General features: G+C 60.4%; 110 protein-coding genes and 1 tRNA gene (1 of these 111 running past the window's edge). 75 read left to right on the top strand and 36 right to left on the bottom strand.

What is annotated here, in order from left to right; all coding sequences use genetic code 11:
* From ychF to ACW4DH_RS15445, 8 genes are all read right to left on the bottom strand, one after another.
* Positions 1–434, bottom strand: the 5' end (the start) of a protein-coding gene (ychF, locus tag ACW4DH_RS15480) for a redox-regulated ATPase YchF (RefSeq protein ID WP_459637302.1). Its footprint begins 658 nt before the window's first position; 434 of the gene's 1,092 nt are visible here — the first part of the coding sequence; the start codon lies at positions 432–434; its stop codon lies off the left edge, out of view.
* 264 nt (positions 435–698) lie between these two features.
* Positions 699–1,283 (bottom strand): aminoacyl-tRNA hydrolase, encoded by a 585-nt coding sequence (gene pth, locus ACW4DH_RS15475; protein WP_459637301.1) that lies wholly within the window; start codon positions 1,281–1,283, stop codon positions 699–701.
* A gap of 31 nt (positions 1,284–1,314) precedes the next feature.
* Positions 1,315–1,953, bottom strand: a complete 639-nt coding sequence (locus ACW4DH_RS15470; protein ID WP_459637300.1) for a 50S ribosomal protein L25/general stress protein Ctc — start codon at positions 1,951–1,953, stop codon at positions 1,315–1,317.
* A gap of 104 nt (positions 1,954–2,057) precedes the next feature.
* A complete protein-coding gene (locus ACW4DH_RS15465) occupies positions 2,058–2,999 on the bottom strand; it encodes a ribose-phosphate pyrophosphokinase (protein ID WP_459637299.1) in 942 nt (313 codons plus the stop codon).
* Between the two features lie 71 nt (positions 3,000–3,070).
* Positions 3,071–3,145, bottom strand: a tRNA-Gln gene (locus ACW4DH_RS15460).
* A gap of 89 nt (positions 3,146–3,234) precedes the next feature.
* Positions 3,235–4,092 carry a 4-(cytidine 5'-diphospho)-2-C-methyl-D-erythritol kinase gene (ispE, locus tag ACW4DH_RS15455; RefSeq protein WP_459637298.1) on the bottom strand — a complete coding sequence of 286 codons (858 nt, stop codon included), beginning with the start codon at positions 4,090–4,092 and terminating at the stop codon, positions 3,235–3,237.
* Positions 4,089–4,706 (bottom strand): lipoprotein insertase outer membrane protein LolB, encoded by a 618-nt coding sequence (lolB, locus tag ACW4DH_RS15450; RefSeq protein WP_459637297.1) that lies wholly within the window; start codon positions 4,704–4,706, stop codon positions 4,089–4,091. Before lolB ends, ispE begins: the two co-directional genes overlap by 4 nt.
* Positions 4,706–6,385 carry a tetratricopeptide repeat protein gene (locus tag ACW4DH_RS15445; RefSeq protein ID WP_459637296.1) on the bottom strand — a complete coding sequence of 560 codons (1,680 nt, stop codon included), beginning with the start codon at positions 6,383–6,385 and terminating at the stop codon, positions 4,706–4,708. Before ACW4DH_RS15445 ends, lolB begins: the two co-directional genes overlap by 1 nt.
* A 317-nt stretch (positions 6,386–6,702) precedes the next feature.
* Between ACW4DH_RS15445 and hemA the strand changes: the two genes are divergently transcribed.
* From hemA to ACW4DH_RS15405, 8 genes are all read left to right on the top strand, one after another.
* Positions 6,703–7,977, top strand: coding sequence for a glutamyl-tRNA reductase (gene hemA / locus ACW4DH_RS15440; protein ID WP_459637295.1), 1,275 nt, complete (start codon positions 6,703–6,705; stop codon positions 7,975–7,977).
* Positions 7,974–9,059: a peptide chain release factor 1 gene (gene prfA / locus ACW4DH_RS15435; protein ID WP_459637294.1), complete on the top strand. Its 1,086-nt coding sequence runs from the start codon at positions 7,974–7,976 to the stop codon at positions 9,057–9,059. Before hemA ends, prfA begins: the two co-directional genes overlap by 4 nt.
* Positions 9,059–9,916 carry a peptide chain release factor N(5)-glutamine methyltransferase gene (gene prmC / locus ACW4DH_RS15430; RefSeq protein WP_459637293.1) on the top strand — a complete coding sequence of 286 codons (858 nt, stop codon included), beginning with the start codon at positions 9,059–9,061 and terminating at the stop codon, positions 9,914–9,916. Before prfA ends, prmC begins: the two co-directional genes overlap by 1 nt.
* Positions 9,917–10,118: 202 nt before the next feature.
* The gene (locus ACW4DH_RS15425) at positions 10,119–10,619 is read left to right on the top strand and encodes an Lrp/AsnC ligand binding domain-containing protein (RefSeq protein WP_459637292.1); all 501 of its coding nucleotides are present in this window, start codon (positions 10,119–10,121) and stop codon (positions 10,617–10,619) included.
* 35 nt (positions 10,620–10,654) lie between these two features.
* Positions 10,655–11,401 (top strand): HesA/MoeB/ThiF family protein, encoded by a 747-nt coding sequence (locus ACW4DH_RS15420; protein ID WP_459637347.1) that lies wholly within the window; start codon positions 10,655–10,657, stop codon positions 11,399–11,401.
* Between the two features lie 299 nt (positions 11,402–11,700).
* Positions 11,701–12,993: an NAD(P)/FAD-dependent oxidoreductase gene (locus ACW4DH_RS15415; protein ID WP_459637291.1), complete on the top strand. Its 1,293-nt coding sequence runs from the start codon at positions 11,701–11,703 to the stop codon at positions 12,991–12,993.
* Positions 12,994–13,148: 155 nt separating this feature from the next.
* Positions 13,149–14,513, top strand: coding sequence for a glutamine synthetase family protein (locus tag ACW4DH_RS15410; RefSeq protein ID WP_459637290.1), 1,365 nt, complete (start codon positions 13,149–13,151; stop codon positions 14,511–14,513).
* A gap of 45 nt (positions 14,514–14,558) precedes the next feature.
* On the top strand, positions 14,559–15,875 hold the full coding sequence (locus tag ACW4DH_RS15405) for an NAD(P)/FAD-dependent oxidoreductase (protein ID WP_459637289.1): 1,317 nt from the start codon (positions 14,559–14,561) through the stop codon (positions 15,873–15,875).
* A gap of 109 nt (positions 15,876–15,984) precedes the next feature.
* Here the strand turns inward: ACW4DH_RS15405 and ACW4DH_RS15400 are convergent, their stop codons facing one another.
* The 8 genes from ACW4DH_RS15400 to ACW4DH_RS15365 all read right to left on the bottom strand — a co-directional run bounded on the left by ACW4DH_RS15400 (position 15,985) and on the right by ACW4DH_RS15365 (position 21,393).
* Positions 15,985–16,797, bottom strand: a complete 813-nt coding sequence (locus ACW4DH_RS15400) for a maleate cis-trans isomerase family protein (protein WP_459637288.1) — start codon at positions 16,795–16,797, stop codon at positions 15,985–15,987.
* Entirely contained in the window at positions 16,794–17,276 is a 483-nt protein-coding gene (locus tag ACW4DH_RS15395) for a nucleoside deaminase (RefSeq protein WP_459637287.1), read from the bottom strand. The genes ACW4DH_RS15400 and ACW4DH_RS15395 overlap by 4 nt, the downstream gene beginning before the upstream one ends.
* A gap of 77 nt (positions 17,277–17,353) precedes the next feature.
* Positions 17,354–17,746 (bottom strand): DMT family transporter, encoded by a 393-nt coding sequence (locus ACW4DH_RS15390; RefSeq protein WP_459637286.1) that lies wholly within the window; start codon positions 17,744–17,746, stop codon positions 17,354–17,356.
* Positions 17,747–17,813: 67 nt separating this feature from the next.
* Positions 17,814–18,137, bottom strand: coding sequence for a DMT family transporter (locus ACW4DH_RS15385; protein ID WP_459637285.1), 324 nt, complete (start codon positions 18,135–18,137; stop codon positions 17,814–17,816).
* A 47-nt stretch (positions 18,138–18,184) separates the two neighbouring features.
* On the bottom strand, positions 18,185–18,832 hold the full coding sequence (locus tag ACW4DH_RS15380; RefSeq protein WP_459637284.1) for a DsbA family oxidoreductase: 648 nt from the start codon (positions 18,830–18,832) through the stop codon (positions 18,185–18,187).
* Positions 18,833–18,961: 129 nt separating this feature from the next.
* The gene (locus ACW4DH_RS15375) at positions 18,962–19,753 is read right to left on the bottom strand and encodes an aspartate racemase/maleate isomerase family protein (RefSeq protein ID WP_459637283.1); all 792 of its coding nucleotides are present in this window, start codon (positions 19,751–19,753) and stop codon (positions 18,962–18,964) included.
* Positions 19,746–21,128, bottom strand: coding sequence for an MFS transporter (locus tag ACW4DH_RS15370; RefSeq protein ID WP_459637282.1), 1,383 nt, complete (start codon positions 21,126–21,128; stop codon positions 19,746–19,748). Before ACW4DH_RS15370 ends, ACW4DH_RS15375 begins: the two co-directional genes overlap by 8 nt.
* Positions 21,106–21,393 (bottom strand): AMP-binding protein, encoded by a 288-nt coding sequence (locus ACW4DH_RS15365; RefSeq protein WP_459637281.1) that lies wholly within the window; start codon positions 21,391–21,393, stop codon positions 21,106–21,108. The genes ACW4DH_RS15370 and ACW4DH_RS15365 overlap by 23 nt, the downstream gene beginning before the upstream one ends.
* Positions 21,394–21,852: 459 nt before the next feature.
* On the opposite strand from ACW4DH_RS15365, the gene ACW4DH_RS15360 reads away from it, so the two are divergent.
* Positions 21,853–22,299 carry a MarR family winged helix-turn-helix transcriptional regulator gene (locus ACW4DH_RS15360; RefSeq protein WP_459637280.1) on the top strand — a complete coding sequence of 149 codons (447 nt, stop codon included), beginning with the start codon at positions 21,853–21,855 and terminating at the stop codon, positions 22,297–22,299.
* Between the two features lie 142 nt (positions 22,300–22,441).
* Here ACW4DH_RS15360 and ACW4DH_RS15355 read toward each other — a convergent pair whose 3' ends face one another.
* The gene (locus ACW4DH_RS15355; protein WP_459637279.1) at positions 22,442–23,821 is read right to left on the bottom strand and encodes a glutamine synthetase family protein; all 1,380 of its coding nucleotides are present in this window, start codon (positions 23,819–23,821) and stop codon (positions 22,442–22,444) included.
* Positions 23,822–24,081: 260 nt separating this feature from the next.
* Here ACW4DH_RS15355 and ACW4DH_RS15350 point away from each other — a divergent pair, with 260 nt between their 5' ends.
* Positions 24,082–25,578 (top strand): aldehyde dehydrogenase, encoded by a 1,497-nt coding sequence (locus tag ACW4DH_RS15350; RefSeq protein WP_459637346.1) that lies wholly within the window; start codon positions 24,082–24,084, stop codon positions 25,576–25,578.
* Positions 25,579–25,657: 79 nt separating this feature from the next.
* Here the strand turns inward: ACW4DH_RS15350 and ACW4DH_RS15345 are convergent, their stop codons facing one another.
* Positions 25,658–26,923, bottom strand: coding sequence for a 6-phosphofructokinase (locus ACW4DH_RS15345; protein WP_459637278.1), 1,266 nt, complete (start codon positions 26,921–26,923; stop codon positions 25,658–25,660).
* A 163-nt stretch (positions 26,924–27,086) separates the two neighbouring features.
* Here ACW4DH_RS15345 and mpl point away from each other — a divergent pair, with 163 nt between their 5' ends.
* The 3 genes from mpl (at position 27,087) to ACW4DH_RS15330 (ending at position 29,798) form a co-directional block, all read left to right on the top strand.
* The gene (gene mpl / locus ACW4DH_RS15340) at positions 27,087–28,454 is read left to right on the top strand and encodes a UDP-N-acetylmuramate:L-alanyl-gamma-D-glutamyl-meso-diaminopimelate ligase (protein ID WP_459637277.1); all 1,368 of its coding nucleotides are present in this window, start codon (positions 27,087–27,089) and stop codon (positions 28,452–28,454) included.
* Complete coding sequence (locus ACW4DH_RS15335) at positions 28,447–29,088, top strand: flavin prenyltransferase UbiX (protein WP_459637276.1); 642 nt, start codon at positions 28,447–28,449, stop codon at positions 29,086–29,088. The genes mpl and ACW4DH_RS15335 overlap by 8 nt, the downstream gene beginning before the upstream one ends.
* Before the next feature lie 86 nt (positions 29,089–29,174).
* The gene (locus tag ACW4DH_RS15330) at positions 29,175–29,798 is read left to right on the top strand and encodes a LysE family translocator (protein WP_459637275.1); all 624 of its coding nucleotides are present in this window, start codon (positions 29,175–29,177) and stop codon (positions 29,796–29,798) included.
* Between the two features lie 27 nt (positions 29,799–29,825).
* On the opposite strand, the gene ACW4DH_RS15325 is transcribed toward ACW4DH_RS15330, so the two are convergent.
* The 3 genes from ACW4DH_RS15325 to ACW4DH_RS15315 are packed head-to-tail and all read right to left on the bottom strand — an operon-like array spanning position 29,826 to position 33,033.
* Positions 29,826–31,232, bottom strand: a complete 1,407-nt coding sequence (locus ACW4DH_RS15325) for a VTT domain-containing protein (RefSeq protein WP_459637274.1) — start codon at positions 31,230–31,232, stop codon at positions 29,826–29,828.
* Entirely contained in the window at positions 31,229–32,170 is a 942-nt protein-coding gene (locus ACW4DH_RS15320) for a GGDEF domain-containing protein (protein ID WP_459637273.1), read from the bottom strand. The genes ACW4DH_RS15325 and ACW4DH_RS15320 overlap by 4 nt, the downstream gene beginning before the upstream one ends.
* Entirely contained in the window at positions 32,167–33,033 is an 867-nt protein-coding gene (locus ACW4DH_RS15315; RefSeq protein ID WP_459637272.1) for a hypothetical protein, read from the bottom strand. The genes ACW4DH_RS15320 and ACW4DH_RS15315 overlap by 4 nt, the downstream gene beginning before the upstream one ends.
* A gap of 98 nt (positions 33,034–33,131) precedes the next feature.
* Between ACW4DH_RS15315 and ACW4DH_RS15310 the strand changes: the two genes are divergently transcribed.
* The 11 genes from ACW4DH_RS15310 to lipB all read left to right on the top strand — a co-directional run bounded on the left by ACW4DH_RS15310 (position 33,132) and on the right by lipB (position 43,348).
* Complete coding sequence (locus tag ACW4DH_RS15310) at positions 33,132–34,415, top strand: glutamate-5-semialdehyde dehydrogenase (RefSeq protein WP_459637271.1); 1,284 nt, start codon at positions 33,132–33,134, stop codon at positions 34,413–34,415.
* Positions 34,402–35,061 carry a nicotinate-nucleotide adenylyltransferase gene (gene nadD, locus ACW4DH_RS15305; RefSeq protein ID WP_459637270.1) on the top strand — a complete coding sequence of 220 codons (660 nt, stop codon included), beginning with the start codon at positions 34,402–34,404 and terminating at the stop codon, positions 35,059–35,061. The genes ACW4DH_RS15310 and nadD overlap by 14 nt, the downstream gene beginning before the upstream one ends.
* Before the next feature lie 84 nt (positions 35,062–35,145).
* Positions 35,146–35,523 (top strand): ribosome silencing factor, encoded by a 378-nt coding sequence (gene rsfS, locus ACW4DH_RS15300; protein WP_459637269.1) that lies wholly within the window; start codon positions 35,146–35,148, stop codon positions 35,521–35,523.
* The gene (rlmH, locus tag ACW4DH_RS15295) at positions 35,520–35,987 is read left to right on the top strand and encodes a 23S rRNA (pseudouridine(1915)-N(3))-methyltransferase RlmH (protein WP_459637268.1); all 468 of its coding nucleotides are present in this window, start codon (positions 35,520–35,522) and stop codon (positions 35,985–35,987) included. The genes rsfS and rlmH overlap by 4 nt, the downstream gene beginning before the upstream one ends.
* A gap of 66 nt (positions 35,988–36,053) precedes the next feature.
* Complete coding sequence (gene mrdA / locus ACW4DH_RS15290) at positions 36,054–37,958, top strand: penicillin-binding protein 2 (RefSeq protein WP_459637267.1); 1,905 nt, start codon at positions 36,054–36,056, stop codon at positions 37,956–37,958.
* Complete coding sequence (gene rodA / locus ACW4DH_RS15285) at positions 37,945–39,090, top strand: rod shape-determining protein RodA (protein ID WP_459637266.1); 1,146 nt, start codon at positions 37,945–37,947, stop codon at positions 39,088–39,090. The genes mrdA and rodA overlap by 14 nt, the downstream gene beginning before the upstream one ends.
* Before the next feature lie 35 nt (positions 39,091–39,125).
* The gene (mltB, locus tag ACW4DH_RS15280) at positions 39,126–40,154 is read left to right on the top strand and encodes a lytic murein transglycosylase B (protein WP_459637265.1); all 1,029 of its coding nucleotides are present in this window, start codon (positions 39,126–39,128) and stop codon (positions 40,152–40,154) included.
* Positions 40,154–41,059 (top strand): septal ring lytic transglycosylase RlpA family protein, encoded by a 906-nt coding sequence (locus tag ACW4DH_RS15275; RefSeq protein ID WP_459637264.1) that lies wholly within the window; start codon positions 40,154–40,156, stop codon positions 41,057–41,059. Before mltB ends, ACW4DH_RS15275 begins: the two co-directional genes overlap by 1 nt.
* A 25-nt stretch (positions 41,060–41,084) precedes the next feature.
* A complete protein-coding gene (locus tag ACW4DH_RS15270) occupies positions 41,085–42,260 on the top strand; it encodes a D-alanyl-D-alanine carboxypeptidase family protein (protein WP_459637263.1) in 1,176 nt (391 codons plus the stop codon).
* Positions 42,261–42,371: 111 nt separating this feature from the next.
* Complete coding sequence (locus ACW4DH_RS15265; protein ID WP_459637262.1) at positions 42,372–42,683, top strand: HP0495 family protein; 312 nt, start codon at positions 42,372–42,374, stop codon at positions 42,681–42,683.
* Positions 42,683–43,348 (top strand): lipoyl(octanoyl) transferase LipB, encoded by a 666-nt coding sequence (gene lipB / locus ACW4DH_RS15260; protein ID WP_459637261.1) that lies wholly within the window; start codon positions 42,683–42,685, stop codon positions 43,346–43,348. The genes ACW4DH_RS15265 and lipB overlap by 1 nt, the downstream gene beginning before the upstream one ends.
* 118 nt (positions 43,349–43,466) lie before the next feature.
* Here the strand turns inward: lipB and lipA are convergent, their stop codons facing one another.
* The 3 genes from lipA to ACW4DH_RS15245 form a co-directional block, all read right to left on the bottom strand.
* Entirely contained in the window at positions 43,467–44,519 is a 1,053-nt protein-coding gene (gene lipA, locus ACW4DH_RS15255) for a lipoyl synthase (RefSeq protein WP_459637260.1), read from the bottom strand.
* Between the two features lie 200 nt (positions 44,520–44,719).
* Complete coding sequence (locus ACW4DH_RS15250) at positions 44,720–45,736, bottom strand: zinc-binding alcohol dehydrogenase family protein (protein WP_459637259.1); 1,017 nt, start codon at positions 45,734–45,736, stop codon at positions 44,720–44,722.
* Between the two features lie 92 nt (positions 45,737–45,828).
* Positions 45,829–46,803, bottom strand: a complete 975-nt coding sequence (locus tag ACW4DH_RS15245; protein WP_459637258.1) for a LysR family transcriptional regulator — start codon at positions 46,801–46,803, stop codon at positions 45,829–45,831.
* A 143-nt stretch (positions 46,804–46,946) separates the two neighbouring features.
* Here ACW4DH_RS15245 and ACW4DH_RS15240 point away from each other — a divergent pair, with 143 nt between their 5' ends.
* Positions 46,947–48,362, top strand: coding sequence for an acetyl-CoA carboxylase biotin carboxylase subunit (locus tag ACW4DH_RS15240; protein ID WP_459637257.1), 1,416 nt, complete (start codon positions 46,947–46,949; stop codon positions 48,360–48,362).
* A gap of 12 nt (positions 48,363–48,374) precedes the next feature.
* The gene (gene oadA, locus ACW4DH_RS15235; protein WP_459637256.1) at positions 48,375–50,174 is read left to right on the top strand and encodes a sodium-extruding oxaloacetate decarboxylase subunit alpha; all 1,800 of its coding nucleotides are present in this window, start codon (positions 48,375–48,377) and stop codon (positions 50,172–50,174) included.
* A 137-nt stretch (positions 50,175–50,311) separates the two neighbouring features.
* On the opposite strand, the gene ACW4DH_RS15230 is transcribed toward oadA, so the two are convergent.
* The 3 genes from ACW4DH_RS15230 to pyk all read right to left on the bottom strand — a co-directional run bounded on the left by ACW4DH_RS15230 (position 50,312) and on the right by pyk (position 53,836).
* Positions 50,312–51,502 carry an ammonium transporter gene (locus ACW4DH_RS15230; RefSeq protein ID WP_459637255.1) on the bottom strand — a complete coding sequence of 397 codons (1,191 nt, stop codon included), beginning with the start codon at positions 51,500–51,502 and terminating at the stop codon, positions 50,312–50,314.
* Positions 51,503–51,894: 392 nt separating this feature from the next.
* Positions 51,895–52,374, bottom strand: a complete 480-nt coding sequence (locus ACW4DH_RS15225; protein ID WP_459637254.1) for a methylglyoxal synthase — start codon at positions 52,372–52,374, stop codon at positions 51,895–51,897.
* Positions 52,367–53,836 carry a pyruvate kinase gene (pyk, locus tag ACW4DH_RS15220; protein WP_459637253.1) on the bottom strand — a complete coding sequence of 490 codons (1,470 nt, stop codon included), beginning with the start codon at positions 53,834–53,836 and terminating at the stop codon, positions 52,367–52,369. The genes ACW4DH_RS15225 and pyk overlap by 8 nt, the downstream gene beginning before the upstream one ends.
* Before the next feature lie 525 nt (positions 53,837–54,361).
* On the opposite strand from pyk, the gene topA reads away from it, so the two are divergent.
* From topA to ACW4DH_RS15175, 9 genes are all read left to right on the top strand, one after another.
* The gene (gene topA, locus ACW4DH_RS15215; protein WP_459637252.1) at positions 54,362–56,992 is read left to right on the top strand and encodes a type I DNA topoisomerase; all 2,631 of its coding nucleotides are present in this window, start codon (positions 54,362–54,364) and stop codon (positions 56,990–56,992) included.
* A 31-nt stretch (positions 56,993–57,023) separates the two neighbouring features.
* Complete coding sequence (locus ACW4DH_RS15210) at positions 57,024–57,491, top strand: DUF6586 family protein (protein ID WP_459637251.1); 468 nt, start codon at positions 57,024–57,026, stop codon at positions 57,489–57,491.
* 97 nt (positions 57,492–57,588) lie between these two features.
* A complete protein-coding gene (locus ACW4DH_RS15205) occupies positions 57,589–57,825 on the top strand; it encodes a hypothetical protein (protein ID WP_459637250.1) in 237 nt (78 codons plus the stop codon).
* Between the two features lie 185 nt (positions 57,826–58,010).
* On the top strand, positions 58,011–58,499 hold the full coding sequence (locus ACW4DH_RS15200) for a LabA-like NYN domain-containing protein (protein WP_459637249.1): 489 nt from the start codon (positions 58,011–58,013) through the stop codon (positions 58,497–58,499).
* A 106-nt stretch (positions 58,500–58,605) separates the two neighbouring features.
* On the top strand, positions 58,606–60,195 hold the full coding sequence (locus tag ACW4DH_RS15195; RefSeq protein WP_459637248.1) for an ABC-F family ATPase: 1,590 nt from the start codon (positions 58,606–58,608) through the stop codon (positions 60,193–60,195).
* 258 nt (positions 60,196–60,453) lie between these two features.
* Positions 60,454–60,912, top strand: a complete 459-nt coding sequence (locus ACW4DH_RS15190) for a hemerythrin domain-containing protein (RefSeq protein WP_459637247.1) — start codon at positions 60,454–60,456, stop codon at positions 60,910–60,912.
* A 188-nt stretch (positions 60,913–61,100) separates the two neighbouring features.
* Positions 61,101–61,460, top strand: a complete 360-nt coding sequence (locus ACW4DH_RS15185) for a DOPA 4,5-dioxygenase family protein (protein WP_459637246.1) — start codon at positions 61,101–61,103, stop codon at positions 61,458–61,460.
* 163 nt (positions 61,461–61,623) lie between these two features.
* A complete protein-coding gene (locus ACW4DH_RS15180) occupies positions 61,624–62,190 on the top strand; it encodes a L,D-transpeptidase family protein (protein WP_459637245.1) in 567 nt (188 codons plus the stop codon).
* Between the two features lie 133 nt (positions 62,191–62,323).
* Positions 62,324–62,587, top strand: coding sequence for an Lpp/OprI family alanine-zipper lipoprotein (locus ACW4DH_RS15175; RefSeq protein WP_459637244.1), 264 nt, complete (start codon positions 62,324–62,326; stop codon positions 62,585–62,587).
* Positions 62,588–62,636: 49 nt separating this feature from the next.
* On the opposite strand, the gene ACW4DH_RS15170 is transcribed toward ACW4DH_RS15175, so the two are convergent.
* The 3 genes from ACW4DH_RS15170 to mfd form a co-directional block, all read right to left on the bottom strand.
* Positions 62,637–63,695 (bottom strand): L,D-transpeptidase family protein, encoded by a 1,059-nt coding sequence (locus tag ACW4DH_RS15170; protein ID WP_459637243.1) that lies wholly within the window; start codon positions 63,693–63,695, stop codon positions 62,637–62,639.
* A gap of 166 nt (positions 63,696–63,861) precedes the next feature.
* Positions 63,862–65,508, bottom strand: coding sequence for an FMN-binding glutamate synthase family protein (locus tag ACW4DH_RS15165; protein WP_459637242.1), 1,647 nt, complete (start codon positions 65,506–65,508; stop codon positions 63,862–63,864).
* Positions 65,509–65,613: 105 nt separating this feature from the next.
* Complete coding sequence (gene mfd / locus ACW4DH_RS15160) at positions 65,614–69,063, bottom strand: transcription-repair coupling factor (RefSeq protein ID WP_459637241.1); 3,450 nt, start codon at positions 69,061–69,063, stop codon at positions 65,614–65,616.
* A 583-nt stretch (positions 69,064–69,646) separates the two neighbouring features.
* On the opposite strand from mfd, the gene ACW4DH_RS15155 reads away from it, so the two are divergent.
* The 11 genes from ACW4DH_RS15155 to ACW4DH_RS15105 all read left to right on the top strand — a co-directional run bounded on the left by ACW4DH_RS15155 (position 69,647) and on the right by ACW4DH_RS15105 (position 80,431).
* The gene (locus tag ACW4DH_RS15155) at positions 69,647–71,101 is read left to right on the top strand and encodes a glyceraldehyde-3-phosphate dehydrogenase (RefSeq protein WP_459637240.1); all 1,455 of its coding nucleotides are present in this window, start codon (positions 69,647–69,649) and stop codon (positions 71,099–71,101) included.
* 296 nt (positions 71,102–71,397) lie between these two features.
* Positions 71,398–72,747 carry a Na(+)-translocating NADH-quinone reductase subunit A gene (locus ACW4DH_RS15150; protein WP_459637239.1) on the top strand — a complete coding sequence of 450 codons (1,350 nt, stop codon included), beginning with the start codon at positions 71,398–71,400 and terminating at the stop codon, positions 72,745–72,747.
* Positions 72,748–72,749: 2 nt separating this feature from the next.
* Positions 72,750–73,982 carry an NADH:ubiquinone reductase (Na(+)-transporting) subunit B gene (locus ACW4DH_RS15145; RefSeq protein ID WP_459637238.1) on the top strand — a complete coding sequence of 411 codons (1,233 nt, stop codon included), beginning with the start codon at positions 72,750–72,752 and terminating at the stop codon, positions 73,980–73,982.
* Positions 73,979–74,752, top strand: a complete 774-nt coding sequence (locus ACW4DH_RS15140; protein ID WP_459637345.1) for a Na(+)-translocating NADH-quinone reductase subunit C — start codon at positions 73,979–73,981, stop codon at positions 74,750–74,752. Before ACW4DH_RS15145 ends, ACW4DH_RS15140 begins: the two co-directional genes overlap by 4 nt.
* 2 nt (positions 74,753–74,754) lie before the next feature.
* A complete protein-coding gene (locus tag ACW4DH_RS15135) occupies positions 74,755–75,429 on the top strand; it encodes an NADH:ubiquinone reductase (Na(+)-transporting) subunit D (protein WP_459637237.1) in 675 nt (224 codons plus the stop codon).
* Positions 75,429–76,049 carry an NADH:ubiquinone reductase (Na(+)-transporting) subunit E gene (nqrE, locus tag ACW4DH_RS15130; protein ID WP_459637236.1) on the top strand — a complete coding sequence of 207 codons (621 nt, stop codon included), beginning with the start codon at positions 75,429–75,431 and terminating at the stop codon, positions 76,047–76,049. Before ACW4DH_RS15135 ends, nqrE begins: the two co-directional genes overlap by 1 nt.
* Before the next feature lie 41 nt (positions 76,050–76,090).
* The gene (nqrF, locus tag ACW4DH_RS15125; protein WP_459637235.1) at positions 76,091–77,323 is read left to right on the top strand and encodes an NADH:ubiquinone reductase (Na(+)-transporting) subunit F; all 1,233 of its coding nucleotides are present in this window, start codon (positions 76,091–76,093) and stop codon (positions 77,321–77,323) included.
* Complete coding sequence (locus ACW4DH_RS15120) at positions 77,320–78,375, top strand: FAD:protein FMN transferase (RefSeq protein ID WP_459637234.1); 1,056 nt, start codon at positions 77,320–77,322, stop codon at positions 78,373–78,375. Before nqrF ends, ACW4DH_RS15120 begins: the two co-directional genes overlap by 4 nt.
* The gene (gene nqrM, locus ACW4DH_RS15115; protein ID WP_459637233.1) at positions 78,372–78,629 is read left to right on the top strand and encodes a (Na+)-NQR maturation NqrM; all 258 of its coding nucleotides are present in this window, start codon (positions 78,372–78,374) and stop codon (positions 78,627–78,629) included. The genes ACW4DH_RS15120 and nqrM overlap by 4 nt, the downstream gene beginning before the upstream one ends.
* Before the next feature lie 62 nt (positions 78,630–78,691).
* Positions 78,692–80,083, top strand: a complete 1,392-nt coding sequence (sthA, locus tag ACW4DH_RS15110; RefSeq protein ID WP_459637232.1) for a Si-specific NAD(P)(+) transhydrogenase — start codon at positions 78,692–78,694, stop codon at positions 80,081–80,083.
* 66 nt (positions 80,084–80,149) lie between these two features.
* The gene (locus ACW4DH_RS15105; RefSeq protein ID WP_459637231.1) at positions 80,150–80,431 is read left to right on the top strand and encodes a YrhK family protein; all 282 of its coding nucleotides are present in this window, start codon (positions 80,150–80,152) and stop codon (positions 80,429–80,431) included.
* Positions 80,432–80,465: 34 nt separating this feature from the next.
* On the opposite strand, the gene ACW4DH_RS15100 is transcribed toward ACW4DH_RS15105, so the two are convergent.
* Both ACW4DH_RS15100 and ACW4DH_RS15095 read right to left on the bottom strand, forming a co-directional pair.
* Positions 80,466–81,368, bottom strand: a complete 903-nt coding sequence (locus ACW4DH_RS15100) for a carbon-nitrogen hydrolase (RefSeq protein ID WP_459637230.1) — start codon at positions 81,366–81,368, stop codon at positions 80,466–80,468.
* Position 81,369: 1 nt separating this feature from the next.
* Entirely contained in the window at positions 81,370–82,440 is a 1,071-nt protein-coding gene (locus ACW4DH_RS15095; protein ID WP_459637229.1) for an agmatine deiminase family protein, read from the bottom strand.
* 162 nt (positions 82,441–82,602) lie between these two features.
* Between ACW4DH_RS15095 and ACW4DH_RS15090 the strand changes: the two genes are divergently transcribed.
* Complete coding sequence (locus tag ACW4DH_RS15090; RefSeq protein WP_459637228.1) at positions 82,603–83,844, top strand: lipoprotein-releasing ABC transporter permease subunit; 1,242 nt, start codon at positions 82,603–82,605, stop codon at positions 83,842–83,844.
* 10 nt (positions 83,845–83,854) lie between these two features.
* Positions 83,855–84,544: an ABC transporter ATP-binding protein gene (locus ACW4DH_RS15085; protein ID WP_459637227.1), complete on the top strand. Its 690-nt coding sequence runs from the start codon at positions 83,855–83,857 to the stop codon at positions 84,542–84,544.
* Between the two features lie 7 nt (positions 84,545–84,551).
* On the opposite strand, the gene ACW4DH_RS15080 is transcribed toward ACW4DH_RS15085, so the two are convergent.
* Positions 84,552–85,082 carry a DUF2062 domain-containing protein gene (locus tag ACW4DH_RS15080; protein WP_459637226.1) on the bottom strand — a complete coding sequence of 177 codons (531 nt, stop codon included), beginning with the start codon at positions 85,080–85,082 and terminating at the stop codon, positions 84,552–84,554.
* Positions 85,083–85,167: 85 nt separating this feature from the next.
* On the opposite strand from ACW4DH_RS15080, the gene ACW4DH_RS15075 reads away from it, so the two are divergent.
* The 9 genes from ACW4DH_RS15075 to murB all read left to right on the top strand — a co-directional run bounded on the left by ACW4DH_RS15075 (position 85,168) and on the right by murB (position 93,901).
* Positions 85,168–87,540, top strand: coding sequence for a DNA internalization-related competence protein ComEC/Rec2 (locus ACW4DH_RS15075; protein WP_459637225.1), 2,373 nt, complete (start codon positions 85,168–85,170; stop codon positions 87,538–87,540).
* Positions 87,541–87,613: 73 nt separating this feature from the next.
* Entirely contained in the window at positions 87,614–88,261 is a 648-nt protein-coding gene (locus ACW4DH_RS15070) for a MotA/TolQ/ExbB proton channel family protein (RefSeq protein ID WP_459637224.1), read from the top strand.
* The gene (locus ACW4DH_RS15065; protein WP_459637223.1) at positions 88,258–88,692 is read left to right on the top strand and encodes an ExbD/TolR family protein; all 435 of its coding nucleotides are present in this window, start codon (positions 88,258–88,260) and stop codon (positions 88,690–88,692) included. The genes ACW4DH_RS15070 and ACW4DH_RS15065 overlap by 4 nt, the downstream gene beginning before the upstream one ends.
* A complete protein-coding gene (msbA, locus tag ACW4DH_RS15060) occupies positions 88,689–90,428 on the top strand; it encodes a lipid A export permease/ATP-binding protein MsbA (protein WP_459637222.1) in 1,740 nt (579 codons plus the stop codon). Before ACW4DH_RS15065 ends, msbA begins: the two co-directional genes overlap by 4 nt.
* On the top strand, positions 90,425–91,417 hold the full coding sequence (gene lpxK, locus ACW4DH_RS15055) for a tetraacyldisaccharide 4'-kinase (RefSeq protein WP_459637221.1): 993 nt from the start codon (positions 90,425–90,427) through the stop codon (positions 91,415–91,417). The genes msbA and lpxK overlap by 4 nt, the downstream gene beginning before the upstream one ends.
* Positions 91,418–91,431: 14 nt before the next feature.
* Positions 91,432–91,617: a Trm112 family protein gene (locus tag ACW4DH_RS15050; protein ID WP_459637220.1), complete on the top strand. Its 186-nt coding sequence runs from the start codon at positions 91,432–91,434 to the stop codon at positions 91,615–91,617.
* Between the two features lie 2 nt (positions 91,618–91,619).
* Positions 91,620–92,381 (top strand): 3-deoxy-manno-octulosonate cytidylyltransferase, encoded by a 762-nt coding sequence (gene kdsB, locus ACW4DH_RS15045; protein WP_459637219.1) that lies wholly within the window; start codon positions 91,620–91,622, stop codon positions 92,379–92,381.
* Positions 92,382–92,409: 28 nt separating this feature from the next.
* Entirely contained in the window at positions 92,410–92,904 is a 495-nt protein-coding gene (locus tag ACW4DH_RS15040) for a low molecular weight protein-tyrosine-phosphatase (protein WP_459637218.1), read from the top strand.
* Entirely contained in the window at positions 92,891–93,901 is a 1,011-nt protein-coding gene (gene murB / locus ACW4DH_RS15035; protein WP_459637217.1) for a UDP-N-acetylmuramate dehydrogenase, read from the top strand. The genes ACW4DH_RS15040 and murB overlap by 14 nt, the downstream gene beginning before the upstream one ends.
* Positions 93,902–94,029: 128 nt before the next feature.
* On the opposite strand, the gene rne is transcribed toward murB, so the two are convergent.
* Positions 94,030–97,203, bottom strand: coding sequence for a ribonuclease E (gene rne / locus ACW4DH_RS15030; protein WP_459637216.1), 3,174 nt, complete (start codon positions 97,201–97,203; stop codon positions 94,030–94,032).
* Between the two features lie 659 nt (positions 97,204–97,862).
* Here rne and ACW4DH_RS15025 point away from each other — a divergent pair.
* The 3 genes from ACW4DH_RS15025 (at position 97,863) to sppA (ending at position 100,652) form a co-directional block, all read left to right on the top strand.
* Positions 97,863–98,810: an RluA family pseudouridine synthase gene (locus ACW4DH_RS15025; RefSeq protein ID WP_459637215.1), complete on the top strand. Its 948-nt coding sequence runs from the start codon at positions 97,863–97,865 to the stop codon at positions 98,808–98,810.
* 61 nt (positions 98,811–98,871) lie between these two features.
* Entirely contained in the window at positions 98,872–99,522 is a 651-nt protein-coding gene (locus ACW4DH_RS15020) for an HAD-IA family hydrolase (protein WP_459637214.1), read from the top strand.
* Between the two features lie 44 nt (positions 99,523–99,566).
* Positions 99,567–100,652, top strand: a complete 1,086-nt coding sequence (gene sppA, locus ACW4DH_RS15015; RefSeq protein ID WP_459637213.1) for a signal peptide peptidase SppA — start codon at positions 99,567–99,569, stop codon at positions 100,650–100,652.
* A gap of 49 nt (positions 100,653–100,701) precedes the next feature.
* On the opposite strand, the gene ACW4DH_RS15010 is transcribed toward sppA, so the two are convergent.
* Complete coding sequence (locus ACW4DH_RS15010; RefSeq protein WP_459637212.1) at positions 100,702–101,298, bottom strand: Maf family protein; 597 nt, start codon at positions 101,296–101,298, stop codon at positions 100,702–100,704.
* Positions 101,299–101,417: 119 nt separating this feature from the next.
* Between ACW4DH_RS15010 and ACW4DH_RS15005 the strand changes: the two genes are divergently transcribed.
* The 15 genes from ACW4DH_RS15005 (at position 101,418) to ACW4DH_RS14935 (ending at position 114,392) form a co-directional block, all read left to right on the top strand.
* Positions 101,418–101,942 carry a YceD family protein gene (locus ACW4DH_RS15005; protein ID WP_459637211.1) on the top strand — a complete coding sequence of 175 codons (525 nt, stop codon included), beginning with the start codon at positions 101,418–101,420 and terminating at the stop codon, positions 101,940–101,942.
* A gap of 31 nt (positions 101,943–101,973) precedes the next feature.
* A complete protein-coding gene (gene rpmF / locus ACW4DH_RS15000; protein WP_459637210.1) occupies positions 101,974–102,144 on the top strand; it encodes a 50S ribosomal protein L32 in 171 nt (56 codons plus the stop codon).
* A gap of 23 nt (positions 102,145–102,167) precedes the next feature.
* On the top strand, positions 102,168–103,286 hold the full coding sequence (plsX, locus tag ACW4DH_RS14995; RefSeq protein WP_459637344.1) for a phosphate acyltransferase PlsX: 1,119 nt from the start codon (positions 102,168–102,170) through the stop codon (positions 103,284–103,286).
* A 5-nt stretch (positions 103,287–103,291) separates the two neighbouring features.
* Positions 103,292–104,269, top strand: coding sequence for an ACP S-malonyltransferase (fabD, locus tag ACW4DH_RS14990; protein ID WP_459637209.1), 978 nt, complete (start codon positions 103,292–103,294; stop codon positions 104,267–104,269).
* A 17-nt stretch (positions 104,270–104,286) separates the two neighbouring features.
* Positions 104,287–105,030 (top strand): 3-oxoacyl-ACP reductase FabG, encoded by a 744-nt coding sequence (fabG, locus tag ACW4DH_RS14985; protein WP_459637208.1) that lies wholly within the window; start codon positions 104,287–104,289, stop codon positions 105,028–105,030.
* A 98-nt stretch (positions 105,031–105,128) separates the two neighbouring features.
* Positions 105,129–105,362, top strand: coding sequence for an acyl carrier protein (gene acpP / locus ACW4DH_RS14980; RefSeq protein ID WP_110600108.1), 234 nt, complete (start codon positions 105,129–105,131; stop codon positions 105,360–105,362).
* Positions 105,363–105,544: 182 nt separating this feature from the next.
* Positions 105,545–106,783: a beta-ketoacyl-ACP synthase II gene (gene fabF / locus ACW4DH_RS14975; protein ID WP_459637207.1), complete on the top strand. Its 1,239-nt coding sequence runs from the start codon at positions 105,545–105,547 to the stop codon at positions 106,781–106,783.
* A 22-nt stretch (positions 106,784–106,805) separates the two neighbouring features.
* Entirely contained in the window at positions 106,806–107,606 is an 801-nt protein-coding gene (gene pabC, locus ACW4DH_RS14970) for an aminodeoxychorismate lyase (protein ID WP_459637206.1), read from the top strand.
* Between the two features lie 20 nt (positions 107,607–107,626).
* Positions 107,627–108,628 (top strand): endolytic transglycosylase MltG, encoded by a 1,002-nt coding sequence (mltG, locus tag ACW4DH_RS14965; RefSeq protein ID WP_459637205.1) that lies wholly within the window; start codon positions 107,627–107,629, stop codon positions 108,626–108,628.
* A 44-nt stretch (positions 108,629–108,672) separates the two neighbouring features.
* On the top strand, positions 108,673–109,323 hold the full coding sequence (gene tmk / locus ACW4DH_RS14960) for a dTMP kinase (protein WP_459637204.1): 651 nt from the start codon (positions 108,673–108,675) through the stop codon (positions 109,321–109,323).
* Positions 109,314–110,297 carry a DNA polymerase III subunit delta' gene (locus ACW4DH_RS14955; protein WP_459637203.1) on the top strand — a complete coding sequence of 328 codons (984 nt, stop codon included), beginning with the start codon at positions 109,314–109,316 and terminating at the stop codon, positions 110,295–110,297. Before tmk ends, ACW4DH_RS14955 begins: the two co-directional genes overlap by 10 nt.
* A 36-nt stretch (positions 110,298–110,333) precedes the next feature.
* Entirely contained in the window at positions 110,334–110,669 is a 336-nt protein-coding gene (locus tag ACW4DH_RS14950) for a PilZ domain-containing protein (RefSeq protein ID WP_459637202.1), read from the top strand.
* Between the two features lie 60 nt (positions 110,670–110,729).
* A complete protein-coding gene (locus tag ACW4DH_RS14945) occupies positions 110,730–111,560 on the top strand; it encodes a TatD family hydrolase (RefSeq protein ID WP_459637201.1) in 831 nt (276 codons plus the stop codon).
* Between the two features lie 37 nt (positions 111,561–111,597).
* Positions 111,598–112,146, top strand: a complete 549-nt coding sequence (locus ACW4DH_RS14940; RefSeq protein WP_459637200.1) for a DUF1285 domain-containing protein — start codon at positions 111,598–111,600, stop codon at positions 112,144–112,146.
* 17 nt (positions 112,147–112,163) lie between these two features.
* The gene (locus ACW4DH_RS14935; protein WP_459637343.1) at positions 112,164–114,392 is read left to right on the top strand and encodes an ATP-dependent helicase; all 2,229 of its coding nucleotides are present in this window, start codon (positions 112,164–112,166) and stop codon (positions 114,390–114,392) included.
* 96 nt (positions 114,393–114,488) lie between these two features.
* Here the strand turns inward: ACW4DH_RS14935 and ACW4DH_RS14930 are convergent.
* Positions 114,489–114,812 (bottom strand): 4Fe-4S dicluster domain-containing protein (locus ACW4DH_RS14930; protein WP_459637199.1); only part of this gene is annotated, 324 nt, incomplete at its 5' end.

The following is a 114,812-nucleotide window of genomic DNA, read 5'->3' as shown; positions in this document are numbered from 1 at the left end:
TGGATCGCACGTTCTACGGTGTCGAGGTCGGCCAGCGCCAACTCCATGTTGATGATTTCTATATCGGCGCGCGGGTCGACCTGGTTGGCGACGTGAATGACGTTGTCATTGTCGAAGCAGCGCACCACATGTGCGATGGCATCGGTTTCGCGAATATTGGCGAGAAACTTGTTGCCGAGACCTTCGCCCTTGGAAGCTCCCTCCACCAGCCCGGCAATGTCCACAAACTCCATGGTGGTGGGCACCACCCGCTCCGGCTTGACGATCTCCGCCAGTTTGTCGAGGCGCGGATCGGGCATCGGTACGATCCCGGTATTGGGTTCGATGGTACAGAACGGGAAATTTTCGGCGTCGATGCCTGACTTGGTCAGTGCATTGAAAAGAGTGGATTTGCCGACGTTGGGCAGGCCGACGATGCCGCAGTTGAAACCCATGATATGGTCCCTGAAAAAGCAGAATACTGGAAAGAGGAGTGGCGGCATTCTACGTCATGAGGCGTGCCTTCACTAGCCAAAGGGTTGTTGCGCGGGGCAGGGACGCAAACGGCTCGTGACAGCGATTTTGATGGCGATTTTAGTGGATGATCCACAACGGCTGGCGGGGAGGCGTTGCCGAGGACGGTTCGCGGGGAACGATACTGCCGTAATCGATGCCGCGAAGTGCTTGCGTATCGCGAACGAGCGTCATCATCGGTTGAGTCAGGCTTGGAACGTATGCAGACGATTCATTGCCTTGGCCCAGTTGCCCTCGAGGGCGTCGGGAAGCGTGAACAGACATTCGTCGATGGCGGCGTCGATAGCGCTACGTTCAGCTTTGCCGGGGCGTCCGAGAACGTAATTCGTGACTTGGCGGGCTTCGCCGGGATGGCCGATGCCGATACGTAGACGATGGAAGGATCTGTCGTTGCCCAGTGCGCTGATAGTATCGCGCAGCCCGTTGTGTCCCCCATGGCCACCGCCTTGCTTGTAACGAGCGGTACCCGGAGCGATATCCAGCTCATCGTGGGCTACGAGCAGTTCGTCCGAGGTTAGCTTGTAGAACTGGCAAAGCGCGGCGACAGCCGCGCCACTGCGATTCATGAAGGTGGTCGGGACGAGCAGGTGAAGTTCCTGCCCGCCATAACTCACCTTGGCATAATGACCCAGGAATTTCTTTTCCGGGCGCAGTGACGTATGGCTGTCGCGCGCAATGGCTTCCACCAGCCAGGCGCCCGCATTGTGCCGGGTGTCATCGTATTCCGGACCGGGGTTGCCCAGTCCGATGATCGCTTTCACTTGGCTCATGCGTTCGCCTGTCCGATATCAGCTGACGGGATTATTCCGCCTGTCCTTCTTCACTACCTGCGCCTTCCTCGTCCTCGCTAGCGGCGCTGACGGTGGCGTGGGTCACGCTGACCACACCGGCGTCATACTCTTCGCCGTGAGTCAACGCGACGAGGCTGACGCCTTGCGGCAGTTTCAGGTCGGACAGGTGCAGCGTCTCGCCCATGCTCAAGTCGGCGACGTCGACTTCGATATACTCGGGCAGGTTGGACGGCAGACAGCTGACCTCGACATCATTGGCGAGTACGTGCAGTACGCCACCCTCGTCCTTGACGCCTTTGCACGCGTCTTCGCCGATCACGTGCAGCGGCACATGCATGGACAGCTCGTGAGTGGCATCGATACGCAGGAAGTCGGCGTGAGTGACCAGCGCCTTGTACGGGTGACGCTGCAGATCGCGGATGACGACCTGCTCGGTGCTGCCTTCGACGTCGATGGAGATCAGCGAGGAGAAGAAGGCTTCGTCCTCGATCGCCTTGTAGAAGGCGGCCTTGTCGATAGTGATCGGCTGCGGCGTCTTTTCACCACCGTAAATGATGGCGGCAACCTGCTGGTTCTCACGACGCAGGCGGCGGCTCGCACCTTTCCCCAGCGCGTGGCGAACGTTGGCGGTAAGTTTATAGTCAGACATGATTCAACCTCTTGGTTGTTAAAGGAAGCGGCATCGTCCGCGACCAGACGATGCCGTTCCTGAATGCCCCCGGAAAATATCGGGAGCCTTGTATCCGAGCGATGTCAGTGAAACATCGCGCTGACGGATTCTTCGTTACTGACGCGACGTATCGCTTCGGCGATAAGCCCCGCCACGCTGAGCTGGCGGATTTTGCCACTGCGGCATGCCAGCTCTGAAAGCGGAATGGTATCGGTCACCACAAGTTCGTCAAGCTCCGAGCCAGTAATATTGTCGACTGCGGGCCCGGACAGGATCGGGTGAGTGGCATAGGCCACCACGCGGCGGGCGCCGTGCCCCTTGAGCGCTTCAGCCGCCTTGCACAAGGTGCCTGCCGTATCCACCATGTCATCGACGACGACGCAGGTCCGGTTATCGACTTCCCCGATGATATGCATGACTTGAGCCTGATTGGCCTGGGGACGACGCTTGTCGATGATGGCCAGATCGGCGTTGAGCTGCTTGGCGATGGCTCGGGCCCGTACCACGCCGCCCACGTCGGGAGACACCACGACCAGATCGTCATAGTTCTGGCGTTCGATATCGTCGAGCAGGATCGGCGAGCCGTAGACGTTGTCCACCGGCACATCGAAGAAGCCCTGAATCTGATCGGCGTGTAGATCCATGGTCATGACGCGGTCGACGCCGGCCTTGACCATCACGTCGGCAACCACCTTGGCGGAGATCGGCACGCGAGCGGAGCGCACGCGGCGGTCCTGGCGAGCGTAGCCGAAATAGGGCACCACGGCGGTGATTCGAGTAGCAGAAGCACGACGCAACGCATCCACCATCAGGATCAGCTCCATCAGGTTGTCGTTGGTCGGGGCGCACGTGGACTGCAGAATGAAAACGTCCTTGCCGCGAACGTTCTCGTTGATCTCGACGGCGATTTCCCCATCGCTGAACTGACCGACCGTAGCATGGCCGAGTCGATTATCGAGACACTCGGCTACCTTACGGGCGAGTTCGGGGTTGGCATTCCCCGCGAAGACCATCAATTTAGACACGCGCAGCCACCTTTGGAGTCTTGTGGGATCTCGGGAGTGGATCAGTTACGGCGTCGGTCATGGCCTGGGATTGGCTGGGGTAGGAGGATTCGAACCTCCGAATGGCGGTACCAGAAACCGCTGCCTTACCACTTGGCTATACCCCAGCAACGAACACCCTGTCAACACGGCTCATTGAGCCCAGGCGACCAACTCGTCGCTGCTCTTTTTCTGATACCTGCTGGGGTCAACAGACTTATCCGCTATCCGCCAGGGCATCAAGAGCATTATGGAGAGGGGATGTGTTGCAGCCGCGGGCCTTGAAGGCCTGCCAGTCACCACGAGCACGGCGCAGGATTCTATCGGCGACGGATTCACTCGTCAAGGGACAGAACAGGCAAGCACCGGTGCCGGTCAGCATTGCCGGGCCGAATTGCCTAAGCCATTCAATGGCATGGTCGACAGCTGGGTAAAGCCGCCGCGCCACGACCTCGCAGTCGTTGCGCCATTCGCATCCCCCCTGCAATGCGCGCGCCATACTAATTGGCGGGGTGTCGCGTGTCAATTCAGCGTGGCGGAACACCGATGGGGTGGAAACCGCGACGCCGGGATGGAGAACGATGAACCACGGGGTGTCGAGTTCGACAGGAGTGAGCCTTTCGCCGATACCTTCGGCCCATGCCGCGCGGCCATGCACGAAAACGGGCACGTCCGCGCCGAGGCTCAGGCCGAGTTCGGCGAGAGCGGTAGGCGTGAGCCGCAGCTGCCATAGACGATTCAGCGCCAGCAATGTCGTGGCGGCATTGGAGCTGCCGCCGCCCAGTCCACCCCCCATCGGTAGCCGCTTGTCGAGGCGGATATCGACACCGAGCCGACATCCGCTGGCCTGTTGCAGGAGGTGGGCGGCTCGCACGATCAGGTTGTCCTGCGCCGCAACGCCGACAAGTGGCGGTGTCAGTTCGATGCGGCTGTCCCTGCGCGGCGAGAAATGCAGGGTGTCGCCATGATCGAGAAACTGAAACAGCGTCTGCAGTTCATGGTAGCCATCGGGCCGTTGCCCAGTGATATGCAGCATGCGATTGAGTTTGGCCGGTGCCGGCAGGGTCAAGCTCATGAGGCGGCGCTGGTCGCGGTAGTGTCGGGCTGCCAATCGTTGACCATCAGCGTGACGCGCAGGTCGTCGTAGGTCATTACCAGGCGTTGCGGAAGCCACAGACCGTCGGCCTGGGTCCAGGTGTGATAGTCGATATCCCAGCCGGCCTGGTGCAGGCGGTCCGGAAAGCCGAGAGCGTCGGAGTTCATGGTGTGCGGCATGCCGGGGGCCGGCAGGCCGCGTATCCAATAATCCAGCGAGGAAACGGGCAGCGACCAGCCCAGCTGTTCGTGCAGCAGGGCCTCGGGGCTGTCGGCCTCGAAGCGTCCTTCGCCGGTGGTCAGGCTGACATGGCCAGGACGGCCCTCGAGTACACTGCGGCCGGTGCCGAAAGGACCGCTGAGCAGCATGCGGTAATGGTTGGGCTGTTGGGTCCAGTCGAGATTGGCGCTGGTGAGGTCTTCGGGCGTACGCAGCCCGACTTTGCCGGCCAATGTCCAGGCGTTCAGGGATTCAATGCGTGTCTGTTGCCGTTGCCAGTCACCTGACTGGCGAGGAACGTCGGGGCTGGGAGGTTGGCCGGCACAACCGGCCAGTAGCAGAAGCGTGAAAACGCCAATGATCAAGCGTGACATCAGGGAGTTCCCGGGATCTCAGAGGGTGTGGGAGCCAGGCTCGGCTCTTGTAGAAGAAGGGTGTCGATGGCCGGATGCTCGTCGAAACGGGCCAGGGTATCCGCGACCAGGGCGCGCGCTTTTTCCTGCTGGCCCAGTTGCCAGAGTACCGCCGCGAGGTGCGCCGCGATTTCCTGATCGGGCTGTTTGTTGAACGCCTCTTGCAGGTAGGGCAGGGCCCGCTCGGGGTCGCCGAGTTGATAGTGGACCCAGCCTAGGCTGTCGAGAATCGCGGCACTCTCCGGGTCCAGGCGATGGGCCTTTTCGATGAGTGGCAGCGCCTCTTCGTCGCGGTCGGTTTCATTGGCCAGGGTATAGCCCAGCGCATTCAGGGCCACGCTATTAGCGGGGTCCTGTTCGAGAATGGCGCGCAGGTCCCGCTCCATGGTGTCCAGATCGCCCTGATCGTAGGCCCGCATGGCGCGCATGAACAGAAGCTCGGCATTGTCGGGCTGTTCAAGCAGGGCGCGATCCAGCAGGGCGTCAGCGGCTGCCGTTTCGCCCTGTGTGTCGAATAGTCCGATCTCGAGGCGTAGCAACTCGGTTTGCTGATCCGGATGACGCAGGCGTTCGATGTGCAGAAAGGCATGGGCATCCAGTTCGCGATCCGCTTCGATCAGCATGTGGGCAGCTCGCGCCCGCGCGTCGATAAATCCCTCTCCAGGCGGCACTTGGCGATAGTAGAGTAGGGCGTTGTCCACTTCGCCTGCCTGCTCGGCAATGGTGCCCAGTAGAATAAAGGCGGCTGGGGGCGTGTCATCCTGATCGAGCAACGGCAACAGAAGGCGCCGTGCCGCGTCTGGTGCCTGCCGTTCCAGAAACATCTGGGCCAGTGCGATGCGCAGCATGGGACTGTCGTCATGGCTGGCAATGATGCGTTCGCTTTGCGCTTCGGCCTCCGCCACCTGACCCAGCGCGAGATGGGCTTGCGCCAGCGCCAGCACGAAACGGTTGTCATCGGGACTCAGCTCGAGCCCGTGGGTGGCCGCGTCACGCGCGCGTTGGTACTGCTTGGCTTGCATGGCGATGGTGGCGCGTGCCAGCCACAGCTCCGGCAGGTCGGGTTGGCTTTCGGCTAGGCGAGCCAAGCGCCGGTCGGCGTTGCTCAGAGCGCCACTGGCGGCTTCGAGCAGTGCGGTGGCCAACTGGGCATCGGCGTGCTGGGGATGAGTTTGTGTGAAAGGGCGCAGTTCGGCCAGCAGGGCCTCGGAATCGGCCTGATTTTCGATAGCCAGCTCGACCAGCGCGGTCAGTTCCGCCTCCTGGCCTCGCTGGGCTTGGGCCAAGCGCTGTTGCAAAGCCACTATCCAGTCGCCACGCTGCAGGGCCAGGCTCGACAGCAACCGTCCCGGCAGTTCCGCCTCGGGATCGAGTTCCAGCCAGCGGCGTGCCGAACGTTCCAGCAGTTCGGAATCATTGGCGTAGCGTGCAGCAAGCGCGGCGCGTTCGGCGAGCTTGGGCGAGCCGTAGCGCCGGGTCGCGTCCAGATAGCCGCGCGCGGCGTGTTGATAGTCGCCACGCTGGCCGGCCATTTCGGCGATCATTACGCTCTGCAGACCGGCCGCATCGAATCCCTGCGTGATGGGCGGCGCATTGGCCAGCGGGTCCTGTTGCGGCGGGACGGTTGCCGAGGGGGACATGCCCTGACATCCCGTGAGCCATGCCGTTACCGCGGCGGTCGTTATCAAGCGTGAGCGCATCCCACCCTCGTCTCCAATCAAGTGATTCCAGCATACCGGCTTAGCGGCAAGGGGCAAGCACCGCATGCACGATCGCAGCGGCGAAGTGACAGTGCTTGAACGGGTGTCATGCCATGGCGCGCAGCACTATGGTAGGATATTGGCCCTGACAGCAGGACGGTGCAGGCTGGTAAAATGGCGTGGCCGTCCTCACATCGCCTGCATGGTTCATATCGCCGACCGATGCTCACAAGCGACCCATTAATGACCGTGATTTCATGACGCTTCTTGCCCTGGGAATCAACCACAAGACAGCTGCCGTCGAGGTGCGCGAGCAGGTCGCTTTTACGCCGACCCAGCTCGAGAGTGCCCTGGCGCAATTGAAAAGCCTGCCTCACGTGCAAGAGGCGGCCGTGCTGTCGACCTGCAACCGTACCGAGCTGTATTGCGTCACCGACAACCAGGGTGAGCGCCATATCCTCGATTGGCTCAGCCGGTTTCATCGTCTGCCGGTGGAACAGTTGATGCACTGCGCTTACCACTATCTGGATGGCGAGGCCGCGCGGCATCTGATGCGTGTCGCCGCCGGGCTGGATTCGATGGTGCTCGGCGAGCCGCAGATTCTCGGCCAGCTCAAGGATGCCTATCAGGTGGCACGCACGCATGCGGGCCTGGGCGGCGAACTTGAGCGTCTGTTCCAGCACACCTTCTCGGTAGCCAAGCAAGTGCGCACCGAGACCGGCATCGGCGAAAATCCGGTGTCGGTTGCCTATGCCGCCGTGAGTCTGGCCAGCCGCATCTTCGATGATTTTTCCCGCGCGCGGGCGCTGTTGATCGGGGCCGGCGAAACCATCGAGCTCGTGGCGAGGCATCTGGGAGAAGCCGGCATCCGCAGTCTGACCGTGGCCAACCGCACTCGTGAGCGGGCCGAGCGGCTGGCGCAAGAGTTAGGTGCCGAGGCGATCGAACTTGCCGACATTCCCCACGCGCTGGAGCGTGCCGATATCGTCATTTCCTCCACGGCGAGTGCGCTGCCGATCCTGGGCAAAGGGATGGTCGAGCGCGCCTTGAAGGTGCGTCGCCACCGGCCGATGTTCATGGTCGATATCGCCGTCCCCCGGGATATCGAACCCCAGGTCGGCGAGCTCGACGACGTGTTTCTGTACAGCGTCGATGATCTACAGGAGGTCATCGAGGAGAACCGCCGGCATCGCGAGGTGGCGGCGCAACAGGCCGAGTCGCTGATCGAACTCGGCGTGGGACATTGGCTGCATGAGCGTCGCGTGCGCGGTGCCGGAGACCTGATTCGCCGTTACCGTGAGCAGGCCGAAGAGTTGCGCGCTACGGCGGAGGCTCAGGCGTTGGCGCAGCTGGCTCGGGGCGACGATCCTGAGAAGGTGCTCAAGCGTCTGACCCGTCAGTTGACCAACAAGCTGGTGCACGGCCCCACGCAACGCCTGCGCGACGCCTCCGGTGCCGAGCGACACGATATTATTCAAGCGGCCGACACTCTGCTGATCGATCCGGCCGCGACGACACAGGATCCTGCATGAAAGAGACATTGCGCCAACGGCTTGAGGCCTTCCATGACCGCTTCGAGGAGCTTGCCGCGCTGCTCTCTGAGCCCGAAGTGATCATGGATCAGTCCCGGTTCCGCGATTATTCACGCGAATATGCCGAACTGGAGCCGTTGATCGATGCCTGGCGCGCGTATCGGGTAACCGAGGAAGATATCGAGGTCGCCGAGCAGATGCGCCAGGACAGCGATGTCGAAATGCGTGAACTGGCCGAGGAGGAGTGGTTGGCGGCGCGAGCGCGTCAGGCCGAATTGGAAGAGCAGGTCAAGCGATTGCTGGTGCCCAAGGACCCCGATGACGAGCACAACGTGTTTCTCGAGGTGCGCGCCGGCACGGGCGGTGACGAGGCGGCGTTGTTCGCGGGCGACCTGTTCCGCATGTATTCGCGCTATGGGGAAAAGCAGGGCTGGAAGTTCGAGATCATCAGTGCCAGCCACGGCGAGCATGGCGGCTACAAGGAAATCATCGCCCGGGTTCGTGGCGATGGCGTCTATGCGAAGCTCAAGTTCGAGTCCGGAGCACACCGAGTGCAGCGCGTACCCGCCACCGAGTCCCAGGGGCGCGTGCATACCTCTGCCTGCACCGTCGCCGTGATGGCGGAAGCCGATGCGGTGGAAGACATCGATATCAATGCCAATGACCTGCGGGTCGACACCTTCCGCTCCAGCGGGGCCGGGGGCCAGCACGTCAACACCACCGATTCGGCCATTCGCATCACGCATCTGCCCACCGGACTGGTGGTCGAATGCCAGGAAGAGCGCAGCCAGCACAAGAACCGCGCCAAGGCGATGTCGCTGCTGGCCGCACGGCTCAAGCAGAACGCCATCAACAGTCAGCGTCAGCAGCAGGCTGACACCCGGCGTTCGCTGGTGGGCTCGGGAGATCGCAGCGAGCGTATCCGTACCTACAATTTTCCCCAGGGGCGCATCACCGATCACCGCATCAACCTGACGCTCTACAAGCTCAATGAGGTGATGACCGGCGAGCTCGACGAAATCATCGGACCGCTGGTCAATGAGTACCAGGCCGAGCAGCTTGCCGCCCTGCAGCTTGCCTGATGAGCATCGATCAGCTGTTGACGCTCGCCACGGCCCGTCTGCAGCTGGCGGGCTCGCCCACCCCACGCCTGGATGGCGAAGTGCTGATGATGCATGTCGTCGCACGCGACCGGACATGGCTGTATACCTGGGGCGACCAGCCATTGCAGGGTTTCGAGCGGGCGCGTTTCGAGGCACTGGTGGCGGCCCGTGCCGCGGGGCATCCGGTGGCCTACCTGACCGGACAGCGTGAATTCTGGGGGCTGACGCTGGCGACCAGCGAGGCCACGCTGATTCCGCGTCCGGATACCGAGTGTCTGGTGGAGGCGGCACTGATGAGCGCGCGCGCTCATCAGGGGCGGATGCTTGATTTGGGTACCGGTACCGGCGCTGTTGCCTTGGCCTTTGCCAGCGAGCGACCTCAGTGGCAGGTGTTGGGTGTCGACCGGGTAGCGGAGGCGGTGCAGCTTGCTAGGCATAACGCTCAGCAACTGGGCTTCGGCAATGTTCGCTTCGCACAGAGCGACTGGTTTTCCGCCGTCGCTGGGCAGTGCTTCGACCTTATCGTCTCCAATCCTCCTTATCTGGCGGACGACGACCACCACCTGGGGCTGGGTGATGTGCGTTTCGAGCCGCGCTCGGCACTGGTGGCCGAGGCGGCGGGGCTGGCGGACCTGCTCTTTCTGGTGCGCACGGCGCGTGGCTATCTCGTGCCAGGCGGCTGGGTGATGCTCGAGCACGGTCTGTCCCAAGGGGCCGCGGTTCGTGAAGCGCTGCAGGCCGCGGGGTATCGTGCAGTGACAACGCTACCCGATTTGGCCGGGCATGACCGGGTGAGTCTGGGGCAGCTTGGTGTTGCGGAAAACGCCAAGGCGTAATCATCGCTTGTCTGGCTGGTATTGGGGTGATTTTCGAGATCGAACGGGCCATTGACCGTCGGGAGCGGCAGGCGACGAGCGTGATAATCTTAAGCATTGACCTGCACCCGTCAGCTTACGGTGAATTATAGTTGATTGCGCCGCCAGGGCATGGTTATGTAGGTTATTGTTCTGTTATTCATCGGCCCGGAACAAAATTATAATGAAAGCCAAAACACGCTCTCTGGATCGTATCGATCTCAACATCCTGCGTTGCCTGCAGGACAACGCGCGTATCTCCTATGTGGATCTGGCGTCTCAGGTGGGGCTGTCGACGACTCCTTGCCTGGAGCGCGTCAAACGGCTGGAACGTGCCGGTATCATTCGCGGCTACAAGGCCGTGCTCGATCCCCGCGCATTGAAGGCTAACCTGCTGGTGTTCGTCGAGATTAGCCTCGAGACGCAATCACCTGCCGTATTCGACGAGTTCCGGCGTGCCGTAGCCAAGCTGCCCCAGATTCAGGAGTGCCATCTGGTCTCGGGGCAGTTCGACTACATCCTGAAATGCCGCATTCCTGAAATGTCGGCCTACCGGCAACTGCTGGGTGACGTAGTCTTGACCCTACCGGGGGTCAAGGAGTCGAAGAGTTACGTGGTCATGGAAGAGGTCAAGGAAGAGTTTTCGCTCTACGTGCCCGATGTTCATCAACTCGACGAAAAGTGAATCTCAAGCGTTCATAGGATAATGCCATGCCTTCGATGAATGATGAGGCGCTGCTGCGCTATAGCCGCCAGATCATGCTCGAGCAGATCGAGATCGAAGGGCAGCAGCGCTTGCTGGGTGCCCATGCGTTGATTGTGGGTGCCGGAGGACTGGGGTCTCCCGCGGCGCTGTATCTGGCCGCCGCCGGTGTCGGGCGGCTGACGCTGGCCGATGACGACGTGGTTGAGCTGTCCAACCTGCAGCGTCAGATCGCTCATGGACAGGCGGACCTTGGCCGGCACAAGGCGGATTCCGCCGCGGAATCGGCCCGTGCACTCAACCCCCATTGCAATGTCCACGCCCTGACGGCCCGCCTGTCCGGTGAGGCGTTGTCGGATGCGGTGCGAAGCGCGGATGTGGTGCTCGACTGCACCGACCGTTTCTCCAGTCGCTTCGCCGTCAACCGGGCTTGCGTGGAAACCGCTACCCCCCTGGTGGCGGGGGCGGCGATCCGTTTTTCCGGCCAATTGATGGTATTCGACCCGCGTGACGAGGCGTCTCCCTGCTACGCCTGCCTGTATGGGGAGCAGGGCGATGACGAAGAGCTGCGCTGCGCCGAGAACGGGGTTGTCGCCCCTCTCGTCGGCATCGTGGGTGCCTTCCAGGCCCTGGAAGCGGTCAAGCTGCTTGCCGGTGCTGGCACCACGCATCAGGGGCTGTCCACCTTCGACGGGCTCCATGGCGAATGGCGTCACTTCAAGGTCAGGCGCGACCCGCAGTGCCCGGTATGTGCGAAGCGCTAAACGTAGCCGCTCTGGTCATCTCGCCGACACCACACATGATTTCTGCCATCACTGAGCGCAAGGTTGTCGCAGCTGGCGTGGCTGATTCTCATCGAGCCTGTCATTCTCACCGAGTCTACTGGGGCTATCTCCCTCATCCGGTCCGTCCTGGGTGAATGAGGCGCACCCGCGGACAATTCATTCCGAGACGTTTCACTACTTGACGCCGCGTAACGCTTTAATGTCAAACTAAAGCCCATCAAGCGTGCCCGCGCTGTTCGCTGGCCAACGTCGTGCCACTACGGGGCCCCTACCTGTCCATGAACATCGCTGCAGCCCTGCGCCGCCCTTCCTCCTATTACAATGCCAGCGTGGCTGTCGAGCTCGCGCCGAGTGTGCCATTGACAGGCGAGGTCAGGGCAGACGTCTGCGTGGTGGGCGGTGGCGTAACCGGATGTTCGGCCGCGCTACATCTGGCGGAGCGGGGATATCGTGTAGTACTGCTGGAAGCCGGCGAGATCGGCCATGGTGCGTCGGGGCGCAGCGGGGGGCAGATCCTTCCCGGGCTGGGTACCGACATGCCGGTGATCGAGAAGGCGCTGGGGCGCGAGATGGCACGCCGTACCTGGGAGCTGAGTCGGGAGTCGGTGCGCCTGACCCAGGCATTGATCGAGCGCCACGCCATTCCCTGCGATCTCGCCTGGGGCTATCTGCACGTGGCGCTCAAGCCTCGTCACGTCAGGGCGATGCGGCGCCATCAAGCTTACATGGCCGAAGTCTACGACTACTCAGGCGAGACCTGGCTAGACGCCCCGGCACTGCGCGAACATGTGGTCACCGATGCCTACCTGGGCGGACTCTTCGATCGCGAGGGCGGCCATCTCCATCCACTCAATTACACGCTGGGGCTGGCACGGGCCGCGCAGCAGGCTGGGGTGGTGATCCATGAACACAGCCCTGCGATACGCATCGAGCAAGAAACGCCGGCCACGGTCGTCACGGTCCACGGCCGGGTGAAGACCGATTACGTGGTGATCGCCACCAACGCCTACCTCGAGGGGCTGGTAAGGGAGATGAGTGGGCGGATCATGAAGGTGGCCAACTATATCATCGCCACCGAACCGCTCAGCGATGCACAGGTCGCTCAGGTTCTGCCCCGCAACGATGCCGTCTCCGATGCCAACTTCGTTCTCGACTATTACCGTCTTTCCGCCGATCATCGCCTGCTTTATGGCGGCGAGGTGAGTTACAGCGGACGCGAGCCGCGTGGATTGCGCGCCCGTATGGAGGCGAAAATGGCGAGGCTGTTTCCAGCACTCGAGGGGGTGCGCATCGATTATCGCTGGGGTGGTGATGTTGCCATCACGCGCAATCGGGCCCCGGATTTCGGCTGGCTGGGGAGCAATATCGTCTATGCCCAGGGATACTCGGGGCATGGCATGTCCCTGGCGGGTCTGGCCGGGCAATTGATGGCCGAGTCGATTGCCGGCCAAGCCGAGCGGTTCGATGTCTTTGCGGCCATGCGCCACCAAGTGTTTCCAGGCGGCGAGAGACTGCGTATCCCCCTGCTGGTGCTGGCGACCCAGTTCTACAGGCTGCGCGACCTGCTGTGAATGCCGGCCGAGGAAGATTTGCAGAATCTTCACTTCACGCCGAGCCTGGAAGGCGAGAAGCTGCAGACCTTCCAGCCGTTGTGGACGGAAGTGCAGTCGCATTGAGTCGAGAGGCCGGGGACTGCAATCCCCGGCAGGCCAGCTAAGGAATTCGTATGAGCAACCCGCAGGACCCTACCCTGAACGCGTGGTTCAGCAAGCATGGCATTACCGAGGTGGAATGCCTGGTCTCGGATCTGACCGGCATTCTCAAGGGCAAGATCATGCCGGCAGGCAAGTACCTCAATGGCGGACGCCCCCGGCTGCCGGATTCCATCTTCATCCAGACGGTGACGGGAGGCTATCCCGACGACGACGATATCCGTTTCTGGAACTCGGCCGAACTCGACATGGAACTGGTGCCGGATCCCGATTCGGTGTTTCTCGTGCCCTGGGCCGACGACCCCACGGCGCAGATCATCCACGACTGCTACTACATGTCCGGCGAGCCGGTGGAACTCTCGCCGCGCCATGTCCTCAAGCATGTGCTGGCGCTCTACGCCGCGCGTGGCTGGAAGCCCATCATGGCACCGGAACTCGAATTCTATCTGGTCAAGACCAACACCGATCCGGACTACCCTCTCGAACCCCCCATCGGGCGCAGCGGACGTCAGGAGAGCAGCCGCCAGTCGTTCTCCATCGATGCGGTCAACGAGTTCGACCCGCTGTTCGAGGACATGTACGACTACTGCGAGGCGCAGGAGCTGGACATCGATACCCTGACTCACGAGGAAGGGGCCGGCCAGATGGAGGTCAACTTCCAGCATGGTGATCCGCTGGCGCTGGCCGACCAGGTAGTGATCTTCAAGCGCACGCTGCGCGAGACGGCGCTGCGCCACGGCATGTACGCCACCTTCATGGCCAAGCCGATGGCCTCGGAGCCGGGCAGTTCCATGCATCTGCATCAGAGCCTGATCGATGTCGAGACCGGCAGGAACCTGTTCGCCGGCGAAGAAGGGCGGCCGAGCAAGATGTTTCACCAGTACATCGGCGGACTGCAGCACTACCTGCCGGCGGCGATGCCGTTCTTCGCACCCAACGTGAACTCCTACCGACGCCTGCTGCGCAGCGAATCGAGCGGCTCGGCGCCGATCAATACCGAATGGGGGTTCGACAATCGCACGGTGGGGTTGCGCGTACCGGTAGGAGATCCCGAGGCGACACGGGTCGAGAACCGCCTGGCCGGCGCCGACGCCAATCCCTATCTGGTCATGGCGGCCTCGCTGGCCTGCGGCTACCTGGGTATGCTGGGCCAGCTCGAGCCGCGTCCGCCGATGATCGGGTCCGCCTGGTCTGCCGGGCATACCCTGCCCGAGGACATGGGGCCGGCGCTGGACGCCTTGAGCCACTGTGCGCCGCTGGCCGACCTGCTGGGCGAGCGCTTCACGCGAAGTTATCTGGCGGTCAAGCGTGCCGAGCACACCGCCTATTTTCGTGTTATCAGCTCTTGGGAACGCGAGCATCTGCTGCTCAGGGTCTGACGCCTTGCACGGCCATTCGTCCACCATATTGCTTCAGGAAGCGCTATGTCTCCCCACGCCACGCCGCATGTCTCGGTTGCTCCCGCGCGGGAGCACGTCGCTTCCTACTACGCCGCCTCCGCCCATGCCAGCCCCGAACGTCCCGCCCTGCAAGAAACGGTGCGCTACGATGTCTGTGTGATCGGCGCCGGTTTCTCCGGCATCTCTTCGGCGCTGCATCTGGCCGAGAAAGGTTACCAAGTTGTGGTGCTGGAGGCCGTCCGGGTCGGTTTTGGCGCATCGGGACGCAACGGCGGGCAGATCGTCAACAGCTACAGCCGCGACATGGACGTGATCGAGGCGCGCTATGGCGAAGATACGGCGCGGGCTCTTGGCGATATGGCCTTCGAAGGCAACGCCATCATTCGCGGGCGGGTGGCGCGCTACGCCATTGGCTGCGATCTCAAGGACGGCAACCTGTTCGCGGCGTGCAATGCTAGGCAGTGGCGAGGGCTCATCGAACACAAGGCCTTATGGGAGCGCTACGGCAACGACCGACTCGAATTGCTGGAAGGCGGCGCCTACCGCCGCGAGATCGGTACCACGCGCTACGTGGGAGCGCTGCTCGACCACTCGGGCGGCCATGTACATCCGCTCAATCTGGTGCTCGGCCAGGCGGCCGCCTTCGAGTCACTTGGCGGCGTCATCCACGAGCAGTCGCCGGTGGTGGAGCTGATTCACGGTGAGCCGGCACGGGTGCGCACGCCCGCGGGAGAGGTGGTGGCTGACCATGTAGTGGTGGCCGGTAACGCCTACATGAGTGGCCTGATACCCCATCTGGAGGGCAAGTCCATGCCCTGTGGCACCCAGGTGGTGGCCACCCGACCGCTGGACGAGGCGGTAGCCCGGGAGCTGCTGCCTCATGACCGCTGTGTCGAGGACAGCAATTACCTGCTCGATTACTTCCGCCTGTCGGCGGATCGGCGGCTGATCTATGGCGGCGGCGTGAACTATGGTGGCCAGGATCCGGCGAGCATCGAAAACGTGATTCGCCCCAAGCTGGAGAAAACCTTTCCCCAGCTCAAGGGAGTCGCGCTGGAGCATGCCTGGAGCGGCAACTTCCTGCTCACGCTCAATCGTCTGCCGCAATTCGGACGGCTCAACCATAACGTGTTCTACGTGCAGGGCTATTCAGGGCACGGCGTGACCGCCACACATCTGGCGGGACGGCTGATCGCCGAAGCGTTGTCCGGCCAGCACGAGCGCTTCGACGCCTTCGCCGACATCCCGCATCTGCCGTTTCCCGGCGGGCGGCTGTTCCGGGTGCCGTTCAGCGCTCTCGGGGCCTGGTACTACCGCCTGCGCGATGGCCTGGGCGTGTAACTCGTCATATACAGGGTTACCCATCGCTGACTGCCGTGTCGTCAGTTTAGCTCAGCACAAAAACCGCACCGATACGGTGCGGTAAAGGCTGGTAGAGTTAGGACAGAACTTAATCGAATAGCTTGCCATAGCCTTCGATACGCGCATCTACCCCTATAGAACGCAGCGCATCCCAGAGAATGGCCTGGTTGCCGGTAATCATCGAGACACCCAAGGTCTTTTCCACGGCATCGATGATCCCCACCGAGCGTTGGCCATTGCCTCCGACGAATACAGAGTCCGCTTCTGACTCGGCCATGACCCTGGCAATCCAGTCGTACAGGCTCTCGGGCGTGATGTACTTCTGACCGCTCGGTAGACCACAAGGGGCATGGTGAACCACCTGGAACCCTGCCGCTTCGAAGTATCTCGCTCCGAGTCCATCCAGGTCGGCGTCGAACCACGGCGGGTTGACGATCGCTAGCCTCTTGGCGCCCAGCTTGGCCAGCGCTCGCTCTGCAGAAAGGCAAGTAGAGACCAGAGGCAGGTCGCGAGCCCGGGGGCGCAGCCGCTCGATAAGGGCACGTTCTCCGTCGGGCCCGTGCTTGTAGGCTGAACTGGTGAAGGCCAGGCATACAGCATCCAGTGGCGAGGCGGCCAGGCTTTCTACTGCTTCATCGACATAGGGCAGCTCAGCAAACGAGGCCACTGGAGCATGAGGGATTTTTTCATCCATTTCACCGCCAGCTCGCATGGCTGAGAAATATAGCCGGCTACCATGGATAGTGATGTCATCGGTGGCCATCGCCTGCAGCTCTGCTTCCGGTCCAACATCGGCATGCGGGACCACGGCGCCAATGCGAATCGAACGGTTCCATCCATCGGGGCGGAACAAGACGGCAGGATTGTTACCGGCCTGGGCCGGGTTCAGTGGGGCATTCACAGGAAACTCCTTTTTCTTCTCCAAAGGTTGAACGGCTCGAGTGCCTGGGTGGTGGCGTGCTTGTGTACCTTCATCGGCCACAGGTCGGGGAAATGGGCCAGCATCTGGTACGAACCTCGGTAATCGAAGCCCGCTTCGGCGGCACCGTCCCGATCGACCGCGTAGATCACCTCGTCGATACCGGCGAAGAGTGCGTTCAGGTAGCACATGGCACAGGGCTCGCCCGACGCCAGGAGCGTCTTCCCACGCAATTGGCGGGCGCCGACGTTACGACACGCGTCTCTGATTGCCTCGACCTCCGCATGGGCGGTCGGGTCGTGATGTTCAAGAACGCGGTTTACGCCACGCCCCAGAACCGTTCCGGAAGCATCAACGACAAAGGCCGTGAAGGGTATGCCGCCACTACGGACATGCTCAGTGGAGGAGGCAACAACATCATCCATGAGCTGCGAGAAGCGATCAGTTGGGCTAGTGGACATCAATGTCTCCCGACGGGGTGGATGAAAGGACAAGTGGCTTACGGCAGCTTGTCCTTTCGAGCGCGTTTGAGCCTCGTTCAGGACGCTACGAGGCCTGATTTATCGGCTTGTAGCTTCTCGCTACTGGACAGTTTCAGCCAGATGACACCCGCGATGATGAAGGCGAGCCAGAAGGCCTGGGTCAGTGTCAGCGATTGATCGAACAGAAAACTACCGAAGACGGCTGAACCCACCGCGCCGATGCCCGCCCATACGGCATAGCCAATTCCGATGTCGATTGTCTTCAAGGCGACGCTCAGCGCATACAACGTGAGCAGGAAGAAGACGATTGCCGAGATCGACCAGCTCAGAACGGTAAAGGCTTCGCTACCGGCGACACTCAACGCATAAACGATTTCGAAGGCGCCGGCGAGCAGTAGCGCGAGCCATGCACGCCCGTTGCTGGCTTGGTTTGAAGAGGCATTAGTCATGTCGATTTCCTTTGGTTTAGTGCAGATTTCATAGGTACCGCAATTGCGGTCACTGCTTGATTTGTCCTTACGCTGCGCCGCTCAGTCGAAGCCCGATGACACCGCCAATGACCATGGCGATACCCGAAAGCTTTCTTAGGTTGAGCCGTTCCTGGAAGAAAATCGCACCCAGGATGACGATCCCGACCCCGGCCACGGAGGTCCAAATTGAGTAGCCCACGCCGACATCGAACTCGAGAAGAGCGAGGCTGAGGAAGAAGGTGGCAATGGCCCCGCTGACAAGCGTGGCGATCGTCCACCACAGGCGGGTGAACCCCTGAGCGTTTCCTGCAGAGAAGGCGACGGCAATTTCAAAAAGAACGGCGATGCCGAGATATATCCAGCTGATCATGATGATGACTCCTGAAGTAAATTGATTGGCGACCCCGTTGGCTGGGGCTAGTGTGCGTTGCCTGCGAGCGTGGTATCAGGCAGGCGCTGCTCGTGGTCGGCCTCTGCCGTGGTCTGATCGATGGCCCGGCGCAGCTCTCCCTGTGATGGCAGGCCACGGAAAACCTGCTTGCCAACCACAATGGTGGGTACGGATGTGATGGCCATGTCCTCCCGGGCATGACGCAGGGCCTCGCGGTGACGCTCCCGGTAGGTGCCCTTGGCCAGTACGTTCAGTACGGACTCCCGCTCGAGCCCCACCTCGGCCCCCAGATCGGCTAGCACCTCTGGGTTACCGATATCTTTCTCCTCCTGGAAGAAGGCTTTCAAAGCGCGCATCGAAAACGCATGGCCCAGCCCCTGCTCGTCGGCCATCGCGAAAACCTCAAAGGCCTTGTCAGTGCGTGGCTGCGGCGAAATAGCAGGTAACTTGATCGGCACCCCCAAGCGCTCGGCCATCGGATAGACCGACTGCTTCCAGACCTGTGGCAAATAGGGGTCCTCGACGCGCAGGGTCGGTACCGGCTCGGGCCGCAGCTCATAGGGTCGCCATGTGATCTCGATGTCCTGCCCCTGGATCACTTCTTCGACGATGTGCTCCGCCAAAAGGCAATACGGGCAAACGTAATCGGTGTAGATAGTGATTTGTTGGTTCATACAATTATCCATAGTTGTGCATACATATTTTTAGCAATGGAATTAACCCTTGCCTGATACTCACCCGACCGAGTGGTTGATTACTTTTCATCAAGTTTTCAGAGTTTTTCTTGATTAATTGGAACACGCCTATTCAGGAGAACTGGCCCTCATAAACCATTTCCAGGTTGTCTCATTGGCAGAAAGAAATGGCCTGTTTAACGATGACTCAAGGGTTCTTGTAACAGATAAGGAGGGAAACCCACTGCCAGGCATTAAAATTGAGTCAAAATTCGTACCTTCCTTGGCATGGCTTTTGACGAGCTCAATAATTGACAACGGGGTTATTTCCCAAGCTCCACCTTCGTCAAAAATATCTTGCTGCGGGTACGAGGACCAGCACTGTGGCATTTTATAATTAATTTTGCTTGAAACAGAAATATTATAAGCCGCGAGAAATTCAGTAAAAGCTTTTACAGTTTCAGATGAATACCAAGGTGGGACGAGCATGGCTGGAGAAGTTAGCTCACGTGCCTCTAAAACTTCTAACATCGCTCGGACAGAAGTGTTTATGTGCTTTACTCCCGTAATCTCTGAAGCGTATTTTATGAAGTCATCATCGAACGAGGAGCCCATAAAAATGCTGGCGCTTGTGAAACATAGGCAAATGGCGTCAACTCGAATATCTCGCAGATCTAGCAATGCGCGTTTTAGACCACATTCTTCAAATATAGTCTGGAAAGATGAGCCCGTGAATATCTTGCCTTTTTCTCTGGGAAGATAGAACCTCACGGTGTGAATGGAAGCCCCGCTGTTTGCCAAGTTCCATAGCTCCATCTCTGGGGTCGGGTCGTTATGGACGACAATAATTCCAAGTCGAGGGAGGCGCAATGAAACTGCTGACTTTTCATAATAGCAATTGTCGTGTGTTGCGCTAAGCATCTTTGACACTCCATTTTTCATCAAAAGTTGAAACAATACATCCAACGATGCAAAAACAAGCTAATAAGAGAAAACCAATTTGATATGAAGTGACATTAATGCTTACACTTGTGTTGATCACAATAACCAAGATTGCTAACGCGATAGCGCCGCTGGCATATTGACTGGTTACCATTAGCGAGCTGGCAGCGCCTTTCCGATCCTCTGGAATACCGCGAATGCCAACAACAAACTTTGAGGTATATATCATCCCATGCCCCAAGCCACTCGCGACGAGGCCAACGATGAAATAATAGAGCCACACGCCTTGGTTAATAGTATGTGCCATCAAAAGTAAACCGATTGCTGCAATGGCGAAGCCACCAAACAATATTCTACTGGAGCTATGTTTGCCGATGAGCTTTCCCGCAACGATATTGCCGATAATGATGAATATCGAAAGCGGCAAAAACATCATTGCCGAGGCTAGCGGGGACATGTCATGTAGGTCTTGGAGAAAAACTGTCACCACATAGAACTCCGTGCCCACCCCAGCCATATATAATCCACTCGCAGCACAGCCAATACGTAAGTTTGAAATATTCCTTACATCGCGATCTATCAAGGGGTGACTGGAATACTTTTCAATCAGGAAGAAGAGGGCAACAAGAGCAGCGGTGAGGATGCCAAGCACGCTTAAGCTGGACGTCTGCCCTTTAGCAAATAAGGTTAGTAGAAGCACCAAGCTCAGTACAGTTGTCGTCCCGATCAAGGAGGAAAATACAGGAATGCTTCTGCGTTCCATAGAGTTATTAATCTGTATATTGGCTTTTCCGACGATAACGCAAATTAAAACCAATGGAACGTTGATTAGGAAGATGATCCGCCAAGAAATCTCGGTGAATATGCCCCCTAGCACGACGCCCATCACTAGCCCCGAAGCGCCCACAGCTCCCCAGATGGATAACGCCCTGGAGCGCTCCTTGCCTTCCTTGAAATGGCTTGATATCAGCGAGATAATCGCTGGTTGCATGGCCGCAGCGCTTAACCCCTGCAACCCACGCGAAAGCAATAGCAGTTCTGCATTGTATGCGAGGCCGCCTAGTAACGACGCCAAGCCGAATACTATGCTGGACAGAAGAAATATTCTGCCATCGCCATACCGGTCACTCAGCCTGCCACCTAAGAGAAGAAATCCGGCAAACAACAAGCCATAGGATGACACAACCCATTGCGCGACTGCAGCGCCCAGCCCGAGGCTATCTGTTATATTGGGTAGAGCTATATAAACAATAGAGTAGTCTAAGGCTATAATGAATTGGGCAAAGGAAATAATGAGCAGCACCATACGCGCTCTTCTTCCAAGTGTCTGTTCAGGTTGATAGGCGGTTTCCATAATAACCTCCTGTAGTGCTTTCGAAGAAGAAGTTTGTATATTTCATAAGTTCCTTCCAGTTTCGAGCAATATTAGTGGCGCCTTGCATGAGAGGCGTCCAGATTTCGAGTAGGCTCAGGTCGAAGTTGAGCGGGGCATAGCTGAGGACGCGACTGCCACGGCCTAGCTGAAAATATTCGGCACCCCAGCTAAAGAAGGCGTTCACTCCCTCGACGCTGAGCTCGACGACCTTGGGGATGCCTGTTGAGCCAGAGGTGGTCAGCATAAGGCGAGCCCAGCCAATACCGACCCATACTGGCCGACGCGAGACCACAGTTGCCCATAGGTCCAGGCGTTCGCATCCGTAAGTAAAGCGATGTCGTTGGGGTAATGGGTAGCACTGTCCGCAAGCGAGGTAAGCAGTAGAGGCAGTTTCATTCGGGCGACCCGTCCATGAGGAAGCTGATGATGAGGGTGTACTTGCATGTGCAAGCAATATCAGATTAGGTGGAGTGCATGTGCCTGTCAATATGTCTGCACATGCAATTAATATTAATTTTTAATGTCAATTTCTTTCTGATCTTGCGAACGGTTCAACGCTGGGAAGGGGAAGAAAGGGGAAGAGCTTGAGTATTAGGGGATTAGCACTAGCAGGTGCGGCTGATATCGTCTATTGTATGCATATACAAGTATTTGTTTGCGCTAATGAATTAGCTGTACCGCTGACTGCTTAGGATGAAGCCGTATGACTTCTCAAACTATAGTATGGCAACAGGTGAGGAATATCTTCGAGTCGGTAGAGAGTCAGGTTGCCAAAGCCTTGCAACATGAACATGGGCTCGGTCTTACTGAGTATCGTGCTCTGCAGTTGCTTTCAACGGCCCCGGATTCTGAGTTGCGCATGCAGGAATTGGCCAACCGACTCGGTCTAAACCAGAGCTCCGTGACGCGCCTGGTCGAGCGAATGGAGCGCAACGGCTACACGATTCGAGACGTTTGTCCCAACGACAAGCGTGGGGTCTATACTGTCATCACCAAGCGTGGCCGTCAGATACAAGCTCAGGCAGGCAACGATTACGAAAACTTCCTAAATGCAGCACTCGATGAGGCATCCAGCCAGCAAGAAAACAAAGCTATCATCAATTGCCTGCGTCAAATTACTGCTCGGCAAAACGCCTCGACGAACGCATAGTTGCCTCTAGCTGAAGGACGTCATGAGCCCACCGAAAACGGTGGGCTTTTTGCTAAAGGGCTAAGCTATAGAACAAGGAAGACTGCGCAGACGACTCAATACTTCCTGAATTTTGATGAAATTGCTTGTCCCCACCGGTGGGTCACACGTGACGCAGATACCAGCGGTACTCCAGGGCGCTGACGGCCTGACGCGACAGTTCGTATTCGGCGGTGCGATTGGCATGGTAGACCGCATGAAAGGTAGGGCCGAGGAGTTCGCTCATCGGTTCGCTTTCGAGCCAGGCGTCGAGTGCCTGCGGCCAGCTGATCGGCAGACTGGGCTCCACCTGGTCATAGGCGTTGCCGCGGATCGCTTCGGGAGGGGGGAGTCGGCGCGACAAGCCATGCTCGATACCGGCGAGCAGGGCGGCGACCAGCAGGTAGGGATTGGCGTCGGCGCCGGCCACGCGATGCTCGATACGCTTGGCGGCGGGCGGCCCCGAGGGGATACGGATGGCCACCGAGCGGTTGTCATAACCCCAGGTGGGAGCCATGGGCACGTACAGGCCGGGCTGGAAGCGCCGGTAGGAGTTGAGGTTGGGCGCGAAGATGGCCATCGAGGCGGGCATCAGCTCGACCAGCCCGGCAATGGCTTGCTGTAGCTGCGGACTGCCCAGTTGGGCATTGTCGGGGGTGGTGAAAATGTTGCGGCCATTGTCATCGAGCAGGCTGATGTGCACATGGGTCCCGTTACCCGCTTCGCCACCGTAGGGCTTGGCCATGAAGGTGGCCTCGAAGCCGTGGTGGATGGCGACGCCCTTGATCAACCGCTTGAGCATCACCGCCTCGTCGCAGGCGCGCAGGGCGTTGTCGCGGTGCAGCAGGTTGATCTCGAACTGGCCCGGCGCGCACTCCTTCAAGGCGGTATCGATCGGCAGGCCCTGTGCCAGGGCAGCTTCGGTGACCTCTTCGAGAAAATCGGCGTACTCGTCGAGCTCGGCCACCGAGTAGAGCTGGCTTTGACTGGCACGTTCGCCGGTCATTGGCGAGCGGGGCGGCTGGGGTAGGCCTGAGCTGTCACGCTCGCGATCGACCAGGTAGAACTCTAACTCGACCGAGACCACGGGTTTCAAACCTTGGGCGGTAAAACGTGACAGGACGCGGGCCAGCACCTGACGCGGATCGCACTCGAAGGGGTGGCCATCGGGTTCTTCCATGGTCATCAGCATCTGGCCCTGGTGGCCGCGCTTGGACCAGGGCACCCTGACCAGCGTGCCGTCCACGGGGCGACAGGCTCGGTCACCGTCTCCGCTGGCCAGTCCCAGTCCGGTCTCTTCGACCGTATTGCCGCAGATGTCGAGTGCAAACAGCGAAGCCGGCAGGTGCATGCCGACCTCCAGCACCTGAATGAGGTTGTCACGTGGCACGCGTTTGCCGCGCAGGACGCCATTCAGGTCGCTGATCAGCAGATCGATGCTGTCGATCTCGGGATGACGCTCCAGAAACGCCTTGGCCTCGGCATGATAATCGCTGGCCGTCATGGGACTTACCTATCAGAGGGAAAGGGGAAACGGCCCATCTTTTAGCGGCTCCCGAATGTTGTCAAACGTTTTGCATGCGCTCATCTCGTAACGCTCAAAACCATAGCCGTGTCGCAAGGCCAAGCGGAATGCGTCTCGGCAAGGCGGTGACCAATCCGGCGAAAAGCGTAATATGTCGATGAGCACACTCCGCCTGCGGCCGTCGTGTTATCCGATGGCAAGCGGGCTCAACCTTGCGCCGGACACTCTACATGAGCCGAATGATTGACAAGAGTCATGCTGATTGGCAGGCCCATGCGCGGGCCCTGTCCTTCGAGAGCCGGGCCTTTATCGGGGGCAGGTTCGTCGAGGCGGAGAGCAAGGAGCGCTTCGCGACGCTCAACCCGGCCACCGGCGAGCTGTTGGCGGAGATCGCCAGTTGCGACAGAGCGGACGCCGATGCCGCCGTTGCGCATGCGCGGGCGGCCTTTGCCCTGGGTCAGTGGTCGCAGATGGCGCCGGCACGCCGCAAGCACGTCATGCTGCGCCTGGCGGATGCAATGGAAGCGCATCGCGACGAATTGGCCTTGCTGGATTGCCTGGACATGGGCAAGCCGATCGGCAGCGCGTTGGGCGATCTGAGCGGCGCGATCAATTGCATTCGCTATAACGCCGAGCTGATCGATAAGAGCTATGGCGAGGTGGCACCCACGGATTCAAGCAGCCTGGGACTGATTCTGCGTGAGCCGCTGGGTGTGGTGGCCTCGATCGTGCCCTGGAACTTTCCCATGATGATGGCGGCATGGAAGATCGGGCCGGCCTTGGCGGCGGGAAACAGTGTCATCCTCAAGCCCTCCGAGAAGTCGCCGCTATCCGCGCTGCGCCTGGCGCATCTGGCACAGCAAGCTGGAATTCCCGATGGGGTGTTCCAGGTTCTGCCGGGGTTCGGTCACACCGTCGGCAAGGCGCTGGCCTTGTCGATGGATGTCGATTGCCTGGCATTCACCGGCTCCACGCAGGTGGGCAAGCAGTTGATGCAGTACGCGGGGCAATCCAATCTCAAGCGGGTTTATCTGGAGTGCGGGGGCAAGAGTCCCAATCTGGTATTCGCGGACTGTGCCGATCTTGAAGCGGTGGCGCGCCACGCGGCCGATGCCATCTTCCATAACCAGGGCGAGGTCTGTATCGCCGGCTCCCGCCTGCTGGTGGAAAACAGCATTCGTCCCGCCTTTCTCGACAAGCTGCTCGCCCATGCCCGTAACATGCAACCCGGCGACCCGCTGGATCCCGACAGTTACATGGGCGCCATCGTCGATGAAGCGCAGTATCGCCGGGTCCTGGACTACATTCGTCGCGGGGTGGAGGAGGGCGCCAAGCTATGTGCCGGCGGTCAACCATTGACGGATCGAGTGAATGGCTACTTCGTCCCTCCCACGATCTTCGACGAGGTCACCCCGGAGATGGCCATCGCCCGTGACGAGATATTCGGTCCGGTACTCGCCGTGCTGGGTTTCGATAGTGAGGAGCAGGCCGTCGCGTTGGCCAACGATAGCGCTTACGGGCTCGCCGCGGGTGTCTGGAGCCAGGATATCGATCGCATCATGCGCGTCTCGCGCCGGCTGCATTCCGGACAGGTCTTCGTCAATAACTGGGCTGGCGGTGACATGACCGTGCCCTTCGGTGGGGTCAAGCAATCGGGCAATGGCCGGGACAAGTCGCACCATTCGCTGGATGAATATTGCGATCTGAAGACCGTCTGGATGACATTAAAGGTCTGAGTCGCTATAGAAATGAATTTCATGCATGAAAAAGCCCCCGTCGGATCCGCTCCGGCGGGGGCGTTGTCTGATGTCGCGATTAGGCGTCGATGGCAAACTCCGACAGCTTGCGCGGGACCTTGACCTTCTTGAGAGTGGCGACCTTGGGCAGGCCGTTCTCGAACGGCGGGTAGTCCTCGCCCTGAATCAATGGCTGCAGGTAGCGGCGACACGCTTCGGTGATGCCGAAGCCATCCTCGCGAATGAAGTCGCGAGGCATGAACTTCTCCTGGTTAGCGATTTCCGAGAGTGGCGCTGCCTCGATACGCCACTCGTAGGGCGTTTCGCTGACCCGCTTGATGGTCGGCATCATGGCATTCTTGCCTTCCAGAGCCAGCTCCACGGCTTTCTGTCCCACGGCGTAGGCCTGCTCTACATCGGTGCGTGAGGCGATATGGCGTGCGGCGCGTTGCAGGTAATCGGCGACCGCCCAATGATACTTGTAGCCCAGGTCTTCCTTGACCATGCCCGCCAACGCTGGGGCCACACCGCCCAACTGACGATGGCCGAAGGCGTCGGTGTTACCGGTATCGGCGAGAAAGGTACCGTCGGCGTAGCGCGCACCCTCGGAAACCACGATGACGCAATAGCCATACTTCTGAACCGACTCCTCGACACGCGCCATGACGGCTTCGCGGTCGAAATCGATCTCGGGGAAAATCACCAGATGCGGCGGTTCGCCTTCGCCGTTGCCTGCCAGGGCACCGGCGGCGGCGATCCACCCGGCATGACGCCCCATGACCTCAAGAATGAACACTTTGGTAGAGGTGGCGCACATCGAGGCGATATCGAGTCCCGCTTCCCGGGTGGAGGTGGCGATGTACTTGGCGACACTACCGAAGCCCGGCGAGTTGTCGGTGACCGGCAGGTCGTTATCGACGGTCTTGGGGACGTGAATGGCGGTCAGCGGGTAGCCCATCTTCTCGGAGAGCTGGGATACCTTCAGGCAGGTATCGGCACTGTCGCCCCCGCCGTTATAGAAGAAGTAGCGAATGTCGTGAGCCTTGAAGACTTCGATCAGACGTTCGTACTGGACGCGGTGGGCATCGATATCCTTGAGCTTGTAGCGGCAGGAGCCGAAGGCGCCCCCGGGAGTATGACGCAGCGCGGCAATCGCATCGTCGCTCTCCTGAGAAACATCGATCAGGTCTTCGGTCAGGGCGCCGATGATGCCGAAATTGCCGGCATAGACTTTACCGATCTGATCGCTGTGCTGACGGCAGGCCTCGATCACGCCACAAGCGCTGGCATTGATAACGGCGGTAACGCCACCGGATTGGGCATAGAAGGCATTATGCTGGGCCATGGGGCTTCCTGTGCTCCTGATGAAAATGGCTCGCGGGAATTTACAATTCAGCATCATAGCCAAAAGCGGCACGCTGTGCACGATGGCATCGTTTCGTTTCGCCCTCTCTGGCCGCCATCGGGATGCCATGCTAGGCTCGCTGCCATCACGGCAGGAGACAGTCATGCACGTCCACATTCTGGGAATCTGCGGCACATTCATGGGCAGTCTCGCGCGACTGGCGAAGGACTTGGGCCACCGTGTCAGCGGCTCGGACGCCAACGTCTATCCGCCAATGAGTACTCAGCTCGAGGAAGCGGGAATCGTCCTGAGCGAGGGCTTCGCTGCCGCCAATCTCGAACCGCGCCCGGATCTGGTGATCATTGGCAATGCCTTGTCGCGCGGCAATCCCGAAGTCGAGGCGGTACTGAATGCCCGAGTGCCTTACGTCTCCGGGCCCCAGTGGCTGGCCGAGCACGTACTGCCCGGGCGGCATGTCCTGGCCGTCGCCGGAACCCACGGCAAGACCACCACCGCCAGTATGCTGGCCTGGTTACTGGAAAGTGCAGGGCTAGCGCCGGGGTTTCTGATCGGCGGGGTGCCGCGCAATTTCGGGGTATCGGCACGCCTGGGGCCGCCGCAGGCTCCCTTCGTGATCGAGGCCGACGAGTACGACACGGCCTTTTTCGACAAGCGCTCCAAGTTCGTGCATTACCGGCCCGACGTGGCGGTGCTCAACAATCTCGAATTCGATCACGCGGATATCTTTGCCGACCTTGCCGCTATCGAGCGACAGTTTCATCATCTGGTGCGTACCGTGCCCTCTACAGGGCGCCTGGTCGTGGCTCAGGACGAGCCGGCATTGGAGCGTGTGCTCGAAATGGGGTGCTGGACGCCCGTGGAGCGTTTTGGCGTGTCGGGGGCCTGCGACTGGCAGCTGCGGCTCGAACGCGACGATGCCAGCCGTTTCCAGGTCATTCACGGCAGTGAGGATGGTGTGGTCGATTGGTCGATGACCGGTGCCCATAATGCACGTAACGCGGTAGCGGCGCTTGCCGCTGCCGCTACCTGCGGCGTGGATCTGGCGAGGGGCTGCGCTGCCTTGTCACGCTTTGCCTCGCCGCGCCGGCGTCAGGAGGTGCGTGGCGAAGTGGCAAATATCCAGCTTATCGATGACTTCGCCCATCATCCGACCGCTATCGAAACGACGCTGCAAGGCTTGCGCGCCGCCACTGGCAAGGGGCGTTTGCTGGCCGTGATCGAACCGCGCTCCAACACCATGCGCCTGGGTACCATGCAACTGCGCCTGCCCGCCAGCGTGGCCAGTGCCGATATCGTTTGGTGGTTTCAGCCGCCGGGGCTCGAATGGTCGTTGGCAGACGTCGCCTCCAACAGTCCCGTTCCCGCCCATGTGGCGACCGATCTCGATGCGCTGATAGAAGAGGTCGCCGATCAGGCGCGTCCGCTGGATCGAATTGTGGTCATGTCCAATGGTGGGTTTGGCGGAATTCACGAACGCTTGCTCGCCGCATTGGAGGCCAGGCATGGTTGAGCCGGTCCGGTACGAGGAAACCTTCAAGTCACCGGTGACCGTCGCGCTGACGGGCGCCTCCGGCGCGCAATATGGCCTGCGTCTCATCGACTGCCTGGTGGGGGCGGGGCATCAGGTCTTGGTGATGATCTCCAAGGCCGCCCATATGGTGATCAGCACCGAAACCGACGTCGTCCTTCCCGCGCAACCGGTACGCCTGGCCGAGGCCCTGACGATGCGTTCGGGAGCGGCGCAGGGGCAGATACGCTGCTTCGGACGCGAAGACTGGATGGCACCAGTAGCCTCGGGGTCGGGGGCGCCTTCCGCTATGGTGATCTGTCCCTGTTCGACGGGCACGCTTTCCGCGGTGGCGACAGGCGCCAGTAACAACCTGATCGAGCGGGCCGCCGATGTCGCCCTGAAGGAGCGGCGCAAGCTGATCCTGGTGCCGCGCGAGACGCCGTTTTCGGCGATACATCTCGAGCATATGCTCAGCCTGACCCGCATGGGCGCGGTGATTCTGCCTGCGGCGCCCGGCTTTTATCATCGCCCGGCAAGCCTTGAAGATATGATCGATTTCATCGTGGCGCGTATTCTCAATCAGTTGGATATCGCGCATGCCCTGGTGCCGCGTTGGGGCGAAGCGATATCATAAGACAATTTTAATATTGTCGGACGCCAATCGGGCATTGCCAATCGGGCGGGCCGGCCTTTCCGAAGCGTATCGGGAATAGTTCCACCATGATCAATCTCTCTCTGCTATCGGTATTCGTGCCGACCTTCTTCATGGTGTCGCTGACGCCGGGCATGTGCATGACATTGTCGATGACCCTGGGCATGACGGTCGGCATCCGCCGGGCGATGTGGATGATGGCCGGCGAATTGGTCGGTGTCGGGCTGGTGGCGGTATCCGCCGTGGTGGGCGTGGCCACGGTCATGCTGCGCTATCCACAGCTGTTCGCGGCCTTCAAGTGGTTGGGAGGTGCCTACCTGATTTACCTTGGCGTGATGATGTGGCGCTCTCAAGGACGTATGGCCATTCCCCTAGAATCCCGAGCGATGCCGAATGTCTCGCGTGGCCAGCTCATCAGTCAAGGGTTCGTGACGGCGGTGGCCAATCCCAAGGGGTGGGCGTTCTTCATTGCGCTGTTGCCGCCGTTTCTCGATGCCTCGCTGCCCATGGCATCGCAGCTGATAGTGCTGGTGGGGATGATCCTGATCATCGAGCTGATCTGCCTGCTGTTGTATGCCGGCGGAGGGCGCACGGCAAGCCGCCTGTTGCGACGCAGCGGCAATGTGCGCTTGCTCAACCGCGTGGCCGGCAGTCTGATGATTGTCGTGGGAGTATGGCTGGCGTTGGGGTAGGTTGAGTGCCGGGGCACGGCGATTTCGTCACACGGCTGGCAGCCACAGGATGCGGGCAGCCAGCAATCCCAGCGACGTGAGCCCTAGCGTCAACCATGGCGGCGAGGTCAACGGCGCGTGAGCGAAGCGGTGATAGCTGACACGCGCCACCGCGCAGACGGTCAGCCCCAGCAGCGCGCCACCGATCACATCGCTCAGCCAGGCCTCGCCCGCTATCAGGCGCGACAGGGCCATTAGCAGACAGATAACGACAGCGCACCAATAAGCGTAGGCCCGACGATACGACGGGAGCTCCTGAGCGCTGAAGGCGGCGGCCAAACCATAAACCACCACCACGGTGGACGTCAGCGCATCGGGATAGGTCAAGGGGCCGGTCAGATGCACTGAGGTGTCCGGCGAGGCACCTCCACTTAGTTGTCTGAGCACGATGTTGGCTGTGGTAACGCCCGCCAATGCCGAGACCAGATGCAAAAAAGCGGCAAAATGGTGCGCCCGCAAGAGCCATAACAGCCAGGGGAGCGTCAGGGCGATCACTCCCACCACGTCGCCACTGAGCATCATGACATGGCTGATGCTGGCCAACAGCTCGAATTTGAACAGCAGCATCAGCGAATGGATCTGTAGATCCATCAGCAGTGGGCCATCCGTTCTCATGACCCATAGCGTCCAGGCGCATAGCGCCGTCAGGCTGATGACCAGCAGGCTCAGCGATGCCAGCGGAAATTCCTGCCGTGGGCGGGGAGAGCTCAGCGCGTTCCAGAGACCTCGGCGCCAGGAGCCGCCTTGCGCAAGCCTGGCCGCGTGTCGATAAAGCCAGCCTTCGCGCCCCAGATGATAACGCAGCCAGGAAAAGATCACGCCCAGCACGGCGGTGAGCGCGGCGAGCATTAGCAGCCAGCGGTCGGCTCCCGGAGGGATGTCCAGTAGACGCTGCCAGGACCGGCCCAGCAGGTAACCCGGCAGCAGATAGGCGGGCGCCCAGGCCAACGCGGACAAGGCATTGACCCATACGAATCTGCCGGTCGGCATGCGCAGCATACCGGCCACCAGTGGAATCAACGGCCGCACCGGACCCACGAAACGCCCTATCAGAATCGAGAGGCTACCATAGCGATTGAAGAATGCCTTGCTACGTTCGAGCCATTCGGGATGACGATTGAACGGCCACAGCGAGGGGACGCGTTCGCGTTGTGAGTGTCCAAGCCAGAAACTCAGGCCATCGCCGATGACGGCGCCGACAAAGCCACTGGCCAGCACCAGGCCGAGGGCGATTTGCTGATGCCCTGCCAGCGAGGCGGCGGCGGTAATCAGCACCACACCGGGCACCACGATACCAATGACGGCCAGCGATTCGCACAAGGCAATCAGCAGGATGATCAGCAGTAATAACAACGGTGAGGGCGACAGCTGATACAGCCACTCGGTGTAGTTCAAGAAGGCGGCTCCATCAGCTTGAGCCCGGCTATCGACAAGCGTTGTTCGAAATGGGAATGGCTTTCGTCCTTACCTAGGCGGCTAACGCGTGCATGGAGTTCCAGTGGGCCAGTTTCGGGAAACAATATTTTGGTGGCCTCCTGGGCTAGCCGTTCCTGGGAGATCCGGGCATTCGCCTCGGTGGTATTAGGCAGCAGCAACCAGAACAGGCTGGGCTGGTAGCGTCCGAGAATATCGCCGCAGCGCGTATGGGTGATAATCGTCTGGCTGAAGCGCTTTAGCAGAGTATTGCGCAACTGATTGCCGAACTGCTCGCGGGCCATGTCCGCCTGAGGGAGATGGATGACGATAACGCTCAACGGTTGATGCAATGTCTGGGCGCGCGAAATCTCGGCATGCAGACGCTCGCTGAGTGCGGCTCGTGAGAGGGCTCCGCTCTCGCTATCGTAAAGGTCGGTGGCATGCAACAGGCGGGTTTGAGTGGAGTGCCACCATAGCGGCAGAACGGCGGTCAGGATCAGCACGATATAGTGCATGATGACATCGCCTGACGGCAGAGAGTCGCCGGGCAGCGTCAGCCAGACCGGGGCCAGCAGCACATTGAGCAGCATGGCGGGGCCTGGAGGGAGCAGAATCAGCGTCAGCACTGGCGGTAAGCCAATCCATAGCGTGCCGGGGTTATCGATGTGGGGAAGCTCGGACGCCACCAGCAGATAGCAACTGATCAATACCAGATAGGAGGAGAGGTGGCGCTTGTCATGGCGGGTCAAGCGTAGGGCCGCCGCACCGGCAACCACTAGCGAGAGCAGGCTGGGGAGCAGGATCTGTGAATAATGCCCCAGCAGATAATGCCAGCCGGCATACACCAGAAGCAGGGGCGCGGCGGTGGCATAGACCAGTGTGACCAGCCAGGTCGAGGCTAAACGTTGTGGCGTCATCGGCTCGCCTCCGTGTCGATCCGCAGAGCTTCCTGTTGCTGGGTGAGCTCCTGAGCCAGGAGAATCGGAGGAGTCGATTCATCGAGAGGTGACACCCTCGCCACGATATCGCCGGGCAACTGTTCGAGGATGGCATCGCGCCGCAGTTGGGCGGCATGGCTGTCACGGGCCACCAGTATCACCGCAAAGACCGTACCGTTAAGCCAGTAGCAGCTTTCAAAGGGATAGGTGGTGGAGTCCAGCGTTTGTCCCAACTGCTCGGGTTTGAACAGATTGGGCGTGCGTGCGCGTAGCAATAGCAACTCACCATGCGTGCCATCGCGTTCACTGCGCGCGAGTTCGATTTCAAGGTCATGACTCAGGCGTCCCGCCGACCACATGCGCATGCGGGGCGAAACGCGTGGGCGTATATCGATGTGATGCCGCAGTCGCAGAAAAGCGCGAGCATTCGCCAGGCCCAATAGCAGCAGATAGGCTAGCAGCAGGGTGAGTATCATGCTCTGTTCGAGAGACAGTACGTAGGACATGCGCCACCAGGCGACAACGGAGAGTACGGCGACGCTTAGTTGTATCAGCGGGGGTTGGGGAAACAGCAGCAGGATAGGCCAGGCCCAGATCCAGATACCATGGCGCTGCGGATCGAACCATAACAGGCCGAGCACCAGCAGGGCGATGATGAGCGTGAGGTAGCGCAGGTGGTGCGGCGGGCGCTTGGTCAATGCCAGGCATGCGAAAATCACTGTGCCGGCCCACAACATCAGCGAGGTGGGCCCCGGCGCTTCCATGATCCCCAGAACCGCCAGTGAGCCGGCAGCGGTGAGGAACAGAGCATTGGGTAGGCGTGTTTTGTACTTGCGCTCCATGGTGCCTTACTATTGATCCTGTTCCTGGACGATGTCCGGCATTATAACGTTTGCGTTGGCGCCGTCGCGTGCCCCTTTTTCAGGAGATTGCTTCCGGCATGTTCTCACATTCGTCATCCGAGATCCGTGACGTTGTCGCGTATATGCGCGAACTGGGCATGGCCGCCCGCAGCGCCGGCAGCGAGATGCGCCGCGCCGACACCGGGCGCAAGAACGCGGCGCTGCGCGCCATCGCCCACCATCTCGAGGCGTCGCGCGATGCCTTGGAAAAGGCCAACGGCGCGGACCTGGACCGCGGCCGTGCCGCACAGCTCGACGCTGCCCTGCTGGATCGTCTGGCGCTGACACCGGCACGTATCGATAACATGATAGAAGGTCTGAACCAAGTGGCAGGGTTGGCGGACCCGGTCGGAGAGATCGATGGGTTGCGCTTTCTTCCCAGTGGAATCCAGGTCGGGCAGATGCGCGTGCCGCTCGGGGTGATCGGGATCGTTTATGAATCGCGTCCCAACGTGACTGTCGAAGCGGCAAGCCTGTGCCTGAAATCCGGTAATGCCTGCATTTTACGCGGTGGCTCGGAGGCCCGCGAGAGCAATGCAGCAATTGCCCAGTGCATCGCGGCCGGGCTGGCCGATGCGGGATTGCCGTCGGGCGCGGTGCAGATCGTGGCGACCACCGATCGCGCCGCGGTAGGCCAATTGATCACCATGCCCGAATTCGTCGACGTGATCATCCCCCGCGGTGGCAAGTCGCTGATCGAGCGGATCTCGCGCGAGGCCCGCGTGCCGGTAATCAAGCATCTCGACGGTATCTGTCACGTATACCTGGAGGCCTCGGCGGATCTCGACAAGGCGCTGGCTATCGCCGTGAATGCCAAGACGAATCGCTACGGCACCTGCAATACCATGGAAACCCTGCTTGTCGATGCCGCCATAGCCCACGTGCTGCTGCCCAAGTTGGCTGCTGCCTATGCGCCACATGACGTGGAGCTGCGTGGATGTCCGCGGACCCGCGAGATACTGCCCGACATCACTGCCGCCAACGAGGCGGATTGGGATACCGAATATCTGGCGCCGGTATTGGCGATTCGCGTGGTCGACGGCATCGACGCGGCCATGGCGCATATCGAACGCCACGGCTCCCACCATACCGATGCCATCGTCACGGAAAATATTAGCCTGGCGCGGCGTTTTCTCGCCGAAGTGGATTCCAGCTCGGTAATGGTCAACGCATCGACGCGCTTTGCCGATGGTTTTGAATACGGCCTGGGCGCGGAAATCGGGGTGTCCACCGATAAGCTGCATGCGCGTGGGCCGGTAGGACTGGAGGGGCTGACGACGCGCAAGTATGTGGTCTTCGGCGACGGCCATGTCCGCAACTGATCGTCTCCCCCTACGCATCGCCATGCTGGGCGGTACCTTTGATCCCGTGCACCTGGGGCATCTGCGCAGTGCCGTCGAACTCGGTGAGGCGCTGGCGCTTGATCGGGTCCACATGGTGCCGGCCCATGTCCCACCTCACCGGGAGGCGCCGGGGGGTTCCTCGGACGAGCGCTTGGCGATGCTCGAAGCGGGCATTGGCGATACGCCGGGCCTGATTGCCGATGGTCGGGAAATACGCCGTGAAGGGCCATCCTATTCCGTGGATACCCTGGCATTGTTGCGTGATGAGATGGGCGAACACTGCCGTCTGGTCATGGCGCTGGGGCACGACGCCTTCCTTCAACTGCACCGCTGGCATGAGCCTGAACGGCTTTTCGAACTGGCCAATATGGTGGTTATCGAGCGTCCCGGCCATGCGGCACATTTATCGCCGGCTCTCGCTGAACTAATCGATGGGCGCGAGGTCGATAGCGTTTCGGCACTTATGTGCCAACCCGCGGGACGGCTGTTGCGGCTACGCCTGCCGAGTCGCATGGCGATTTCCGCAACCGAGATCCGGCAACGCCTGCAGCGCGGCGCAAGCGTACGCTATCTGCTGCCCGAGGCGGTGGAGCGCTACATCGTGGAACGTAAGCTTTATAGGTAAACGCTGACGCCAGACGCGATGGCACGCTAGAATGCCCGTTTGCATCGGACCGATGCCGGACTCTACTTACACTCACGAGGAGCTATGCAGATCGAATCGCTCAAATCCCTGGTGGTGGATGCCCTTGAGGAGCTCAAGGCACAAGACATCACCGAGCTTGACGTGGCGGCATTGACCAGCGTCACGGATACCATGTTGGTGGCCAGTGGAACCTCGTCTCGGCATATCGGGGCGCTAGCCGATAATGTGGTGGAAAAGGCCAAGGAGGCGGGAGTTCGCCCGCTGGGGGTCGAGGGAGATCAGGGATCCGATTGGGTTTTGGTGGATCTGGGGGATATCGTGGTGCATGTGATGATGCCCGATGCGCGACGCCTCTATGATCTTGAGCGTCTCTGGGCCGACCTGCCCAGTGACGATATGCGCGAGCGGCGTGAGGAGGAGGTACAAGAGGTTCGGGGGTGAAGCTGCGTCTGCTTGCGGTCGGCACGCGAATGCCGACCTGGGTCAACCAGGGTGTCCAGGAGTACCGTAAACGCCTGCCGCGCGATTTCGCATTGGAAATAATCGAAATCGCTCCTGGCAAGCGGGGCAAGAATGCCGACGTCGCCAGGGCCATTCAGGACGAGGGTGGCCGTATGCTGGAAAAGTTGCGCGAGGGCGAGCGTATCATCGCGCTCGATGTGACCGGAAAGGCCTGGAGCACCGAGCAGCTAGCCTCTTGTGCCGACGAATGGCGTCATGAGGGCCGTGATGTGGCCCTGCTGGTCGGGGGCCCTGACGGACTCGATCCTCGCGTCGTCGCGCGGGCCGATCAGCGCTGGTCGCTGTCGGCCCTGACCCTGCCGCATCCGCTGGTACGTATCCTGCTTGCCGAACAGCTCTATCGCGCTTGGACATTGCTCTCAGGCCATCCCTATCACCGATAAAGGCCGTGGCTTTTGCCTGCCCGATTCTTATGTCCATGCTCAGCCAAGTGATTTCCAGTTTTCCTCATGCGTAAACGCCGCAAAGCGATCAAGAATCCCAAGCAGGAAGTGCGCGTCTTTCACAATCGCTCGTTGGTGGCGGCCTTGCTGGTGCTGTTGTTGACGGGAGGATTGGTGGCGCGGCTTGTCTACCTGCAGGTGTTCGAGCATGAAATCTATATTACGCGTTCCGACAAGAACCGTGTGCGTGTCGAACCCCTGCCGCCCACGCGGGGGCTCATCTATGACCGTAACGGAGAATTACTGGCCGAGAATCGCCCTACGTATAACTTGACCATGATCCGCGAGCACGTCGAGGACATGGACCAAACATTGCATACGCTGATCGAGATACTCGATCTCCCGCCGAGTGAGATCGACACCTTTCGCGAGCGTTCGCGCCAGCGCCAGCGTCCCTATCAGCCCGCTCTGCTGATGAGCGATTTGAGCGAAAAGCAGATCGCCAGCCTGGCGGTCAACCGTTATCGCCTGGCCGGGGTGGAAGTCGAGGCGCAACTGCTGCGCTATTATCCCGACGCCGAGATCATGTCGCATGTGCTGGGGTACGTAGGGCGCATCAACGTCGAGGAACTCGCGAAGCTTGATCCGGGCGATTATGCCGGTACCCACTTCATCGGCAAGACCGGAATCGAGCGCTTCTACGAGGATGAGCTTCACGGCCATGCGGGGCTGCGCAAGGTCGAAACCAACGCGCGCGGGCGGGTATTGCGTGAACTGGGGCGGACCTATCCGATCCCCGGGAAGGACATTACCCTGACCATCGACAAGCGATTGCAGCAGTTGGCTTTCGATCTGCTCGATGGCCGAAGAGGGTCGATCGTCGCCATCGAGCCCAAGAGCGGCGATATTCTGGCGATGGTATCGGCGCCGGGCTTCGATACCAATCAGTTCGTCACCGGCATCGATTACGATGCCTATCAGGCCTTGCAGAACGATATCGATTTACCGCTGTTCAATCGGGCCAGCCGCGGACAATACCCGGCAGGATCAACGATCAAGCCATTCATGGCGCTTGCGGCGCTGGAAAATGAAGTGGTGACTCCGGACGAGGTCATCTACGACCCAGGTTATTTTCAGCTTCCGGGGGACTCGCACCGCTACCGTAACTGGCTGCGCTGGGGCCATGGTCGCGTGGACCTGGAACGTGCTCTGGCGGTCTCGAACAATACCTATTTCTATAACATGGCCAATCGTCTGGGCATCGACCGTATATCGGAGTTCATGCACAAGTTCGGTTTTGGCGAACGCACCGGACTGGATATCTATGGCGCTTCTCAGGGGCTCATGCCGTCGCGTGAATGGAAACGCGAGCGCTATCGCCAGCCTTGGTATCCAGGGGAAACGCTGTCGGTCGGCATTGGCCAAGGCTACTGGATGAACACGCCGCTGCAGCTGGCAACGGCCGAAGCGGTACTGGCCAACCGTGGCCATTGGGTTCGCCCGCACTTGGCGAGCCAGGTCGGCAAGCGGGATGTTGCGCCTCCGTTCCCCGATACCAAGCCCGACATCGAGTTGAGCAACGATAACTGGTGGGACCGAGTATTTAACGGCATGGAAAAAGTCGTCAGCGGGCGCGAAGGCACGGCGAGGCGTATCGGCGTGGGGCTGGAGTATCGTATGGCCGGCAAGTCGGGTACGGCGCAGGTCTTTTCGCTGGGACAGGATCAGAAGTACGACGCCGATGAGCTTGCCGAGCGGCTGCGTGATCATGCCTTGTTCACGGCGTTCGCGCCCGTAGAGGATCCTAAGATTGCCGTGGCGATCATCGTCGAAAACGCTGGCGGGGGAAGTTCTCACGCAGCGCATCTGGCGCGCGCGCTGTTTGATGCCTGGCTGCTGCCGCCGGAAGAAGTGACCCACGACGCCGAAGCGTTGATCAAACAGGAGGTCGAGCGCAATGATGGCGCATGATTTCCAGCGCACGCTGCGTGGCCAGGAAGCGGGTGTGTCGCGCAAGCGGAGTCTATGGTCCCGTATTCATATCGATCCGTGGCTGTTGATACTACTGTTGATTTTGCTGGGCGCCGGTCTGGTGGTGCTTTACAGTGCCAGTGGGCAGCGCTTGCATGTGGTAACGGCGCAGGCGATTCGCTTTTGCGTCGCGCTGGTCGGCATGTTCGTCATCGCCCAGCTCTCCCCCGCCACGCTGTTCCGCTGGACCCCCCTGGCCTACGGGGCCGGTGTATCGATGCTGGTGGCAGTGGAAATAATGGGGGATATCGGCATGGGCGCGCAGCGCTGGCTAGAGATTCCGGGACTGATCCGTTTTCAACCCTCAGAGCTGATGAAGCTGGCCATGCCGATGATGGTGGCCGCGTATCTGCATCGCCGCGAGCTGCCCCCCAGCTGGCGCGATCTGGGGGTCTGCGGGGTGATCATTGCCGTACCGGTGCTGCTGATTGCCCGGCAACCGGACTTGGGGACGTCACTGTTGGTGGGGTGTGCCGCGATTTTCGTCATTCTGCTGGCGGGGCTGTCGTGGCGTTTCATTGCCCTGCTGGGGGCGTTGGCCGCCTCGGCCATGCCGGTGCTTTGGATGAACATGCATAGTTATCAGCGTCAACGGGTCCTGACCTTTCTGAATCCCGAAAGCGACCCGTTGGGAGCGGGGTGGAACATCATCCAGTCCAAGACCGCCATCGGTAGCGGAGGCATCTTCGGCAAAGGGTGGGGCATGGGCACGCAGTCCCAGTTGGAATTCCTGCCCGAGCGGCACACCGATTTTATCGTTGCGGTCCTCGGCGAGGAGTTCGGCCTGATCGGTATGGGATTGATATTGCTACTGTATCTGATGATCGTTGGGCGGGGGCTGTTCATGGCCAATGGGGCGCAGGATACCTATGGACGGCTACTTTCAGGCAGTATCATCCTCACATTTTTCATCTATGTATTCGTGAATATCGGCATGGTCAGCGGCATTCTGCCGGTGGTGGGCGTGCCTCTACCGTTGGTTAGTTACGGCGGGACCTCCAGCGTGACCTTGCTGGCGGGTTTCGGTATTCTCATGTCGGTTCATACCCATCGCCGGTTGTTGGCCCGTTAACCAGGCGCTGCAATGCACCAGGGAGGCATCACATAATGCTGCGGCGTTACGCGCACAAAAGAACTCTACTCGCCGGACTCTCGGGCGTATGGTTGACACTGACTTCGTTAGGCGCCTTGGCACAGGCGGATTTCGATCCGCAGCAGCATCCCGAGGTTCAGAAATTGATCAGCGAGCTGGCGGCGAAAGGGCTGGATGCCCAGCGCCTGACCTCCGTCATGCAGGGCGCCGAATTTCAGCAGGACGTGCTGGATGCGATGAGCGGAGCCGCCGAACGTCACTTGCGCTGGGGCGAGTATCGCGACATCTTCATACAGCCTCAGCGGGTAAACGAAGGCGTGGACTTTATTAAGGCCCATGCCGACGCGTTTGCGCGTGCCGAGCAGCAATATGGCGTGCCTGCGGAAGTCATTGCCGCGATCATCGGCGTGGAGACCCGTTACGGAGCCAACACCGGGCGACATCGTGTGCTCGATTCGCTGTCGACGCTGGCTTTTCATCATCCCAGCCGAAATACCTTCTTTCGCGGTGAACTGGCCGCCTTCCTGACGATTACCCTGGCGCAGGGGGTCGAGCCCGGGGAGTTGAAAGGCTCCTACGCGGGCGCCATGGGCTATCCACAGTTCATTCCCACCAGTTACCAAGCGTACGCGGTGGATTTCGACGACGATGGCTTGCGTGACCTCTGGCACAATCCGGTGGATGCCATCGGCAGCGTGGCCAACTATTTCGCACGTCACGGCTGGAAAACAGGCGCGCCCGTATTGGTCGATGCGCAAGGGCCTGATGTTCCGCCAGAAAGTATTGAATTCAACTTGGCCCACAAGCCCTATGTCAGCGTGCAAACGTTACGTGACAAGGGTATAACCGCCAAGCGCAGCGACCTTGAACCCAGCCGGCAAGTGATTCCCTTGGCGCTGGAGACCGATGAGGGACGTTACCGCTATGCCGTGGGCCTTGAGAACTTCTATGTGATTACCCGTTACAACCACAGCTATTTGTATGCCATGGCGGTCACGACCCTGGCGGAGCATATCAAGGCAGCGATGGATGAGTCGGCTTGATGCGTGGGTGGGTGCTGATTCTGGTTTTGGCGCTGCTGGCGGGATGTGCCAGTAACGGAGGCGGTTCGGGGGGGCGCTACAAGATGTCTCGTGACGCTTATCCCGATGCGCCGCCGGACGTTTCGCAGGTGCCGGATGCCGTGCCGCGTGTCGAGCCACTGGCCCGTAGTGGTAACCGCTCCACCTATCAGGTATGGGGAAAGACCTATCACGTATTGCCGGATGCCCGTGGTTATCGGGACGACGGATTGGCCTCATGGTACGGTGAGAAATTCCAGGGGTATGCCACCGCCAGCGGTGAAACCTATGACATGTACAAGATGACCGCAGCGCATCGATCGCTACCATTGCCGACCTATGCCCGTGTCACCAACACCGACAATGGCCGCTCGGTCATCGTCAAGGTCAATGACCGAGGCCCGTTTCACAGCGACCGCCTGATCGATCTGTCTTATGCTGCAGCGGCCCGTCTGGGAATTCTGCGCGGCGGGACCGGACATGTATTTGTCGAGGCCATCGATCCGGTACAATGGCAGGCGCAGCATCGCCCTCGCGAGGCTAAGGCGGAACCGGTAGCCGCCGAGTCGCTGTCCCGAGAGGCATTGGCGCCCTCGCAGGAGGCCGATGACTCGCCTCAGCGGGTGTCCTCTGGCAAGGCGGCGTCCGGCGTCAGCGCTGCAGGCCGATATCTGCAGGTGGCGGCGTTCGGCTCTGCGAGCAGTGCTCGGGCATTGCAGGCCCGGCTGCAAGCGGAGCTGTCGCGCCCGGTGAGAATTGCAAGTTCCGAGTCCATGTATCGTGTCCAGGTCGGCCCGGTGCAGGATGTTTCCACCCTCGAAGCGCTTAAGGCGACCCTGCGCGAGGCTGGCTACGATCAGCCATTTGTAGTGTCCGTCACTGAGTAATCCCGTTCAGCGAGAAACCGTCGTTATGAGAGTGTTTTGCCTTACCTCCTATCTGCCCCGCATGCTTGCGGTGCTCTTCGTTTTTTGTCTGAGCCTGGTGATATTGCCGGCCAGAGCGCAGATGGTGCCTTCGCCACCTTCCTTGGCGGCATCTTCCTGGGTATTGATGGATGCTGCTTCCGGCAAGATTCTTGTCGAGCATAATGCGGATCAGCCCCTGCCGCCTGCCAGTCTGACCAAGATGATGACCGCTTACCTGGTCGAGCATGAGATGGACGAGGGCAACCTGTCGCCTGACGAGCAGGTCATGATCAGTGAGAACGCTTGGCGTACGGGCGGTTCACGCATGTTCATTCAGGAAGGCACCACGGTCAGTGTCGAAAACCTGCTCAAGGGAGTGGTGATCCAATCGGGTAACGATGCCAGCGTGGCGTTAGCCGAGCATATCGCCGGGGGCGAGTCGACCTTTGCGGACCTCATGAATCAGCATGCCAAGCGTATGGGGATGAATAATTCACACTTCGTCAACGCCACGGGGTTGCCGCACGATGATCACTATTCCTCCGCGCATGACCTGGCGATTCTGGCCCGACATATCATCACCGACTACCCCGATCACTATAAGGTCTACTCGGAAAAGTATTTCACCTATAACGATATTCGCCAGCCCAACCGCAACCGCCTGCTGTGGCGCGATCCCGACGTCGATGGGCTGAAGACGGGGCATACCGAGGCCGCGGGCTACTGTCTGGTGGCGTCGGCGAAGAAAAACGACACGCGTCTGATTGCAGTGGTCATGGGGACGCACTCCGATGAGGCGCGGGCCCAGGAAGCCCAGAAGCTGCTGAGCTACGGCTTTCGTTTCTTCGAGACCAAGAAACTGTACGATCGTGGCGCCGTGCTTAACGAGCCGCGGGTATGGGGCGGCGAGCAGAACACCTTGCGCCTGGGCGTCGTCGAGGATGTCTATCTGACCGTGCCTCAGGGACGTGGCGATGAACTGAGCGCACGTCTCAATATTCAGCAGTCCATTCAGGCGCCGGTGCAGGCGGGAGAGCAGTTGGGGACGCTGGAGATCAAACTGGGAGACCAGGTGCTCGGCGAGCAGCCGCTGGTTGCCTTGGAGTCCGTGGAGGAGGGCGGTTTCTTCAAGCGGATCTGGGACTCCATCCGCCAGTTCATCGACGGCCTTTTCGACTGAGCCCTGCCGGCGTTCTGCAGGCTGCGCCGGGAGTCCCGCTCAACCTTCGCCCTTGGTAGACGGGCGAAGGTTGAGTAGAATACTTGGAAATGTCATCTGTCGAGTGCACCCATGACCGACAAGTCTCTACGGGATCTACGTGTGTCGGATGCCCAGGCAGCGCCCGAGGCGCCCAAGGTTGAGTTTCCCTGTGAATATCCCATCAAGATCGTGGGCGATGCCGCTCCCGACTTCAAGGCGACCGTGATCGATGTCGTCGAAACCCATGCCCCCGATTTCGACCGTACCAGTATCCGCATGGTCGACAGCCGTAATGGCAGGTTCCAGTCGGTACGCGTGACGATTACCGCGACCGGGGAGGAGCAACTGCGTACGCTGTTCACTTCTCTCAAGGCCACCGGCCGTGTGCATATGGTGCTGTAATGGAGAGCGAGGGCGGCTTGCCGCCGATCCAGTTGCACTGCCTGGGGCGGCGCGCCTATACCCCGGTCTGGCACGCCATGCGCGCTTTTACCGACAGTCGTGATGCCCGGACGCCTGATCATTTCTGGCTGGTGGAGCACGAGCCGGTATTCACTCAGGGGCAGGCCGGCAAGCCCGAACATCTGCTGATGCCCGGCGACATTCCGGTAGTAGCCACCGACCGCGGAGGGCAGGTGACCTACCACGGGCCGGGGCAAGTGGTGCTATATCCGCTGCTTGATGTGCGGCGCGCGCGGCTAGGTGTGCGTGATCTGGTCACTGCCCTGGAAAGGGCAGTGATTAACCTGCTCGAATCACATGGCGTGGTGGCGCAAGCGCGCCCCGATGCGCCGGGGGTCTACGTGGGCGACGCCAAGATCGCCTCCCTCGGGCTGCGAATCCGGCGTGGCGCCAGCTTTCATGGGGTGGCGCTCAACATCGATGGCGACCTGTCGCCATTCTCGCGGATCAACCCCTGCGGCTATGCCGGCATGGCCATGACCCGGCTCGCCGATCTGGTCGATGACTGCCCCGATACCGACACGGCGGCTCTGCATCTGGCCGAGTTTCTGGCACAGGAACTGGGACGTAAACTCGCGCTGGTGGATACTCCCGTCAGCCCGTAGCAGCGCTAATTTCCTCCGTTACCGGTATCAGCAAGAACCCCGCCAGATTCATGATCTGGCGGGGTTCTTGCTGGTGTATCCGCTGTACAGGCTCGCTGATATTCAAGGCCTGGTGCGTTCAGCCGACATTGACGGCCGCGATACGGTTCGAGTCGGGTTCATGGCCGGGTACGGCAGCAGGGGAGGCCAGGCCGAGATTGTTCTTCTCGAACACCCTGTCAGCCCGGTAGCTGGAGCGAACCAGCGGACCGGAGGGCACTTCCATGAAGCCCTTCTCCAAGCCCAGAACGCGATAGCGCTCGAACTCCTCCGGGGTAACCCAGCGTTCCACCGGCAGGTGGTTGCGCGTGGGCTGCAGGTACTGGCCCAGGGTGACGATGTCCACACCGATGGCACGCAGATCGTCGAAGGTCTGGAGGATCTCCTCTTCAGTCTCGCCGAGTCCCAGCATCAGGCTGGTCTTGGTGACGACTGCGGGGCGATGTCGCTTGGCATGGGCCAGCACGTCGAGCGTCTTGCGATAGCCGGCACGCGGGTCGCGCACGCGTCGGGTCAGGCGCTCCACGGTCTCGACGTTCTGGGCGAACACCTCGAGGCCGGAGTCGACGACCCGCTCGATGGCGCTGGTCACGCCGTTGAAATCCGGCGTCAGGGCTTCCACTGCGACCTCGGGGGTGCGTGACTTGATGGCGCGGATGCAGTCGGCATAATGGCCGGCACCGCCATCGGCAAGATCGTCGCGGTCCACGGAGGTGAGAACCACGTAGCGCAGCCCCATAAGTTCCACCGACCTGGCGGTGTTCTCGGGCTCCTCGGCATCCAGCCAGCCCTGCGGATTGCCGGTGTCCACGGCGCAGAAACGGCAGGCGCGGGTACACACCGAGCCCATCAGCATGATGGTCGCCGTGCCGTTACTCCAGCATTCTCCCATGTTCGGGCAGTGGGATTCGGCGCAGACGGTACTGAGCCGGTGCTTGGCCACGTTCTTCTTCACGGCATCGAAGCGTTCGCCACCGGGGACTTGGGCGCGCAGCCATTTCGGCTTGCGCCCGCTGACGCCGCCGTCCTCGGCTTGACTACGTACTTTCATGCCGTCCTTGATGGCGGCGATGCCATGGTCGTTGCGATATTTCTCGCCACTGGAGACGCGTTTGGAAGGGGTGTCGCTCATAGCTGTGAGCCTCTCTGCTTGCTGGGCCAACGACGCCGGGACTGCGTTACCACGGGTCTACCGGGAGTGCGCCGGCCGGCGTTTCCAGGCAGTCTGGCACGTCGAATGATGCGTGGATTTCAGTGCATAAATTACCACAGGAGTCGTCATGCTGGACAGCGGGCCCTGGCGCACCGCCGCTTGACAACAGGCCGGTAAGGCTAGGCCATTGCCGTCAGCACGAGCTTGCCGGTGACGTGGCCCTCTTCGAGCTTGCGGTGTGCGCGGCCGAGATTGTCCGGCGTCAATGGACCGATGACTTCGCTCAATGTCGAGCGCAGGCGTCCGGCATCGAAGTGCTCAGCCATTTTTGCCAGCGCCTGACCCTGATGCTCGATATGGTAGCCATGCAACGGGCGGGCGAACATGAATTCCCAGCTGAACGTCACGGCCTTGCCCTGCAGTTGGTTGAGGTCGACGTCCTTTTGCGTCTCGGCAATCGCCACGATATGGCCGAGTGGACGAATGAGGACATTCATGTTGTCCCAGTGGTCGCCAATGTCGTGGCAGTTGAAGATGTAGTCGACTTCCGGATAGCCGGCACGCTGCACGCTGTCGACCAGATCATGGTGATCCACCACTTCATGCGCCCCCATGCTGCGGCACCACTCGATGGATTGCTCGCGTGATGCGGTGGCGATGATCTTGATGCCGGTCAGCTGGCGTGCCAGCTGGATGGCGATCGATCCCACGCCGCCGGCACCGTTGATGATCAATAGGGTTTCGTCGCGGTGTGTGTCGCCTCCCTGCGCAAGCTTCAGCTTGTCGAACAGCGCTTCCCAGGCGGTCAGTGCCGTCAGCGGCATGGCGGCCGCCTCTTCGGGCTTGAGCTTCTGGGGGGCCTTGGCCGCCAGGCGGGCATCGACGAGCTGATAGTGGGCATTGCAGCCGGGGCGATCGACTTCGCCGGAATAGTACACCCGCTCTCCCTTGGCGAAACCGCTCACCTTGTCGCCCACGGCTTCCACCTGACCGGCGGCGTCCCAGCCCAGTACATGCGGTTGATCGCTCGGCAGGAAGGCGCCCTGGCGGATCTTGGTATCGACCGGGTTGACCGACACTGCCTCTATACGCACCAGCAGATCCCATTCGCCCGGTGTCGGTGTTTCGCGTTCGGCAATCTGGAAGGCGCTTTCGGGAGCCGCTTCCGGCTGCCCCGTGGTGGCGATAACTTTCATGTCACGCTCCGTGTGGAAGGATCAAAGTACTGAAACTCACCAGATGAGGGCGAGCAAGGCAGGAATCAACTTGCATGACGGCAAGCGAATCGTCATGTCGTGCAAACGAAGCCAGGACCCGGAGCCGGTTCGAGCGGGGCCCTGAAGTGAGCGTTGAGTTCCGGTAGCAATTCACGCACGAAGCGCAGGAACAATTCGGTGACCGGTGTCGGATAGCGGTCCTTGGGATAGACCGTGCACCAAGAGCGCCGCAGTGGGAAGCCCGGCAAGTTGGGCGAGGCGAGAAGGCCTGACGCAAGCTCCAGCTGCACTGCCAGGCGTGGCAGGATTGCCACGCCGAGGTGGGCCATGACGCCCTGCTTGATGGCTTCGTTGGTTCCCAACTCAATGGTGTGATGCAGCGATACCCGCTCTCGCGCGGCGAAATCCTCGAAGGCGGTACGCGTACCGGAGCCCGGCTCGCGCATCAGCACGTAGTGATGCGCGAAGTCTTCCAATGTCGGCGCCGGTGCGGTGAGCAGCGGATGGCCGGGCCAGACGATGGGAATCATCTCGTTGTCGAGGATCGGCATGAAGGCCAGATTGGCGTCTTCCGGCACCATGCCCATGATCACCAGATCATCGCGCCGCTCGGCCAAGCGCTCCAGCGCTTGGCCGCGATTGCAGACCCGCAGGCGTATCTGCACTTCGGGATAGCGGGCCCGAAAGCGCGCCAGGATGTGCGGCACTACGTACTGGGCGGTACTGACCGCCGCCAGATTCAGCTCACCGCGAATGGTGCCGGCCAGTTCGGAGAGTTCCATCTGCAGGCTGGACACCTGACCGAAGATGGACTGCACCGAAGCCGACAGGGCGTCGGCGGCAGGCAGCACATGCAGCGTCTTGCCGGCATATTTGAACAGCGGCTGCTCGAGCGCCTGTTCGAGTTGGCGGATCTGCGCACTGACCGCTGGCTGCGTCAGGCCCAGCTGTTCCGCTGCGCGTGAGTAGGACTGCTGACGGTAAACGGCCTGGAAAACCTGAAGCTGACGAAACGTCAGGCGATTGAGCAGATTGGGTCGCGACATTGACGCCCCCAGGGCGGGTATAAGCTATCCCTTATAGGATGGCAAAAAAATATCAATTTTTCTATTGGCTCACAGCTGAGTAGCGTTGAGAGCCAGAAACGGGCAAGCAAGGTACCCTGTCGACGCAACCCGGAGGGTTTACGGTGTTCCAGAAACTTCTCATCGCCAACCGTGGCGAGATAGCTGTGCGCATTGTACGCGCTTGCGCAGAGATGGGCATCCGTTCGGTCGCGATTTACACCGAACCGGATCGCTTCGCGCTACACGTCAAGCGCGCCGACGAAGCCCACTTCGTGGGTGACGATCCGCTGGCAGGCTACCTGGACCCGCGACGGATCGTCGATCTCGCCCGTGAAACAGGCTGCGACGCAATTCATCCCGGCTACGGCTTCCTTTCCGAGAATGCCGATTTTGCACGCATCTGTGCCGAGGCGGGGATTGCCTTCGTCGGTCCCGACACCAAGGTGATCGCGCGAATGGGGGACAAGACGGCGGCGCGTACCGCAATGCGTGAAGCGGGTGTGCCGGTCACGCCAGGCTCCGAGAACAACCTAGCCTCATGTGAGGAGGCCTTGAACCTGGCCGAAACCATCGGGTATCCGGTCATGCTCAAGGCCACTTCCGGCGGTGGCGGTCGCGGCATTCGTCGTTGCGACACGCCGGCCCAGTTGAACCAGGCTTGGAATCGCGTCATCTCCGAGGCCACCAAGGCGTTCGGCTCGGCCGACGTGTTCATGGAAAAGTGCATCGTCGACCCACATCACATCGAGGTGCAGATTCTCGCCGACCGACATGGCGGAGTGATACATCTCTTCGAGCGCGACTGCTCCATCCAGCGTCGTAACCAGAAGCTGATCGAGATCGCGCCCAGCCCCCAACTGACGCCGGAACAGCGCTCCTACGTGGGCGAGATGGCCGTCCGTGCCGCGGCGGCGGTCGGCTATGAGAACGCGGGCACCGTGGAGTTCCTCGTCAAGGGGAACGAGGTGTACTTCATGGAAATGAACACGCGCGTCCAAGTCGAGCATACCATCACCGAGTCGATTACCGGCGTGGACATCGTGCGCGAACAGATCCGGATCGCCGCAGGGCTAAAGCTGGCGTTTCGTCAGGAAGACATTCAGCACCACGGTTTCGCCATTCAGTTCCGCATCAATGCCGAGGACCCCAAGAACGACTTCCTGCCTTCCTTCGGCCGTATCACGCGCTACTACGCACCCGGTGGGCCGGGTGTGCGCACCGATACGGCAATCTATACCGGCTATACCATTCCGCCGTATTTCGACTCCATGTGCCTAAAGCTCATTGTCTGGGGCATGACCTGGGAGGAAACGCTCGATCGCGGCATCCGCGCTCTCAACGACATGCGCCTGCAGGGGGTGAAAACCACCGCGCCGTACTATCAGGAAATCCTGCGTCATCCCGATTTCCGCAGCGGCCATTTCAACACCGGCTTCGTGCCGGCACATCCTGAGCTGCTGAATTATTCGGTAAAGCGTAACCCTGAAGAAGTCGCCCTGGCCATCGCCGCCGCCATCGCCGCACATGCCGGCCTGTAAGGAGAGAGCCCCATGAACCACAAGGTCAACATCACGGATGTCGTGCTGCGCGACGGCCACCAATCGCTTATCGCTACACGCCTGCGTACCGAGGATATGCTGCCGATTTGCGGCAAGCTCGACGCCATCGGCTATCACTCGCTGGAGGTCTGGGGCGGCGCGACCTTCGATGCCTGCGTCCGGTTTTTGAAGGAGGATCCCTGGGGCCGGCTGGCGGCGCTCAAGGAGGCGCTGCCCAACACGCCGCTGCAGATGCTGCTGCGCGGTCAGAACCTGCTCGGCTATCGGCATTATGCCGACGATGTGGTCGAGCGCTTCGTCGCCAAATCGGCGGAGAACGGCATCGACATCTTCCGCATCTTCGACGCGCTGAACGACCTGCGCAACCTGGAAACTGCCATGCGCGCTGTCAAGGCCAGCGGCAAGCATGCCCAAGGCACCCTCTGCTACACGGTCAGCCCGGTGCACACACTGGCGATGTATGTCGACCAGGCCAAGCGGCTAGTCGATATGGGCGCCGACTCCATCGCCATCAAGGACATGGCCGGCCTGTTGACCCCCTATGCCACGGCAGAATTGGTGGCGGCGCTGATCGAGGCCGTTGAGGTACCGGTGCATCTGCACGCTCATGCAACGTCGGGTCTGGCACCGATGTGCCAGATCAAGGCCGTGGAAGCCGGTTGCCGGCATATCGATACCTGCATTTCGGCGTTTGCGGGCGGCACCAGCCATCCGGCGACCGAATCCATGGTCGCCGCCTTTCAGGGCAGCGACTACGAGACCGGCCTCGACCTTGAGGCACTCAAGGAGATCGGCGACTACTTTCGCGAGGTACGCAAGAAATACGCCGCGTTCGAGAGTGAGTTCACCCGCGAGGATGTCTCGGTGCAGATCAATCAGGTGCCGGGCGGCATGATGTCCAACCTGGCCAACCAGTTGAAGGAGCAAAACGCTCTATCCAAGATCCGCGAGGTGTTCGACGAGATTCCCCGGGTGCGTGCCGATCTCGGCTACCCGCCGCTGGTGACGCCCACTTCGCAGATCGTGGGTACCCAGGCGGTCATGAACGTGCTGATGGGCAGCCGTTACAAGTCGATCACCAATGAAGTCAAGCGCTACCTGTTGGGCGGGTATGGGCAGCCGCCGGCCGCGGTAGACGACAATGTCCGCCGCTTGGCGATCGGTAACCAGCCGGTAGAGGAGGGGCGCCCGGCGGATCGCCTGACGTCTGAGATGTCGCGCCTGGCGCGAGAGATCGGCGACTTGGCCACCACCGAAGAAGACGTGCTGACCTTTGCCATGTTCCCCGATCTGGGCCGCGACTTTCTGCAAGGGCGCCGTGACGGTACCCTAACGCCCGAGGCGCTGCCCAACCCCGCCGAAACCTCGGGGCGTCCGGTGACCGAAGGGACGCCGACCGAGTTCGTCATCGATGTGCACGGGGAGTCCTACGAGGTACAGATCACCGGTGTCGGGCGCAACATGGGCGGCAAGCGACAGGTCTACCTGACTCTGGATGGTATGCCTGAGGAAGTGATTTTCGAGGCCAAGGACGATTTTGTCAGCGCTCAGGCTTCCGGGCGTGCCCGCGCAACCTCACCGGGGCATGTCACCACCTCGATGCCGGGAAATATCGTGGATGTCCTGGTCGCCGAGGGGGATAGCGTTACCGAGGGACAGGCCGTGCTGATTACCGAGGCGATGAAGATGGAAACCGAGGTGCAGGCGCACATTTCGGGGAGCGTCAAGGCGATCCACGTGGCCAAGGGCGATCGTGTCACACCCGGCGAGGTGCTTATCGAGATCGAATAGGGGGACGGGTTCTCTCTGTGACCCCGGCCTGTCCGGGGTTTTTATGCGTGCGAAGTTTTGTGCTGCCAGAGTGCAGCGGTATCGGAGAGCCCGGCAGGGTATGACGAATCCGGCCCGGGCTCGTGTGGGGACGCGCCTTATTCGCCACGCGGTGTGGCGTTGATCTTATGCAGCGACAAGTCCGCGCCCTGGTATTCCTGTTCTTCGGAAAGGCGTATCCCGACACTGGCTTTGAGTCCGCCATACACGATCACGCCCGCGATCAATGCCAGGATAATGCCTCCCAGCGTGCCAATCAGCTGGGCGATGAAACTGACATCCCCCAGGCCGCCCAGTGCGCTCTGACCAAAGATTCCGGCGGCAATGCCACCCCAGGCGCCGCAAATGCCGTGTAGCGGCCATACACCGAGTACATCGTCGATCTTCCAGCGATTCTGAGTCAGGGTGAATAGCCAGACGAAAATAGCACCAGCGATCAAGCCCGTGGCCAGGGCACCCAGCGGATGCATCAGGTCGGAGCCGGCGCACACCGCGACCAGGCCCGCCAGTGGGCCGTTATGGATGAACCCAGGATCGTTGCGCCCGGTTATCATAGCCGCGAGGATGCCGCCCACCATGGCCATCAACGAGTTGACGGCGACCAGGCCGCTGATGTCCTCCAGCGTCTGGGCCGACATGACGTTGAAGCCGAACCAGCCGACGGTCAATGTCCATGCGCCCAAGGCGAGAAAAGGAATGCTGGACGGAGGATGAGCGGCTACGGCGCCATGGCGGGGATAACGTCCCTTGCGCGGGCCGAGCAGCAGCACGGCGACCAGCGCGACCCAGCCGCCAAAGCCATGTACGACCACCGAGCCGGCAAAATCGTGAAAGGCATGACCGAAGCTGGCTTCAAGCCACGCCTGAACGCCAAGATTGCCGTTCCAGACCAAGCCCTCGAAGATCGGGTACGCCACTCCCACCAGCAGCAGCGTGGCGGTGAATTGCGGATAAAAACGCGCCCGCTCGGCGATGCCGCCGGAAATGATCGCCGGTATCGCGGCGGCGAAAGTCAGCAGAAAGAAGAACCTGACCAGTCCGTAACCATGATCGGCGGCTAGCGTGGCGGCATCGCTGAAGAAGCCGCTGCCATAGGCCAGCGCATAACCCAGCGTGAAATAGGCGACCGTAGAGGCGGCAAAATCGGTAATGATCTTGACTAGGGCATTGACCTGATTCTTGGCACGGACGGTGCCGACCTCAAGAAAGGCGAAGCCGGCATGCATGGCCAGCACCATGCAGGCGCCCAGAAGAAGGAAAAGAACGTCAGCGCTGGAAGGAGTCGGCATTGGGATGTACCTGTCATTCTCGTTGGAAAAGGCCGCAAACTGACTGTGCGGCGTGCATCGAGATTAGCTATGCACAAAATATGCCTATAATAATGGGTAGTTAAATCAATGGTTTATTCACGCATGCATTTTTTTGATGCATATTTGGCATTAATTTGGTGCATTGCCGGGGTGGCATGGGCCATTGTGGTGCAGAAGAAGTCGCCGATGTCTTTCAAGAGTGCACACAAGGCTGATGACGCACGATATCGGCTAGACAATGACGGGGAGACATGCAGTGTTCGGTCTTACGCTACGTCAGAAAATTACGAAAAAGGAGTTGAGCCAGAATGCGCTGTCCAGCGCATTCTGGCTCAACGTGGAGCGGCGGCGGGGGGCGCACCAGGCATCTGTCAGGTGCGGGTGCGTTCGGCGACCCACTGGTCCGAGTCGGGAACGTTGACGCGATAGTCCTCCTCCAAATACGGCGAGCCGATCATGAAATCGGCACTGGCCGCGTTGCAAGCAACAGGAATATTCCATAGCGCGGCCAAACGCAGCAGAGCCTTGACATCCGGATCGTGCGGCATGGGGGCAAAGGGATCCCAGAAGAACACCAGCATATCCAGGCGGCTTTCGGTGATCCGCGCACCAATCTGCTGGTCTCCCCCCAGCGGACCGCTCATCAGGCCCTCGACGACAATCCCGAGAGCGTCGGAAACGCGGCGGGCCGTGGTGCCGGTGCCCACCAGTTCGTGCCTGGCCAGGGTCTCGCGCCAGCGGCCCGCCCACTCCAGTAGCTCCTCCTTCTTGCCGTCATGAGCGATCAGGGCGATTCGCTTACGTGCCGGCAGGGTGCGCGTCGCCTGACGGCGCGGGCGATGTTCAATCACGCTCGGTGCCTACCTGGATGATCTTGAAGGTATTGGTGCCCCCATGAGCATTCATGTGGTCGCCGCGGGTGAGAATGACATGGTCGCCGTCATGGGCAATGTTACGCTTGACCAGCTCCTGAATCGCTGCGCTGTTGATGCGATCCGAATCGATATGGTCACTATCAAAGGGCAGAGACACCACGCCACGATATAGCGCCATGCGCCGTTGGGCGACGGGATCCTGAGCCAGCGCGACGATGGGCAGGCCGGAGCGGATGCGTGAGGCGATCAGCGGTGTGTAACCGGTCGAGGTCAGGCAGGCGATGGCGGCAACGCCGGAGAGGTGATTGGCTGCGTACATCGCCGACAATGCCACCGTCTCGTCAGTCCGGGTGAAACCTTCGTGAATGCGATGCTGGGACTGCTGGGCGGCCCGTTCGCGCTCGGCGCCCAGGCACAGGCGATGCATGGCTTCCACGGTTTCCACCGGATAGTCGCCTGCCGCCGTTTCGGCGGAGAGCATTACCGCGTCGGTGCCGTCGAGCACGGCATTGGCCACGTCGAAGACCTCGGCACGGGTCGGCAGCGGTGCGCTGATCATCGACTCCATCATCTGCGTGGCGGTAATGACCAGCTTGTTGAGACTGCGCGCACGGCCGATGATGCGTTTTTGCACGCCAATCAGCTGGGCGTCGCCGATTTCCACGCCGAGATCGCCGCGGGCCACCATCACTGCCTCGGAGGCGCGGATGATGTCGTCGAGCACTTCGGGGTCGGCAACGGCTTCGGCACGCTCGATCTTGGCTACCAGACCGATTTCCTTGCCGGCATCGCCCAGCAACTCGCGGGCCAGTTGCATGTCGGCGGCATGACGCGGGAAGGAGACCGCCAGGTAATCGACGCCGATGGCAATGGCGGTCTTGAGGTCTTCCTTGTCCTTGTCGGTGAGCGCTTCGGCCGACAGCCCGCCGCCTTGCTTGTTGATACCCTTGTTGTTGGACAGCTTGCCGCCGACGCGAACGGTGGTGTGGACCTTGGGAGGTTCCACGCGCTCGACCACCAGTTCCAGACGACCATCATCGAGCAACAGAATGTCTTGCGGAGCGACATCTTCGGCAAGCTGCTTGTAGTCGCAGCCGACGTGTTCGGTGTTGCCGGCATCCCGGTCGAGGGAAACGTCCAGCACGAACGGTTGGCCCTCCTCAAGGTGCACGGCGCCTTCGGCAAAGCGGGCAATGCGAATCTTGGGACCCTGCAGGTCGCCTAGCGCGGCGACGCAGCGGCCATGACGGGCGGCGATTTCGCGCACTGCTGCCAGGCGGCGGCGGTGATCATCGGCACTGCCATGAGAAAAGTTTAGACGTACCACATCGACGCCGGCGGCGATCATCTCCTCCAGCACGCCTTCCCGGTCGCTGGCCGGTCCTAGGGTGGCAACGATCTTGGTGCGGCGGATTGGACCATGAAACGCGTTTTGCATCGGGTTCTCCTTGGCCTGTCTCAGGGGGCGATAGTGGAGTGGAGAGACACTGCATGTGGTGATTTTACTACATTGTGCTGTCGCTGCCGAGGTCGGCGTATGAGTAACGTCATTCTAGGCGGTATCACTCTCGGATAATGAAGAGAAAGCCTCAGGGAGAATAGGGGTTTAAATATACAGCATCGCCAATGTCATGATGGAGAGACTTGCTGTTCTGATGAGCCTGTGTCTAGTGTTCATGGCACGATGATTGTCGATACGGGCATTGTCGAGCAGGTCGGCTGTCCCCATATTGCCAAGCTGGCCTGGATACGCCTTCAGCGGGCTTGGCTCCGTGGCAGCGGCTGATCATAAAGGGCTTTGGGGCTAACGTAACGACGTTAACGCTCCTTGTACGCTGTGTAACGACTGGCGTGGTCGGCAGTGCTGGGTTAGGGTAAGCGCATTTTTCCCGCCGGGATGCTCCCGGACGCGATGAACATAAAGCCGTTGACGCAGGTCGGCGGCTCGGAGAAACGGAGCACTATGGGCAAGTCACTGGTCATCGTCGAGTCGCCGGCCAAGGCCAAGACGATCAATAAGTACCTCGGGAACGACTTCGTCGTGAAATCGAGCGTGGGGCATATTCGCGACCTGCCGACCAGTGGCTCCGGCAAGACTGCCAGCGACCCCAAGGAACGTGCCCGTCAAGCCGCGGCGACACGCAAGATGTCGCCGGAAGAAAAGGCGGTATACAAGAAGCAGAAGGGCTGGACGCAGTTGGTACGGCGCATGGGCATCGATCCGGAGCATGGCTGGGCGGCTCAGTACGAGACCTTGCCCGGCAAGGAGAAGGTCGTCGCCGAGCTCAAGAAGCTTGCCGAAAAGGCGGATACCGTTTACCTCGCCACCGACTTGGACCGCGAAGGAGAGGCCATCGCCTGGCATCTCAAGGAAACCATCGGCGGCGACGATTCGCGCTATCGACGCGTGGTGTTCAACGAGATCACCAAGAACGCCATTCAAGAGGCATTCAAGACGCCGGGTGCGCTCAACATACCGCGTGTCGAGGCCCAGCAGACCCGGCGTTTCCTGGATCGCGTGGTCGGCTTCATGCTCTCGCCCTTGCTCTGGAGCAAGGTGGCCCGCGGACTGTCCGCCGGACGTGTGCAGTCGGTGGCTGTGCGCCTGATCGTCGAGCGTGAGCGCGAAATCCGTGCCTTTGTCCCTGAAGAGTTCTGGGATGTGCATGCCGATCTGGTCAGCCAACAGGGCGAACCCATCCGTTTCGAGCTGGTTCGTCAGGAGGGGCAGGCATTTCGCCCCCGCTCCGAGAAGGAAACGCTGGAGCGCATCGAGGCGCTGCGTAAGGCACCGCTGGAGATCACCGAGCGTGAAACCAAGCCGACGCGCTCCAAGCCGACGGCACCGTTCATTACCTCGACCTTGCAGCAGGCCGCTAGCGGGCGGCTCGGCTTCTCGGTCAAGAAAACCATGATGATGGCGCAGCGCCTTTATGAGGCGGGGCACATCACCTACATGCGTACCGATTCGACCAACCTTTCCAAGGAAGCCGTGGATAGCGTGCGTGGCTACATCGAGGACAGCTTCGGCAAGGCGTACCTGCCCGAGGCTCCCAACCGCTACTCCAGCAAGGAAGGCGCGCAGGAAGCGCACGAAGCCATTCGTCCTTCGGATGTGAACCGACGTGCCGATTCCCTGGAGGGTATGGAGCGTGATGCGCAGCGCCTGTACGAGTTGATCTGGCGCCAGTTCGTCGCTTGCCAGATGACACCGGCGGAATATCTGTCGACGACGCTGACCATCGAGACCCAAGGCTACGAGCTCAGGGCCAAGGGGCGCGTGCTCAAGTTCGATGGCTATACCCGGGTCATGAAACCGGCCGGCAAGAAGGATGACGATCAATCGCTGCCGGATATCGATAAGGGGGAAGTGCTGTCGCTCGACACACTCGATCCACAGCAGCACTTCACCAAGCCCTCGCCGCGCTACACTGAGGCAAGTTTGGTCAAGGAACTCGAGAAACGTGGCATCGGCCGGCCTTCGACATATGCCTCGATCATCTCGACCATTCAGGATCGCGGCTACGTCAAGCTCGAGAATCGGCGTTTTTATGCCGAGAAGCTCGGCGATATCGTCACGGATCGCCTTGCCGAGTCGTTCAGCGATCTGATGGATTACAGCTTTACGGCGCGGATGGAGGACAACCTCGACGAAGTTGCCGAGGGCGAGCGCAACTGGCGTGAACTTCTCGATGCGTTCTACGCCGATTTCAAGGCCAAGCTCGAGCATGCCGAGGGCGAGGAGGGCATGCGGCCCAACCAGCCGGTTCCCACGGACATCGATTGCCCCCATTGCGGGCGCAAGATGCAGATCCGTACCGCCTCGACAGGCGTCTTCCTGGGGTGCTCGGGGTACAATCTGCCGCCCAAGGAGCGCTGCAAGACCACTATCGATCTTATCCCTGGCGAAGAGGCCGTAGCGGAAGACGCCAACGAAGAAGCGGAAACGGATGCCCTGCGTGCCAAGCGCCGCTGTCCCAAATGCGGCACGGCCATGGATAGCTACCTGATCGACGAGACTCGTAAGCTGCATATTTGCGGTAACAGCCCGGATTGCGGCGGTCATGAAGTCGAAACCGGTCGTTTCCGCCTCAAGGGCTACGAGGGGCCGGTCATCGAGTGCGACAAGTGCGGTAGCGAAATGCAGCTCAAGTCGGGGCGCTTCGGCAAGTACTTCGGATGTACCAATGAGAACTGCAAGAACACCCGCAAGCTGCTCAAGAGCGGTGAAGTGGCGCCGCCCAAGATGGATCCCATTCCCATGCCCGAGCTGGCCTGTCAGAAGGTAGAGGATCATTATGTTCTGCGCGACGGGGCCAGCGGACTGTTTCTGGCTGCCAGCCAGTTCCCCAAGAACCGCGAAACCCGCCCGCCACTGGTCAAGGAGCTTAAGGCCCATGCCCAGGAATTGCCCGAAAAGTACCACTTCCTGCTTAAGGCGCCGAGCGAGGACCCTGACGGACGCCCGGCGCAGATCCGTTTCTCGCGCAAGACCAAGAGTCAGTACGTGATGAGCGAAGAGGAGGGCAAGGCCACCGGCTGGCGGGCACTGTTCGAGGACGGGCGTTGGCAGGTCGAGGACAAGCGCAAGTGAGTTCGATGCCAAGCCCCGTAGGAGGTCGCCGATGACACCACGCGGACGCACCAATCAATTGCTGTATCAGGCCGAGCTGTTGCTGAGCATGGGCCATGAGACGGACCTCGAAGACGAGCACGTCGAAGCACGACGCCTGGCGCGGGAGGAGGGCTGTCTGGCACTGCTGGAGCTTGCCCTCAACGCCCTGCTGCGCGAAGTGACCGAACATGCCCGGCTGGCGCGTCACGAGTGGCGCGAGCTGCTTGTCGAGGGCGCTTCACCGGTTGCTGCGGTCATGGAGCTACGAGAAATTGCGACCCAGCCCGACAGCTGGCTGACGGTACTGTTGGCTCGCATCGAGGCATTGCATGGCGTGGAAGGTGCGGCGCGGCGCGAGACCCGCACGTCGTTAATCATTAGCGCCGAGCGCATCGCGCTGGGTGAAGAGCTGCAGTGGTGCCTGCGCGAATTCAAGGCGTTACTGCCGCGTCTGCGTGAAGCCAGTCTTGAATGGTGACGAAAACGCATGCAAATGGTAGGCTTGAAAAAAGGAACAACGACCATGGCGCTACGCCTTGGTCGTTTTTTGTTGGCCGCAACGATGAGAGGTAAATGTGTCCGATACCGCGATTCTGGAAATCGTTGAACTCGCCGACGGCGAGATCGTGCTCAGGCCTTCGGAAGGCAAGGGAGAAGCACTGGTCAGTATCCGCTTCTCTCAAGAGGCCGCTGAGCTACTGCGTCAGAGCCGCTTTGAGGTGGCGCGTGAAATGATCGATCATGCCATTACGCGTACCCACCTGTGGGATAGTGAGGACGACGAACCGCGGGAACCCGCCACTTTCCATTGATGCACGCTTTTCGCTGCAGATGCTTTCGCTGAAAAGTCCTATCCGAAGAAATCGACAGCGTCGTGCCGCACGGCGCTTGATCGCGGCACGGCCTGGCGTGATCTTGTGCTACTGGCATGGCCTCATCATTTACCCGCCTTCCCGTGTCATGTTCCACCCGTTAAGACTCTTCACTGGGGGCAGGAATGGAAAAAGTGGCTGTTTTCGTGGATGTTCAGAACATCTATTACACGACCCGGCAGATCTTTGGACGACACTTCGATTACAATGCCTTCTGGCGCAAAGCTACATCGAACCGGGAGGTCATCAAGGCCATCGCCTACGCCGTCGAGCGAGACGATGAAAAACAGCGTCAGTTTCAGAATATTCTGCGCGGGATTGGCTTCGAGGTGAAACTCAAACCCTTCATCCAGCGGCGCGACGGCTCGGCCAAGGGGGATTGGGACGTCGGCATCACGCTGGACGCCATCGAATACGCCGAGCAGGTCGAGAGGGTCATACTTCTATCGGGCGATGGTGACTTCGATCTGCTGGTGCATAAGATAAGACAGCGATTTCAGATTCCCGTCGAAGTGTATGGCGTGGACCGGCTGACCGCGAACTCGCTCATCCAGGCGGCCACTCGCTTCGTGCCCATTGACGGTCCTCTATTATTGCCTGCCAGACATGCGTAACGCCAAGGCTCGACAGCGGCAATAGCTGTCGCTGCCGGGAGCAATTGCGTACAATCGCGCCCTTTTCTCGCCCATGTCCCGCATGGGCTCTCTGACTGGACCCATTGTGATTTCCACCGCCAATATAACCATGCAGTTCGGGGCCCGGCCCCTGTTCGAAAACGTCTCCGTCAAGTTCGGCAACGGCAACCGTTATGGCCTGATCGGCGCCAACGGCTGCGGCAAGTCGACCTTCATGAAAATCCTCGGCGGTGATCTCGAGCCCTCGGGGGGGCAGGTGATGCTCGATAGCAGTATCCGGCTGGGCAAGTTGCGTCAGGACCAGTTCGCCTATGAAGACAGTAGCGTCATCGACACGGTCATCATGGGGCATACCGAGCTTGCCCGTGTAAAGACAGAGCGTGATCGCATCTACTCGCTGCCGGAAATGAGCGAGGCGGATGGCATGGCGGTCGCCGAGCTGGAAGTCGAGTTTGCCGAGTTCGACGGTTATACCGCCGAGGCGCGGGCCGGCGAGCTGTTGCTGGGGCTGGGGATTCCGCTGGAGCAACACTTCGGCCCGATGAGTGCCGTCGCCCCCGGCTGGAAACTGCGGGTACTCCTCGCTCAGGCACTGTTTTCCGATCCGGATGTACTGCTGCTCGATGAGCCGACCAACCATCTCGACATCAATACCATCCGTTGGTTGGAAGACATACTGACGGCGCGTAACAGTACGATGATCATCATCTCCCACGATCGTCACTTCCTGAACAGCGTCTGCACGCACATGGCCGACCTCGACTATGGCGAGCTGCGCCTGTTTCCGGGCAATTATGATGAATACATGACGGCTGCCACTGCGGCACGCGAGCGCTTGCATGCCGACAATGCCAAGAAGAAGGCGGAAATTGCCGAGTTGCAAACCTTCGTCAGCCGCTTCTCGGCCAACGCCTCCAAGGCCAAGCAGGCTACGTCGCGCCAGCGCAAGATCGACAAGATTCAGCTCGAAGAGGTCAAGCCCTCGAGCCGCGTCAGTCCGTTCATCCGCTTCGAGCAGAACAAGAAGATTCACCGCCAGGCGGTGGTCGTCGATAAGCTGACCAAGGGTTATGATGGCGCGCCGCTGTTCGAGCGGCTCGGCATGCAGATCGAAGCGGGCGAGCGGGTGGCGATCATCGGTCCCAACGGGATCGGCAAGACCACGTTACTCAACTGCCTGGTGGGGGCCCTGGTGCCCGATGCGGGCGAAGTGAAGTGGACCGATAGCGCCGAGGTAGGGTACTACGCGCAGGATCATGGTGACGAGTTCACCGACGGTGACAATCTGTTCGACTGGATGTCGCAGTGGACGTCGGGTGGGGAACAGCTGGTGCGCGGCACGCTGGGGCGCATGCTGTTTTCCAATGACGATATCTTGAAGTCGGTCAACGTCATTTCCGGGGGCGAGCAGGGACGTATGCTGTTCGGCAAGCTGATCCTCCAGAAGCCCAACGTGCTGGTGATGGACGAGCCCACCAACCACCTCGACATGGAATCCATCGAAGCGCTTAACCTGGCGCTGGACAATTATCCCGGCACGTTGATTTTCGTTAGCCATGACCGTGAATTCGTTTCATCGCTGGCGACGCGGATCATCGACATGCATGGCGAGGGTATTACCGACTTCAGCGGCAGCTACGAGGATTATCTGCGCAGTCAGGGCGTCAGCAGCTAACGAGCCGTAGATCTTTCACCGCACCGCCTGGCGACACCGCCCTCGGAACAGGCTTCATGCCTCGCTTCGGTTGACGTTCTGTCCTGCGAGGCTATGGTTATGATCGATGGGGTGTGGCTCGCTCTGTTGGGCTGTTTCTGAAACGGCCCTTCATGGCCGAGCGCATCTTATGGACATAACACGTGACGCGGCGGGTTGCGAAGGCTCCATAGAGGGCACGCAATATCGTCAGGCTGATGACCAAGGAGAGGATACTCGATGAATGCCATCGAACTGCTCACGGAAGATCATGAAAAGGTTCGCGGACTTCTCGCCCAACTGGTGGGCTCGACCGAGAGGGCGTCCAAGAAACGTCCTGAGTTGCTCGACAAGATCGAGCTGGAAGTGAGAGTCCATACTCAGATTGAAGAAGAAATCTTCTACCCCTCCTTTAAGGAGAGCAACGGTAAAGAGAACGACCGCATGTATTACGAGGCCTGGGAAGAGCACCGGGCAGTAGAAGAGCTCGTCCTGCCGGATCTCAAGAAAACCGATCCGGCCAGTACCCAGTTCTCCGGTCGGGCCAAGGTGCTCAAGGAATTGCTTGAGCACCATATGGAAGAAGAGGAAGAGGACATGTTCGAAATGGCGAGAAAGAGCATGTCAGAAAACCAGCTCAACGAGCTGGGTGAGCAAATGGCGGCGCGCAAGAAAGAACTCATGCAACAGGGCCTCTGAGCGGGCGGGTAGAGGTTCCCGCAACGTTGACGTCTGCTGTCGGTCATTTCAAAAGCCTCGGCTCGGTGAGCCGAGGCTTTTGTATGGTCCTGAACCTTTGGAGCGTGATATTTTCAGGGCTGCGTTACAGCGTACCTTTCTGGCATGGCCAGAAGAAAATAACCCCACTAGTAGGCAAGGGGCGATGCATGCAAAGCACCAGGCCCAAACGGCCGGTAAATCTCTATGAACGTTACCATGCCCACGTCTATTTCGATGCGATTAGCAAGGTGCAAGCGGTTTCGCTGTGTGAGCAAGCCGGCAGTAGCTTTCCTGTCACGGTCGGGCGTGTGCACTGCAAACGAGTAGGTCCCCATCCCTGCTGGAGCTGCCAACTGGCTTTCGATAGGAAAACGTTCGATCTGTTGATTCCTTGGTTGGAAAAAAATCGCCAAGGATTGAATATTCTCGTTCACGGTGTAACGGGCGATGATCTTCAAGATCATACCCAACATGCCATGTGGTTGGGCGATGCGGTGGCATTGAAGCTAAGTGTTTTTCAGCGCTGAGGCTTGAACACGGCGGGATTGCGGTGGCGAATCGTGTGGGAATTTCCTGACATGATGCTCGCTGCTTTTAGGTCAATGCTGGGAATCCGGTCATCAAGGGGCCAGGGATTCAAGAGCAGCCTCAAACGTACCCGTGTCGATGAGAGAAGAGAGTGTGTGCTCTATGAGCCAATTGAAGCGTGTCATCTGTATAGGGTGCTGGCTGTTATTACAGGCGGTACTCGTCTCTCCGGTGAGTGGTGACGAGAAAGCCGTCTGGCTGCTGATTGACGACAAGTCATCTACCTTGCATGTCTATCGAGGCGAACAGGAGATCGAGCGTTACCATCCTGTCTCGCTGGGCCGGGAAGGCGTCTCTCGATTACGTGTCAGCGGCGATAACAAGACGCCGACCGGGGAGTTTCGTATTAACTGGATTAACCGTGAAAGCCGCTTTCATATCTTTCTCGGCCTGGATTATCCTACCGTGGCTCATGCGCGCGAAGCACAGCAGGCTGGGATAATGAGTGATACTGAATTCGACCGTTATCTGAGCGATTACCGCCGCCATGGCGCTCCGCCTCAAGACACGATATTGGGAGGTAATATCGGCATTCACGGTCTGGGTGAAGGCGACCCGCGCATTCATGAGCGGTTTAACTGGACGCAGGGCTGCGTGGCGGTTACAAATGAGCAGATTGAGCAGCTAGCGAGGTGGGTTGGACTTGGCACGAGAGTCATCATCCGCTAGTTTTCTCAGTGAGGGCAGAAAATGTCCGCTCGATGCATTGACGTCAAGCTTGTATAATCGGCGTTGCAATTGCACGGAAAAGCCTGCCAAGCAGGCATTAGCTAACCAAGCAAGTGACTTCAAGGAGAAGAGCATGTCGACCCCAATCAAAACCACTCTCAAGCTTTCCGCTATTGGCCTGTCCATGGCTATTTTCGCGGGCTGTGCTGCAAGTGGTGGTGAGAAGACGTCACAGCAGGACCAGCAGGCCGCACAGTCGACTGAAACGCGCAATATGGCCCGTGAAGCGTTGAATACCGCCAACCAGGCGCAGCGCGATGCTCAGGCTGCCATGCAGGCCGCACAGCGTAACAGAGAGGAAATGGACCGGATGTTCCAGAGCTCCATGCGCAAGTGATTGTTTAGAGAATGTCCCCCAGGTAGGGGGACATTCTCTTCAGCATGCCTCAGGAAGACCCTGCCATCGGCAGGGTCTTCTGCGTTTCGCCCCACCAGTCCAGATTCGCCGCAACCTCCAGTCGGTCATACAGTGTCGTGTTCTCCGGCATCGCGGGTTCTTCCGCAACCAGGTGTATCGATTCGGGCAAGCCGTTAGGCGCCTCGACAATCTGGCGCAGGCGGGCGTAGTCCACCGGGTATTGCCGGTCTTTAACCGCGGTGGAGACGGCGTCTACCGCCTCGGTAATACGGGTAATGGAGGTTTCCTCCATTTCTTCCAGGCCCGGGTAAGCCTGGACATAAAGTTCGCCCTGGGACCAGCCGAGTTTGAACGGCGCATGTATCAAACGTACCTGAGTGCCCACGGGCAGTTTGGGAAACAACCGTTCGATATCCTCCGGCAGCATGCGAATACAACCGTGAGTGACGCGCATGCCCACGCCTTGAGGCCGGTTGGTTCCATGAATGAGATACCCAGGGATATCCAGGCGCATGGCGTATTGCCCGAGGGGGTTGTCGGGGCCGGCGGGAACGATACGTGGCAGATTATCGCCGCGTTCCGCATGCTCCTTGATGATCGATTCCGGCGGATACCATGCCGGATCCTTGACCTTGGCGACAATACGGGTCTCGCCCAGCGGCGTTGACCAGTCCATGCGGCCTACACTGATCGGGTAGGTCTCCACATGCACCGGTTCGTCGTCCGTGGCCGGCGGGTAATAGTACAGGCGCATTTCGGCGACATTGACCACAACCCCCTCGCGCGGGCCTGGCGGTAAAATGAAGCGGGTAGGAACGACAACTTCGGTTCCCTCACCCGGCAGCCAGGTGCGGGTCTCCGGGTTGGCCCGGCGCATCTCCTCGTAGCCGACTCCGTAACGTCGTCCGATGTCGATCAGCGTGTCCTCCTGCGTTGCCGTCGTAACCTGAACCTGACCGATGACATCGCCCTGTTCGGGCAAGGGATAATGGCCGACAGGCCACGATGTTTCCTCCGCTCTAACCAAGGAGGGTAGCAGCAGTGTGCTGCCTAGCAGTATCAAGAAGTACTTCGAGAGAGCCGGCATGTGCGATGACCTATGCTGTGACTGTACAGAATCGGCGATAAGCGCCGGTGCGGTATTCCGAGTATTTTCCGTTCCCTGGGGAACAGCAAGAGTGCCCTGAAAATGGCCTGTCGGCGGCAAGGCTGAAACCGCCATCTGGGACATATCGGCTCACCTCAGGACGAGTTTAGCGAAGCTTCGTCTGACGAAGCGCCGCTATGGCAGCCGGTGGGTGAAAGGATGCCGGAGTGGCATCGGCCCAGTAATTGCGGAAAACCACATGCTGAGGCATGCCTTCAAGCAATTCGCCGGGTTCCACGAAGGGAAACAGCGCCGCGTAGGATTGTATTTCGTTCTTCGACACGCGGCGCATGATGTGCTCCGGCCCCAGTTCCGCCGGGCTATGCAACCCGGCGGCGGCGAGCATTTCCGCCAGCGCCTTCAGCGTATTGTCGTGAAAATGATAGACTCGCGCACTTTTATCGGCGACATCCAGTTTGTTGCCACGCCGAGGGTTCTGCGTCGCCACTCCGCTGGGACAGCGGTCGGTATGGCATGACATGGCCTGAATGCAGCCCAGCGCGAACATGTAACCGCGTGCGGCATTGCACCAGTCCGCTCCCAATGCAATGGTGCGCGCGATGTCGAACGCTGACACCAGCTTGCCGGCAGCGCCGATAAAGATATGTTCGCGCAGGCGCGTGCCGACTAGGGTGTTGTGAACCAGCAGCAATGCTTCGGTCAGCGGCATGCCCAGACGGTTGATGAACTCGAGCGGCGCGGCGCCGGTGCCACCTTCGCCGCCATCCACTACGATGAAGTCCGGACGCTGTCCGCTTTCCAGCATGGCCTTGACCAGGGCAAACCATTCCCAGGGGTGGCCGATGGTCAGCTTGATTCCCACCGGCTTGCCGCCGCTGAGTTCACGCAGCCGGGCTATGAAGGCCATCATTTCCAGCGGCGTGCTGAAAGCCGAGTGGGCGTAAGGGGAAATCACGTCCCTGCCCACCGGGACGCCGCGGGCCTCGGCGATCTCTTCGGTGACCTTGGCGCCGGGAAGAATACCGCCGTGGCCGGGTTTGGCGCCCTGCGACAGTTTGATTTCGATCATCTTGACCTGTTGCAATGCGGCGTTCTTGATGAAACGTTCCTCGCTGAAGGTACCGTTGTCATTGCGGCAACCGAAATATCCCGAACCGATCTCCCAGACCAGATCCCCGCCATTTTCGCGATGATAGCGGGATATCGAGCCTTCTCCGGTGTCGTGATAGAAATTGCCCCGTTTGGCGCCGGCATTCAGAGCGCTGATGGCATTACCCGACAGCGAGCCAAAGCTCATCGCGGATATGTTAAAGATGCTCGTCGAGTACGGCTGCTCGCAGTCGGGCCCTATCGTGATGCGAAAATCATGGGACTCGATTGTCGCTGGCATCAGTGACGGGTTGATCCACTCATAACCCTCCTGGTACATATCCTTCAGCGAGCCGAAGGCCTTCTTGTCGAGGACATTCTTGGCGCGCTGGTATACTAGCGTGCGTTGTTCGCGTGAGTAGGGTTGCTCTTCCGTGTCGCTCTGAACGAAGTATTGACGGATTTCGGGACCAACGGACTCCAGGCTATAGCGCAGGTGAGCAAGAATCGGGTAGTTGCGGCTTACCGTATGGCGGCGCTGTTGCAGGTCGTAGGTGCCCAGCGCTGCAAGGAGCCCAAAGATCAGGACTCCCCAGCCCCAGGCAAATGTAAATGCCAGTCCCGTTAGGGATATCAGCAATCCAATGATGCTCAGGGTATAGATGCCGTAGCGAAGTGGAACCTTCGATAAGTTTGCCAGCATGTTTACGGATTCTCCTTATCCACGGTGCATTGGAGCGGTAGCGACCGGTATCTGGCCGAGGGACGCGGCGCTCGAATGCAGCGCCGCTTTCGCATCAGGCCGGACCTAGGCTGCCTCCGCCTTGCGATTCAGTGTCTCCAGCAATTGTTCCACTGTCGCGAAGCGTGCCTCCTCGTTGTCCATGTCGGCTTCGAAACGCAGGGTGTCGGCGCCCTCGAGCTTGTAGCGTGCGGGATTCTGTTGGATCAGGGTCACCAGTGTCATCGGATCGACGGCGGGGCTGGCACCGAAGATTACGCGGCCACGTTCGGGGCCGGCTTCCAGGCGCACGATACCTAGTCGTGTGGCGCGCTGGCGCAACAGGGCCTGGCGAAACAGCGTCTTGACCGGGGCGGGCAGCAGGCCGAAGCGGTCAACCATTTCCACTTGTAGCTCCCTGAGGTCGTTCTGATTCTCGGCGTTGCTGACGCGCTTGTACATGATCAGACGCTGCTGTACGTCGTGCAGGTAATCGTCGGGGATCAACGCCGGTAGATTAAGGCTGACTTCTACGCCTTCATCGAGCGGAGCTTCGATATTCGGTGTCTTGCCGGCGCGAATCGCCTTGACCGCACGATCGAGCATCTGCATGTACAGGCTGTAGCCGATGGTTTCCATCTGACCGCTCTGTTCGTCGCCCAACAGCTCGCCGGCACCACGGATTTCCATGTCATGGCTGGCGAGGGTGAAACCTGCCCCGAGATCTTCGGCCTGGCCGATCGCCTCGAGACGCTTGATGGCATCACGGGTCATGGCCTTGGGAGGCGGCGTCAGCAGGTAGGCGTAAGCCTGGTGGTGGCTGCGCCCGACACGCCCACGCAACTGATGAAGCTGGGCCAGGCCGAACTTGTCGGCGCGCTCGATGATGATGGTATTGGCGCTGGGGACGTCGATTCCGGTCTCGATGATGGTCGAGCATACCAGCACATTGAAGCGCTTGTGGTAGAAGTCCGACATGATTCGCTCGAGAGAGCGCTCCGGCAGCTGGCCATGCGCCACCGCCACGCGGGCCTCGGGTACCATTTCGCGCACCGTCTCCGCCGTCGCCTCGATGGTCTTGACCTCGTTATGCAGGAAATATACCTGCCCGCCACGCAGGATCTCGCGCAGGATGGCTTCCTTGACCACCGGTTCGTTGCGCTGCTGGACGAATGTCTTCACCGACAGACGCCGGGCCGGCGGGGTAGCGATGATCGACAGGTCACGAATGCCGCTCATGGCCATGTTCAAGGTGCGGGGTATCGGAGTGGCGGTCAGCGTGAGGATGTCGACCTCGGCGCGCAGGCTCTTCAGGCGCTCCTTCTGCGCCACGCCGAAGCGGTGCTCCTCATCGATGATCAACAGCCCCATGTTGGGGAACTTCATCTGCTTGCTGAGCAGCTTGTGCGTGCCGATGACGATGTCGGCGCGTCCTTCTTCGATGCGTTTCAGGCTATCGGCCTGGCCCTTGCCACCGGTGAAGCGCGAGATTAGCTCGATCTGCACCGCGGTGTCGGCAAAGCGATCACGAAAATTATCGTAATGCTGCTGGGCGAGCAGGGTGGTGGGCACCAGTACCACGACCTGGCGGTTCGAATTGACGGCCAGGAAGGCGGCACGCATCGCCACTTCGGTCTTGCCGAAGCCCACGTCGCCGCAGACGACGCGGTCCATGGGACGCGGCGCCGTCATGTCGCCGATGACCGCATGAATGGCGGCACGCTGGTCAGGCGTTTCCTCAAAGGGGAAGCTGGCGGCGAAACGTGCATATTCCTCGCCGGGATCGTCGCAGGCGAAACCTTCGCGGGCTTCGCGGCGCGCGTAGACATCGAGCAACTCGGCCGCAGTGTCGCGAATCTTCTCGGCGGCCTTCTTCTTGGCCTTGTCCCACGTGTCCGAGCCCAGCTTATGCAGCGGGGCGAGCTCGTCGCTGGCCCCGGCATAACGCGAGATCAGTTGCAGGTTGTCCACCGGGACGTAGAGCTTGGCGCCATTGGCGTATTCCAGCGCGACGAATTCGGCCGCCTGACCGCCGGCCTCCAGTTTTTCCAAGCCCTGGTAGCGGCCCACTCCATGAGTCTGATGGACGACAGGCGCACCGGGGCGTAATTCGGAGAGGTGACGCACCGCCAGCGCATTGTCATCCGTGGCTTTTTCGCGGCGGCGGGTCTGTCGCACGACATCGCCGTAGAGTTCGGTCTCGGTGATGATCGTCAGGGCGGGGTCGTTCAGCCACAGACCATCGTCCAGGCCACCCTGCGTAAGCGCCAGCCGTGCGCCTTCGTCGAGAAAGGCTTGCCAGTTCTCGACATAGGGCAGAGTCAGGTGCAGTGGAGCCAGCATCTCCTCGAGCGCTTCACGCCGGCCGCGGGATTCGGCAACGAATAAGACGCGCAGCTCGGCATGGGCCTGCAGGAACTCCTCGAGCCGCGCCAGAGGTTGTTGTGTGCGGGCGTTGATGGCCACGGTCGGCGGTGGCTGGGTGGCCAGTCTCTGGGCGTGCGGATGGTGCTCGTCGTCAACCAGTTCCACCCGGGGATGGCGCTTGATGGCAGCAAAGACTTCGGCGACCGGCACGAACGCTCGTGCTGGGGGGAGCAACGGACGGGTCGGATCGACGCCGAGGTTCTCGAATCGGCTTTCTATTGCGGCCCAGTGATGCTCGGCGGCGGCATGTACGTCGGGAAGCAATGCGACTTGCGTGCCCTCCGCCAGGTATTCGAAAAGCGTGGCCGTTTCTTCGAAAAATAGTGGCAGATACTGTTCCAGCCCCGGGGAGGGGATGCCTTTCAATGCATCCACGTAGAGGGGGGATTGGCGAGGATCGACATCGAATAACGTCTCGAAGCCTTCACGAAAGCAGGCAATGGACGAGCGTGACAGCGAATATTCGTGCGCTGGCAGCAGCTCGACACGCCCGATCTTGTCTGCCGAGCGCTGGGTGTCAGGGTCGAAGCGACGCAGAGTGTCGATCTCGTCATCGAACAGGTCGATGCGCAGCGGCGTGTCGCTACCCATGGGAAAAAGATCGATCAGTGCACCACGCAGGGCATATTCGCCAGGTTCGTAGACAGTCTCCACAGACCGGTAGCCGGCACGCGAGAGTCGCTCGCGGAAACCCTCGCGGTCCAGTGTCATACCGGTCTCGAGCGTCAATACCCGCCCGGCAATGTAGGCGGTGGGCGGTAGACGCTGCATCAGGGTGTTGGCCGGTACCAGCACGATCCCGCTGACGCCTTCCTGCAGCTGGCGCAGGGTGCGTAGCCGAGCCGAGACGATATCCTGGTGGGGTGAAAAGCTGTCGTAAGGCAGCGTTTCCCAGTCGGGAAACGGCAATACCGGCACCTTGGAAAAGAAGCTCAAGGCGCTTTCCAGGCGCTGGGCACTGGCCGTGTCCGGTGTGATCACCAGCAATGGCGCGTCATCGGCCAGGCGAGCGAGGGCCAAGGCCGTGGCGCTGCCTTGGGGTTGGTGCCAGTACGTCGTCTTGCGTGTATCTTGCGGACGTGGTGGTTCAAGCGGCGAGAAGTGCGTCATGAGCTTATCGTTAACCGTAAAATGCCGTTGATGATAGCAAGCCGGCCGTGACCGGGGACAGAGGCATCGGGGGGGCGAGTTGTTTTCCTGGGAGAAAAAAGCGCGATCTATTGACTATACGGCCGATTCAAATGGCATGGTTCTGGACTGTCACGATAGATGGTTTGTGGGCTTGGAGTAAGTATCGTGAGTTTTATTGAGAGTTTTGTAAGTGCGTGCGTGAGAGCCGATGCGGTACTAATAAAGCAGTTTTTTATATGCCGAAATGGTACGCAGGCCTTTGCATGCAGGCGGGCGGTTTTGCTTGCTTATGGTGGGCCGAATAGGAACGAAAAGATAAAAATTGCACATTGGGAAAAGCAGTTGTTTCTAGTACTTCTTAATAAAAACGTATGCCGAAACATGCCCTTGTAGGGCCGGGTAGGGTGTGTGACATTGCCTGTTTTTCGTTTGTAGTCAAGCCCCGTTTTGTGTAGTGACGCTACAGCAAGTGCGACCATACAAGCATTGCGACAACGCGCAATGCCTGCAAATAATACCGCCACTTAAGTCAACCAATTCCCGAACCGTGAAGAGGCCCTCCGTGAGTCAAGAAAAGCTCGACACCTATTTTCAGGAATGGCAGGACAATGAGGCGCTCGCCGAAGAAATGATTCCGCTGCTGGGCCAGCTGTACCGCAAGTACAATGTCGTCCCCTCCCTATATGGTCGCTCACTCATCAATCGTTCTGTTATTCGCATCCTCAAGAATCATCGCTATGTGCTTAAGGTCGAGGGCACGGAATTAACGGTTCGTGATACTTATCCCATGGTCAAGGCCATGATCGAGCTCGACCTGGGGCCGGCCCATGTCGATATCGGCAAGCTGGGTGTCGCCTTCAAGAATTCCGGCAGTGACGACGTCAAAGGATTCCTCAGAGAGCAGCTGTCCGAAATTGTCGGACAGCATGAAGAGGCCGGTATGGGCGGCTCTCCCAAGGATGTGGTGCTGTACGGTTTCGGGCGTATCGGCCGATTGCTGGCGCGCATCCTGATCGAGAAGGCCGGAGGCGGTAATCTGTTGCGGTTGCGTGCCATTGTGGTGCGTGGCAGTGGCGATGATCTGGAGAAGCGCGCCAGCCTGCTACGGCGCGATTCCATCCATGGTCCCTTTTCGGGCAGCATAAGGGTCGACCATGAAAACAACGCCATCATCGCCAATGGCAATTTCATCCAGGTGATTTATGCCAACGCTCCCGGTGAAGTCGACTACACCGCTTACGGGATCGACAATGCTCTCGTCGTCGATAATACCGGCAAGTGGCGCGACGAGGAGGGATTGGCCCAACATCTCGAGTCGAAGGGCGTCTCGAAAGTATTGTTGACGGCGCCGGGCAAGGGCAGCCTCAAGAATGTGGTTTACGGGATCAACCACCACGATCTCGACGAGGGCGATCGCATCGTATCGGCCGCTTCGTGCACCACCAACGCCATCGTACCGGTTCTCAAGGCGATCAATGACGAATTCGGGATCGTTCATGGACATGTCGAAACGGTGCATTCCTATACCAATGACCAAAACCTGATCGACAACTACCATAAGGGCGATCGTCGTGGACGTAGCGCGCCGCTGAACATGGTATTGACCGAAACGGGGGCGGCCAAGGCGGCGACCAAGGCACTACCCGAGCTCTCCGGGAAGCTCACCGGTAACGCCATTCGCGTGCCGACGCCCAATGTGTCGATGGCGATTCTCAACCTCTCGCTCGAAAAGAAGGCCGGCCGGGACGGGTTGAATGAGTACTTGCGCGAAATGGCGCTGCACTCGACCATGCAGAAACAGATCGATTATGTCGATTCGCCGGAGGTGGTGTCGTCTGACTTCGTAGGTAACCGCCATGCGGGAATTGTCGATGCCAAGGCCACCCTGGCCAACGACAATCAGGTGGTGCTCTACGTATGGTATGACAACGAGTTCGGTTATAGCTGCCAGGTAGTGCGTATCCTGCAATACATGTCCAACGTTCACTTCCGCTATCTGCCCGCCGGGCGCGGCTAGTTTCCCTTCCTGATGCGTCTACCCCGGCCCCGGGGTAGACGGCCTCGGTATTCCATCGCCAACCTCCCTCCGCGGTCAGGTGGTCTTTCGACCTGCGTCTCTTTATAATGGATGCGATTTTTCAACGTGATCCGTTTGGCCGCGGGTCGCAGACGCAACCTTCTGATAAGAAAAGAATTCGGTTACCGTGACGCCAGCCGAGAGCGCGTACGAAGTTAACGTTGCGTGTGAGCGGTACTGCCGTCCGTCGAAGATCCTTTCCTTGTGAAAATCAGATCCAATTACTGGGCGAGACTATGATCGAAGTCAAACGAGGCCTGGATCTCCCCATCGCCGGGGCGCCCGAGCAGCGTATCTATGATGCGCCGCCCGTGCGCCATGTGGCGATTCTGGGGCCTGACTATGTTGGTATGAAGCCGACCATGGAGGTCCGGGAGGGAGATAAGGTACAGCTGGGCCAGCTATTGTTCACCGACAAGAAAACGCCTGGGGTACGCTTTACTGCGCCGGGTGCCGGTGAAGTGGTCGCTATCAATCGCGGCGAGAAACGCGTGCTGATGTCGGTCGTCATCAAGCTCGACGATCAGGAAGATGCGGTGGCATTCACGGCTCATGACGCCGCTGCCCTGGCCGGACTGGAGCGTCGCACTGTTGTCGACCAACTGGTCGAGTCGGGCTTATGGACTGCGCTACGCACGCGGCCCTTTTCCCGCACGCCATCACCCGATGCGGTTCCCGCCGATATTTTCGTGACGGCGATCGATACGCAGCCATTGTCCGCCGATCCGGCGATTATCATTGCCGAGGAGCCCGAAGCGTTTGACAATGGGCTTAAAGTGCTCAAGCAACTCACGCCGGGTAAGGTGTTTCTCTGTCAGGCACCGGATGCGCAGCTTCCCGGCGGCGATATCGACGGTGTTCAGGTCGAGACTTTCAAGGGGCTGCACCCGGCCGGCTTGCCCGGGACGCATATTCATTTCCTATCCCCCGTCAGCCTGAAAAAGCAGGTTTGGTATGTCGGATACCAGGACGTGATCACCATCGGCAAGCTGTTCGTCGAGGGGCGCCTGGACATGCGTCGTGTCGTCGCCGTCGGTGGCCCGCGGGCCCAGAAACCTCGCCTGCTGCGGACTCGAGTGGGTGCCAGCAGCGATGAGCTGCTCGACGGTGAAGTTGTACAACCCGAGGAAACCCGGGTCATTTCAGGCTCGGTGTTCGGCGGCACGACGGCGGAAGGGGCACGGCGTTTTTTGGGGCGTTTCCATCAGCAGTTCAGCCTGATCGAGGAAAGCAACAAGCGGGCCTTTATGGGATGGCTATCCCCCGGGCGGAACCGGCATTCGGTAATGGGAATCTACATTTCTCAGTTCCTCGGACTGCCCAGCTATGCGCCCGATACATCGACCAATGGCTCCGAGCGTGCCATGGTGCCGATCGGGTCTTATGAGAAGGTCATGCCACTCGATATTCTGCCTACGCAGCTGTTGCGTTCGCTTATCGTCGGCGATATCGAGTCCGCCATGCAGCTTGGCTGCCTGGAACTGGATGAAGAGGATCTGGCGTTATGTACCTACGTCTGCCCGGGTAAGTACGAGTACGGCCCCATCCTGCGCGACAATCTCACCATGATCGAGAAAGAGGCCTGACGATGGGTATTCGCAAGACGCTCGACAATCTCGAGCCACACTTCCATAAGGGAGGCAAGTACGAGAAGTATTACGCGCTGTACGAAGCCGTTGATACTATCTTCTACTCGCCACCCGATGTGACCAACGGCACCGCGCATATACGTGACGGTATCGATCTGAAGCGCATCATGATCACGGTGTGGCTGTGTACCTTCCCGGCGATGTTCTTCGGCATGTATAACGCTGGCCTGCAGGCCAATATTGCCGTCGAGAACGGCTATGGCGTTCTCGGTGGCTGGCGTGAGGCGATCACCATGGCGCTCGCCGGTAGCCATGATCCGGGAAGCCTCTGGGCCAATTTCGTGCTGGGTGCGACATATTTTCTGCCGATTTACCTGGTCACCTTCGTGGTGGGCGGTTTTTGGGAAGTGCTGTTTGCCGTCAAGCGCGGCCATGAGGTCAACGAAGGATTCTTCGTAACCTCGATCCTGTTCGCGTTGATCCTGCCACCGACTGTACCGCTATGGCAGGTTGCCTTGGGTATTACCTTCGGCGTGGTTATCGGCAAGGAAGTTTTTGGCGGAACCGGCAAGAACTTCCTCAATCCCGCATTGACCGGTCGTGCCTTTCTGTACTTTGCCTATCCGGCCGCGATGTCGGGAGATTCGGTGTGGGTTGCCGCCGATGGTTATACCGGTGCTACTGCGCTTTCGGTAGCCGCTCAGGATGGCTTGGTGGCGTTGCATGACCAGTACGATTGGATGGAAGCTTTCCTGGGCTTCTTGCCCGGTTCGATCGGTGAAGTCTCCACTCTGGCGATCCTGATCGGCGCGGCAGTATTGCTGCTGACGCGGGTGGCTTCGTGGCGAATCATGCTGGGCGTGTTCCTCGGCATGGTGGGCATGACATTGATTCTGAATTTTGCAGGATCCCCAACCAACCCGATGTTCGAGTTGCCGTGGTACTGGCATCTGGTGCTGGGCGGTTTTGCCTTCGGTATGGTATTCATGGCGACCGACCCGGTGTCTGCGTCGATGACCAATCCTGGCAAATTGATTTTCGGGGCGCTGATCGGGGTCATGACGGTACTGATTCGTGTCGTCAATCCGGCGTTTCCGGAAGGCATCATGTTGGCGATCCTGTTTGCCAACCTGTTCGCACCGCTGATCGACCACTTCTTCGTGCAGGCCAATATCAAGCGGCGCATGAAACGTGACGCGACGCATGCCAACGTGACTGAGGAGGCTGCCTGATGGCGAGTAACAACTCCGTCAAGAAAACGCTGGGGGTGGCTCTGGCGTTGTGCATCATCTGTTCCGTGGTGGTTTCCACGGCGGCGGTAGTGTTGCGCCCGGTACAGCAGCAGAACCAGGAGCTCGATCGCAAGAGCAATATCCTGCAGGTCGCACAGCTGTATCATCCCGACGCCAGTGTCGACGAACAGTTCGAGGAGCAGATCACCTCGCGGGTGGTCAATCTGGAGACGGGCGAGTATTCCGACAACCTCGATCCCGACACCTACAACCAGTTCGATGCGGCCAAGGATCCTGCCACTTCACGTTCGCTTTCCGGCAACGATCCGGCCGGAATCGGGCGTCAGGAGAAGTTTGCCACCGTCTATCTGGTGGGCAACCCCGATCAGCCTGAACAGATCATCCTGCCAGTGCGTGGTCAGGGCCTTTGGGGATTGATGCAGGGCTTTATCGCGCTGCAAGGGGACGGCAACACCGTGGTGGGACTGTCTTTCTACGATCAGTCCGAAACGCCTGGGCTGGGAGGGGAGGTCGATAACCCTCGCTGGAAAGCTCAGTGGGAAGGCAAGAAGATCTACGCTGACAGTGATATGCAGCCCGAGATCGTACTGGTGAAGGGGGGCGCGAACAGCGAGTATGAGGCTGATGCGCTTTCCGGTGCCTCACTGACCAGTCGGGGGGTGACCAACCTGCTGCAGTTCTGGCTGAGTGAGAACGGCTTCGCCGAATATCTCGCCCGGTTTCGCGACAACACACAAGGAGGAGCGTAAGCATGGCTGCCGATACTCCCAAAAGCGTCGTATTCTCGCCGGTTTTCAAGAACAACCCGATCGCCTTGCAGGTGCTGGGTATCTGTTCTGCGTTGGCCGTCACCAACTCGATGAGCGTGTCTCTGGTCATGGGACTTGCCGTTATCGCGGTCACGGCATTTTCGAGCATGTTCGTGTCGCTGATTCGTAACCATATCCCCTCGGCGATTCGTATCATCGTGCAGATGACCATCATCGCCTCGCTGGTGATCGTCGTCGACCAGGTGCTCAAGGCCTATGCCTACGAAATGTCGAAGCAGCTGTCGGTGTTCGTCGGGCTGATCATCACCAACTGCATCGTCATGGGGCGTGCCGAAGCCTATGCCATGCAGAATGGCCCGGTGATGAGCTTTCTGGATGGTGTGGGCAATGGCCTGGGGTATGCCGTCATCCTGCTGTTCGTGGGCTTCGTTCGCGAGCTGCTGGGGTCGGGCAGCGTCTTCGGCATCACTCTGCTGCCGGCCGTCCAGAACGGCGGGTGGTATGTGCCTAACGGTCTGATGCTGCTGCCGCCGTCGGCATTCTTTGTGATCGGGCTGCTGATCTGGATCCTGCGCTCCTTCAACCCCGATCAGGTCGAGAAAACCGAGTACCGGATCGTCGCTAACAGCAAAACCAAGATCAAGGAGACCGTGTAATGCTTGAACATTATATGAGCCTGTTCATTCAGGCGGTCTTTGTCGAAAATATGGCGTTGGCTTTCTTCCTGGGGATGTGTACTTTCCTGGCGGTATCCAAGAAGGTGGCGTCGGCAATCGGCCTGGGGATCGCGGTGGTAGCGGTGCTGACGATTACCGTGCCGGTCAACAACCTGATCCTGAACTACCTGCTGGACGAAGGGGCTCTGACCTGGACGGGGCTCGAGGGCGCCGAGAATATCGACCTGTCGTTCCTCGGCCTGCTGAGCTACATCGGTGTCATCGCGGCGATCGTGCAGATTCTCGAGATGTTCCTCGATAAATTCGTGCCGGCACTCTATAACGCGCTTGGCGTATACCTGCCCTTGATCACGGTGAATTGCGCGATTCTCGGGGCTTCGCTGTTCATGGTGCAGCGGGATTACGCCTTCGGCGAGTCGGTGGTCTACGGCGCCGGCTGTGGTCTGGGCTGGGCACTGGCCATCACGGCACTCGCGGGAATTCGCGAAAAGCTCAAGTACAGCGATGTACCGGCAGGGCTTCAGGGGCTGGGCATCACCTTTATCACCGTCGGACTGATGTCGCTGGGCTTCATGTCCTTCTCCGGCGTTCAGCTGTAAGGCTCTTGATGCTAAGCCAACAACGGCAATAGGAAACCGACATGGTCGATTCATCCATCATTATTCTCGGCGTCGTCATGTTCACCGTGGTCGTGCTCGGCCTGGTACTGGTGATACTGGCGGCCCGCAGCCGGCTCGTGAGCAGCGGTGACGTCTCCATCGAGATCAATGGCGATCCCGACAGCACCCTGACGACGCAAGCCGGCGGTAAGCTGCTGCAGACTCTGGCTGCCAATGGCATCTTCCTGTCCTCCGCCTGTGGCGGCGGCGGATCATGCGCGCAGTGTAAATGCCGTGTCTCGGAGGGTGGTGGCTCCATTCTGCCCACCGAGGAGTCCCACTTCACCATGCGCGAAAAGAAGGAGGGCTGGCGCCTTTCCTGTCAGGTGCCGGTGAAGCAGGACATGAAGATTGAGGTACCCGAAGAAGTCTTCGGGGTCAAGAAATGGGAGTGTGAGGTCGTTTCCAACCCGAATGTGGCGACCTTCATCAAGGAGTTCACGTTGCGTCTGCCCGAAGGCGAGAATGTGGCTTTCCGTGCAGGCGGCTATATGCAACTCGAGGCGCCTCCTTACGATATCAAGTTTTCCGACTTCGATATCGATGAAGAATATCGCGGCGATTGGGAAAAATTCGACCTGTTCAAGATTTCCCACAAATCGGATGAAGAAGTGATCCGTGCCTACTCGATGGCCAACTATCCTGAAGAGAGGGGCATCCTCAAGTTCAACATCCGTATTGCGACGCCACCGCCCAATACTGACTATCCGCCGGGATTGATGTCGACCTACGTCTTCTCGCTGAAACCGGGCGACAAGGTGACGGTTTATGGACCCTTCGGTGAGTTCTTCGCCAAGGAAACCGAGGCTGAGATGATCTTCATCGGCGGCGGCGCGGGCATGGCACCGATGCGTAGCCATATCTTCGATCAGCTCAAGCGACTCAATTCTCAGCGCAAGATATCGTTCTGGTATGGTGCGCGCTCCTTGCGCGAGTCGTTCTATAACGAAGAGTTCGACCAGTTGGCGCAGGAGAATGAGAACTTCGAGTGGCACCTGGCGCTATCGGATGCGCAGCCCGAAGACAACTGGGAAGGCCCGACCGGCTTCATTCACAACGTGCTGTATGAACGCTACCTCAAGGACCATCCGGCTCCCGAGGATTGTGAGTACTACATGTGTGGGCCGCCCATGATGAACGCATCGGTCATCAAGATGCTGACGGACATGGGGGTCGAACCCGAGAATATCATGCTGGATGATTTCGGCGGATGATCGGTCGTTCAATAAGGCAACTCTCAGGGCTGGCCCATCTTGGGCTGGCCCTGTTGCTGTGTATGCTGCTGGCAGGATGTCAGAAGCAGCCGCAGGCCTACCGTTTCGAGGGGCCGGTTTTCGGCACGGGCTTTCATGTTACGCTTTATGGCTCGTACGACCAGGAGCGTATCGATGCACTTGAGGCGTCGATTCTCGCCGCGCTTAACGAAGTCGATGGTTTAATGTCGACCTACAAGCGGGACTCCGAGCTTTCCCGCTTCAATCGGAGTGCAGTCAATGTGCCTTTTAAGCTCTCCCCACCTACCGCTGATGTGATTAATGAGTCGATCGCCATCGGTGAAATGTCCGGTGGGGCATTCGACGTGACGGTGGGCGCTGCGGTGAATCTCTGGGGATTCGGGCCGGATATGCGCCCCGAGACGATACCCAGCGACGAAGAGGTCGCTCAGGCACTGGCAACAGTGAACTTTCGGGCTCTGCAGCTCGAGGGCAATACGCTGACCAAGACCCAACCGGTCTATGTCGATCTATCGGGCATTGCCAAGGGCTATGGAGTCGATCGTGTCGCGCAGCGCCTCGATGCCGAAGGCGTGACGTCCTATCTGGTCGAAATTGGTGGCGAAATCCGTACGCGCGGGGAAAAACCGGGCGGTGAAGCATGGCGTATCGCTGTGGAAAAGCCCGTATCGAACGAGCGGGCCGTGCAACGTATCGTCGAGCTTAGCGATGCGGCGGTGGCCACTTCGGGTGATTATCGCAACTATTATGAACGTGATGGGCAGCGTTTCTCGCATACCGTCGATCCGCGTACCGGCCGGCCCGTCACGCATCGTTTGGCATCGGTCACGATCATTGCCGAGCGTTGTTCGACGGCGGATGCGCTGGCAACCGCGATTACCGTGCTGGGGCCGGAGGCTGGCATGAAATTGGCAGAGCGTGAGAATATTGCCGCCTATTTTATTGTCAAAACCGATGAAGGTTTTGAAACTCGCGTAAGTCGCGCTTTTCGTCCGTACCTTCAGGACGCTAGCGAAGGAGGGGCAACATGACAATTTGGTTCTTGGCGTTGGGTCTGATGCTGTTATTGGTTGCGGCGATGGCCATCGGTGTCATCGTGGGACGTAAGCCCATCGCCGGCTCCTGCGGTGGCTTGAATCAACTGGGGCTCAAGCAGGGGTGCGACATCTGTGGCGGAAAGGATGAAGTATGCGAGGAAGAGAGCCGTAAGCGTCGTCTCGAAAATCGCCGCCGTGACGACGAGAATCGCGGTGCCGACCTGGGGTATGACGCTACCCGCCGCTGAGATAAGCCTACAAGCTTGGCACAGGCTCAATACAAGCGGAATGAAAGGAGCAAGCGAACCTAATGGCTGTATATAACTACGATGTAGTGGTGATCGGTACCGGTCCGGCGGGAGAGAGTGCCGCCATCAATGCGGCCAAGCATGGCAGGCGTGTGGCGATCGTGGAGAAGCAGGCATCAGTCGGGGGGAATACCACCCATTGGGGGACCATTCCCTCCAAGGCCTTGCGCCAGCAGGTCAAGCAGATTATCCAATTCAACACCAACCGCATGTTCCGTGATATTGGCGAGCCGCGCTGGTTTTCCTTTCCCCGGGTGCTCGAACGCTCACGCGTGACTATCGACCAGCAGGTCGAGATGCGCACCAAGTTCTACTCGCGCAACCGCATCGACCTGTTTTTTGGCGTGGCACGCTTCAAGGATGAGCATACCGTCGTCGTGCGGGACAATCATGAGGGTGTCGAGGAGCTTTGTGCCCAGAAAATCGTAGTTGCCACGGGTTCGCGTCCCTATCGTCCGGCTGACGTGAATTTTCGTCACCCCCGCATCTATTGCTCGGATACCATATTGGGGCTATCGCATACGCCACGTACGTTGATCATTTACGGGGCGGGTGTTATCGGCTCCGAATACGCCTCCATCTTTTCCGGCCTCGGCGTCAAGGTAGACCTGATCGATACTCGTGATCGTCTGCTGTCGTTTCTCGACGACGAGATCAGTGATGCATTGTCCTATCATCTACGCAACAACGGTGTACTGATCCGTCATAACGAGGAGTACGAGAAGATCGAGGGTGACGAGTCGGGTGTCGTAGTCTCTCTCAAGTCGGGAAAACGCCTGCGTGCCGACGCTTTTCTCTGGGCCAATGGGCGCACCGGCAATACCGACAGCCTGGGGCTCGAGAACGTGGGCCTGGAGGCGAACGGACGGGGTCAGCTACTGGTCGATGAGCACTACCGGACCGCCATTTCGCACATCTATGCGGTGGGCGATGTTATCGGCTGGCCGAGTCTCGCCAGTGCCGCTTATGATCAGGGGCGTAATGCCAGTGCCGATCTGCTCGAGGAGGACTTTCGCTTCGTCGATGATATTCCTACGGGTATTTATACCATCCCCGAGATCAGCTCCGTGGGCAAGACCGAACGCGAGTTGACCGAGGCCAAGGTGCCCTACGAAGTCGCGCAGGCGTTCTTCAAGGATACCGCACGTGCCCAGATCACCGGGGATACCGTGGGTATGCTGAAGATCCTCTTCCATCGCGAGACCCTCGAAATACTCGGTATTCACTGTTTCGGCGATCAGGCTTCCGAAATCATCCATATCGGCCAGGCGATCATGCAACAGAAGGGCGAGGCGAATACGCTCAAGTACTTTATTAATACGACCTTCAATTACCCGACCATGGCCGAAGCCTATCGTGTCGCGACACAAAATGGCCTCAACCGGCTATTCTGAAGGGAAGTGGAAAACCGATAGGAAGAGTCGTGCCTGAGAAATAATGTACCTTCAAGGGAGGCTGGGATGCGCAAGGAGCAAGGTCAAGACAAGGATCTGACCATTACGCTAGGGCACGATGAAATCGTGATTCATCATCGCTACGAGGTGCTGAGTATCGCCAACGACGTGCTGATCGGCATCTGGTTCGTCATCGGGAGTATCTGCTTCTTCTTCAAGGGATCGGTACAGGAGATTGGCGTCTGGCTCTTCCTGCTGGGCAGCGTACAGCTGTTGATTCGCCCAATGATTCGACTGCACCGCCTGATTCAGATGAAGAACCTGCCTTCCAGCAGTTCCGATTTCTAAGCGGTCCCGGCCCAGATGGGCCGGGACATGGATCTCAGCGGTCGCGATAACGTTTGGTCAGATCACCGTAGGCATCGATACGGCGGTCACGCAAGTAAGGCCATAGACGCCTCACTTTTTCGCTTCGACGCATGTCGAGTTCGACGAATAGCCGGTCACTGTCGTCAGTGCCTGCATGCGCCAACAGCTCACCCTGGGCGCCACAGATGAAGCTGCCGCCCCAGAAGTGAATGCCTTCGCTGACTCGGCTGGGGTCCTCCTCGAAACCGACACGGTTGGCGACGAGCACCGGCAGACCGTTAGCGACGCCATGCGAGCGCTGAATCAGCGTCCAGGCGTCCTTCTGCCGAGCTTTCTCAGGCGTGTCATCGGGCGGATGCCAGCCGATGGCGGTGGGATAGAGCAGCAGCTCGGCGCCGGCCAGCGCCATCAGGCGTGCGGCTTCCGGATACCACTGGTCCCAGCAGACCAGTACACCCAGGCGACCTACCGAGGTGTCGATGGGTTCGAAGCCCTGGGTGGCATCGGCCTCGCCCGGGGTAAAGTAGAATTTCTCATAGAAGCCCGGATCGTCGGGGATATGCATCTTGCGGTAGGCGCCGACACGCCCCTTGGCGCGATCGAGCACCACGGCGGTATTGTGATACACACCCGCAGCACGCCGCTCGAAAATCGAGCCGACGATGACGATATCCAGCTCTTCCGCCAGACTTGCCAGGCGCTGGGTGGTCGGGCCGTCCAACGGCTCGGCGAGATCGAAGACATCGACGTCTTCGGTCTGACAGAAATATTGGGTCGCGTGCAGTTCCTGAAGCAGCACCAGCTCGGCGCCCTTGGCGGCAAGCTCGCGAATGCCGGCTTCGCTTTCAGCAAGGCTTCTGGCCTTGTCGGGCCAGGCCTGCTGCTGTACCAGTCCGACCTTGAGGGTATCCGTCATGTCACTTGTCCTCATTGACGAAAGAAGAGGCGAGGGAGTCGGAGAGCGAGCCTCGCGGTAACTGCATGGTAAGGCAGTGCAAGCTGCCATGTTGACGAATCACGCTACGACAGTCGAGGGGCACGATATCGTAGCCGGGAAAGGCCTCGGCGAGTCTCGAAAGCGCCTGGGTGTCGGTACCGTCGCCATAAATCGGGACCAATACGGCGCCGTTGATAATCAGGAAATTGGCATAGGTGGCCGGTAACCGGTGACCATCATCCGGATCGAAGCAGGGCTTCGGCCAGGGCAGTGGAATCAGACGATAGGGCGCTCCATTGACCTGGCGCAGGGCTTTTAGTTCATGCTCCATGGCCGCCAGGGCGGGGTAATGTGCATCCCGTTCATCATCGCAGCGGACATAGGCAATGGTCTGCGGGTCGCAGAATCGCGCCAGAGTATCGATATGACTGTCGGTATCGTCGCCTTCGAGGTGGCCGTGTTTAAGCCACAGAAAACGTTGAATGCCGAAGTCCTCTTTCAGTTGGGCCTCGATGGCCTGGCGGTCCAGCGTCGGATTGCGATTGGGGTTGAGCAGGCAGGCCTCGGTAACCAGCAGCGTACCCTCACCGTCAGTCTCGATAGCGCCGCCTTCCAGCACCAGTTCGCGTGGCTCCAGCGTAGCCTTGAAGATGCCCTCCCTGGCGAGGCGTTGATTCAAGGCATTGTCGCGTGAGGCCTCGAACTTGCCGCCCCAGCCGGTAAAGACATAATCGAGAAGCACGATGACACCGTTGCGCTCGATGCCGATCGGCCCATGATCGCGCGTCCAGGTATCGTCCGCCGGCACTTCTATCAGCAACAGGCGCGCCGGATCCACGCCCAGATGGGTAAAACGCTCCATCAGACGTTGTCGCGTGGCGGCATCGGGCACGCTGACCAGCACGCGCTGGTAGCGGCTGATAATGATGACCAGTGTCTCAAGTGTCGCTTCGATGCGCTCGAGCGTCGAAGCCCAATCGCTTTCGGGCGTGGGCCAAGTCAGTTGAATCGCATCCTGCGGATGCCATTCGGGAAGCAGGCGTTGGGTCATTGTGGTCTCCATGCGGCCGGCGGCATTGTAGTGCCAGGCGCGCGGGATGCAAGCGCTTAATACAGGCTTTTGTCGTTGTCACAAGTTCCGTTGGGTTTGAGCGGTGCAGGCGGATATAAAAAGCCGTACCATGGGGCGCTTGTCGACAAGGAATTGCCCTCGATGCTGGATCGTATACCCTTTCTGATTGGCCTGCGCTATGTGCGGGCAAAGCGACGCAACCATTTCATCTCCTTCATTTCCCTGACCTCCATGCTGGGCCTGACGCTCGGCGTGGCGGTATTGATTCTGGTACTCTCGGTCATGAATGGCTTCGATCACGAGCTGCGCACCCGCGTGCTGGGCATGGTGCCGCATACGCGCATCGAGGCGCCGGGAGGGTTAACCGACTGGCCGCGGTTGGCGGAGCGATTGAAGCAGCACGAACATGTTATCGGCGCGGCTCCTTACGTGCAGCAACAGGGCATGCTGACCATGTCCGGGCGCAGCGAGGGTGCGCTGGTCAATGGTATCAACCCCGAGTACGAGCGCGATGTTTCGATCATCGATGAACACATGCAAAGCGGCAGTCTCGACGAGTTGGCGCCGGGCGATTGGAATATCGTGCTCGGCGAACTCCTGGCGCGCAATCTCGGTGTCGGGGTCGGGGATCGCGTCACCTTGTTGGTGCCCGAGGCCTCAATCACGCCGGCGGGCGTGTTCCCACGCCTTAAGCGCTTTACGGTCAGCGGAATTTTCAAAGTCGGCGCCGAGCTCGATGCCAATCTAGCCTATGCCAACATCCAGGACATGCAGACCCTGGCGCGACTGGGCGATGCGGTCGAGGGCTTGCGTCTGGAACTGGACGATCTGTTTCAGGCACATACCGTGACTCGCGACATCGTCAATGAGCTGGGCATGGGATATCGTGGCATCGACTGGACTTACACCCAGGGCAACCTATTCCAAGCGATCCAGATGGAAAAACGCATGATCGGGCTGCTGTTGATGGTTATCGTCGCCGTCGCGGCGTTCAATATCGTCTCGACCCTGGTCATGGTAGTCACCGACAAGCATGCCGATATCGCTATCCTGCGTACCATCGGCGCCACGCCGGGCTCGATCATGGGCATTTTCATCGTGCAAGGACTGGCAATAGGCATTATTGGCATTCTAATGGGCGTTATCCTGGGCATCATCCTGGCGCTGACGGTGGCCGACCTGATTGGCTGGTTCGAGGCGTTGACGGGTTTGCAGTTCCTGGACCCCAGTGTCTATTTCATCAGCTACCTACCGTCGCGGCTGGAGTGGAGCGATGTGAGCGTCATCGTCACCTCGGCTTTCGTGCTGACATTTCTATCCACCCTGTACCCGGCCTGGCGTGCGGCTCGCATCCAGCCAGCCGAAGTATTGCGTTATGAGTGAGGGCGTCGCGATGACCGCAACCAGTGACATCATGCTGCAATGCCGGGGGCTGACCCGCATCTATCGCGAAGGCCCCCAGGATCTGACCGTATTGCACGATCTGGACCTCGAAGTGCGCGCGGGAGAGCGGGTGGCCGTGGTGGGCAGCTCCGGTTCCGGCAAGACCACACTGCTGAATTTGCTGGGCGGGCTCGATCATCCCAGTGCCGGCAGCGTGCACATCGCCGGGCAGTCCCTGTCAGGGCTGAACGATGCGGATCTGGGGCGCTTTCGTAACCGCAACATCGGGTTCGTATACCAGTTTCATCACCTGCTGGCCGAATTCACGGCGTTGGAGAACTCGGCGCTGCCGCTGATGATTCGCGGCCAGTCACGCAAGGTTGCCGAGGCGAGGGCACGCGAGATTCTCGAGCGGGTCGGCATGGCGGACCGGGGCGCGCACAAGCCGGGCGAGCTTTCCGGCGGAGAGCGCCAGCGCGTCGCCATCGCTCGTGCGCTGGTCACCGACCCGAGTCTGATGCTGATGGACGAACCCACCGGCAACCTCGATCAGGCGACTGCCAGCCATATTCTGGCATTGATGGATGAGTTGGCTGCGGCCAGTGCCTGCGCGTTCGTCGTGGTGACCCACGATCCGGCGTTGGCGGCTCATCAGGATCGGGTGCTCAAGCTGGACCAGGGGCGGCTGTCCCCCGCCTGAGTTCCGATCAGGAAAGGGGGGACGGACGGCGCTTGCGAGGACGCCGCCGCCAGCTGCGCGCCACATGCCAGCGCCACAGCAGGCGAATGAGCATATTGCTGACAAGCGCCACGACGATGGCGACGACCAACGAGCCCAACATCAGTGGCGGCATGATTTCGGCCATGCGTTCGGCGACCCATTGTGTGGATAGCCGCTCCGGCATGTGCCGGGCCGGCGTATTCAGCAGCCAGGTGCCGATCCGGTAATTGCAGTAAAAGATCACCGGCATGGTCAGGGGGTTGGTCAGCCACACCAGACTGACGGCAATTGGCAGGTTGCAACGCAGCAGCCAGGCGCCGCTCGCGGCGAGCACCATCTGGAAGGGAAGCGGCAGCAGGGCACAGAACAGCCCGACCATAAAAGCGTTGCCGACAGTGCGTCGTGACAGGACCCATAGGGACGGGTTGCCGATCAAATGCCGCATGAAGCGCAGAGATTTTCTGCGCTGCAGCGATTCGGGGTGAGGCATGTAGCGCTGGAGCAGTCGGCGAGGCATGGACCCGTTCGCTTCATGGTGGTCGGGCCATTATCCATACAAGCGCGGATGACTGCTATGGCTGTCATCCGCGTCGAGACTCCGCTTGTCGTCGTGGAACTCGATTGTCTGTCAAGGGCGGGTAGGCGGCCCCGGCTGGGAGAGCAAGCAGATGCGCATGGGCTGGGCCTGTCCAATGGCTATCGCTGCCATCGCCGGCAGTGTTCTCGGGCGTTGGGCGGGATTCGACTGGCATGAGGTGGAGGTGGGACTCGCCGCCGCGGCCCAGGTATGGGCGCTGGCGTTATGCCTGTCGCTGGCCTGGCGCCGCCCGCGTGTGGCAACGGCACTAGTGGTGTTTGCCGTGTGCGCCGCGCAGGTGCTGGCCGAGCGCAGTGCGGTATTGCCCCTGGGACTGTCGCGCCAGGACGTTGCCTTGCAGGGCCGGCTTCTCGAGGTGGATGTCCAGGACGCCCTGGTTCGTCTGCGCTTGTCGGTGGAAAGCTGCTCTCCGCTCGAGGCTTTATTGCCGGCGTGTAGTCGCCTCGGGCAGGTCCGCCTTTCCTGGTATGACGGACCCGCCTTGCAGGTGGGCGAGCGCTGGGCGTTGACTGCCCGGCTGCGGCCGCCGACCGGCTTCGCCAATGCGCATACCTTTGATTATCAGGCCTGGCTGTGGCGCGAGGGGGTGCATGCCACCGGCTATGTTCGCGCTTCGCCCGCCCCTCGCCGGCTGACACCGGCTCCCTCCACCTGGCGCCATTCGGCATTGGCGTATCTCGATGCCAAGGATCTGCCGCCTCTTGCCGGGCGCTGGCTGGCGGCGCTGACGCTGGGGGCGTCGGAGCGGCTGACGCGGGACGATTGGGACCTGTTCAATGCCACCGGCACCACCCATCTCATGGTCATTTCCGGGTTGCACATTGGCTTGGTGGCGGCATTGATGCTTTGGTTGAGCCGGCGGATGGCACGCCTGTTGGCGCCAGGCAGTTGGCGGCTGGCGACATGGCCCTGGTGGCTGGCAGGCATGTCGGCGGCAGCCTACGCCTGGCTGGCGGGGCTCGATCCTCCTGCGATGCGGGCAATGCTGATGACGCTGGTGGGACTCTGGGTCGCCAGCGGTCGTCATGCTCCAGGGGCCTGGCAAGCCTGGTGGCTAGCGCTGGGATGCGTAGTGGTCGTGGATCCTTTGGCGCCTTGGCGTCCGGGGTTCTGGTTGTCCTTCATGGCCGTGGCGGTATTGATCCTGGCTTGGGACGGACGTGAGCGCCCCAAGGGGCCCAAAGGCTGGTTATGGGCCTTATGCAGGACGCAGCTGCTGTTGGCTCCGCTCATGGCGGCGGCCGTGCTGCTGGCCTTCGGGCGTTTGGCGCCGGTCGCCCCGCTCGTCAACCTTATGGTGGTGCCACTGGTCAGCAGCGTGATGGTGCCTCTGGGATTGTTGGGGTGGGGACTGGCCTGGCTAGCACCGCTGTCGATGGCCTGCTGGTGGCTGTTTGCCTGGCTGGCCGCTTTCGTGCATGGCGTGTTGGTGTGGTCTGCGGCGCTGTTGCCGGCTTGGTCGCCTGATGCCTGGCAGCTCATGCCCTTGACGCTGGGGCTGGGGAGCCTCGGGCTGCTATGGAGCCTGCCGGGGTTGACGAATGGCCTGCGAATCTGGGGCAGCGTGAGCCTGACGCTTCTATTGTGGGTCGTCGAGCCGCCCGTGCCGAATGCGGGAAGCGTCGAGATGATCGTGCATGACGTGGGCCAAGGGCAACTGATAGAGCTGCGCAGCGCCCACTATCGTCTGCTGTTCGATACCGGACCACGCTTCGGCTCGGGATTTATGGTGCTGGATAGTTTGTGGGCCTCGCCGCAGGACTTTGACGACGTGATCGTCAGCCACGGGGATCAGGATCATGCCGGGGGCATCGGGGCGCTTGTCGAGCATCACCATGTGGGGCAGTGGTGGGCGCCGCGCAGGGAGGCGCTCGAGGTGAAGTTTACCCCCTGCGAGGCGGGCGTGCATTGGCGTCGCGATGGTATCGAGTATCGCTTTCTATCTCCCCAGGCAGGCGATACGGCCTTGTCGAGTAATGACGGTTCCTGCGTGTTGCTGGTGGACGCCGGCAACGAGCGGGCCTTGATTACCGGCGATGCCGGCACGGCGATCGAAGCTCGGCTGGTAAAACAGCTCAGCGGACCATTGAGTGTGCTGGTGGCAGGGCATCACGGTAGTCGTACCAGTTCCTCGGTAAGCTTCGTTAAGGCCATGGCGCCCGTAAACGTGGTCTTCAGCGCTGGGCGTGACAATCGATACGGCCATCCGCATGCTGAGGTCGTGCGCCGCTTTCGTGCCGCACATGCCTGTCTCTGGGACACGGCCTATGATGGAGCGCTGCGGTTTACGCTGGGTCAGTCAAACTCCGCTCCGAAGGCACGAAGGCCGCCATCCGGTGTCGAAGGCCGATGCGTTGGGGTAGAATCCCGCGGTTGAAGCCCTTGCATGCCCACTGACGGAGTGCGAGGTGGCCCATGCAAGGCGATAACATTGAACCTGGAGGAAGGCCGTGCTCGATTTCCTGATGACCGGCGGCATCCTGACACTGCCGCTGCTGGGCTGTTCGCTGGTGGCGGTGGCCATCATCATCGAACGGTTATGGACACTGCGCGCCAGACGTATCGCGCCGCAGGGGTTGGGGCAGCAGGTATGCGAACTGATTCAACAGGGGCAGGTCAACCTGTATTGGCTGGAAAGCCAGTCGCCGCTGGGGGCAGTGCTTGCGGCCGGGTTGCGCAATGCGCGGCTGGGAAACGAGCAGGTGCGCGCCCGGCTTCAAGAATCCGCCACCGCGGTAATTCATGACATGGAGCGTTTCTTGAGTCCGTTGGGCACGATTGCCGCCATAGCACCGTTGCTGGGACTCCTGGGCACGGTAGTCGGCATGATTGATGTGTTCTCGGTAATCGTGCAAGCGGGAGGTGCGGAACGTACCGCTGAGCTTGCCGGTGGCATTTCACAGGCACTGGTGACGACGGCGGCAGGGTTGAGCGTAGCGATCCCGGCATTGATGTTTCACCGCTATTTTCAGCGTCGGGTCGAGGACATTACCGTGCGTATGGAGGAGCAAGCCGGACAGGTCGTCGAATTCCTGGCCCATCACCATGGAGACCTGACGCTGGCGGAACGGCATGGAGGTCGGGAGTCGGCATCATGAGGTTTCCCCGCAGGCAGCGCGAGCCGGTGGAGGTCAATCTGACGCCGTTGATCGACGTCGTCTTCCTGCTGTTGATCTTCTTCATGGTTTCCACCACCTTCGAAACACGCCAAGCGCTTGAGCTGGAGCTGCCGCAGGCCTCCCAGGGGGCCTCGGCATCAACGCCCGAGCCGCTGGTACTGACGATCGATGCCGAGGGTGACTATCGCCTCGACGACGAGCCGTTGGCATCGCAAGCCGCCCTCCGCGAGGCGCTGGCGCCACACGCCGATCTGGCGCGAGAGCGGGGGCTGGTAATTGCCGCCGATGGCCGCGCTGCGCATGCCGACGTCGTGGCGGCGCTGGATGCGGCGGCGGCACTCGGCATTCAGCATGTTCGCATCAGTACCCGGCAGGGTAACGAGACACCCGCGCAAGTGGAGACACCGTGAGTCAAGCATCCAGCTGGTCCCTTTATCGCCGTTTGCTCGGCTACGTGAAGCCGCATTGGAAATCTTTTGCCGCCGCCGTCGTCGGCTATGGGATTTATGCAGCGTCGAGCACCGCGCTGGCGGAAATGATGAAGCGGCTGATAGACGGTATTCAGAATCCCGATGCCGCATTTCGTCTGTTCCTTCCCCTGTTTGTCATTGGCATGTTTACCGCCCGCGGGGTGGGCACGTTCCTCGGCACCTATTGCATGAGCAACGTAGCGCGCAACGTAGTTCACGCGCTGCGTTGCAACGTGTTCGATCACATGCTGCATCTGCCGGGAAAATTCTTCGATGCCCACTCCAGCGGGCATCTGATCTCGCGGGTAACCTATCACGTGGAGCAGGTGACGGGTGCCGCAACCAAGGCGATCACCATCGTGCTGCGCGAAGGCCTGTTCGTGCTGGGGTTGATTTCATATCTGTTATGGACCAACTGGTTGTTGACGCTAGTGTTCCTGGCGGTCACGCCATTGATCGGCGCGGTGGTCAGTGTCGCCAGTAAGCGCTTTCGGCGTATTTCCCGGCGTATCCAGAACTCCATGGGCGATGTGACGCATGTCGCGTCCGAGGCGCTGTCGGGCTACCGGGTGGTGCGGACCCATGGCGCCGAGGAGTATGAACAGCGTCGCTTCGCCAAGGCCAGCAACAGTAACCGCGAGCAGAGCATGAAGGAGGCGTTGACCAAGGCCGTCAGTACTCCGGTGATTCAGCTGCTGGTAGCCGTGGCGCTGGCCGGATTGGTGTGGCTGGCCATGGCGCCGGAGCTGATGGCCGACATGACGGCGGGTGAGTTCGTGGCGTTTATCACTGCGGCCTCGCTGATGGCCAAGCCGATCAAGCAGCTCACCGAAATCAACGGCGAAATTCAGAAAGGACTGGCCGCATCCCAGGAACTGTTCGGGCTGCTTGAAGAGCCTCAGGAAGCCGATAACGGGCATGTCGTATCCGAGCGGCTAAAAGGCCAAGTACGCTTTGAGGGAGTGCATTTTGCCTATGGGCCTGATCAGCCGGAAGTGCTCAAGGGGATCGACCTGGAGGTGGCACCCGGCGAAATGATCGCCATCGTAGGACGTTCGGGTAGCGGTAAGTCGACCCTGATGGGGATGCTGCCGCGCTTCTACCACGCTACGGCGGGGCGGGTGCTGATCGACGGAGTGGCGCTCGACGACTATCGGCTCTCGCCGCTACGCCAGCAGATCGCTCTGGTTTCGCAGCAAGTCACTCTGTTCAATACCACTATCGGGCAGAATATCGCTTACGGTGTGCCTGACGCCAGGCATGAGGATGTCGAGGCGGCGGCCCGCTCGGCCTATGCTCATGAATTCATCGAGCGCTTGCCTCAAGGTTACGACACATTGATTGGCGATAATGGCGTGATGCTCTCCGGAGGCCAGCGACAGCGTCTGGCCATTGCCCGGGCGATTTTCAAGGATGCGCCGATATTGATCCTCGACGAGGCGACTTCGGCGTTGGATACCGAATCGGAACGCTACATCCAGAAAGCTCTGGAGAAAGTGTGCCGCGACCGTACCACCTTCGTGATCGCGCACCGTCTGTCCACCATCGAGCGCGCCGATCGCATCGTAGTCCTGGACCAGGGGCAGCTCATCGAAAGTGGCTCGCATGCCGAGCTGCTGGCTCGAGACGGTGCCTATGCAGCCCTTTATCAACTGCAATTCCAGGAGCAGGCATGAGCCGGCTGACCGAGGCATGGTACACGGATGCGTCGTGGCTCAAGCTGTTAAGGCCGCTTGAAAGTCTTTACCGGCAGGCTGTCGCGGTGCGCCGTTGCCACTACCGGCGCAATAGCGCGAAAGTATGGAAGGCACCGGTGCCGGTGATCGTGGTGGGCAACATCACCGTAGGCGGCACGGGGAAATCTCCCTTGGTGGCCTGGTTGAGCCGCTGGCTGGTCGAGCAGGGCTGGCGACCGGGTATCGTGTCGCGAGGGTACGGAGGGCACGCACCGCGCTATCCGTTATATGTGGATCCCACCACGCCGGTGGCGCAGGCGGGTGACGAGCCGGTCATGTTGGCCCAGCAGACGGGGGTGCCGGTCGCCGTCGATCCCGATCGACCTCGAGCGGCACGCAAACTGGTGGCGGCGGGCTGCGACATCCTGCTCTCCGATGACGGCCTTCAACACCTGGCGCTGGGCCGGGATATCGAATTGGTGGTGGTGGATGGCGCACGTGGCGTTGGCAATGGGCGCTGCCTGCCTGCCGGACCTCTGCGGGAGCCGCTGTCGCGGCTGGCGGAGGTGGATGCCGTTATGAGCAACGGCGGCCGGCTGGCGTTTTCCCTGGGGGAGACGCCGGGGTTCGGCATGCAACTGGCACCGCTACATTGGCGGCATTTGATCGACGGCGTGTGCTATCCGGTATCCGCAAGGCCTTTCGGCGGACGCGTGCATGCCCTGGCGGGGATCGGTCATCCCCAGCGCTTCTTTGCGACACTGGATGCGCTGGGGGTGGAACATGAGCCGTGGCCACTGGCGGATCATCACCGCTTCAATGCGGAAGACCTCAAGTTCGCTGATAACCTGCCGGTGGTAATGACGGCAAAGGATGCCGTGAAATGCCTGCATTTCGCCAATGAGCGCTGCTGGGCACTGGATATTGAGGCCCAACCCGATCAAGCCTTTATCGATTGGCTGCGCAAACGACTCGATACATTCAAATGAGGTAGGCAATGGACATGGACAAGGAACTGCTGGCGATGCTGGTCTGCCCTCGCTGTCAGGGCAAGCTCAAGTACGACCGTGAGCGTGGCGAACTGAAGTGTCTGTATGACGGGCTGGCGTACCCCGTGCAGGACGATATTCCGGTAATGCTGGAAAGCGAGGCGCGGATCATGGATGCCGACGAAAAGCTGGGTTCGTGAACATGAGCGACTACGTGGTCGTGATTCCGGCACGTTATGCGTCCAGCCGGTTGCCCGGCAAGCCGTTGCTGGATATCGCCGGCAAGCCGATGGTGGCGCATGTCTGGGAACGCGCCCGTGGCAGTGGCGCAAGCCGGGTTGTGGTGGCTACCGATGATGCGCGTATCGAGGCGGCGCTCGCACCACTGGGTGCTGAAGTCGTCATGACGCGCAGCGACCACCCCTCGGGGACGGATCGCCTGGCCGAGGTGACAGCTCTGCTGGGCTTGTCTGCCGAGACGTTAGTGGTCAATGTGCAGGGAGACGAGCCGCTGCTGCCCTCGCAACTGATGGATCAGGTCGCGCAATGCCTGCACGAGGACCGCGAGGCTTCCATTGCGACGCTGGCTGAGCCCATTACGCAGGTAGACGCTCTGTTCAACCCCAATGTGGTCAAGGTGGTGCGTGACTTACGCGGACGTGCACTATATTTTTCGCGCGCCCCCATTCCCTGGGATCGCGAGCATTTCTCGGTGCGTCCCGAGCTTTTGGAGACCGACGGTTGGCTGCGTCATATCGGCTTGTACGCCTACCGCGCCGGTTTTCTCGCCGATTATGTCCGCTGGGTGCCGTCACCTCTTGAACAGCTCGAACAGCTCGAACAGTTACGTGCTCTGCACCATGGTCATCGCATTCAGGTGGCCGTGGCGGCGGCGCCTCATCCGGCTGGCGTGGACACGCCCGAGGATCTTGAACGGGTGCGTCAGTTATTGAGTGCCGCATGACGTTGTCTTGCGCTAGTGAGAGGTGACGATGATACGTGTGTTGTTTGTCTGCCTGGGCAATATATGCCGCTCCCCAACGGCGGAGGGGGTGTTGCGTGAACGTGTGGTCGAGGCCGGGCTCTCCGGTCTCGTCGAAATCGATTCCTGCGGGACGGGGAACTGGCATGTCGGCGAGGCGCCTGATGAGCGTGCCGTGGCGGCGGCTGCCAAGCGTGATGTGTCTATCGAGGCGCTTCGGGCGCGGCAATTATCGACAGCCGACTTCTCGCGGTTCGATTACCTGTTGGCGATGGATAGCGATAATCTGGCGTACATCCGTTCGCGCTGTCCCGACGCATGTCAGGCTCATGTCGGGCTGTTTCTCGATTTTGCCGGCTATCGCGACAAAGGTGTGCCGGACCCGTATTACAGCGGCGAGGCGGGTTTCGATCTGGTGCTGGACCTGATCGAGGAGGCCGCCGATGGATTGATCGCCGAGCTGCGGCAAAAACTTGCGCACGAGGACGTGCATGCAGATCGCTGAAGCCGATCTGTCGCGGGCCAACACGCTGGGGCTGGCCTGCACGGCCGAGCATTTCACTGCGGTGCGCAGCCTGGATGAGTTGCGCCAGGCGCTGCGCCTGGCTCAGGAGTCGGGTTGGCCGCTGAGCGTGCTCGGCGGTGGCAGCAATCTTATCCTGCCGCGTCATCTGCCAGGTCTGGTGGTGCAGCCGACGTTCGCCGAATGGCGGCTCGAGCCGGAGAGCAATGGGATAGTGCGCGTTCACGCCGACGCCGGATTATCCTGGCACGCGCTGGTCATGGCGCTGGCCGAACGGGGGTTATGGGGGACTGAAAATCTGGCCCTGATTCCAGGCCATGTCGGGGCGGCCCCGATCCAGAACATCGGGGCCTATGGCGTGGAATTGGCGGATGTGCTGGAAGAGGTGCATCTGCTGCATCGTCTCGATGGCCGCGAGGAGACGCTGGGGGCCGCCGAGTGCGATTTCGGTTACCGCGATAGCGTGTTCAAACGTTCCCTCAGCAATCAGGTGATCATTTCCAAGCTGGTACTGCGCCTTTCCACCCGGCCCCGGCCGAAGCTCGATTACGGTGCGCTGCACGAGCGCGTGCCAAATCACCCGGTTCCGCTTCAGGTCGCCCAGGCTGTATGTGCCGTGCGCCGCGAAAAGCTGCCGGACCCCAAAGTGCTAGGCAACGCTGGCAGTTTCTTCAAGAATCCCTTGATCGAGCGTGGCTTGGCCGACGCATTGTTGGCCCGTTATCCCGCGATGCCATATTTTCTCCAGGCCGATGGACGGGTCAAGCTGGCCGCAGGCTGGCTGATTGAGCAGTGCGGTTTCAAGGGCTATCGCGACGGCTGTTTTGGTGTACATGACCGCCAGGCCTTGGTGTTGGTACATCATGGGCAGGGACGGCTCGAGGAGCTGCTCGCCTTGGCAGAGCTTGTCGCGAGTACGGTATTCGAGCATTTTGGTGTTGTTCTGGAACGCGAGCCACAGTTGTTGGCAGCGCCGTAAACCTTTCTTGACGGCATAAAAAACACCCCGAAGGTTGGCTTGGCGTCCAGCTTTCGGGGTGTCGTTCAATCTTATCTTACCGTACCTGTTATGCTCCGGGCAGGTTAGCTGCCCGGAGATACAGCGCTTTAGCTGTTATCGTCGCTGGTTTGCTGGCGCCGACGGATTTCCCGTGGGTCGTTATGTGCCCGACGACGACGGCGAGGTTCCCCTTCGGTGATGGCTGCATCCGCATTTGGCTCAGCCTTGGACACTTGCGGTGCAGTCTCCGTATCGGCTTTGGGCGTTTCCGGCGTCTTTTGTTCCGGTTTCCCCGCATCCGCCTTGGGCAGTTCGGGCTCCAGCGGCTCAGCCTTGGGCGTCTGCGGGGCCTTTGGCTCCGGCTGCTTCACGTCCGCCTTGGGCAGTTCGGGCTCCAGCGGCTCGGCTGTGGGCGTCTGCGGGGCCTTTGGCTCCGGCTGCTTCGTGTCCGCCTTGGGCAATTCGGACTCCAGCGGTTCGGCCGTGGGCGTCTGCGGGGCCTTTGGCTCCGGCTGCTCCGCGTCCGCCTTGGGCAGTTCGGATTCCAAGGGCTCGGCCTTGGACGGCTTGGATTCAGCTGGCTTGGGGCCGCCCAGCATTTTCTGCTCGGGTTTTGCTTCCTCAACTGCCTTGGCAGGCGCAGGCGCAGGCGCAGGCTCGGCCGGCTTCTGAGGCTGGGTGGGCTGAGACGCAACACCTTCAGACTCTTGCGCGTCCGCCTTGGGCTGCTCTGGCTGGGTGGATTTCGGCCGAGATGTATTGCGCTTGGGCGCCTCCAGTTCCGCCAAGTCGGCTTCAAGGTCCGCTTCGGGCACCTCGGCTTCGGGAGCTTCCGATTGAGGTGTCTTGGGCTTGGGCGACGCTTTCTCGGCACCCTTGGGCTTGCTGGCCGCAGACTGAGTCTCATCGGTTCTGACTGGCTCGGGCTTGGCAGGCGCTACGTTGCTGTCCGCCTGTTGAGATTGCGGCACTGTTGCGTCGGCCTTGGACGCTTGCGCTTCACCGGTTGCAGCTTCGCTGCTGACCGCCTGGGCTTGCAAGCGCTCCTGTTCGGCGACAGCCTGTGGGTTGAGGGCCTGTTGGCGGCTGCGCTGACGCGGGTTGTTACGCGCGCGTTTGGGTTTGGCATCCGCTGCGCTCTTTTCCGACTTGGCCTCGGCTGGCTCCTGGCTGGCTTTCGGCTCCTCGTCACGCCCCTTGTTGTCGCGAGGCTTGTTTCTACCGTTGGACTTATTGTCGCCACGTGGCGGACGATTCTCGTCACGCGACTCGGTAGCCTTGGACTCCTGGCGAGCGTTATCCGCACGAGCGTTGTCCTGACGGGTATTGTCCTGACGGGCGTTGCGAGCCGGACGGTTTTCATCCCGACCCTCACTGCGCCGGCGCCGGTTGCCACGCCCGTTGCTGGCTTCGCTGCGATTGTTGTTGCGCTCCTCGCTGGAAGGCGCCTCGCTGCTACTCCCGCGTCCAGACGTGGGCCGCTGGGCGCTTTGATCGCGCGGTTCACTGCGCCCAGTATCGGCTGGCTTAACGGTCGGGGGCGGCGTTTCTTCACTGCCCAACAGTTTGTTGAGACCCTTGAACATCCGCGACAGGAAGCCGGCATGTTGCTGCATGGCGGCCGGCTGTGCCGCCGGGGCGGCCGGTGCTTGTTCCTGACGCAGTGAGTCCGGTGCCGGGGCGGTGTGCGCCACGGACTTTACCGCGGCCTCAGTGCGCAGGGGCGGCTTTTCGAAATTCGGGTCCGGTTCCTTGCCCACTTCGGTGTCGGTGGGGAGTTCGAAGCTGGATTTGGTTTCTTCATCCTCTTCGACATGATCGTCGCGCAGACGCTGAACATCGTAATGCGGCGTATCCATTTCGGGGCTGGGCAGGAGTATGACCTGCACCCCCTGACGCCGTTCTATTTCGGCAAGCACGCTACGTTTTTCATTGAGCAGATAGGTGGCCACAGGCACCGGCAGAATGGCACGGATTTGCGCGCTGCGCTCCTTCATGGACTCTTCTTCGATCAAGCGCATGATGGACAGCGACATGGAGCGCACATCACGGATCGTGCCTTGCCCGTCGCAGCGCGGGCAGACCACGCCGCTGGTTTCTCCCAATGAGGGGCGCAGACGCTGGCGTGACATTTCCATCAGGCCAAAGCGCGAGATGCGACCGATCTGAACCCGGGCGCGGTCCAGCTTCAGCGCGTCACGCACCTGGTTCTCGACGTCACGCTGGTTCTTGGCCGGTGTCATGTCGATGAAATCGATCACCACCAGCCCACCGATATCGCGCAGACGCAACTGACGGGCCACTTCGTCGGCCGCTTCCAGGTTGGTCTGCAAAGCGGTTTCCTCGATATCGCTGCCGCGTGTCGCACGTGCCGAGTTGATATCGATGGAGACCAGGGCTTCGGTGTGGTCGATGACGATAGAGCCGCCGGAGGGCAGCTTGACTTCGCGCTGATAGGCCGTCTCGATCTGCGACTCGATCTGAAAACGCGAGAACAGCGGCACATCATCGGTATACAGCTTGATCTTCTGCTGGTAGGAGGGCATGACCTGCCGAATGAATCCCAGCGCTTCCTGATGAACTTCGGGACTGTCGATCAGCACCTCGCCGATATCCTGGCGCAGGTAGTCGCGCATGGCGCGAATGATGACGTTGGACTCGCGATAGATGAGGAAGGGCGCCGGACGCTTGCCGGCTTCTTCGGTGATCGCTTCCCAGACCTGAACCAGATAATCGAGGTCCCACTGCAGTTCTTCGGAGGAACGACCGATACCTGCGGTACGCACGATGACGCCCATCCGGTCGGGCAGGGTCAACTGGCCCATGGCCTCCTTGAGCTGGGAGCGATCATCGCCCTCGATACGCCGTGAAATGCCGCCCGCGCGCGGGTTATTGGGCATCAGTACCAGAAAGCGTCCGGCCAGGCTGATGAATGTGGTCAGGGCCGCGCCCTTGTTGCCGCGTTCTTCCTTGTCGACCTGAACGATGACTTCCTGGCCTTCCTTCAGGACTTCCTTGATGCTGGGCCGGCCGGACGTTTCCTTGATGAAATACTCGCGGGAAATCTCCTTGAGCGGCAGGAAACCGTGGCGGTCGGCGCCGAAATCCACGAAGGCGGCTTCGAGGCTGGGTTCGACACGGGTGATGCGCCCGCGATAGATGTTGGCTTTTTTCTGTTCTCTGGCGCCGGATTCGATATCCAGATCGTAAAGGCGTTGACCATCGACCAGAGCGACGCGCAGCTCTTCGGGCTGGGTCGCGTTGATGAGCATCCGTTTCATGTTGTCTCGCTGAATGGTCGTGCCGGTAAGGCGGCGACTCGAATATCGGCGACGACGAACCGCTTGCTGTCGTGTTGTGCTCAGTGCATGTCGTGGATGCGTCGTGATACCTGGTTGGGGTAGGGCCTTACATGGCAAATTTCAGCTTCTTTGGCCGTGCAATTCCCTGACGCGGCATGATCATGTTGAGTACGCGGCGGCGGCAGGACATGTCTCGGCGGGCGCTATATCGTTTCCCGTCCGGTCCTGCGGTCTTCCGCCAGACACCTGGCTGCGTCGGTTCGGCGACGCCGGCCTCCGGCACGGTGTTGACTTTCCCCGTGGCGGTTGAATGGCTCGTGATCCCTTTATCGTGGGCGAGGCATCCTCCCCGGTTCCGGGCATGATGTTGCAAACTTTTCGATCATCTCGATCACTTTCTGGTAATGCTGCGGTCTGCAGCGTTGCCGTGATCGTTTTGTTCGTCGCTCGGGCCTGCGTGTCTGTCGTGCAGGCGCGACCAATGGACATTTCAAGCCCATTTGAGCGAGTCCGGAATATAACAGTAAAGCGTTTGACCAGCAATTGGCGTCAATGGTGCCGCAGTGCGATAGAATGGCGCCTGTTTCGCGGTCCGGTGGGGCCGTTCATTGACTGTTTAGCGTAAGGAGAGAGCGCGCATGGCCGAAGGCCGCGACGTTCAGTGGGTCGAGGTAGGGGAAGGGCATGTCGGGCAGCGCATCGACAATTTCCTGCGTACACGTCTCAAGGGGGCGCCCAAGGCGCTGATCTACCGCATCGTGCGTAAGGGGGAAGTGCGGGTCAACAAGAAGCGTGTCAAGGTGGATTACCGCCTGGTGGAGGGGGATCTGGTGCGCATTCCTCCGCTGCGCCTAGCTCCGGAAGCGGCGGTGCGCGAAGTCAGTGACAATTTGCGTAATGTGCTGGCCGGCAGCGTGCTGGTCGAAGGGCCGGACTGGTTGGTCATCAACAAGCCGTCGGGACTTGCCGTGCATGGTGGCAGTGGCGTCAAGATCGGCCTGATCGAGGCATTGCGCCAAGTGCGCGACGATCTCGACTTTCTGGAATTGGTGCATCGGCTCGATCGCGATACTTCGGGATGTCTGCTGCTGGCCAAGTCGCGCGAGGCGCTGTTGACACTTAATACGGCACTGAAAGATCGCCAGATGGATAAGCAGTATCTGGCGCTGGTGCAGGGGCGCTGGCCCGCCAAGCGGGAATATGTCAGCGCACGGCTGGACCGTTTCGAAGCGGGCAATGGCGAGCGTCGGGTGCGCGTGGATGCGGAAGGCAAGGTCTCACGGACGCTCTTTGCCGTGCGCGAGACTTTTCCCAATGCCACTCTGGTCGAGGCCGAGCCGATTACCGGCAGAACGCATCAGATCCGGGTGCATGCGGCGCATGCCGGTTGCCCTTTGCTGGGCGACGACAAATACGGCAGTCGTGAAGGCGAGCGCCTGGCACAGAAGCTGGGTCTCGATCGGTTGTTTCTGCATGCGGTGTCGTTGACCTTTCCCGAGCCGCGCAGCGGACGTCCGGTGCATATCAAGGCGCCCCTTGGCGAAGCCTTGGAAGGCGTACTGGCACGGGCCCGCGAACAGCGCTAAGTGTGCGACGACGGAGCCTGGCTGGCACCACCGTGAATTATTGTTTTGACTAGGAGAGTGCATGCGTTACCGGCTGGTGATCTTCGACTGGGATGGCACGCTGATGGACTCCGAGGCCCGGATAGTCGCCTGTATGCAGGCGGCGGCCAGAGATGTGGGCTGGCCGACGCTGGAGCGCGAGCAGGTCAGAGACATCATCGGGCTGGGCTTGCCCGAGGCCATCGCCAAGCTCTGTCCGCAGATATCCCGGGCACAGGCTGTAGCAATGCGTGAACGTTACTCGCACCATTTCGTGGCTGCCGATCAGCAGCCGATGCGCTTCTTCGAGGGGGTCGAGAGGGGCATCGATCAACTGCGTAACAATCCCCAGGTCCGTCTCGCCGTAGCCACCGGCAAGAGTCGGCGTGGATTGGAGCGTGTCTTCGATACGGCAGCGTGCCGGGCGTGGTTCCATGCCAGCCGTACCGCCGACGAAACGCTATCGAAACCTCATCCGCGCATGCTGCAGGAGTTGCTGGCCGAGACCGGGGTCGATGTCAGCGAGGCATTGATGGTGGGAGACACCGAATATGATATGGAAATGGCGCGTGCCTTGGGCATGGATCGTGTTGCCGTCACTTATGGCGTGCATGCTGTCGAGCGGCTTGCGCGCTCTGCGCCTGTGCTGACCGTGAATGAGTTTCCGTCACTGATCGACTGGCTGCATGAATGACGCCGCCAGGTCATACTCGAATGAATCGATACTGAGCGATACCGATGAGCGATGATAAGCAGCATGATGACTGGACCCAGGGCCCCCAACTGAGTCAGGAAGAGGCGCAGCGTCGTATGCAGGACAAGGCGTCCTTGGAGAATGCCCGCGAGACGTCGGACGATGCCGAAACGTTGCGCGAGAAGCAGCGTCTTGCCCAGCTTGAGATGATGGACCGCTGGATCGGCGGGGTGTTGACGGAGCAGCGCCGCAGCCGGCGTTGGAAGCTGTTTTTTCGGTTTCTGTTCGCCTTGCTGTTGCTGGCTTCGCTGCTGACCACCTTTTACACTTTGTTTGTCGACGATATCGATACGCCGCCGACCGAGACGCATCTGGGCGTAGTCGACGTGCGAGGGGTGATCGATGCCGAAGGCGAGGCCAGTGCCGAAAGGGTGATCGAAGGGCTGCGCGAGGCGTGGAAAAGCCCGGCGACGCGGGCGGTGGTGCTGCATATCAACAGTCCGGGGGGCAGTCCGGTACAGTCGCAGCGTGTCTACGATGAGGTTCGCCGACTGGAATCGCTGGGCGACAAGCCGATCATCGCGGTGATCGAGGACATCGGGGCCAGCGGCGCCTACTATATCGCCGCGGCGGCCGACGAGATTTATGCCGCGCCCTCCAGTCTGGTGGGATCGATCGGCGTGATCTATTCGGGGTTCGGCTTGCAAGAGGCCATCAACCGGCTGGGCGTCGAGCGCCGCGTCTTCACCGCGGGTGAGAACAAGGCGTTTCTGGACCCTTTCTCATCGATCTCTCCCGACCAGCGTCGTTTCTGGCAGGAGGTACTGGACAGTACGCACCGGCAGTTTATCGAGGCCGTCAAAGCCGGGCGGGGGGAGCGTCTGCAAGACGATCCTCGGCTATTCTCGGGATTGGTCTGGACCGGTGAGCAATCGCTGGGCCTGGGGCTCATCGATGGTTTGAAAAGCGTCGATGATGTATCCCGCGAGCTGGTCGGCGAGGTGCGGTTGCGTGACTATACGCCGGGTCTCGATCCCTTCGAGCGGTTGTCACGGCAGTTCGGCCGCGTCGCCGCCGAGTGGCTGGGGGTACCCTCGGTCTCCTCGCCGCTGCGCTACCAGCTGCCCTGAACCGATCTCATGGCCCCCAGGCCGGTGGCGATACGCCGGCGCCGGGGCATCACGCGGCTGCGCCATCGAGCAGCGGGTCCAGCCCCGCCTCGCGCAGCAGGGCGCATAGGCGGATGAGCGGCAGGCCGACCAATGTGTTGGGATCCTTGCCTTCGAGACGCTCGAACAGGGTGATACCTAGTCCCTCCATGCGGAAGCTGCCGGCGCTATCCAGCGGCTGCTCGCGTGTCACATAGGCCACGATTTCCGCCTCGCTCAACCGACGAAACACGACATCATAGGTTTCATGGCAGATCCGTTGCCAGCCGTGAGCGGTATCGATCAGCGCCAGGCCGGTAACGAAGCTTACCCGTTGTCCCGAAAAGCGTCTCAGCTGGGCTTGTGCCCGGCTCACGTTGCCCGGCTTGCCGAGTATGGCGTTGTCGTATACCGCCACTTGGTCGGAGCCGATGATCAACTGGCGGGGATGATCGACCGCGACCTTTTGCGCCTTGGACAGGGCCAGACGCTGTACCAGAGCCTCAGGAGGTTCGCCTGAGCGTGGCGTTTCATCAATGTCGGGACTGACCCAAGTATAAGGTAGCTCGAGCCGGTCGAGCAGCTGACGACGCCAGCGTGAGCCGGAAGCAAGTACCAGGCGCGACATGATCTCTCCTTGACGGGGTGAGGGGGTAAAATGTGGCATAGCGTGAACTTGCATTATACAGGGCTGTCCTCCGTAAGTATTTTGACAGAACTCTAGGGAATCCCTATCATTGCGCGCCTATGTTAACCACACGACTTCCCAATCTGGTCGAGCCCTACAAGCTCGCCGCCAATCACGAGCAACTCGAAGGGCTTATGTCTCTCGAGAAGATGTCGCGTCTCGGTGAAGAAATCGGTGAGCAGCAAGGCGACTGTGAGGTGCGTCTGGGCTTCGGTGTCGATGCCCACGGACGGCGCTTCATCGATGGCGAGCTGATGGCAAGGGTGCAGGTTCCCTGTCGCCGTTGCCTGGAGCCGATACCGGTGACGCTGGAAAGCCGCTTCCTGCTGGGAGTGGTCACCAGTGATGCCCTGGCGGCCGAATTGCCGGGAGATTACGAGCCGGTACTGGTGGAAAACGAGCAGCTGAATCTTCTGCCGGTGATTGAAGATGAACTCATCCTCAGTGTGCCGCAGGTGATTTACCACGACGAGGCAGAATGCGCCGTCTCTCGAGAGCAGCTGACCAGTGCTGATCCCGAAGTGCCGGATGAGCGCCCCGAAAACCCCTTCAGCGTACTGCGTACGTTGAAAGGTAAAAACTGAATCTTTGTTGATTACTCTGGAGTAAATTGCCATGGCTGTTCAACAGAACCGCAAAACCCGTTCCAAGCGCGGCATGCGTCGTAGTCACGATGCCCTGACGGCTCCGGCCCTGTCTCAGGACAAGGAGACCGGCACCACTCACCTGCGTCACCACGTGGCTCCCGACGGCTTCTACCGTGGCCGCAAAGTCGTCGACGCCTAAGGCGACGACGTCCGCACTTGACCGTGCGAATTGCCATTGATGCGATGGGCGGGGACTTGGGTCCCCGCATTGCTGTCGCAGGTACGTTCCATGCCCTGTCCCGGCACCCCGGTCTAGAAGTCTTGCTGTTCGGGCCTCGTGCCGTCCTCGAGGCTGAAATGGCTGTCTTGCCTCGTCGCTTGCTTGGCTTGCGCTCCCGTTTGACGATCCTTGATGCGCCGCATGTCATTTCTCAGGAAATGAGGCCTTCCAGTGCCTTGCGTGGCGCTGAACAAACGAGTCTTTACATGATGCTGGCAGCGGTACGCGATGCCAGAGTCGATGCTTGTGTCAGCGCCGGCAATACCGGTGCCTTGATGGCGCTGGCGCGACGTATGCTGGGTACCGTGCCGGGAATCGAACGGCCAGCGATCAGTACCGCGATACCCACCCGGGACGGCGGGCGCTGCTACATGCTGGACTTGGGCGCCAATATCGATGTGCCCGCGCGATATCTGGTGGACTTCGCGCGACTGGGAGCCGTCATGGCGCGTGGCGTGGATGGCTTGGAAGCGCCGCGCGTAGCGTTGCTCAATGTGGGTATCGAGGCCGGCAAGGGGGCGGCGAGAGTGCGCGAGGCGGATTCGCTTTTGCGTCATGCGCCAGGGATCAACTACGTTGGCTTCGTGGAGGGAGATGCGATCTTCTCCGGCCAGGTCGATGTGGTGGTGTGCGACGGCTTCGTAGGCAATATCGTTCTCAAGGCCAGCGAAGGTTTGGCGCGCATGTTGATGACGCGTGTGCAGAAAACCTTCGAGGCGCATTGGACAACACGGTTGGTGAGCGTCCTGGCGCGTCCGGCATTGTATCGGCTGAAAGGCCAACTCGATCCGGTGCGCTATAATGGCGCAAGTTTGCTTGGATTGGCGGGGATCGTGGTCAAGAGTCACGGCGGATCCGAAGATCAGGGGTTTTCCTGGGCGATATCGCGTGCCGTGCGCGAAGTGCAGATGGCGTTGCCTCGTTATCTGGCGCAACAGCTGGATGGGGGGCAGGACGTTCAGCCCTCTATCCCCTCGGCCTCCGTTGCGGACGACGGTGACCGAGGGGATAGCGGGTTTTCGGCCCGTGTGAGACCCGACGAATCCCATCCTCAAAGGTAACAGCGATGACTCAATCCCTGGCCCTTGTCTTTCCAGGGCAGGGCTCCCAGCACATCGGCATGCTACGGGAGCTGGCCGAGCGCTACAGTGTAGTGCGCACGACCTTCGATGAAGCCTCCGAAGCCTTGGGCTACGACCTCTGGCATGTAGTGCAGGAGGGGCCGGAGGAGGCTTTGAATGCCACGGCCTGCACACAGCCTGCGCTGCTGGCGTCGAGTGTGGCGGTCTGGCGTGTTTGGCAGGAGCTGGAAGGCCCGCGGCCTGCGGCAATGGCCGGGCACAGCCTGGGTGAGTACAGTGCCATGGTATGTGCCGGAGCGATCGGTTTTGCCGAAGGCGTGCGGCTGGTGAAACTGCGTGGCGAAGCGATGCAGGATGCCGTACCCGTGGGCCAGGGCGCCATGGCGGCTATACTGGGGCTGGAAGACGCCGCAGTCGAGCGTGCATGCCATGAAGCGCTACTGCAGGGCGGCGCTCAGGGTGAGGTCGTGTCCGCCGTCAATTACAATGCGCCTGGGCAGGTGGTGATTGCAGGCAGCAAGGCGGCGGTTGAGCGGGCAATCGCGTTGTGTCAGGAGGCGGGCGCCAAGCGGGCACTACCGCTGCCGGTCTCGGTGCCATCGCATTGTGCCTTGATGAAGCCGGCCGCTGAGCGCCTGATGACCGCGATGGCCGACATCGAGCTCAAGGTGCCGAGATATACGGTAGTTCAGAATGTCGATGCCTGTGCGCATGCCGATGTCGATACGCTGCGTACCCGTCTGATCGAACAGTTGTATCAGCCGGTACGCTGGACGGAGTGTATCAATGCCATGAGCGAGCAGGGTGCTCGGGTGTTTATCGAATGTGGGCCTGGCAAAGTGCTGACGGGCCTTAACAAGCGTATCCAGCGCCAGGCCAAGGGGCTGGCCGTGAATGATCCTGACAGCCTTGCCGCCGCGCTGGAGTTGGCCCGCGACGCTGTCAGCGAATCGAACCCCTAAAGGATTTAGGAAACGAAATGACGAGCGAACGCAGAGTTGCCCTGGTAACGGGGGCGAGTCGTGGGATAGGCCGGGCCACTGCGTATGAGCTGGGTCGGCAGGGACGGATCGTGATCGGGACCGCGACCAGCGAAAAGGGTGCCGAGCAGATCGAGGCGGGACTACGAGCCCAGGGGATAGAGGGAGCCGGGCGCGTACTCGACGTGACCGATCAGGCCAGTGTGGACGCCTTGATCAAGGCTATTGGCGCCGAGTTCGGCGCGCCTACCATCCTGGTCAACAATGCCGGCATCACCCGCGACAATCTGTTGATGCGGATGAAAGAGGACGAGTGGGACTCGGTACTCGATACCAATCTAAAATCCGTCTATCGGGTGACCAAGGCTTGCGTGAGAGGTATGACCAAGGCGCGCTTTGGTCGCATCGTCAGTATCAGCTCCGTGGTGGCGGGCATGGGCAATCTTGGGCAAAGCAACTATGCTGCCGCCAAGGCGGGCATGGAAGGCTTTACTCGGGCACTGGCACGCGAGGTAGCTTCGCGTGCTATTACTGTTAATGCGGTGGCCCCGGGATTCATTGCCACCGATATGACTCAGGCACTGCCGGAGGCTCAGCAGGAGTCTCTGTTGGCCCAGATACCTCTGGCGCGTCTCGGCGAGCCTGAGGAAATCGCCGCTGCAGTGGCGTTTTTGACCAGTGAGTCCGCCGGTTATATCACCGGGGAAGTGTTGCAGGTCAATGGCGGCATGAATATGCGCTGACGCCCCGGTAGACGCGGTTGCGTCGTCTGGGAGCGGTCTATAAACTAGCCGCAGCTTTCCTGAGCTAGCGGATTCGTACCACTAGGAGTAACGAAACAATGAGCACCATCGAAGAGCGCGTGAAGAAGGTTGTGGCCGAGCGCCTGAACGTCAAGGAAGAGGACATCCAGAACACGTCGTCATTCACCGAAGATCTCGGTGCGGATTCCCTGGATACTGTCGAGCTGGTGATGGCGCTCGAAGAGGAATTCGACACTGAAATCCCCGATGAAGAGGCCGAGAAGATCACCACCGTACAGGAGGCGATCGATTACATCGTCGCTCATCAGTAGAGTGCATGAGGCGGCGATTTCCGGCGCCGACTCGTAACCTCGATGCTCAACGAAAGCCGCTCCCTATGGAGCGGCTTTCGTTTTTCAGTCACCATCGACTGGCTCCATCCTGTACAACGATCAGGTATAATACGCGCAAACACGGCCATGCCGTGCCAACTTGCAAGTTTGGAGGAGAGCTGATGCCTCGCAAAAGGGTCGTGGTGACCGGGGTCGGTCTGGTAACGCCGGTCGGCAACACCGTCAAGGAAAGCTGGGACAATATCCTGGCAGGCAAAAGTGGCATCGCACCGATCGAGCATTTCGATGCTAGCGGCTTCAATACGCACTTCGGCGGCTCGATCAAGGGCTTCGATATCAGTCCTTACCTGAATCCCAAGGATGCCCGCAAGATGGATCTGTTCATCCAGTACGGCATTGCGGCGGGAGGGCAGGCGCTGACGGATTCCGGGCTGGAGTGTACCGAAGAGAACGCCGATCGTATCGGGGTGGCGATTGGTTCGGGAATCGGCGGCCTGCCGATGATCGAGCACAACCACAATGCGCTGCACAAGGGCGGTGCGCGACGCATCTCGCCCTTCTTCGTGCCGGGATCGATCATCAATATGATTTCCGGCAATCTGGCCATTCAGCACGGTTTTCGTGGGCCTAATATTGCCATCACGACGGCCTGCACCACGGGAACCCACAACATCGGCTACAGTGCGCGAACCATCGCGTATGGCGATGCCGACGTGATGTTGTGCGGTGGCGCCGAGATGGCCACCACCCCGCTGGGACTGGGAGGCTTCAGCGCGGCGCGAGCGCTGTCGACGCGCAACGACGACCCGCAGGCGGCGAGCCGTCCCTGGGACCGTGATCGTGATGGTTTCGTGCTATCCGATGGTGCCGGTGTGCTGGTGCTCGAAGAGTATGAGCATGCCAAGAAGCGTGGCGCACAGATCTATGCCGAAGTCGTCGGTTTCGGCATGAGCGACGATGCCTACCACATGACGGCGCCGCCTGAGGATGGTCGTGGCGCGGCGTTGGCCATGTCCAATGCGATTCGCGATGCCGGCATCGCTCCCGGCAAGATCGATTACATCAATGCCCATGGCACTTCGACTCCGGCAGGTGATCTGGCTGAAAGTCGTGCCGTGGAGCGTGTGCTGGGTGATGCCGCCAAGTCGGTAGCGGTAAGTTCGACCAAGTCGATGATCGGCCACCTGCTGGGGGCCGCCGGGGCAGTCGAGGCGATCTTCAGTATTCTGGCCATTCGCGATCAGGTTGCACCGCCCACCATCAATCTCGATACCCCCCAGGAAGGTTGCAACCTCGATTACGTGCCGCACACCGCACGGCAGATGCCGATCGAGTACACGTTGTCGAACTCCTTCGGTTTCGGTGGTACCAACGGCTCGCTGATCTTTGCCCGCATCTGAAGCCTGGAGGCGGGGTGAACCGTTGCCCTTTGATGACCGCGGAGTTGCCTACGGAGACGGCCTTTTCGAGACCGTTCTCGTGCGTGACGGGCAGGCGCAACTATGGGACCGGCATGTGGCCCGTCTATACCGTGGGTGCGAGCGACTCGGTTTGCCGTTACCGGAGCGTGCGCTGCTGGATTCCTTGCCGGGACAGGCAGATCCCGGGCTGCAGGTGCTCAAGCTGATGGTGACCCGGGGCAGCGGGGGGCGAGGTTATCTGCCTCCGGAGTCGCCTGCGTTGAGCCTGCATTGGCAGGCTGCGCCTTTCACCCCGGCAACGTCCCGCTGGCATCAGGGGGTACGGGTCCGCCACTGCCATCTTCGGTTGGGTATCCAGCCACGTCTGGCGGGAATCAAACACCTCAACCGGCTCGAGAATGTTCTGGCTCGACAGGAGTGGCACGACCCCGATGTGGCGGAAGGTATCTTGTGCGACAGCGAGGGCCAACTGGTCGAGGCGGTGGCGATGAACCTGCTCTGGTCCCGCGAAGGGCGCTTCGAGACCCCAAGCCTGGAACGCTGTGGAGTCTCGGGGACGTTGCTGGAAACGCTCTGCCAGCAGTTGCCGATCGCTGCGGTGCAAACGGGGCCCGAGGTGCTTGGCGAGGTGGAAGCGCTGTGGGTCATCAATTCGGTGCAGGGCGCATGGCCGGTGGTCCGCCTGGATAATGCTCAGGGAACCTGCCTGCATAAGTGGGAACTCAATGCCAGGCATCGAGAGCTTCAAATGCATGTTCACCGGCTGCTGGGGTATCCCGGCGATCCAGGGTCGCCGGCTTAAGTTATCAATGAGGAGCCACCATGCGAGTGGTGAAAATCGTGCTATTGCTCGCGCTGGTCGGCGTGATTGCCGCCTTTTTAGCCTTTCGCTTCTGGGAATCCCGACTCGAAGCTCCGATTGGCGCCGAGACGCAGACGCTTTACGAGGTTCCGCGTGGGGCGGGGTTTCAGCGCGTCATCGTCGAGCTTGCCGAGCGTGGCGTGATCGACGAAACCTGGCCGTATCGGGTGCTTGCCCGGCTCGAGCCCCAAGCGGTGGCGGGGCTGCGTGCCGGTGAATTCCTGATCGAACCGGGACTCTCCGGGCGTGAACTGATCGCATTGCTGTCCAGTGATAGCGTGGTGACCTACCGGCTCACGGTGCCCGAGGGCTGGACATTCGACCAGATGCGTCAGCTGTTGGCGCAAGCGCCGAAGCTGGAGCAACGTACCGCCGAGATGAGCGATCAGGACGTCATGACGGCGCTGGGACATGCAGATGAGCATCCCGAAGGACGCTTCTTTCCGGATACGTACCGTTATCATAAAGGTGTCAGCGATCTGGAATTGCTGGGCCAAGCCTATCAGCGTATGGCTGACACGCTAGAGGACGTCTGGGCCACGCGCGACGACGGTCTGCCTATCGAAACGCCCTACGAGGCATTGATTCTAGCCTCGTTGATCGAGCGGGAAACCGGCGCTTCCGCGGAGCGTCGCCAGATTGCCGGCGTCTTCACGCGTCGCCTGCAGCGCGGCATGCGCCTGCAGACCGACCCGACTGTCATATATGGCATGGGCGACGCATATCAGGGCAATATCACCCGTGCCGATCTGCAGCGCGACACCCCCTACAACACGTATGTGAATTCGGGGCTGCCCCCGACGCCCATCGCCATGCCGGGACGGGCGGCACTCGAGGCTGCCGTACACCCGTTGCCGGGCGACACGCTCTATTTCGTGTCCAAGGGGGATGGCACGCATCATTTCTCGAGTACGCTCAGCCAGCACAACGCGGCGGTACGTCGCTACATTCTCAATCGCTGACAATGGCGGGCGATCGGCAGAACCATGCAGGAACTCACAACGACATGACCCAAGGACGCTTCATTACACTCGAAGGAGGAGAAGGCGTAGGCAAGACCACGAACGCTGATTTCGTCTGCCGCTGGCTTGAAGCGCAGGGGCTTGACGTGTTGCGCACCCGCGAGCCGGGAGGAACACCACGTGCCGAAGCGATTCGCCAGCTATTGCTCGATCCGGCACCGGAGGAGCCGCTGGCGCCCGATGCCGAGCTGCTATTGATGTTCGCGGCCCGTGCCCAGCATCTGGAAAGTCGGATTCGTCCCGCGCTGGCGCAAGGCACCTGGGTCGTGTGCGATCGCTTTACCGATGCCACCTTCGCTTATCAGGGCGGGGGGCGAGGCATCGATCCGCAGCGCATCGCCATTCTGGAAAGCCTGGTCCAGCAAGGCCTACAGCCCGACCTGACGCTGCTGCTCGACATGCCGGCTGACGTGTCGCATGAACGAGTCGATGCACGTCTCGCGGGCCAGGGTGGCCAGCGTGACCGCTTCGAGCGAGAGCGAGGCGCATTTTTCCAGGCAGTACGCGAGGCCTATCTCGCGCGTGCGCGCGAGGCATCGCAGCGTTTCGCGTTGATCGATGCCTCGCGGGAACTGTCCGATGTGCAAGCGCAGATTGCTGCGTGCCTGACGGTGCGGACTGCGGCATGGAGTTGAACCCTCTGCCCTGGCAACAGGCGCTATGGGAGCAGTTGACGCGGCTGCAGGACACGGGCCGGCTGGCTCATGCCCTGCTGATTTCCGGCCCCCATGGGGTCGGCAAGCATGAATTGGCCGACGCTCTGGTTGCCCGCACGCTGTGCCGCGCTCCCGGCGAAACGGCATGTGGCACCTGCCATGGCTGCCGAATGCTGGCGTCCGGCTATCATCCCGACCTGCTCGAGGTCGCGCCTGCCGAAAAGGGGCGCCAGATCCGTATCGACCCGATTCGTGAGGTCAATGCCTTCGTGTCGCAGACGGCGCAGCAGGGCGGCTATCGCGTGATACGTCTCCAGCCTGCCGAGGCCATGAATGTCGCGGCGTCCAATGCGTTACTCAAGAGCCTCGAAGAGCCCGGGCGTAAGACGCTGTTCGTGCTGCTGGCGGACATTCCTTCGCGTATGCTGCCGACCATTCGCTCGCGCTGCCAGCACTGGAGCCTGGGCGTGCCGGCCCATGACTCCAGTGTTGCTTGGCTGAGTGAACGGCTGGGGAGCGCCGAGGAGGCGGCTTTCTGGCTGCGCGTTGCCGGCGGCCTGCCGCTGTTGGCGGAAGAGCTTGCGAGTGCCGAGGCACGCGGACTACGCCAGGAGTTGCATGAGCTGTTTGATGCGCTGGTGCGCGGCGCCGAACCGGTAGGCGAGGCAGCCCGGCTTGATCGACAATCCCTCGACCGAGTCTTGTGGTACGGTATTGCCTGGCTTGAAGATCTGATCCGCCTGGGACTTTCGGGTGATCCGGAACGAATCCGCAATCCCGATCTCTTGCCGTTGTTCCGTCAGGCGGTCAAGAATGCCCGTGTACGTGACTGGTTTCGCCTATTGGATTACGCGCGTGAACAGCGGCGCTTGATCGCTGCGGGCGGTAATCCCAATCCCCAACTGGTCATGGAGGCCTGGCTGATTCGCTGGGCGGCCTTGCTTCGCTCCTGACGGACACACCGGGCTCGTCGTATTCTGGAGGCCTCAATGGCAACGCAAAAAGCGCTTTCCCTGACGATTCGCGATGAACAGACACTGCTCTCGGCATATATGCCTTGGCTCGAGCGGGGCGGTATGTTCGTGCCCACTCAAGAGCGTTATGCCCCCGGGCAGGTGGTGCATCTGCTGTTGACGCTACCGGACGAAACAGAACGGATGCCGGTGTCGGGTACGGTGGCCTGGATTTCCCCGTCTGGCGTCGGCGGGCGTCGCATGCCGGGGATCGGCGTTCACTTCGATGACGGCGGACATGCCGTGCGGGATCGTATCGAGGGGCATCTTGCCGGTTTGCTGAACAACTCGATGCCGACTTATACGCTTTAGCTTCGACAGGCTCGGCCCTGCCTCGATTATGCACATTCTTCTTTCCAATCAAGTGAAACCATGTTCGTCGACTCTCATTGTCATCTCGACCGTCTTGATCTCACCTCCCACAACGGTGATCTGAACCGTGCCCTGCAGGCGGCTCGGGCACGTGACGTACGTCAGTTTCTGGCCATTGCCGTAAGCCTCGCGGAGGTGCCGGGGCTTGCCGAAATTGCCCGAGCGCATCAGGACGTAGTGATTTCGGCAGGGATTCATCCGTTACATGAGGGCGAGGAAGAAGAGCCCGGTGTGGAGGCGATCAAGGCATGCGCCGAGCGCTTTGGCGCGGTGGCTATTGGTGAAACCGGACTGGATTACCACTATGACAGTGTGCCCCGCGAAGTGCAGCATGAACGCTTCAAGCGCCACCTGATCGCGGCAAACGAGTTGGAGCTGCCGGTCATTGTGCATACGCGCGACGCGCGCGAGGAGACGCTGGCACTGATCCGGGAGCATGTCGACCCCGGCGTGGGCGGTGTCCTGCACTGTTTCACCGAGGATATCGACATGGCCCGCGAAGCGGTGCGTCACGGGTTCTACATTTCCTTATCGGGCATCGTGACTTTCCGCAATGCCGTGTCGATTCGAGAACTGGCACGCTGTCTGCCGTTGAATAGGCTGTTGATCGAAACCGACAGCCCTTATCTGGCGCCGGTACCGTACCGCGGCAAGCCCAATGAACCTCAATGGGTAGTGGAGGTCGCAGAGTGTATTGCCACCGAGCGTGGCATCAGTCTCGACGAAGTGGCCATGCAGACAACGGTCAATTTCTATCGCCTGTTTCAGGCTGCGGCACCCGAGGCCCCTGCGGAAGTGCGTGAGGCGCTGGCACGGGCTAGTCTGTTCTGAAACGTCTTTTTTCTGTCATCAGCATCAGGAGGCCTCGATGTCGCTGGAACCGTTGGTTGCGCATCTTGATCCCGAAGGCGCGATTCCCCCCGTCGATCGCTGGGACCCGCCGCATTGCGGTGATATGGACTTGCTCGTCACGGCGGATGGCCGTTGGATTCATGAAGGGACCCCCATTGGGCGGCCAAGGTTGATTCGGCTGTTGTCCACTGTGATGCGACGTGAGCCGAATGGAGAGTATTGCCTGGTGACGCCGGTCGAGAAGGTGCGTATCCAGGTCGAGGACTGCGCCTTTCTGATCGTTGATGCGGAACAGGTCGGAAATGATTGGCGTCTGACGACCAATGTCGGCGATCAGGTCATCCTTGGCGAGAAGCACCGGTTCGAGGTGACCGCCACACCTTCTGGCGAGCCGGTGCTGGAAGTCGCGATCCGCTTCGGCCTGACGGCGCGCCTCAACCGTAATGTCTATTATCGGTTGATCGATATCGCGCAGATCCGTGAAACCGACGGTGCTCAGGAATTCGGCTTGCTCAGCGGCGGCGTCTGGCAGCCGCTAGGGTCATTATCGGCGAGCGCCGAGTGATCGCTGCATCTTTACCCTTGCCGCTGACACAGGAGCAGCGCGCGGTCGTCGAGCATGCGCATGGCCATGCCCGGGTCGCGGCGGTCGCCGGGGCCGGCAAGACCACGACCCTGGTCGCTCGCGTCCTGCATCTGTTGGCTCACGGCGTGCCGCCGCAGCGCATCATGGTGTTGATGTTCAACCGAGCGGCGCGTGAGGACTTTTCCGCCAAGCTCGTTGCCCTGGCACCGTCAGGGCAGGCACTGCCGCAGGTGCGTACGTTCCACTCCATCGGCCATCGTCTAACGCAAAGCTTGATCCGCTGGGGCCGGCTGGCGCCGCGGCAGTTGCTACAGGCCGAGTGGCAGCTTGAACGGCTGTTACGGCAAGCAGTCATACAGAGTTTAGGGTCGGCTAGCGCGAGCCATCGCGAGGCGGCGCTGGAAGGCGATCGTGTCGAAGCCTTCGGACACTTCTGCGATCTGGTCAAGGCCGAGGTGATGGCTCCGGCGACGCTCTATGAACGGCTCGATTTCGGTACCGATACCGGGCATTTCGTCGAAGGTTTCTCGCACCTCGAGTCGCTGCTCGAGCAGCATGGTCTAATGACTTATGCCGATCTGCTGTATCGACCGCTACTTTGCCTGGAACGCGAACCCGAGACCCGGTCGCGGATACAGGGGTTCCTGGATCATGTCATCGTCGACGAGTATCAGGACATCAACGAGGTGCAGCAGCGTCTGCTGAGCCTGCTCGCCGGGGAGCGGGCCGAGGTCATGGTGGTCGGCGATGCCAACCAGTGCATATACGAATGGCGCGGCGCGCGTCCCGACTACATGCTGGCGCGTTTTACCGCCAGTTTCGGCGCCGCCAGCGATTATCCGCTTTCCTATACGTTTCGCCATGGACATGTGCTGGCGCTGGCGGCCAACCACGCCATTCGCGCCAATCGACGACGTCCCGACCAGCAGTGTCTGGCGGCGCCGGACAATCCGGCAACAATGATCGAAGTGGGCCTGGGAAACTCACAATTGATCGAGGCGTTTACACAGTGGCACCAGCAAGGCCGCGCCTACAGCGAAGCCTGCATTCTGGTGCGTAGCTGGGCACTGTCGGTTCCCGTGCAGCTCCAACTGTTGCGTGCGGGCATTCCGTTCCGGCTATCGCGCGAGGATCGTTTCGTTTTTCGCCTGCCGCTGGTACAGGCGCTCGCCGGTTATTTACGGCTGGCCCATGATGCCCGTCTGCTCAATGACCCTGAGCATTTGCTGCTATTGTTCTCTCAGCCGACTCCCTTCGTGGCGCGCGAGCGGCTTCAGGCGTTGACGCAGGCTCTGGCGGCAACGCAGCGCTGGCCGGAGCGGCAGGATCCGCTACTTGAGGGGCTCAAGCCGTTGCAACGGCGCAATCTCAAGCGGCGCTGGCAGCTGCTGTGTGAGTTGCCGCGGCTGGCTCAGATGCCTCCAGCCAAGCTGCTTGAGCATGTCGTCGAGCGTATCGAGGCCGACAAGGTCCTCAAGCGGGCGGCCGCCCGGCGCGAAAAGGGCGAGGAAGACGTCCGGTTGCTGGACGTGTTGATCGAGCAGGCCGGCGAGCTGGCCAATGATCCGCTGGCCTTCATCGAGCTGCTGCGCAATCCGGTGGAGAACCGCAGCGATGGAGTATTGATCACCACGGTACACGGGGCCAAGGGCCTGGAATGGTCCTGGGTCGTGCTGTCGGGAGTCAACGAAGAGGATTTCCCGCACTATAGCCGTGAAAACCCTCTCGACGACGAAAGGCTCGAAGAGGAACGGCGTCTCTTCTACGTGGCGATGACGCGAGCTTGCGAACGTCTGCTGATATTGCATGATGGGGGAGATCACCGTCCCAGCCGATTCTTGGCGGAAACCGCCTGGCAGGACTGCCAGCGCATCGGCAGCGTTCTGTATGAGCGCGCCGACGGGGGCGGCAAGGATGCTGAAACTCCTCTAGAGGTCCGTGACCCGCAGCTAGTGTCACGCTATCTCTCGGCGCTCGGCTACTCCTTGCCACTGCGGGCCGCGGTATCTGAGCGTGACGTCACCGCCGATGCCTCGAATGCCTGGAGGGTAGGGCAGTGGGTCGAGCATGCCGTATTCGGCATAGGCGAGATTCAGGGCGTGGAAGGTAATCCCACCGACCCGGTCATCGAGGTGGGTTTCACCCACTCCGGTCAGCGGCGGCTGATTGCCTCGCGTGCACCGTTGAAAAAGATCTCAGCCCCGGGGGAGGCGGCGCTGTCCTAAAGCCGTATGGAGCAACAGCATAAGGTGTCGCTCACCTTGGCTAAACGCCAACGGCCCCGTCGTGACGGGGCCGTTGGCGTTAGAGGCGGGCGAGACTCACATGTTGGGATAAGTGGGTCCGCCGCCGCCCTCGGGCGCCACCCACTGGATGTTCTGCGCCGGGTCCTTGATGTCGCAGGTCTTGCAGTGCACGCAGTTCTGGAAGTTGATCTGAAAGCGCGGCTGGCCGGCATCGTCCTCGACCACCTCGTACACGCCGGCCGGACAGTAGCGCGTCGCCGGCTCGGCGTACCTGGGCAGGTTATGCTGAATGGGAATCTCGGGGTCGATCAGCTTGAGGTGGCAGGGCTGGTCCTCCTCGTGGTTGGTGTTCGACAGGAACACCGAGGAGAGCTTGTCGAAGGACAGCTTGCCGTCGGG

The sequence above is a fragment of the Halomonas sp. WWR20 genome (assembly GCF_054602495.1).
This window is presented reverse-complemented; position numbering and strand designations above follow the sequence as displayed.

Coding starts and splice junctions, on each gene's coding strand:
- pth (WP_459637301.1), bottom strand. CDS start 1,283: ATGAGCCAAGTGAAAGCGATCATCGGACTGGGCAACCCCGGTCCGGAA.
- ACW4DH_RS15470 (WP_459637300.1), bottom strand. CDS start 1,953: ATGTCTGACTATAAACTTACCGCCAACGTTCGCCACGCGCTGGGGAAA.
- ispE (WP_459637298.1), bottom strand. CDS start 4,092: ATGAGCTTGACCCTGCCGGCACCGGCCAAACTCAATCGCATGCTGCAT.
- lolB (WP_459637297.1), bottom strand. CDS start 4,706: ATGTCACGCTTGATCATTGGCGTTTTCACGCTTCTGCTACTGGCCGGT.
- ACW4DH_RS15445 (WP_459637296.1), bottom strand. CDS start 6,385: ATGTCCCCCTCGGCAACCGTCCCGCCGCAACAGGACCCGCTGGCCAAT.
- hemA (WP_459637295.1), top strand. CDS start 6,703: ATGACGCTTCTTGCCCTGGGAATCAACCACAAGACAGCTGCCGTCGAG.
- prfA (WP_459637294.1), top strand. CDS start 7,974: ATGAAAGAGACATTGCGCCAACGGCTTGAGGCCTTCCATGACCGCTTC.
- prmC (WP_459637293.1), top strand. CDS start 9,059: ATGAGCATCGATCAGCTGTTGACGCTCGCCACGGCCCGTCTGCAGCTG.
- ACW4DH_RS15425 (WP_459637292.1), top strand. CDS start 10,119: ATGAAAGCCAAAACACGCTCTCTGGATCGTATCGATCTCAACATCCTG.
- ACW4DH_RS15420 (WP_459637347.1), top strand. CDS start 10,655: ATGAATGATGAGGCGCTGCTGCGCTATAGCCGCCAGATCATGCTCGAG.
- ACW4DH_RS15415 (WP_459637291.1), top strand. CDS start 11,701: ATGAACATCGCTGCAGCCCTGCGCCGCCCTTCCTCCTATTACAATGCC.
- ACW4DH_RS15410 (WP_459637290.1), top strand. CDS start 13,149: ATGAGCAACCCGCAGGACCCTACCCTGAACGCGTGGTTCAGCAAGCAT.
- ACW4DH_RS15405 (WP_459637289.1), top strand. CDS start 14,559: ATGTCTCCCCACGCCACGCCGCATGTCTCGGTTGCTCCCGCGCGGGAG.
- ACW4DH_RS15395 (WP_459637287.1), bottom strand. CDS start 17,276: ATGTCCACTAGCCCAACTGATCGCTTCTCGCAGCTCATGGATGATGTT.
- ACW4DH_RS15390 (WP_459637286.1), bottom strand. CDS start 17,746: ATGACTAATGCCTCTTCAAACCAAGCCAGCAACGGGCGTGCATGGCTC.
- ACW4DH_RS15385 (WP_459637285.1), bottom strand. CDS start 18,137: ATGATCAGCTGGATATATCTCGGCATCGCCGTTCTTTTTGAAATTGCC.
- ACW4DH_RS15380 (WP_459637284.1), bottom strand. CDS start 18,832: ATGAACCAACAAATCACTATCTACACCGATTACGTTTGCCCGTATTGC.
- ACW4DH_RS15375 (WP_459637283.1), bottom strand. CDS start 19,753: ATGCTTAGCGCAACACACGACAATTGCTATTATGAAAAGTCAGCAGTT.
- ACW4DH_RS15370 (WP_459637282.1), bottom strand. CDS start 21,128: ATGGAAACCGCCTATCAACCTGAACAGACACTTGGAAGAAGAGCGCGT.
- ACW4DH_RS15365 (WP_459637281.1), bottom strand. CDS start 21,393: ATGCTGACCACCTCTGGCTCAACAGGCATCCCCAAGGTCGTCGAGCTC.
- ACW4DH_RS15360 (WP_459637280.1), top strand. CDS start 21,853: ATGACTTCTCAAACTATAGTATGGCAACAGGTGAGGAATATCTTCGAG.
- ACW4DH_RS15355 (WP_459637279.1), bottom strand. CDS start 23,821: ATGACGGCCAGCGATTATCATGCCGAGGCCAAGGCGTTTCTGGAGCGT.
- ACW4DH_RS15350 (WP_459637346.1), top strand. CDS start 24,082: ATGATTGACAAGAGTCATGCTGATTGGCAGGCCCATGCGCGGGCCCTG.
- ACW4DH_RS15345 (WP_459637278.1), bottom strand. CDS start 26,923: ATGGCCCAGCATAATGCCTTCTATGCCCAATCCGGTGGCGTTACCGCC.
- mpl (WP_459637277.1), top strand. CDS start 27,087: ATGCACGTCCACATTCTGGGAATCTGCGGCACATTCATGGGCAGTCTC.
- ACW4DH_RS15335 (WP_459637276.1), top strand. CDS start 28,447: ATGGTTGAGCCGGTCCGGTACGAGGAAACCTTCAAGTCACCGGTGACC.
- ACW4DH_RS15330 (WP_459637275.1), top strand. CDS start 29,175: ATGATCAATCTCTCTCTGCTATCGGTATTCGTGCCGACCTTCTTCATG.
- ACW4DH_RS15320 (WP_459637273.1), bottom strand. CDS start 32,170: ATGACGCCACAACGTTTAGCCTCGACCTGGCTGGTCACACTGGTCTAT.
- ACW4DH_RS15315 (WP_459637272.1), bottom strand. CDS start 33,033: ATGGAGCGCAAGTACAAAACACGCCTACCCAATGCTCTGTTCCTCACC.
- ACW4DH_RS15310 (WP_459637271.1), top strand. CDS start 33,132: ATGTTCTCACATTCGTCATCCGAGATCCGTGACGTTGTCGCGTATATG.
- nadD (WP_459637270.1), top strand. CDS start 34,402: ATGTCCGCAACTGATCGTCTCCCCCTACGCATCGCCATGCTGGGCGGT.
- rsfS (WP_459637269.1), top strand. CDS start 35,146: ATGCAGATCGAATCGCTCAAATCCCTGGTGGTGGATGCCCTTGAGGAG.
- mrdA (WP_459637267.1), top strand. CDS start 36,054: ATGCGTAAACGCCGCAAAGCGATCAAGAATCCCAAGCAGGAAGTGCGC.
- rodA (WP_459637266.1), top strand. CDS start 37,945: ATGATGGCGCATGATTTCCAGCGCACGCTGCGTGGCCAGGAAGCGGGT.
- mltB (WP_459637265.1), top strand. CDS start 39,126: ATGCTGCGGCGTTACGCGCACAAAAGAACTCTACTCGCCGGACTCTCG.
- ACW4DH_RS15275 (WP_459637264.1), top strand. CDS start 40,154: ATGCGTGGGTGGGTGCTGATTCTGGTTTTGGCGCTGCTGGCGGGATGT.
- ACW4DH_RS15270 (WP_459637263.1), top strand. CDS start 41,085: ATGAGAGTGTTTTGCCTTACCTCCTATCTGCCCCGCATGCTTGCGGTG.
- ACW4DH_RS15265 (WP_459637262.1), top strand. CDS start 42,372: ATGACCGACAAGTCTCTACGGGATCTACGTGTGTCGGATGCCCAGGCA.
- lipB (WP_459637261.1), top strand. CDS start 42,683: ATGGAGAGCGAGGGCGGCTTGCCGCCGATCCAGTTGCACTGCCTGGGG.
- lipA (WP_459637260.1), bottom strand. CDS start 44,519: ATGAGCGACACCCCTTCCAAACGCGTCTCCAGTGGCGAGAAATATCGC.
- ACW4DH_RS15250 (WP_459637259.1), bottom strand. CDS start 45,736: ATGAAAGTTATCGCCACCACGGGGCAGCCGGAAGCGGCTCCCGAAAGC.
- ACW4DH_RS15245 (WP_459637258.1), bottom strand. CDS start 46,803: ATGTCGCGACCCAATCTGCTCAATCGCCTGACGTTTCGTCAGCTTCAG.
- oadA (WP_459637256.1), top strand. CDS start 48,375: ATGAACCACAAGGTCAACATCACGGATGTCGTGCTGCGCGACGGCCAC.
- ACW4DH_RS15230 (WP_459637255.1), bottom strand. CDS start 51,502: ATGCCGACTCCTTCCAGCGCTGACGTTCTTTTCCTTCTTCTGGGCGCC.
- pyk (WP_459637253.1), bottom strand. CDS start 53,836: ATGCAAAACGCGTTTCATGGTCCAATCCGCCGCACCAAGATCGTTGCC.
- topA (WP_459637252.1), top strand. CDS start 54,362: ATGGGCAAGTCACTGGTCATCGTCGAGTCGCCGGCCAAGGCCAAGACG.
- ACW4DH_RS15210 (WP_459637251.1), top strand. CDS start 57,024: ATGACACCACGCGGACGCACCAATCAATTGCTGTATCAGGCCGAGCTG.
- ACW4DH_RS15200 (WP_459637249.1), top strand. CDS start 58,011: ATGGAAAAAGTGGCTGTTTTCGTGGATGTTCAGAACATCTATTACACG.
- ACW4DH_RS15190 (WP_459637247.1), top strand. CDS start 60,454: ATGAATGCCATCGAACTGCTCACGGAAGATCATGAAAAGGTTCGCGGA.
- ACW4DH_RS15185 (WP_459637246.1), top strand. CDS start 61,101: ATGCAAAGCACCAGGCCCAAACGGCCGGTAAATCTCTATGAACGTTAC.
- ACW4DH_RS15180 (WP_459637245.1), top strand. CDS start 61,624: ATGAGCCAATTGAAGCGTGTCATCTGTATAGGGTGCTGGCTGTTATTA.
- ACW4DH_RS15175 (WP_459637244.1), top strand. CDS start 62,324: ATGTCGACCCCAATCAAAACCACTCTCAAGCTTTCCGCTATTGGCCTG.
- ACW4DH_RS15170 (WP_459637243.1), bottom strand. CDS start 63,695: ATGCCGGCTCTCTCGAAGTACTTCTTGATACTGCTAGGCAGCACACTG.
- ACW4DH_RS15165 (WP_459637242.1), bottom strand. CDS start 65,508: ATGCTGGCAAACTTATCGAAGGTTCCACTTCGCTACGGCATCTATACC.
- mfd (WP_459637241.1), bottom strand. CDS start 69,063: ATGACGCACTTCTCGCCGCTTGAACCACCACGTCCGCAAGATACACGC.
- ACW4DH_RS15150 (WP_459637239.1), top strand. CDS start 71,398: ATGATCGAAGTCAAACGAGGCCTGGATCTCCCCATCGCCGGGGCGCCC.
- ACW4DH_RS15145 (WP_459637238.1), top strand. CDS start 72,750: ATGGGTATTCGCAAGACGCTCGACAATCTCGAGCCACACTTCCATAAG.
- ACW4DH_RS15135 (WP_459637237.1), top strand. CDS start 74,755: ATGGCTGCCGATACTCCCAAAAGCGTCGTATTCTCGCCGGTTTTCAAG.
- nqrE (WP_459637236.1), top strand. CDS start 75,429: ATGCTTGAACATTATATGAGCCTGTTCATTCAGGCGGTCTTTGTCGAA.
- nqrF (WP_459637235.1), top strand. CDS start 76,091: ATGGTCGATTCATCCATCATTATTCTCGGCGTCGTCATGTTCACCGTG.
- ACW4DH_RS15120 (WP_459637234.1), top strand. CDS start 77,320: ATGATCGGTCGTTCAATAAGGCAACTCTCAGGGCTGGCCCATCTTGGG.
- nqrM (WP_459637233.1), top strand. CDS start 78,372: ATGACAATTTGGTTCTTGGCGTTGGGTCTGATGCTGTTATTGGTTGCG.
- sthA (WP_459637232.1), top strand. CDS start 78,692: ATGGCTGTATATAACTACGATGTAGTGGTGATCGGTACCGGTCCGGCG.
- ACW4DH_RS15105 (WP_459637231.1), top strand. CDS start 80,150: ATGCGCAAGGAGCAAGGTCAAGACAAGGATCTGACCATTACGCTAGGG.
- ACW4DH_RS15100 (WP_459637230.1), bottom strand. CDS start 81,368: ATGACGGATACCCTCAAGGTCGGACTGGTACAGCAGCAGGCCTGGCCC.
- ACW4DH_RS15095 (WP_459637229.1), bottom strand. CDS start 82,440: ATGACCCAACGCCTGCTTCCCGAATGGCATCCGCAGGATGCGATTCAA.
- ACW4DH_RS15090 (WP_459637228.1), top strand. CDS start 82,603: ATGCTGGATCGTATACCCTTTCTGATTGGCCTGCGCTATGTGCGGGCA.
- ACW4DH_RS15085 (WP_459637227.1), top strand. CDS start 83,855: ATGACCGCAACCAGTGACATCATGCTGCAATGCCGGGGGCTGACCCGC.
- ACW4DH_RS15080 (WP_459637226.1), bottom strand. CDS start 85,082: ATGCCTCGCCGACTGCTCCAGCGCTACATGCCTCACCCCGAATCGCTG.
- ACW4DH_RS15065 (WP_459637223.1), top strand. CDS start 88,258: ATGAGGTTTCCCCGCAGGCAGCGCGAGCCGGTGGAGGTCAATCTGACG.
- lpxK (WP_459637221.1), top strand. CDS start 90,425: ATGAGCCGGCTGACCGAGGCATGGTACACGGATGCGTCGTGGCTCAAG.
- ACW4DH_RS15050 (WP_459637220.1), top strand. CDS start 91,432: ATGGACAAGGAACTGCTGGCGATGCTGGTCTGCCCTCGCTGTCAGGGC.
- kdsB (WP_459637219.1), top strand. CDS start 91,620: ATGAGCGACTACGTGGTCGTGATTCCGGCACGTTATGCGTCCAGCCGG.
- ACW4DH_RS15040 (WP_459637218.1), top strand. CDS start 92,410: ATGATACGTGTGTTGTTTGTCTGCCTGGGCAATATATGCCGCTCCCCA.
- murB (WP_459637217.1), top strand. CDS start 92,891: ATGCAGATCGCTGAAGCCGATCTGTCGCGGGCCAACACGCTGGGGCTG.
- rne (WP_459637216.1), bottom strand. CDS start 97,203: ATGAAACGGATGCTCATCAACGCGACCCAGCCCGAAGAGCTGCGCGTC.
- ACW4DH_RS15025 (WP_459637215.1), top strand. CDS start 97,863: ATGGCCGAAGGCCGCGACGTTCAGTGGGTCGAGGTAGGGGAAGGGCAT.
- ACW4DH_RS15020 (WP_459637214.1), top strand. CDS start 98,872: ATGCGTTACCGGCTGGTGATCTTCGACTGGGATGGCACGCTGATGGAC.
- sppA (WP_459637213.1), top strand. CDS start 99,567: ATGAGCGATGATAAGCAGCATGATGACTGGACCCAGGGCCCCCAACTG.
- ACW4DH_RS15010 (WP_459637212.1), bottom strand. CDS start 101,298: ATGTCGCGCCTGGTACTTGCTTCCGGCTCACGCTGGCGTCGTCAGCTG.
- ACW4DH_RS15005 (WP_459637211.1), top strand. CDS start 101,418: ATGTTAACCACACGACTTCCCAATCTGGTCGAGCCCTACAAGCTCGCC.
- rpmF (WP_459637210.1), top strand. CDS start 101,974: ATGGCTGTTCAACAGAACCGCAAAACCCGTTCCAAGCGCGGCATGCGT.
- fabD (WP_459637209.1), top strand. CDS start 103,292: ATGACTCAATCCCTGGCCCTTGTCTTTCCAGGGCAGGGCTCCCAGCAC.
- fabG (WP_459637208.1), top strand. CDS start 104,287: ATGACGAGCGAACGCAGAGTTGCCCTGGTAACGGGGGCGAGTCGTGGG.
- acpP (WP_110600108.1), top strand. CDS start 105,129: ATGAGCACCATCGAAGAGCGCGTGAAGAAGGTTGTGGCCGAGCGCCTG.
- fabF (WP_459637207.1), top strand. CDS start 105,545: ATGCCTCGCAAAAGGGTCGTGGTGACCGGGGTCGGTCTGGTAACGCCG.
- mltG (WP_459637205.1), top strand. CDS start 107,627: ATGCGAGTGGTGAAAATCGTGCTATTGCTCGCGCTGGTCGGCGTGATT.
- tmk (WP_459637204.1), top strand. CDS start 108,673: ATGACCCAAGGACGCTTCATTACACTCGAAGGAGGAGAAGGCGTAGGC.
- ACW4DH_RS14955 (WP_459637203.1), top strand. CDS start 109,314: ATGGAGTTGAACCCTCTGCCCTGGCAACAGGCGCTATGGGAGCAGTTG.
- ACW4DH_RS14950 (WP_459637202.1), top strand. CDS start 110,334: ATGGCAACGCAAAAAGCGCTTTCCCTGACGATTCGCGATGAACAGACA.
- ACW4DH_RS14945 (WP_459637201.1), top strand. CDS start 110,730: ATGTTCGTCGACTCTCATTGTCATCTCGACCGTCTTGATCTCACCTCC.
- ACW4DH_RS14940 (WP_459637200.1), top strand. CDS start 111,598: ATGTCGCTGGAACCGTTGGTTGCGCATCTTGATCCCGAAGGCGCGATT.